Raw genomic sequence first — 112326 nt, 5'->3', positions numbered from 1 at the left:
CGTTTGTTATGTGGTAATTTTTCGTTGGTGCGCCGAGGCAGCTCATGCGCGTGCTGATTACAACCGGAGGAGGAGACAAAATGAAAATCCAAAAAACCGTAGTGGCCGCCGCACTGGGCATGGCTTTCGTCAGTGGCGCAGCGTTCGCCGACATCAATGTGGGTGTGTCGGTGTCGGCCACCGGCCCGGCTGCGTCGCTGGGTATTCCCGAGAAGAACACCCTCACGCTCTTGCCGACGACCATCGCCGGCCAGAAGGTGAACTACATCGTGCTCGACGACGCGTCGGACACCACCACTGCCGTCAAGAACATCCGCAAGCTGATTTCGGAGGACAAGGTGGATGTGGTGATCGGCTCGACCATCACCCCCAATTCGCTGGCCATGATTGATGTGGCGGCCGAGTCCAAGACGCCGATGATCTCCATGGCAGCGTCGAGCAAGATTGTTGACCCTGTCGATGAGAAGCGCCGCTGGGTGTTCAAGACCCCGCAAAACGACCAGCAGATGGCGACCGCCATCGTCTCGCACATGGTGGATGCCGGCGTGAAGACGGTTGGTTTCATCGGTTTTGCCGACGCTTACGGCGAAGGCTGGTGGGAGCAGTTCTCGGCCATCGCCGAAGCGCGCAAGCTGAAGATCGTAGCCAACGAGCGCTACAAGCGCTCGGACACCTCGGTGACCGGTCAGGTGCTCAAGCTGTATGCCGCCAAGCCGGATGCGATCCTCATCGCCGGCGCCGGCACGCCGGCCGCCCTGCCGCAGAAGACGCTCAAGCAGCGCGGCTTTGCCGGCAAGATCTACCAGACCCACGGTGTGGCCAATAACGACTTCCTGCGCGTGTGTGGTGCCGACTGTGAAGGCACCTTCCTGCCCGCCGGTCCGGTGCTGGTGGCCGATCAGTTGCCCGCCGACAACCCCGTGCGTGCGAGCGCTCAGGAGTACGTGAGCAAGTACGAAGCGGCCTTTGGCAAGGGCTCGGTGTCGACCTTTGGCGGCCACGCCTGGGATGCCGGCACGCTGATGGTCAACGCCGTGCCGGTTGCGCTCAAGGCCGGCCAGCCCGGGTCGCCGGAATTCCGTGCCGCCCTGCGCGATGCGCTCGAAGGCCTGAAGGAAGTGGCCGGCGCGCACGGCATCTTCAACATGAGCCCGACCGACCACCTCGGCCTGGACCAGCGCTCGCGCGTGATGGTGCAGATCAAGGGCGGCGCCTGGCAGATGGTGAAGTAAGTGTCAGCGCGCATCGCGCACGGCACGGCCGCGCGCGATGCCTGATCAAGTCCGCCCCTGCCGGTGCGCCGGTGGGGGCGGGTTCGAGTCGAGTCGGATCGGCGGCTCGCGGCGCGCAAGCGCTCGCGGCTGGCTGCACACGGGGTTCGTCCCATGGATTTGGAAATTGCAATGTTGCTCGGGCAGGACGGGGTAACCAACGGCGCGATCTACGCGCTGCTGGCCTTGGCCTTGGTGCTGGTGTTCGCCGTGACCCGGGTGATCTTTATTCCGCAAGGGGAGTTTGTCGCATATGGCGCGCTGACCCTGGCGATGATTGAAGCGGGGCGCCTGCCCGGCACGGTCTGGCTGCTGCTGGCGGCGGGTGTGCTGGTGGTGGCGCTCGACGGCCTGGACGCGCTGCGTCGGGGCGGCGTGGGGCGGCTGATGAAGGTGGTCGGCTGGAATATTGTTTACCCGCTCGCGCTGGTGGCCCTGATGCGCTTTGTGCCCACCGACACCTGGCCGCTGGCCGCCAAGGTGGCGTTGACCATGGCGGTGGTGGTGCCGCTGGGGCCGATGATCTACCGCGTGGCCTACCAACCGGTGGCCGAGGCCTCGGTGTTGATTCTGCTGATCGTGTCGGTGGCGGTGCACGTGGCCATGGTGGGGCTGGCCCTGCTGTTCTTTGGCGCGGAAGGTTCGCGCACATCGGCTTTTTCGGATGCCAGCTTCACGGTGGGCCCGATGATGGTGTCCGGCCAGTCGCTGTGGGTGATTGGCACCTCGCTGGCGCTGATCGTCGCGCTGGCCCTGTTCTTTGGTCGCACCATTTACGGCAAGGCCTTGCGGGCAACGGCGATCAACCGCGCCGGCGCACGGCTGATGGGGATCTCGCCCGCGCTGGCCGGCCGGCTCACCTTCATGCTGGCGGCGCTGATCGGTGCGCTGTCGGGCGTGTTGATCGCGCCGATTGCCACCATTTATTACGACACCGGCTTCCTGATCGGCCTGAAGGGCTTTGTGGCCGCCATCATCGGCGGCCTGGCGAGCTACCCGATCGCCGCGCTCGGTGCGATTCTGGTCGGCGTGCTCGAAGCCTTCTCCTCCTTCTGGGCCAGTGCCTACAAGGAAGTCATCGTATTTACCCTGATCATTCCGGTGTTGGTGTGGCGCTCACTGACCAGCCATCACGTGGAGGAAGACGAATGAGCACCCCCGCATCCTCTCGTGTGGCGACCTCGCCGGGTTCTGCCGGCGCCGGTTTGCTGCGTGTTTTGCCCTGGCTGTTGCTGGGCCTGTTGCTGCTGGTACCCGCGACCTTGTCGCCGTTCTATGTCACGCTGCTCAACTACATCGGCCTCTACGCCATGGTGGCGCTCGGGCTGGTGCTGCTCACCGGCGTGGGCGGGCTGACCTCCTTTGGTCAGGGCGCTTTTGTTGGTTTGGGCGCGTACACCACGGCCGTGCTGTCCACCAGCGAGACGCTGCCCGGCTGGATGGCCTGGGCCGGTGGCTCGCCATGGCTGGCGCTGGTGATTGGTCTGGTGCTGACCGCGGTGATCGCGGTGGTGCTCGGTTCGCTCACCCTCAAGCTGTCGGGCCACTACCTGCCGCTGGGCACCATCGCCTGGGGCATCAGCCTGTATTTCCTGTTCGGCACCATGGAGGTGCTCGGCGGCCACACCGGCCTGACCGGGATTCCGCCGATCAGCCTGTTTGGCTGGGAGCTGAATGAAGGCGGCGAGATCTTCTATTTGATCTGGGCCTTCCTGCTGGTGGCGATTCTGACCACCAGTAACCTGCTCGACTCGCGTGAGGGCCGGGCGATCCGGGCGCTCAAGGGCGGGCGGGTGATGGCCGAGTCGATGGGCGTGGATACCTCCCGTTCGCGCATGATCATCTTCGTCATCGCCGCGCTGCATGCCGCTGCCTCGGGCTGGTTGTATGCGCACATGCAGCGCTTTGTGAACCCCACGCCTTTCGGCCTGCACATCGGTATCGAGTTCCTGTTCATGGCGGTGGTCGGTGGTGCCGGCCATGTGTGGGGGGCGGTTATCGGTGCGGCCGTCATCACCATTCTCAAGCAGTGGCTGCAGGATCTTTTGCCTGCGCTGTTTGGCGCCTCGGGCAACTTCGAGGTGATCGTGTTCGGCGTGATGATGGTGATCATTCTGCAGCGCGCGCCCAACGGACTGTGGCCGATCCTCACCCACTGGTGGCCGGACGCCAACGCCAAGCGCAAGGTCGATGCCGGCGCGGCGCCGCTGCCGCGCCGGGAGATGCCCAAGGCTGGCGAAGTGCTGCTCAGTGCCATCGACGTGACCCGCAAGTTCGGCGGTCTGGTGGCTAACAACAAGATGAACCTGTCGGTCGCGGCGGGCGAGATTCTGGCGCTGATCGGCCCCAATGGCGCGGGCAAGAGCACCATGTTCAATCAGGTGTCGGGCGTGGATACGCCGACCTCAGGCGAGGTGTTGTTCCGCGGCCAGGATGTGGCCGGCAAGACCTCGCGCGAAGTGGCCCGTATGGGCATGAGCCGCACCTTTCAGCATGTGCGCCTGCTGGCCGACATGAGCGTGCTCGAGAACGTCGCGATCGGCACCCACATGCGTGGCAGCAAGTCGGTACTGCCGGCGGCCTGGCGACTGGACCGGGCCGAAGAGGCGCGACTGCTCGCCGAGGCGGCGCGCCAGATCGAACGCGTCGGGCTGGCCGAGCACATGTTTGACGCGGCCGGGTCGCTGGCGCTGGGGCAACAACGCATTCTCGAAATCGCCCGCGCCCTGTGCTCAGACCCTTGCTTGCTCCTGCTCGACGAACCGGCCGCTGGTTTGCGCTACCGCGAAAAGCAGATCCTCGGCGATTTGCTCAAGAAACTGCGCGGCGAGGGCATGGCGATTCTGCTGGTCGAGCACGACATGGACTTTGTGATGGGCCTGGTCGACCGGGTGGTGGTGATGGAGTTTGGCGAGAAGATTGCCGAAGGCCTGCCGGAAGAGGTGCAGAAGAATCCGGCGGTGCTCGAGGCGTATCTGGGCGGGGTGGCATGATGGCGAATATTCTGGAGGTGAAGGATCTGTGCGTGTCTTACGGCAAGGTCGAGGCGCTGCACAACGCCAACCTCACCGTGGGCGAGGGCCAGATCGTGACCGTCATCGGTCCCAATGGCGCGGGCAAGACCACACTGCTGTCGGCCATCATGGGCGTGCTGCCCTCGCGTGGCGAGATCACGTTCGATGGCGCGGTCGAGCGTGTGCCCGAAGTGGAACGCATGGTTTCGCGCGGAATGAACCTCGTGCCCGAAAAGCGCGAGCTGTTCGGCGAAATGAGTGTCGAGGACAACCTCGTGCTCGGCGCCTTCCAGCGCTATCGCATGGGGCTGCGCGACCATGCCGGAACCATGGAGGAGGTGTATGCGCTGTTCCCGCGGCTCAAGGAACGGCGCAGCCAGATGGCGGGAACGTTGTCGGGGGGCGAGCGCCAGATGCTGGCGGTCGGCCGCGCCTTGATGGCCCGGCCCAAGCTGCTGATGCTCGACGAACCCAGCCTCGGATTGGCACCGCTCATCGTCCGTGAGATCTTTCGGATCATCGGCGAACTGCGTAAACGGGGTGTTTCCATCCTGCTGGTCGAACAAAATGCACGTGCTGCACTGCAAGTGGCGGACGAGGCTTATGTGCTCGAAACCGGGGAGGTGGCGATGAGCGGGCCGGCCCGGCAACTGGCTGACGACCCGCGTGTAATCGAGGCCTATCTGGGGCTCGGTGGCAAGCATCAGGACCGGCTGGCAGTGACCGGTGAATGATGCTGCAGTGCAGCAGCAAAAAAATAATTGATATGCACGGGTTGACGTTCACGTACAACACGTAAAAATATGCGTCCCAAATCCCTGAATCCGCGTCAATCCTTGCATCCGGCGACGCATTGCTCGAATGTTCGGTGCTAGAATCGGCAGCAGGAAATAACCCTTCCACTCCTATCCGAGGATCAACATGAACAAAGGTGAATTCGTCGAAGCCCTGGCCGACCGTATGGACGTGTCGCGCGCTCAAGCTGACCGTGCAGTGTCCGCCGTGCTCGACATTATTGCGGAAGAGCTCGCCAAGGGCGGCAAAGTGGCGTTCACGGGTTTCGGCTCCTTCGAAGTGTCGAAGCGCGCTGCCCGTACCGGCCGTAACCCGCAGACCGGCGCGACCATCAAGATCGCCGCCTCCAGCGTGCCGAAGTTCTCCGCTGGCGCGACGCTGAAAGCCGCTGTCAACGGCAAGTAATCCCAGCGATTACGCAGTTCAGAAAGACCCGGCCTTGGCCGGGTTTTTTCTTGTCATGCGTCCCGCGTCGATCCGCCGCAGCAACACATGGCATGAAGATCACAACCCACAGGGAGCACACCGATGGCTGAGACCAATTTTGAAGAATTCTACGGGCACAGCTTTGAAGACCTGACGGTCGGCATGAGCGCCGCCTATGGCCATACCGTGACCGAAGCGGACATCCTGCTGTTTGCTGGCGTGTCGGGCGACACCAATCCGGTGCACCTCAACGAGGAACTGGCGGCGGCGTCGATGTTTGGCGGCCGGATCGCTCACGGCATGTTGTCGGCCAGTTTTATTTCTACCGTGTTCGGCACCCGTCTGCCGGGCCCGGGCTGCATCTACCTGTCACAGACCCTGAAGTTCAAGGCGCCGGTGCGCATTGGCGACACCGTGGTGGCGCGGGTGACCGTCAAGTCGCTCACCCCCGAAAAGCGCAAGGCACTGTTCGATACGGTGTGTACGGTGGGCGAGACCGTGGTGCTGACCGGCGAAGCCGAAATCATGGTGCCCAAGCGCGACTGATCGGTTGTTGCGCGTCCCACCCGAAAAAGCGGGTGGGACGTGTGTGCTCAGCGCAGTTTCAGCGCCCGGGCCTGGTCGCGCAGCTCGCCCCGGAAGTCCGGGTGGGCAATGTTGATCAGCGCTTCGCAGCGTTGGTGAGCGCTCTTGCCGCGCAGTTGTGCCACACCGTATTCAGTCACCACGTAGTTGATGTCGTTCTTGCTGGTGGTGACATGCGTGCCCGGCGTCAGCGTCGGCACGATGCGCGAGATGCTGCCCCCCTTGGCCGTCGAGGGCAGCACGATGAAGGCCTTGCCGTCACGCGAGCGATTGGCGGCGCGCACAAAGTCGACCTGACCGCCGGTGCCTGAATAGGGCCGAGTGCCCAGACTCTCCGATCCGCACTGGCCCAGCATGTCGATCTGCATGGTCGCGTTGATGGCGACCAGCTGGTCGTTGCGTGCCGCAATGTAGGGGTCGTTGGTGAATTCGACCGGGTGCATTTCCAGTGCCGGGTTGCGGTGCATGAAGCGATAGAGCTTCTGCGAGCCGAGTCCGAAGGTGGCGACCATCTTGCCGGGCATGAAGGTCTTCTTGCGGTTGGTCACCGCGCCCGCTTCGAGCAGCGTCAGAATACCGTCGCCGATCATTTCGGTGTGAATGCCCAGATCGCGCTTGTGCTTGAGCTGCATCACCACCGCATCGGGGATGCCGCCATAGCCGATCTGCAGCGTCGACCCGTCGTCGATCAGGTCCGCTACATATTTACCGATGGCTTCCTGCACCGGCCCGATCTCGGGCAGGCCGACTTCCAGCAACGGGTCCTGGCTTTCGACCAGGGCGCTGACCTGGGAGATGTGCACATGGCAATCGCCGAAGGCGAAGGGCACGTTGGGATTCACCTCCAGCACGATCACACGCGCCTTTTTAACGGCGGCCATGGTGTAGTCTGGTGCCAGCGCGAGCGAAAAGTAGCCGTGCTCATCCATCGGCGAGGCGAGCGAAAAGACGACGTCGGACGGGGTCAGCCCGCGTTCGATCAGTTGCGGTAGTTCCGAGAAATACGCCGGCACAAAGTCGATCCATCCGGCCTGCCCACCGGGGCGTGACGCGCCGCCGAAAAAGTAGGCGCTATGACGAACATGGCCGAGCGTGGTTTCGTCGAAATAATCGAATTTGCGCAGCGGCAGGATCTGGCTGACCACGACGCCGTTGAGTGACCGGCGCTGGTCCGACAAGGCGGTGAGCAGCGCCGGCGGTTCGCCCACGCCGGTCGGGACGATGATGGTGTCGCCGTCGCGCACCAGGGCGATGGCGTCGGCGGCGGTGCAGGTTTTCTGCGTGTAGTGCTCGAGATGGTTCATTTCACGGCTCCCTCCGAAAATGTGTGCATTGCAGCATCTACGGGAGAGTATAACGCGAACATACGCCGCCGTATGGCGCGAATGTCATTTGGTATGCGTGCGCAAACACAAACGCCGGCGCAAGGGCCGGCGTTTGTGTTTAAGGCGGACGGCGTGTCGCCGCCGGATGCTTAGTCCGAGTTGCCAAAGCGGCGCGGACGGGCGTCACGGCCCTGGGCGCCCAGGCTGCGGCCGGCCGGCTTGTCTCGACCCTGACCCTGCGCGTCGCGCGGGGCGCGCTGCGGGTGGGCGGGGCGCTTGCTGTCGGCGTTGCGAGTGTTCTGGCTGTCCGGGTTGGCGCGACCGTGTCGATGACCATTGCGCTGCGACGGGGCCTTGGCATCACGCGGCGGACGTTGGCGCGATGTACGGGTTTCGTCGACAGTGAATCCGGCCACCACGATGCGTTCGATGGGGGCGTTGATGACCCGTTCGATGGCGCGCAGCTGCTTCATTTCATTGTCCGGGCAGACCAGCGACACGGCCTTGCCTTCGGCGCCGGCACGACCAGTGCGGCCGATGCGGTGCACATAGTCTTCGGGCACGTTCGGAAGTTCAAAGTTCACCACCATTGGCAGCGAATCCACGTCGATGCCGCGGGCGGCGATGTCGGTGGCGACCAGCACTTGGAGCTTGCCGCGCTTGAACTGGTCCAGCGCGCGGGTGCGGGCGTTTTGCGCCTTGTTGCCGTGCAGGGCCGCGGTCGGGATGCCGGCGCGGGTGAGCTGCTCGGACAGGCGGTCGGCGCCGTGCTTGGTGCGGCTAAAGACCAGCACCTGGAACCATTGCTGTTCCTGGATGAGGTGGATCAGCAGATCACGCTTGCCGCTTTGCGGGACCATCATCAGCGACTGGTCGACCCGCTCGGCGGTGGTGTTGCGCGGCGCCACATCGACGCTCACCGGGTTGGTCAGCAGGCTGTTGGCCAGGCCACGGATGTCGTCGTTGAAGGTGGCAGAGAACAGCAGGTTCTGACGCTTGGCCGGCATCTTGTCCATGATCTTGCGAATGTCGCGGATGAAGCCCATGTCGAGCATGCGGTCGGCTTCGTCGAGCACCAGGATCTCGATGTCCGACAGGCTCAGGTTGCCCTGGCTGATGTGGTCGAGCAGACGGCCCGGTGTCGCCACCAGGATATCGACCGGGCGGCGCAGGGCCTTGCTCTGGCCGAACACACTCACGCCGCCATACACAGCGAAGGAGCGCAGCGGCAGGTGCTGGCCGTAGGTGCGGACCGACTCATCGACCTGGGCCGCGAGTTCGCGGGTGGGGGTCAGGATGAGGGCGCGCGGACGACCGGTGCGGGTGCGCTGGGCGGTTTCCATCAGACGGTGCAGGATCGGCAGCGCGAAGCTGGCGGTCTTGCCGGTGCCGGTCTGGGCGGCGGCGAGCAGGTCGCCACCGGCCAATACGGCCGGAATGCCTTTGGTCTGAATCGGGGTCGGGGTGGTGTAGCCTGCGTCGGTGAGGGCGCGCAAGAGGGGTTCTGCCAGCCCAAGGGCGGCAAAGGTGTTTTCGGATTGCATTGTGTTCTGCTCCAGCGACGGCCTGTCGCTGTGTTGAGCGACACCAATCAAGGCTGGCGGGGGAAGTGGGCGTGCGAACGTGTATCGCTGCGCCCAGGTTGAATGATTCTGGCCGGTACGCTGATTGGTCGACGCGTACGGGAGGCCGGATGATAACGGATATCGTCTTGCTATTGGGGATTATTTTGCAGTGCGGCATTCCATTGCGGCTGCATCTGCGTACCATGTCGCCTTTTCCCGGGGCGGCGCTGGCATGGCACTCAAATCCACCGTTTTCAAGTTTCAGCTGCAGATCGCGGATCTGGATCGTCACTATTACGCTGACCACGCGCTGACCCTGGCGCGCCACCCCTCCGAGACCGATGTGCGGCTGGTGTCGCGGGTGCTTGCCTTTGCCCGTCAGGCCGACGAGCGCCTGTCGATGACCAGCGCGCTGTGCGATCCAGACGAGCCGGATCTGTGTCTGGCCAGTCTGGACGGGCGGATCGAACGCTGGGTCGACGTCGGTCAGCCGGATGCGCGTCGCATCATCAAGGCCGCCGGGCGGGCCGACCAGGTGACGATTCACCCCTATGCCGGCGCATCGTCGCTGCTGTGGTGGCAGGGCGTGCAGCGCGAGCTGGCGCGCTTGCGAAAGCTTGAGGTGATTGCGTTCCCCGAGCCCGAACTCAAAACGCTGTCAGCGTCGCTGGTGCGCACCACGGCCTGGCAGATTACGGTGCAGGACGGCATTCTGGCGGTGTCTGGCGATCATGGCTGCGTGAGCGTTGAACCGGACACCTGGCGCAGCAACACCTGAAAATTGTCCTCGCCCTGATGGGCGGCTTCGCGCTATAACGTGCATATGCACTTATTAAGAACTCAGCCATGATCGCGTCGCTGCCGCCGCTGGCTTGTACCGGCGCCCGCCTTCGCCGCCTGACCCGTCGGGTGACGGTGTTCTACGAGCAATACCTGCGCACGGTCGGCTTGCGCCTCACCCAGTACTCGCTGCTCGCACATCTTGAGTTGGAGCCGCAGCCGCTGCAGAGGCTGGCCGAGAAGCTGGAAATGGATCGCACCACACTGACCCGCGGGATCAAGCCGCTGGTGGCTGCGGGGTGGATTGTTCAAACCCCCGGTGCGGACGCCCGCCAGCGCTTGCTCGCGCTGAGCCCGGAGGGCGTTGAATTGCGTGCGCGTGCTCGCGAGGTGTGGGCGCGCGCGCAGCTTGAACTGGAGGCGGTGATGGACCGCGACTTTGTGGCCGAACTCAATCTGAACCTGGACGCGGCGCTGCTGCGCCTGAAGCCGGCCTTGCCGGAGGACAACTGAGCATGCGCTGGCGCGACGATCCTGGCATGCGGCAATGGGGCCTGGTGCTGGCGGCGGCCGGCCTGCTGGCAATCACCATGGGCGGGCGGCAGACGCTCGGTCTGTTCGTGTCGCCGATCAACACGTCCACCGGGCTCGGCATCACGGCCATCAGTTTCGCGATGGCGGTGGCGCAGTTCGTGTGGGGGGCGATCCAGCCCGTGGCCGGCGCAGTGGCCGACCGCTATGGGCCGGGGCGGGCGCTGGCGGTCGGCATCATTCTGATGGCGGCTGGTGCGGCCCTGACGCCGATGATGCATTCGAGCATCGGCATGGTCTTTTCGATCGGCTTCCTGATGGCGGCTGGCTCGGGGGCCGGTAGCTTTTCGGTCTTGATCGGCGCCGCGTCGCAGCGCTTGCCGGCGCATCGCCGGGGGATGGCCTCCGGGGTGATCAATGCTGGCGGCTCATTCGGACAGTTTGTGTTTGCGCCGCTGATGCAGAAACTGATTGGCGTGTTCGGCTGGATGGGCGCGATGTACTCCCTGGCCGTGATCACGCTCGTTGCCTTGCCGATGGCGCGGCTGCTTCGCGGGCGGCCGGCGCCAGTTGCCAGCGTGAGCGCGACCGAGGCGCCACCGCCCGAGCGGGGCATGCGCGCCACGCTGAGCGATGCGTTCCGCGATCGCAGCTACCTGCTGGTGCATGCCGGTTTCTTTACCTGCGGCTTCCATATCGCGTTTCTGGTGACTCACCTGCCGGGCGAGGTCGACCTGTGCGGCCTGCCGGCGCAGGTGGCGAGCTGGTCGCTGGCGATCATCGGGCTGGCTAATATCGTGGGCAGTCTCTATGCCGGTTGGTGCGTCCAGCACTATCGCAGCAAATACATCTTGTTCTGGATGTATGCCTCGCGTGCTGTGTTGGTGGCGCTCTATCTGCTCGCGCCCAAGACGGAGATGACCTTCTATATCTTTGCGGCAGGCTTGGGCTTTACCTGGTTGGCGACGGTGCCGCCCACGGCGGGAGTGGTGGGCAAGCTCTTCGGCACGCGCTATTTGGCCACCCTGTTCGGCATGACTCTGCTGAGCCATCAGATCGGTGGATTTCTGGGCGCCTGGCTGGGGGGCATTGCCATTACTCAGACCGGCGACTACCAGTGGATGTGGTACGCTGACATCGCCTTGGCAGCACTGGCGGCGGTGGCGAATCTGCCCATCCGCGAGCCGCGCATCGAGCCTCGGCTACAGCCGGCGTGAGCCGGTTTTTTCGTAGTTTGTAATTCAGGAGTGTGTCCGAATGAGTAAGCGGCGTAGTGCTCGCCTGCGCAAGAAATTGTGCGTTGGAGAGTTCAAGGAACTGGGGTTTGATCTCGATCTGAGCTTCCCCGACACAGCGGACGAGGCGTCGGTGGATGCTTTTTATGAGGCTTTTTTCAACGAAGCCATCGACCCGGCCGGGTTGATTTACGGCGGTGGCGACGACAGCGGCTTCGTGTGCTGCGCTGGTCGCGGCTCGGTCACCCCGGAGCAACGCGCCGCCGTCGAGCAGTGGCTGTCCGGCGCCAAGGTGTTGGCCGACTATCGTGTTGGCGATTTGGTCGACGCCTGGTACCCCGGTATCAACGGGATTTAAGCCAGATTGCGGTCGGGGTGTTGACAGTCAATGCCCCGGCCCGTTAGTTTGCACCCATGATTTCGCAACAGACCCGCCTCGCCATCGTCTCGATGGTCGCCTGCCATACCGCGCTCTGCGGTCTGGGTCTGCTGCTGCGCGCCCCGCGCAGCTAACCTTTACCCCCTTCCTGTTGTGACCCCGCCGCCGCTCACCGAGTGGTGTGATGCCATGCTTGGCGCCTTGCGCCCCTGGAGCGACCATGCTTCCGAACCCTCGATTTGATCTGCGACTGCCAACCGGTAACCGGGCCGCGAAGCCGTGGCCGCCCGGTTGCCGTGACGGCCACCCGAATTCGAAAGATGTGTTGCAAAAATTGAGGAGTGATTTCCGATGTTGAACGACCCGAGTCAAAAATACCCTGCCTTCAATTCCTTCCCGGACGGCCAGCCCTGGCGCGACCGGACCTGGCCCGACGTGACGCTGACCCATCCGCCGGTCTGGATGAGTACCGATCTGCGCGACGGCAACCAGGCCTTGTTCGAGCCGATGAACGCCGAGCGCAAGCAGCGCATGTTCAAGACGCTGGTGGCGGTCGGCTTCAAGGAGATCGAGGTTGGCTTTCCGTCGGCCAGTCAGACCGATTTTGATTTCGTGCGCGCCCTGGTCGACAGCGGCGACGTGCCCGATGATGTGACCATCGAGGTGCTCACCCAGGCGCGTGAATCCTTGATTCGCCGTACCTTTGAGTCGGTGCGCGGGGCGCGGCGCGCGATCATTCATTTTTACAACGCGACGGCGCCGAACTTCCGCCGCATCGTGTTCGATCAGGACCGTGCCGGCGTCAAGCAGATCGCCGTTGAGCATGCGCGCCTGATCCGCGAGTTGGCCGCCACCCAGCCCGACACCGAGTTTGTTTTTCAGTACAGCCCGGAAGTCTTCACCGGCACCGAAATCGACTTCGCCGTTGAGGTGTGCAACGCGGTGATCGCCGAGTGGGTACCGACCCCCGAGCGGCCGTGCATCATCAATCTGCCGGCCACGGTGGAGATGAGCACGCCGAACATCTACGCCGACCAGATCGAATGGATGAGCCGCCATCTCGACCGGCGCGATGCCGTGGTCTTGTCGGTGCATCCGCACAATGATCGCGGCACCGCCGTGGCCGCGGCGGAGCTGGCGGTGATGGCCGGCGCCGACCGCGTCGAAGGTTGCCTGTTCGGCAACGGCGAGCGCACGGGCAACGTCGACCTCGTGACGCTGGCACTCAATCTCTACAGCCGGGGCGTGCATCCGGGGCTCGATTTCTCGTGCATCAACGAAATCGCCCGCACCGTCGAGCACTGCACCCAGTTGCCGATCCACCCGCGTCATCCCTATGTCGGCGATCTGGTGTTTACCGCCTTTTCGGGCTCGCATCAGGACGCGATCAAGAAAGGCCTGGCTGTGCAGCAACCCGATGCCCCGTGGGCCGTGCCCTATTTGCCGGTCGACCCGGCCGACCTGGGCCGCAGCTACGAATCGGTGATCCGGGTGAATAGCCAGTCGGGCAAGGGCGGCATCGCCTATCTGCTTGAGGCCGAATATGGACTGGTGATGCCGCGGCGCCTGCAGGTGGCGTTCTCGAATGCCGTGCAGGCGGTCACTGACGACACCGGTCGAGAGATGCGGGCTGAGGACTTGTGGACCATCTTTACCGAAACCTACCTCGAAAACAGCGAGCGGGTGGCCTATGCTGAGCATCATCTCTTTGAGCATGGTGAGCAACAGGGTATCCAGCTGGGGGTGACGCGTGGTGGTCAGCACGAAGCCTTGCGCGGTATCGGCAACGGGCCGATCGATGCGGCGCTGCATGCGCTGGCGCCGGATGCGCGTTTGCTTGGCTACGAGGAGCGGGCGATCGGTCAGGGCTCTGATGCACGCGCGGTGGCCTTCATCGAGTTGCAAGGCGAAGGCGCGGCTGGCGCGGTGTTCGGGGTCGGGATTGACGGCAGTATCGTCACCGCCTCGGTGAAGGCGATTGTCTCGGCGGTGAATCAGCTGGAGCAACGCGCAGGGCTGGAAGCGGATGTGAAGAAGCGCGCCTGAGGCGAGCGAGAGGGAGGGGCGGGCGGCCATCGGGTCGCCCGTTTCTTTTCTGGGCACGGCGCGGCGTGTGTGAAATCGGCGGTGTTGTTTATGCCATATGCAGGAACGCCCTAATGGCGGGGGGAGTGGGGTGGCGGATAGCATGATGTCATATGCTGTTCGGTCGACAAGGGGTGGCTACGTCTAAAGTCGTATTTTTATTGTCATTTCAATCGTTTACAGTGAGCCCTCCTCGGACCTACCGGACGCCATGACGCGTATTCGCCCCCGATCTTCTGCCACGGTTCGCCGTCTGGCTCGCCGCCTGTCCTGGCGCGCGGCTGGGGCGCTGACCGTGCTGGCACTGGCATCCATGGTCAGTGTTGGCGTTGCCGTGGTGCTGATGATTGCCGTGGTGCCGGCGTCGGTCGGGACGCCCATGCTGCAGATCGGTGTGGCGGGTTTGGCTGCGGCGCTGGTCTGGGGGGCGGTGCGAATCGTCCGCTGGTTGCTGGTGCCGGCGCCGCGCGCTGAAGGGGTGCGGATTGATCGACACGCCGCGCCGGCCTTGTACCGGCTGCTCGACAACCTCGCCGAGCGCATGGGCGCCGAAAGCATTCAGACCATCCGTATCTCGTCCGAAATGAACGCTGCCGTTTTCCAGCGCCCGCGCTGGGGCTACTGGGGCGCGATGGACACCACCTTGATCATCGGGCTGCCGCTGGTGCACAGCGTGTCGCCGCGCCAACTCGCTGCCATCCTGGCGCATGAGCTGGCCCACCTCAATCGACAGCGCGGCGGCTGGCCCGCCTGGGGCGCACATGTGCGCGCCTGGTGGCACCGTGTGTGTGAGCGGATTGCGGCCGAAGACAGCTGGCTGGCGCAGTGGGTCGATCGTGGTTTTGCGCGCTGGGCCGAGGCCGACCTGATGGCCGCCGTACGCCTCAACCATCTCGAAGAATACGAAGCCGATCGGCTGGCCGCCCGTATCGTCGGCAGCAAATTGCTGGGCGATACGCTGGTGGAAGTGGCCATGAAGGCCAACTTCATTGAAACCGATTACTGGGGTGCGGTGATGTCGCAGGCCGCCGAAATGCCGCGTCCCAGCCTGCGCCCCTTCCGCGACATGGGGATGGGCGTGGCGGCGGGTTTTCACGCAGCGCCGCAGCACCGCGCGCTGCATTCGCTGGTGTGCGAGGACAGCGGCCTGTGCTTTCATCCCACGCTGACCGATCGCCTGGTGGCCCTGGGCGTGGCCCCCCGCGTGCCTGAGCCGGACGCGCACACTGCGGCCAGTCACTATCTGCAGCGATCGCTGCCGCGTTTGTCCCGTGTGCTGGATCGGCGCTGGTGGCGGGCCGCGCGTCAGGACTGGCGCCGCTATTACGCGAGCACCATGCTCGGTTCGGGCGAGCGCGATTAGTCCGGCGCGTGGCGCAGCTGCGTCAGATTGCCGAGACGCGGTCAAGCGCGTCAGCAATGGCCGGCAGACCGGCTTCGATGGCGACCATGCCCGGCGACAGGATCAGCGCTGATTTGATTTCGTGAATGCGCTGTTGGCGAACGGCCTCCAGCGCGTCCCAGCCGGGCCGCCCGGCGATCTGCTCGGCCCGTACTTTCTTACCGCACCACGAGGCCAGAATGATGTCCGGCTGCCGTGCGATCACCTCGGCGCCATCGGCGATGATGCGGGCGCTGGCGCCGGGCGCGGTGGCTTGCTCGCCAAACACGTCCTCGCCGCCGGCCACGGCGATCAGTTCGGACACCCAGCGGATGCCGCAGATCATCGGCGTATCCCATTCTTCGAAATAGACCCGTGCTCGCCGGCCGAGTCGTACGATGCGGGCATCGCCAGCGCGGCGGGCAGCGTCGAGTTGGGCGTCGAGCTGCGCCACCAGCGCATCGGCCCGCGCCTGCGCGCCGACCAGGGCGCCGACGGTGGTGATCATGGCCAGGATGCCGGCGATGTCACGCTGGTTGAACACATGCACGGCGATGCCGGCGCGAATCAGGTCGCGGCAAATGTCCGCCTGCATGTCGGAGAACGCCAGCACCAGGTCGGGGCGCACCGCCAGAATCTTGTCGATGCGCGCGCTGGAAAAACCGCTGACCTTGGGCTTTTCCTTGCGCGCTCGGGCGGGGCGTACCGTAAAGCCGGAGATGCCGACAATGCGGTCGGCTTCGCCCAGCGCATACAGCACCTCGACCGTTTCAGTTGACAGGCAGACGATGCGTTGCGGGTGGTGCGACATCAGGGCGTGCGCTTGCCGCGGGCGGTATCGAGGTGGCGGCAGAGCCTATCTGCGCCATCGAGAATGCGCGGGGTGTGGCGCTGGATGAGGTCAGGCGGCACAAAGAACAGGTTGTTTTGTTGCACGGCGGTCAGGGTGGGCCATTTGCGCCATTCATCCAACCACTCGGGGCGCGACTCGCCCATGCCGCTGGCGACGATGGCTTCGGGGTTGCTGGCCAGCACCGCCTCGACGCCGATCTTGGGTGCCAGCACATCGAGGGTGTCGAACACATTGTGGCCACCGCACAGGCGGATCACATCCGAGATCAGGTGGTGGCCGTTGATGGTCATCAGCGGCTGGTTCCAGATCTGGTAGAACACCGGCACCGGCGGGCGGCTGCCGTAGTCGTCGCGCAGGCGATTGCGATGGGCCACGAAGGCGTCGGCGGCGCGATTGGCCTCGCCTTGCGTGCCGGCCAGAATACCGATCTGACGGAGCGAGTGGGCGACCGCATCAAGGCTGCGCGGCTCGTTGATATACACCGGCAGACCCAGCGCGCGCAGGCGTTCGAGTTGGGTGGCGGGGTTGCCGCTGCGCCAGCCGATGACCACGTCCGGCTTGAGCGCCGCGACCGCCTCCAAGTCGATTCGCACATAGCTGCCGACGCGTTTGACTGCGCGCGCCTCGACCGGATAGTCGCTGTAATCGACCGCGCCGACCAGCGCGTGACCGGCGCCGGCGGCGTAGATCAGCTCGGTGACATGTGGCGCCAGCGAGACGATGCGCCTTGCCGGGGTGGGCAGGGCGACCGACTGGCCCACGTCGTCGGTGACGGTGAGTTGCGCATGTGCCGGCAGGCCGGGGAGCAGCAGGGCGAGCGTGAGGATCAGGGCGGAAAAGCGAAAAGTCATGGGCAAAGATTACTCCAGTGAGTGTCCGTCGCGCCGGGCGCGAGAGAGCGCGGCGTCGAGCCGTCGCCAGCCGGCTTCGTCTGGCGGCAGGCCAACGCGCAGCGCCGCCGGGGTGTCGAAAGCGCGCACCAGAATTGCCTCGCGCGCCAGGGCGTTTTGCCATGGGCGGGCGGTGGCGGTATGAAGGGTTTTGAACAGCGCCGGGCCGGCAGGGGCTGCGCCGTGGTGCTTGAGCAGCGCCGCCATGCGTGCGCCGTCGGTGGCGAGCGCGGCGCGCATGTGGTGTTGCCAGGCGGTGTCGCTGAGCGCCTGACGGGCGATGTCTTGCGCAGGGGCGCTGATCGTCCATGGGCCGAGGTGACTGGCGAGCGCATGGCGTACCGCCGGTTCGGCCAGCACGAAACCCACCCGTGCGCCAGCCAGACCGAAAAACTTGCCCAGCGAGCGCAGGATCACCAGTCCGGGCGCGCCGGCGAGCGGGGCGAGGCTGTCGGCGGGGGCGGTGTCGATGAAGGCTTCGTCCACGATCAGCGTACCGCCGCGCCGCGCCAGCCGGCGGTGCCAGCCGATGAGTTGCGCGCGGTCAAAGTGCTCGCCGGTCGGGTTGTTGGGCTGTACCAGCAACAGCGCGTCCAGGGTGTCGACAGCGGCGTCGATGGTGTCTGCGCTCAGCCACATGATGTCGCGGTGTCGCCAGGCATGCGCGTGCTCGGCGTAGCTGGGCGCCAGCATGCCGACGCGGGGTGCGCGGAGCACCGCCGGCAAGGCCTGGATGGCGGCCTGGCTGCCCGCGACTGGCAATAGCTGGTCGCTGCCGTAATAGGCGGCGGCCGCGGCCAGCAGGCCGGCGTCGGGTTCGGGCAGGCGATGCCACACGCTGGCCGGCGGCGCGATCAGCGGATAGTGCGTGGGGTTGATGCCGGTGGACAGATCCAGCCAGTCGGCGACCGGGATGCCGTAACGTGCTGCCGCCGCGCGCAGACCGCCGCCGTGCTCAAGCATGGGGCAGCCCCCAAGCGATGGCGCCTGCGAGTAGGCTGATTCCGATCCATAAGGCCAGCGAGCGATTGACCAGCGCGATGGCGGCAAACAGGCTGTTTGCATCCGGCGCGCTGCCGCTGCCCAGCGGCGGGCGTTGCGTCATCGCGCCATGGTAGGGCGCCTCGCCGCCGAGCTGCACGCGCAGGGCGCCGGCGCCGGCGGCCATCACCGGCCCGGCGTTCGGGCTCTTCCAGCCCGGCCCCTGGTGTCGCCAGCAATGCAGGGCGTGGCGGGTGTGGCCGAGCAGGGCATAGCTGAGTGCCGTCAGCCGGGCGGGCAGCCAGCCGAGCACATCGTCGACACGCGCGGCGAGGCGGCCAAAGTGCAGATAGCGCTCGGTGCGATAGCCCCACATCGCGTCCAGGGTGTTGGCCAGGCGGAACAGCACTGCGCCCGGCCCGCCCGCGACGAGAAACCAGAACAAGGTGCCGAAGATGGCGTCGTTGCCGTTCTCCAGGACCGACTCGGTGCCGGCGGCGGCGACTTGCGTCGGGTTGAGCGCGGCGGTGTCGCGCGAGACGATCCAGCCGACGCGTCGGCGGGCTTCGGCCAGATCGCCCGCCTGTAGCGGTACGGCCACGGCGTGGGCGTGTTCGACCAGCGAACGCGCGCCGAGGGCAAACCACAGCAGACCGACGTCGATGGCGATTGCCAAAAGCCCGCCGTGCACGCGCAGCCACGCGGCGGCAAGCACCCACGGCAACACGGCCAGCGCCCACGCCAGCGCGCCGCGTGCAATGCGATGCCCGGGGCGGTTGAGTCGCCGCTCCAGCCAGGTCGCCAGCGTGCCGAAGCCGACCAGCGGGTGGTAGCGTCGCGGCTCGCCCAACAAGCGGTCGAGCAGCACACCGGCGACGAGGGCGAGGGTCAGGTGAGTGAAGGGGGGCATGGCAAATGCACGGCGCGCGGCCGCTTGCGGGATAATCCAATGCTTTTCGAGAACGGGATTGTACGTGATGCATGATTGCGCCAGCTTGATGGTTCAGGGCACCACCTCCGACGCAGGCAAGACCACCCTGGTCGCCGGCCTGGCCCGCCTGCTGGCGCGCGGGGGTTGCCGCGTCGCGCCCTTCAAGCCGCAGAACATGGCACTCAACTCGGCGGTGACCGCCGACGGTGGCGAGATCGGCCGGGCGCAGGCGCTGCAGGCGTTGGCCGCGGGCGTCACGCCGCACACCGACTTCAACCCGGTGCTGCTCAAGCCCGCCACCGACATCGGCGCGCAGGTGATCATCCACGGCCAGGTGGTGTCGACGCTGTCGGCCAAGGACTACCACCAGTACAAACCGACAGCTATGGCGGCGGTTATGCAGAGCTGGGCGCGTCTGACGGCCGCCTATGACTGCGTGCTGATCGAAGGTGCAGGTAGTCCCGCCGAGATCAATCTGCGCGACCGCGACATCGCCAACATGGGCTTTGCCGAGGCGGCGGATTGCCCGGTGATTCTGGTGGCCGATATCGACCGCGGCGGTGTGTTTGCACATCTGGTCGGTACGCTGGAGCTGCTCTCGCCGAGCGAGCAGGCGCGGGTGAAGGGCTTCATCATCAATCGTTTTCGGGGCGATATCAGCTTGCTGCAGTCGGGGCTGGACTGGCTGGAGGCGCGCACCGGGCGGCCGGTGATCGGCACGCTGCCCTACCTGCACGGCTTGTTTCTGGATGCGGAAGACGCGCTGGGCGATGCGCGGATCGACAAGGGCGAAATCGCGCTGCGCGTGGTCGCCCCCGCTTTTCCGCGCATTTCGAACCACACTGATCTGGATGCGCTGCGCCTGCACCCGCAGGTCGATTTTTGCTGGGTGGGGCCGGGTCAGCCGATTCCGCCAGCGGATCTGATCGTGTTGCCAGGCTCCAAGAGCGTGCGCGCGGACCGTGAATGGATGGTAGGGCAGGGCTGGGACGCAGCGATTCAGCGCCATCTGCGCTACGGCGGCAAAGTGGTCGGCATTTGTGGGGGCTTTCAGATGCTTGGCAAAGAAATGCGAGATCCCCAAGGCGTTGAGGGGGCGCCGGGTAGCAGCACCGGGCTGGGCATCTTCGATATGGAAACGACGCTCGAGGCGGTCAAGCAACTGCGTAATGTGAGCGGCCGCTTGTGCTTCGGCGGCGAGGCGGCCATGACGGGCTACGAAATCCACATGGGTGTGAGCCGCGGTGCGGCGTTGGCGCGCCCGGCGGTACGTTTCGACGACGGGCGAAGCGATGGCGCGATCAGTGACGACAACCAGGTGCTTGGCAGCTACGCCCACGGCCTCTTCGATGCACCCGAAGCGCTGGCGGCGCTGCTCGCCTGGGCGGGGGGGCAGGCGGCGCAACCGATGGATGTGGCGGCGCGACGCCAGGCCGATCTGGACCGTCTGGCCGATTGTCTTGCCGAGCATCTCGACCTCGACCGCCTCGCCGCGTGCTTTGGCCCGGCGCATGAAAACGCCATCCGTGCATACGTTGCTTGACCTCGACCGGCCCGGCTCACTACCATCTGATCCATGGACGCCGAACTCGACCACCTCCAGCAGCAACTGGAAGAACTGATCCGCTACTTCGATGCGCAGAAGCAGGAGAACCGCGAGCTCAAATCGCGGATCGCCACGCTGCAGACCGAGAACAAGCGACTGGCCGCAAAGGTCGATGCCGCCTTGCGTGGCGTCAGTGCCGTGCTCGAAACCCTGCCCGAGAGCTGAACGACATGGACACACTCGACATTATTCTGCTGGGCAAGGAATACCGGGTCGGCTGCGCGCCGGAAGACCGCGAGGGCCTGCAGGCCGCAGTACAAGTGCTGGAAGGTAAATTGTCCGAACTGGGCGGAAAAACCGGAGCCACGGGCGAAAAGCTGGCCGTGATGACCGCCCTGAATATTGCACATGAATATCTTCAGTTTCAGCGCTCAGGAGGGTTTGACATGCCGGGCATGAAGCGTAAGATTGATTCCATGAATTCGCGCCTGGACGATGTCCTGGCGCAACAGGAAAAGTTGTTCTGAGAGCCCGTCGGGCTGTCTAAGATCAATCCCCTGCGGTGTTCGCGTCGGCCGTTGATTCCTTGAACCAATGTCATGCGACACGGTTGCTAACCGCTACGATTGCTGTTGTGCGCATCCCTTGCTGGATGTGCCTGAAGCGTCAGGTACAGCGACCACCTGAACCCTAGGTTCAGGATGCCCGGTCGGGTCGGCATCGCGGGGGACCTACACAAGAGGGTGTGGCCAAGGCCACGCCCTTTTTATTTTTGTGCGGCCGTTTCGCAGGCGTGGATTTCGATGCGTGCGATCTCGGGCAAACCCGGCAGCCAGTCGACCAGCGCCTGACAGCGGCCCGTCGCGCACAGGGTGTAGCCGGCAGTAAAAGGCGAGTGGGTCAGGGCCAGCGCCGGTTCTCGGCGCGCGACGCGGTAGTGCCACACGCCGTCGACCAGGCGGGCGCCCGGCGCGGGCTCCATGCCGGCGCCCGAGCCCAGCACCCGTGCTTCGTCCAGCACCATCTGGCCGGCGTCGAGGCGCCAGTCTTCTTCCCAGCGGGTCTTTTCGATGGAATGCATCCAGGTGAGCGTGAAGCGCGTGTCCGGCAGTGTCTGGCTGGGGACGCCTTCGCTGCTCAGGCACAGTTGTGGCGTTGCGACGGTGGCCGGGTGGGTGCAGGCGGCCAGGAGCATCGTGGCGAGCATGGGGAGGCGTTGGCGCATGGGCGAATGCTAGTCGCTCGACCGGCCCGGCTCAAGCGGCGCGCTGGTAAAGTAGCGGCCTGACCCGCGGGAGCCCGCCATGCGCTACTGGCTGATGAAATCCGAACCGGACGATTGCTCAATCGACGACCTGGCGGCAATGCCGGAGCAGACCGTGGCCTGGTACGGTGTGCGCAACTACCAGGCGCGCAACTTCATGATGAATCAGATGGCTGTCGGCGACCGGGTGTTGTTCTATCACGCGAGTTGCCCTGAACCGGGTATTGCCGGCATCGCGCAGGTGGCTTCGCCGGCCTACCCGGACGCAACGCAGTTCGATTCGTCGAGCCGGTTTTTCGACCCCAAGTGCCGGCCCGAGCAACCGCGCTGGTTCAATGTCGATGTGCGCTTCGTGCGCAAGACACGCCTGATCGGCTTGCCCGAATTGCGCGACACGCCCGAACTGGCCAACATGCGCGTGCTGGCCCGCGGCAACCGCTTGTCGATCACGCCGGTGGATCCGGATGAATGGCGCTTTATTACTGAAACGATGCTGGAACTGAAGACTGATGAGCTTTGATCTGTGGTGGCTGTCCTATCCCCTGCTCGGGGCCTTCGTCGGCTTTTTCGCCGGGCTGCTTGGGGTGGGCGGCGGCGGCATCATGGTGCCGGTTCTGGCCTCACTGTTTGCCGCGCAGGGCTTCCCCGCTGACAAGCTGGTGCACATGGCGCTGGGGACCTCCATGGCCGGCATCGTGATGACATCGGTGGCGAGCTTGCGTGCGCATCATCGTCATGGCGCGGTGCGCTGGGATGTGGTGCGCTTCATCACACCGGGCATTCTGGTGGGCACTTTCGGCGCCACCTTCATCGCCTCGCAGGTGGCATCCAGGCCGCTGGCGATCTTTTTTGCCTGCTTCATGGCGTATGTATCGACTCAGATGCTGCTCAACATCAAGCCCAAGCCCAGCCGGGCCTTGCCTGGCCCGGTCGGGATGAGCGGGGTGGGGCTGGGTATCGGTGGCATTTCGGCGCTGGTGGCGATCGGTGGCGGCTCCTTGTCGGTGCCGTTCATGACCTGGTGCAATGTGAAGATGCAGAACGCGATTGGCACCTCGGCGGCCATTGGTCTTCCGATCGCGCTGGCCGGGACGCTTGGCTATGTCGTCAATGGCTGGGGGGCCGAAGGCACGCCGGCCTATACCGCGGGTTTCATCTACTTGCCGGCGCTGGTCCTGATTACCGCGGTCAGCATGTTCACCGCGCCGGTCGGCGCACGGCTGGCACACCGGCTGCCGGTGGCGACGCTGAAGAAGATCTTCGCCGGCGTGCTCGTTGTCCTGAGCCTGAAGATGCTGCACAGCGTCTTCGGCGCATGAGACCTATTTGCCTGTGAATTGCGGTTTGCGCTTCTCGAAAAAGGCGCGAATCCCTTCGCGGTAGTCTTCCGTCGCCAGGAAGTCGAAGGCTGAACGCTTCTCCGCTTCGCTGAGTGGTCGGTCGTGGGTCAGGCGTAGCGCCCAGTGCTTGTGCCAGCGCGCAACCAGCGGCGCGCCCGCACTGATGCGGGTGGCGGTTTCGTCGGCTTCGGCAAACACCTGATCGTCGCTGACGACGCGGCTGAGCAGGCCTTTGGCCAGGGCTTCGTGCGCGTTGAAGATCCGGCCTTCGAGCAGAATCTCCAGTACGACCGCCGGCCCGACCAGGGCCAGCAGCCCCGCCATTTCACCGGGATACATCGAGAAGCCGAGCCGGTTGATCGGCGCGCCGAAGCGTGCTGATTCGCCGGCAATGCGAATGTCGCAGCAGCCGGCGATCTCCAGCCCGCCGCCAATGCAGGCGCCTCGGATGGCGGCGACGGTCGGGATCGGGCTTTGCTGGATGGCCTCCAGCGCGGCCGCGACCAGTGTGTCGTGGTAGTGCAAGGCGTCGTCAATGGTGGCCCGGACGGTCTGGAACTCTTCGATATCTCCGCCGGCGGCAAATGCGTCGTCGCCTTCGCCACGCAGGATGATGCATCGAACGTCAGGATTGCTGCCGGCGCGTTCGAGTGCAGCGCGCAGCGCGGTCCACATGCCGGCGTCAATCGCGTTGAGCTTTCCCGGGTGGCTCAGGCTGATGGTCAATGCCGGGCCATTCATACGCTCAATGACTACTCCCATGATTGATCTCCATCAAGAATTTGTGCGTCGCAGCACGCTGAAGCACCACCGTTTGTCGGCTAAATTCAAAGAGTTGCTGCATGTGCAAAAAAAACCCATACGCACTAGTATGGCGGAGTGAAGATGATATATCATCCGGCCAGCAACATGACCGCGGTCTAAGTCGCGGCAAATAATATTGGGCCGTTATTGGACCGAGGATGTTCGCACGTGGTGCCGATGGCATGCGTGCAGACCTGCAAGGCCGGCGCGCCCCTGCACCATTTTTTTAATGGTTTTTTTGGGAAGGGAGGTCGCAGCATGTCTAGCATTGCCTATGCTCGCATTCGCAACAACCCGCAGTTCGCTCAGTTGGTGGCTGCACGAGGGCGTTTTGCTTGGTTTCTGTCAGCGATTGTATTCATCGTTTTCTTCAGCTTCGTGTTGGCCGTGGCGTTCGCGCCGGACTTCCTCGCGCAGCGTCCGTTTGCCAGCAGCAACGTCACGATCGGCATCCTCGCCGGTTTGTTCCAGTTCATCGTGTTTTGGGTGTTGACGCTGGTCTATGTGCGCCGCGCCAATGGTGAGTTCGATGACCTGAACAAGGCCGTCCTCGATGCCGCTTCGCGGGAGGACAAATGATGCGTGCCATGATTTCAGTACGTTCACTCGCGCTAGGCGCCGGCTTGTTTGCGTCGTCGGCCTTTGCCGGTGATGCCATCAGTCAGACGACCAAGCAGCCGATCAACCTGACCGCCATCGGCATGTTCTTCATATTTGTGCTGATGACCTTGGCAATCACCTACTGGGCGGCCAGTCGCACCAAGTCGACCGCGGATTTCTACACCGCTGGCGGCGGGATCACCGGTGCGCAGAACGGGATGGCGATTGCGGGCGATTACATGTCGGCTGCCACGCTGCTTGGTCTGACCGCGATGATGTATACCCGCGGTGTCGATGCCTACATCTACATGATCGCGTTCTTCGTGGGCTGGCCCGTCATTCTGTTCCTGATGGCCGAGCGCCTGCGCAACCTGGGTAAGTTCACTTTTGCTGACATCACCGCCTATCGCCTCAACCAGGGCAAGGTGCGCACCATGGCCGCGATCAGCTCGCTGGTGGTGGTGTGCTTCTACCTGGTGGCACAGATGGTGGGTGCGGGTCAGCTGATCAAGCTGCTGTTCGGCCTCGATTACGGCATTGCGCTGGTCGTGGTTGGCGCGCTGATGATGGTGTATGTCACCTTCGGCGGTATGGTTGCCACCACCTGGGTGCAGATCATCAAGGCCGGCATGCTGCTGTTTGGTGGCACGACGGTGGTGATTCTGGCGATGACCCAGTTCAACTTCAGCTTTGACGAACTGACCACCCGCGCCATCGATGTGCACAAGCTCGGCACCAAGCTGCTCGCGCCGGGCAGCCTGCTGGCCGATCCGGTCACCGCGATCTCGCTGGGCCTTGGCCTGATGTTTGGTACGGCCGGTCTGCCGCACATCCTGATGCGCTTCTTTACCGTCACCGATGCAAAAGAGGCGCGCAAGTCGGTGCTCTACGCCTCCGGCATCGTCGCCTACTTCTTCAACGTCGTGGCCTTGATGGGTCTGGCCGCGATCATCATCGTCGGACAGAACCCCGAGTTCTTCGAAGGCGGTGATATCGGCGGCGCGATCATTGGCGGCGGCAACATGGTGGCCATGCATCTGGCGAAAGCGGTTGGCGGTGACATCCTGCTCGGCTTCCTGTCAGCCGTGGCCTTCGCGACCATTCTGGCCGTGGTGTCGGGTCTGGCGCTGGCCGGCGCCTCGGCGATCTCCCACGACATCTACTCGCGGGTGATCATGAAGGGCAAGGCGACCGAAAAGGCTGAGTTGCGCATGTCCAAGTTCGCCACCATCGGCCTCGGCGTCGTGGCCGTGCTGTTGGGCCTGGCCTTCGAGAAGATGAACGTCGCCTTCATGGTGGCGCTGGCCTTCGGCGTGGCCGCCTCGGCCAACTTCCCGGTGCTGATCCTGTCCATGTACTGGAAGGGGCTGACCACGCGCGGCGCGCTGGCTGGCGGCTATCTTGGCTTGTTCTCGGCGGTGACGCTGGTGGTCTTGTCCAAGTCGGTGTGGGTGGATGTGTTCGGCTTTGCCGCGCCGCTCTTCCCCTATACCCAGCCGGCCTTGTTCTCGATGCCGCTGGCCTTCCTGGCCACGATCATCGTGTCGAACATGGACACGAGCCGTGCGGCAGAGGCGGAACGCGAAGCGTTCGGCGATCAGTATGTGCGTGCCCAGACCGGCCTCGGCGCCGCATCGGCGTCCTCGCACTGACGGTATTGCGCGGCGAGGTTGTCGCGCTGCAACATCAACCCCGGCCAGCAGCATCGGCCGGGGTTTTTCGTTCACCGGGTGACCCGCTAGACTGGCGCCCTGTCGGATGTTCGGATCAACCCCATGTTTCATCGCTTGTTTGGTTTATTGATGCTTGGCGCCGTGCTGGCCTTGCCGGCGAGTGCCGGGCAGGGCGGTGTGGCGCTCGTGTTGTCAGGGGGCGGTGCGCGCGGCGTGGCGCATATCGGCGTGCTCAAGGTGATGGAGCAGATGCGCATTCCCGTCGACTGCGTGGTGGGCACCAGTATGGGCGCGATAGTCGCCGCCGCTTACGCCGCGGGCGTGCCGCTGGACGAGATGGAGCGCCAGGTGCGCGCCGCCGATTGGGATGCGATCTTTGCCAACACCGTGGCGCGCGATCAGCAGCCCTTCCGCGAAAAACAGGACGCCTCGCGAAACCGCAGCGCGGTGTCGCTCGGCTACGGCAACGGCCGCGTGCTCTTGCCGCACAGCGCGATCGCCGGGCAGGAGCTCGACCGCTTCTTGCAGCGCTTGATCGGCTCGGCCGACGCGCTGACCAATTTTGATTCTCTGGCGCTGCCCTTCCGTGCCATGGCCACTGACCTCGAGACGGGCGGGCTGGTGGTGCTCGACGATGGACCGCTGTGGCGTGCGATGCGCGCCAGCATGGCCGTGCCCGGCGTATTTTTGCCGATCGAGCGGGAAGGGCGTCTGCTGGTCGATGGCGGCCTGGTCCTCAACTTGCCGGTTGATCAGGGGCGGCGCTTGTGCGGCACGCGGGTGATTGCGGTCAATCTCGGCACGCCGCCGATGGCGCGTGATCGCCTGCAATCGGCTACTGATATCGTGCTGCAGGCGATCAACCTGGCGCTGGAGCAGAACGTCGCGCAGCAGCTCGCGCAACTCGGCCCTGATGACGCGCTGGTGCAGGTCGACCTCGGCACGATCACGTCGATGGATTTTGACCGGGTGCTCGACACGCTACCGCTGGGCGAGGCGGCGGCGCAGCAGGCGGCGGCTGATCTGGCGCGCTTCAGCGTGGACGCCGAGAGCTTTGCCGCGTGGCAGCGTCAGCGCGAGCTGCGTTGGCGAGTGCCCGAGCCGGTCATTCGCGAAGTGGTGGTGGATGGCTTGCGCTATGTGTCGCCCGATGCGATGGCGGCGCGCCTGCGTGGTCTCAAGGGCGAGCCGCTGGACCGCGTTGCGCTTGAGACGCAGATCGACGATCTGTATAGCGGTGGCGACTTCGAGCGTCTGCGTTACAGCCTGGTGCGCGATGGCGCGGTGGCCGATCTGCACATCGAAGCGGCGGAAAAATCCTGGGGGCCGACCTTCCTGCGTTTCGGCGGTGGTTTGTCGGCTGATTTCGAAGGCGACGGCGCCGTTGGGCTGTATGCCGGCGTGTCGCGGCGCTGGCTCAACCGCTGGGGGGCGCGACTCGATGCCGACATCCAGCTCGGGACGACCAACCGCTTCCGCTCGGAGCTCTATCAGCCGCTGGGGCGGAACGCGGCGTGGTTCGTGGCGCCGTCGATCGAGCTGCAGACCCGGGCGCTACCGGTGTACAACGACGGCAACAAGCTGGCCGACTACAAGGTGCGTGAGCGGACGCTGGGCCTGGATCTGGGCTATGAAGTGGGCGCCTGGGGCGAGTTACGGATGGGGCTGCGCCGTGGCACCCAGCGCGCCGAAGTGCTGGCTGGCCAGGCCTTGTATCCGGCCGTGGATCTGCACACCGGTTGGCTGGAGGCGTCTGCCACGCTGGATCGACTCGACAGCCCGTTCTTCCCGCGGCGCGGCTACGCAGCCCGGCTGCGCGTAGAGCGCCACCAGGAGCGCTTCGGTAGCGACCAGGATTACACGCTGACCGCGCTCAATGGCTCGGCGGCGCTGTCTTATCATGAGCACAGCGCACAGTTCGGCGTATTGGTTTCCGGCAGCCTCGATCGGGATCTGCCGGCGGTGGCGCGCACGCTGCTGGGCGGCCCGTTCCTGCTGTCAGGGTATCGCTACGGCGAGCTCACGGCGGATCAGGTCTTCTTGCTGCGCGGGGCCTACTACCGCCGCATCAGCAAGCTGCCCGATTCACTGGGGCGCGGCGTGTACATGGGTGCGACCTACGAATGGGCCAGTCTGCGCGCGTACGCGTCGGCGGATGCAGACGCCGGGGTCTACCGCTCGTTGTCTTTGTTCGTCGGGGCGGATACGGTGCTCGGGCCGCTGTATCTGGGGGCGGGCGTGTCGCCGGAGGTCAATGATCTGCGCTTCTTCTTGCAGTTCGGCCAACCGTACTGAGGACGGATCAGGCGGCCTCGGTGCGTGCGGCGGCAATGCGCGCCAGCGCCTTGCGACCGCTGGCGATGTGCTCGCGCATGGCCAGATCGGCGGCATCGGCGGTGCGCGCCAGCATGGCCTTGAGGATCTGGCGGTGCTCGGCGAGTGACTGCTCGAGCCGGCCGTCGCTGAACAAGGAGTGGTGGCGCGAGAGCTTGATCACCTTGCGCAGGTCCTCGATGACATGCTGCAACCAGTGGTTGTCGGCGATGCATTGCACCTGCTGGTGGAAGGCCTGATTGGCTTCGAAATACCCGTTGATGTCGCCGGTCGCAGCGGCACGCTCCAGATCGGCGTGGATCTTCTCCAGTTGCTTCAGGTCGGCGGCGCTGGCGCGGGTTGTCGCGTCGCGCGCGCACTGGCCTTCGAGCAGGCCCATGACGGTGAAGATCTCGTCCAGATCGCGTTCCGAGATTTCGGTCACGTAGCAGCCACGGCGTGGCTTGAGCGTGACCAGGCCTTCGGACGCCAGTACCTTGAGTGCTTCGCGCAGCGGTGTGCGGGAGATGCCGTAGTGCGCGGTGAGGGCTTGTTCGTCGATCCAGGTGCCCGGTTTGAGCTCGTGGGCAAAGATCCGCTCACGCAGGCGTTCCGCGACTTCCTGGTACAGCGCCATGGGCGCGATGCGAGAGGCGTTCATAAAACCCTGGTCTCCTGACGGGTGGCGATGGCAGCAACAGGTGTTGTAGGCTGCGCTTGTGCGTTATATACAAGAACGGCACACGCGATGAAAGCTTGCGAGCCGAGGGGGCTTTTCGACCCCTTGGCCTGCGCGTAACATGATAGCGCGATTCCGATAGGTCTTGCATTCATAATTATGGATAAAGTATTATTGCTGCGTTGCAAGTCAAATCCTGTGCAGTGTCCGGACACAAAGAGGGCGTCGCTTCGGCGGCGGAGAGGGAGGGACGCTAGTGCAGGGCGCCGACGGCCGCCCGCATTGATTGCGGGCGGCGCAGTCGCCGCAACACCCTAAGCAGACACCCGCGGGGCCGCGAAATCGGCCCCGCTTTGCAGATCAGAGAGGTAAGCATGTCAAAGGCGCCTGATACTCCCCAGTTCTCACTGGACGACTGGTACAAAGCTGCGGCCAAGACCGCACCGGGCAATGATCCTGCGTCGCTGAACTGGACGACGCCAGAAGGTATCGTCGTCAAACCCTTGTATACCGCCGAGGATGTGGCCGATCTGGCGTATACCAATACGCTGCCGGGTTTTGCGCCTTATGTGCGCGGCCCGCAGGCCACGATGTATGCCGGTCGCCCCTGGACCATCCGCCAGTACGCCGGCTTCTCCACCGCCGAGGCGTCCAACGCCTTCTACCGTAAGGCGCTCGCCGCCGGTGGGCAGGGCGTGTCGGTGGCCTTCGATCTGGCCACCCACCGTGGCTACGATTCGGACAATCCGCGGGTCACCGGCGACGTCGGCAAGGCCGGCGTGGCGATCGACTCGGTCGAAGACATGAAGATCCTGTTCGACGGCATTCCGCTCGACAAGGTGTCGGTGTCGATGACCATGAATGGCGCCGTGCTGCCAATTCTGGCCGGTTACATCGTGGCGGCCGAAGAGCAGGGCGTGAGTCAGGAGAAGCTGTCGGGCACGATCCAGAACGACATCCTGAAAGAATTCATGGTGCGGAACACCTATATCTATCCGCCCACCCCGTCGATGAAGATCATCGCCGACATCTTCGGCTACACCGCGCAGCACATGCCGAAGTTCAACTCGATCTCGATCTCCGGCTATCACATCCAGGAAGCGGGCGCGAACCAGGCCATCGAACTGGCCTTCACGCTGGCCGACGGTCTGGAGTATGTGCGCACCGGCATCGCCAGCGGCATGGATGTCGACAAGTTTGCCGGCCGCCTGTCCTTCTTCTGGGCGGTGGGCATGAACTTCTATCTTGAGATCGCCAAGATGCGCGCGGCGCGTCTGCTGTGGTGGCGGATCATGAAGCAGTTCAACCCGAAGAGCGAAAAGTCGCTGATGCTGCGCACCCACAGCCAGACCTCCGGCTGGTCGCTGACCGAGCAGGACCCGTACAACAACGTGGTGCGCACCACCATCGAGGCCATGGCGGCCGTGTTTGGCGGCACCCAGTCGCTGCATACCAACGCGCTCGACGAAGCCATCGCGCTGCCGACCGAGTTCTCGTCGCGCATCGCGCGCAACACGCAGATTCTGATTCAGGAAGAGACGCACATCACCAGCGTGGTTGATCCGTGGGCCGGCTCCTACATGATGGAATCGCTCACCCAGGAAATGGCTGACAAGGCCTGGGCGATCATCGAAGAGATCGAAGCCATGGGCGGCATGACCAAGGCGGTCGAGGCCGGCTGGGCGAAGATGAAGATCGAAGAGTGTGCCGCCGAGAAGCAGGCGCGCATCGACTCGGGCAAGGATGTGATCGTCGGGGTCAACAAGTACAAGCTGGCCAAGGAAGACCCAATCGAGATTCTCGACATCGACAACCATGCGGTGCGCGACTCGCAGGTGGCCCGTCTCAAGACGATCCGCGCTACGCGCGACCAGGCGGGGGTGGATGCCGCACTCGCCGCGCTGACCGAATGCGCCAAGACCGGCGAAGGCAATCTGCTTGATCTGGCGGTCAAGGCCATGCGTTTGCGCGCCACGGTGGGTGAGGTGTCCGATGCGCTCGAAGCCGAGTGGGGCCGCTTCCGCGCGAATCCGCAAGTCGTTTCAGGAGTGTATGGCGCCGTGGTTGAAGAACAGGATGACTGGAAAGCCCTGAAGGCCGACATCGACGCTTTTGTGGCTGAAGAAGGACGTCGCCCGCGCATCATGATCGCCAAGCTCGGTCAGGATGGTCATGACCGGGGCGCCAAGGTGGTGGCCTCGGCCTTTGCCGACCTCGGCTTCGATATCGACATCGGCCCGCTGTTCCAGACGCCGGAAGAGGCCGCGCGTCACGCCGTTGAAAACGATGTGCACGCGGTGGGCTGTTCGAGCCTCGCCGCGGGTCACAAAACGCTGGTGCCCGAGATCATCAAGCATCTCAAGGCGCAGGGCGCGGACGACATCATCGTGTTCGTGGGCGGCGTGATTCCGGCGCAGGACTACGACGCGTTGCGCAGCGCAGGTGCGAAAGGTATTTTTGGACCGGGCACCCCCATCCAGACAGCCGCTCGCGAAGTGCTGGCCCAGGTCCGCAAGGCCCGCGCCGGTTGATTGGCCGGCCGGTCGGGGTCGGCCTTTGCCGCCCCGCCCCGCTGACCGTTGAACGATGAATATTCCCCAGATGCCTGCCGATCTCGACATCTCTGACCAGCACCTGGTCGATGGTGTGGTCGGGCGACAACTGCGCCCACTGGCCAAGACCATCACGCTGATCGAGTCCCAGCGACCCGATCACCGCGCGCGTGCACGCCGTGTGCTTGAAGCCTTGCTGCCGCACACTGGCGGCGCCATGCGGGTGGGCATCTCCGGCGTGCCGGGGGTGGGCAAGTCCACCTTCATCGAAGCATTGGGTTTGTTGTTGATCGAGAAGGGCTTGAAGGTCGCGGTGCTGGCGGTGGATCCGTCCTCTTCGGTGACCGGCGGCAGCATTCTGGGCGACAAGACGCGCATGGAGTTGCTGTCGCAGCGCACCGAAGCCTTCATCCGGCCCAGCCCGTCGGCGGGCAGTCTGGGCGGCGTGGCCGGCAAGACGCGCGAGACGCTGCTGGTGTGTGAGGCCGCCGGTTTTGATGTGGTGATTGTCGAGACGGTCGGCGTGGGCCAGAGCGAAACCGCGGTGGCCGGGATGACCGACATTTTCTGCCTGCTGCAGTTGCCCAATGCGGGCGACGATCTGCAGGCGATCAAGAAAGGGATCATGGAACTGGCCGACCTGATCGTCATCAACAAGGCCGATATCGACCCGCGCCAGGCGGCGGTGGCCAAGAGCCAGATCAAGACGGCTTTGGGCATGCTGCGGCACAGCTCGCCCAACTGGGTGCCGCCGGTGCTGACGCTGTCGGCGCTGAAGAAGGATGGCGTGGCGCAGTTCTGGGACGAGATCATGCGCTATCGCGACACCATGCGCGGCAGTGGCGAATTTGATGCAAAGCGGCGGACGCAGGCGCAGGCCTGGATGTGGGAGTTGATCGACAGCGGCTTGCGCCAGCGCTTTCGCGAACACCCGCAGGTCCGGGCTGAACTGGCGGCCTTGCAGGCGGCCGTGGCGCAGGGAGAAACCACCCCGGCCGCGGCGGCGCACACCCTGTTGAACCATTTGAGTGAACACTAGGCGGCGGACCCGGTAACAGCCGGGTCGTCGCATGCAAAGAAGTGCCTTTCCGGAGACCTGAGATATGCATGAAATCATCCGACAGTTGGAGGAGAAGCGCGAGAAGGCCCGCCTCGGCGGTGGCCAGAAGCGCATCGACTCGCAGCACACCAAGGGCAAGCTGACCGCGCGCGAGCGTATCGAGCTGCTGCTCGACGATGGCAGCTTCGAAGAGTGGGACATGTTCAAGGAGCACCGCTGCACCGACTTCGGCATGGCGTCCGAAAAGGTGCCGGGCGACGGCGTGGTGATCGGCTACGGCACGATCAACGGCCGTCTGGTGTTCGTGTTCTCGCAAGACTTCACTGTGCTGGGCGGCTCGCTGTCCGAGACCCACGCCGAGAAGATCTGCAAGGTCATGGACCAGGCCATGAAGGTCGGCGCGCCGGTGATCGGCCTCAACGACTCGGGTGGCGCCCGCATTCAGGAAGGCGTGGCCTCGCTCGGCGGTTACGCCGACGTGTTCCAGCGCAACGTGATGGCCTCGGGCGTGGTGCCGCAGATCTCGCTGATCATGGGCCCCTGCGCCGGTGGCGCGGTGTATAGCCCGGCCATGACGGACTTCATCTTCATGGTCAAGGATTCGTCCTACATGTTCGTGACCGGTCCGGAAGTGGTCAAGACCGTCACCCATGAAGACGTGACCGCCGAAGAGCTCGGTGGTGCGATGACCCACAGCAGCAAGTCGGGCGTGGCCGATCTGGCCTTTGAGAACGACGTCGAAGCGCTGATGGTGATCCGCCGCATGATGAGCTTCATCCCCGGCAGCAACCGCGAGAAACCGCCGATGCTGCCGTGCATCGATCCGGCCGATCGCCTCGACATGTCGCTCGACACCCTGGTGCCTGACAACACCAATCAGCCCTACGACATGAAAGAGCTGATCATCAAGATGGTCGATGACAGCGATTTCTTCGAATTGCAGCCCGACTACGCCAAGAACATCATCATCGGCTTTGGCCGCATGGAAGGTTCGCCCGTGGGCATCGTCGCCAACCAGCCGCTGGTGCTGGCCGGTTGCCTCGACATCAAGAGCTCGATCAAGGCGGCGCGCTTCGTGCGCTTCTGCGACGCGTTCAACATTCCGGTGGTGACGCTGGTCGACGTGCCGGGCTTCATGCCGGGCACCGCGCAGGAATACGGCGGCATCATCAAGCACGGTGCCAAGCTGCTCTACGCCTATGCCGAGTGCACCGTACCCAAGGTCACCGTGATCACCCGCAAGGCCTACGGCGGCGCCTATGACGTGATGAGTTCCAAGCACCTGCGTGGCGACGTGAACCTCGCCTGGCCGACGGCCGAGATCGCGGTGATGGGACCGAAAGGCGCAGTGGAGATCATCTTCCGCGAAGAAAAGAACAACCCGGAAAAGATCGCCGAGCGCGAGGCCGAGTACAAGGCCAAGTTCGCCAACCCCTTCGTGGCCGGCGCGCGTGGCTTTATCGACGACGTGATCATGCCGCACGAAACCCGCAAGCGCGTGTGCCGTTCGCTGGCCATGCTCAAGGACAAAGAACTCCAGAACCCGTGGCGCAAGCACGGCAACATTCCGCTCTAAGCCCGGGAGGACACAAACTATGTTCAAGAAGATTCTGATCGCGAACCGCGGTGAAATCGCCTGCCGTGTGATCAAAACCGCCCAGAAGATGGGCATCAAGACGGTCGCGGTGTACTCCGAGGCCGACAAGCGCGCCCTGTTTGTGGCGCTGGCCGACGAGGCCGTGTGCATCGGCCCGGCGGCCTCGGCACAGTCTTATCTGATGGCCGACAAGATCATCGCTGCGTGCAAGCAGACTGGTGCCGAAGCGGTGCATCCGGGCTACGGCTTTCTGTCCGAGAACGCGGACTTCTCGCGCCGGCTGGAAGAGGAGGGCATCAAGTTCATTGGCCCCAAGCACTACTCGATCGCCAAGATGGGCGACAAGATCGAGTCGAAAAAGCTGGCGCTCGATGCCAAGGTCAACACCATTCCCGGCCACAACGAAGCCATTTCCGGCCCGGACGAGGCGGTCAAGATCGCTCAGGGCATCGGCTATCCGGTGATGATCAAGGCCTCGGCCGGCGGTGGTGGCAAGGGCTTGCGCGTGGCCTTCAATGACAAGGAAGCGCACGAAGGCTTCTCGTCCTGCGTCAGCGAAGCCAAGAACGCCTTTGGCGATGACCGCGTGTTCATCGAAAAATACGTGCTTGAGCCGCGCCATATCGAGATCCAGTTGCTGGGCGACTCGCATGGCAACTATGTGTACCTGAACGAGCGCGACTGCTCGATTCAGCGCCGTCACCAGAAAGTGATCGAAGAGGCGCCGTCGCCCTTCGTCGATCCGGCCATGCGCAAAGCCATGGGCGAGCAGGCCGTGGCGCTGGCGCGCGCGGTGAATTACGAATCGGCCGGTACGGTCGAGTTCGTGGTCGGCGCCGACAAGAGCTTCTACTTCCTCGAGATGAACACCCGCCTGCAGGTTGAGCACCCGGTCACCGAGTACATCACCGGCGTCGATCTGGTCGAGCAGATGATTCGCGTCGCCTATGGCGAAAAGCTGTCGTTCAGCCAGGCCGACGTCAAGCTCGATGGCTGGTCGATGGAGTGCCGCATCAACGCCGAAGACCCGTTCCGCGGCTTCCTGCCCTCAACGGGCCGTCTGGTCAGGTTCGATCCGCCGGCTGAGCGCGAGGACGTGCGTGTCGACACCGGCGTGTACGACGGCGGCGAGATCTCGATGTTCTACGACTCGATGATTGCCAAGCTGATCGTGCACGGCAAAGACCGCGACGACGCGATCCAGAAGATGCGCGACGCGCTCAACGAATTCGTCATTCGCGGCATCAGCTCAAACATCCCGTTCCAGGCCGCCTTGCTGCAGCATCCGCGCTTTTGCTCGGGCAACTTCAACACGGGCTTCATGGTCGAGGAGTATCCCGACGGTTTCGACGCGTCGATGGTGCCGCATGATGACCCGGCGCTGCTGGCCTCTGTTGCCACCTTTGCCCGCATGCGTTACATCGAGCGCGCGGTGCAGATTTCCGGTCAGATGGCCGGGCACGGACGCAGCGTCAAAAAGGATCTGGTGGTGTTGATGGCGGGTGGCCGCTATCCGGTGTCGGTTGAGGCCATCGACGGTGGTATGCGGATTCGTCAGGGCGACAAGGTTTACGACATCGTCTCCGACTGGACTTTCCGCGACCTGCTGTTCAAGGGGACGGTCAATGGCACCCCGATCTGCCTGCAGATCGAGCGTCGTGGCCTGTGCTACCACATCAGCCATTTTGGCCTGCAGGTGCAGCCGATGGTGATGACCGAGGTTGCCGCCAGCCTGCTCGAGCGCATGCCCGAGAAACTGCCGCCTGATCTGTCGAAGTATCTGCTGTCGCCCATGCCGGGGCTGCTGCGTGAAGTGGCGGTTCAGCCGGGGCAGGAGGTCAAGGCCGGCGAAAAGCTGGCAGTGATCGAAGCCATGAAGATGGAAAACGTCCTCAAGGCCGAACAGGACTGCGTGGTGAAGAAAGTGGTCGCCCATCCGGGCGCCAGCCTGACGGTGGACGAAATCATCATCGAGTTCGAATAAGACGGTTTCGCTGATCGATAGGGAGGGAGACTTGCTACGCAAGATAGCGAGTGCCTGTCGGCGCATCGGGGCTCACGTAAGTGAGCCCCTTTTTTTTGACCGTGGCTGGGTGCGGAACCGGGTGATGCACGATGCGGTCAACCAACTACGAAAGCGGCGGTTGAGCGGGCTCGATTTGCTTTGAAATGTTTTGTGCAATAGTATTCGGTCGTTAACGTTTAACCCTTACCAGGATCGATAGCGCGCAGTGACCCCTCTGCAGCGCGTCCTGATGGCAGCGGTCGGCGCCGTCCCTGTGCGCCCCAACCCGAGTAAGTCTGCTGCCTCCAATGAATTGGCCCAAAGCCTTGGTACGCCATCGTGCCAGTCCCCCGCCGTGTGTCTGTCAATTGGACGGCGGGGAAAAGAAAGGAGACCATCTATGCCGCAACAAGCCGAAACCATCATCAATCAGTGGCCCTTGCATGCTGTGGACGGAGGTTACGAAATGGTGCCCTTCAAGGTGTATACGCAGCGCGATCTGGACAAGATCGAACCCTTGCAGAAGCTGTCCGAGGCGATGCGCTTCGAGATGAAAGTGGTGTCCTCGGTCCTGCCTTTCCGGGTGAACCAGTACGTGATCGATGAGCTGATCGACTGGGACAACGTCCCGGCCGACCCGATGTTCCAGCTCACCTTCCCGCAGCGCGGCATGCTCTCGGCCGAGCATTACGACACCATCGCCAAGCTGATTCAGGACGGTGCCGACAAGGCCACCCTGGCCGCGGCGGTGAACGAGGTGCGCCAGGCGCTCAACCCGCACCCGGCCGACCAGATGGAAATGAACATGCCGCTCGACGACGAGGGCAACCGCCTCGACGGCATGCAGCACAAATACCGCGAAACCGTGCTGTTCTTCCCCAGCCAGGGGCAGACCTGCCATGCCTATTGCACCTTCTGTTTCCGCTGGGCACAGTTCGTCGGCGACAAGGAGTTGCGCATCGCGGCATCCGAGGCCAGCACGCTGCACGACTACCTCAAGGCGCACACCGAGGTCACTGACCTGCTGTTCACCGGCGGCGACCCGATGGTGATGAAGACCAAGCACCTGGCCGCTTACCTCGAGCCGCTGCTCGAACCCGAGTTCGATCATATTCAGACGATCCGCATCGGCACCAAGGCGCTGACCTTCTGGCCGCATCGCTTTCTCGGTGCTGAGGACGCCGGCGAACTGATCGACCTGCTCACCCGCATGGTGCGCGCCGGCAAGCATGTGGCGGTGATGGGGCATTACAACCACTGGAAAGAGATGGACACCGACGCCGCGCGTGCCGCGATTCGTGCCATTCGCAGCACCGGTGCAGTGATTCGCGCCCAGGGCCCACTGATCGCCCATATCAACGACGACCCGGACGTGTGGGCCAAGATGTGGAAGATGCAGGTCAAGCTCGGCATCATCCCGTATTACATGTTTGTCGAGCGCGACACTGGCGCCCGTGGCTACTTCGAGGTGCCGCTTGAGCGTGCGTGGGAAATCTACCGCGAAGCCATGCAGCAGGTCTCCGGCCTCGCCCGTACCGCGCGCGGCCCGTCGATGTCGGCCAGTCCCGGCAAGGTCGAGGTGCAAGGCGTGACCGAAATCAAGGGTGAAAAAGTGTTCGTGCTGCGCTTCATTCAGGGCCGCAATCCGGACTGGATCCAGCGCCCGTTCTTTGCCAAGTACAACCCGGACGCGACCTGGCTCCATCATCTGGAGCCCGCCTTTGGCGAAGAGAAATTCTTCTTCGAAGACGAGTACGAAGCGATCCGCGACGAGCGTATCGACGCCGCACAGACCTGAGTGTCAGGCCATGTGCGACATAAGCCCGCCCCTTGTGGCGGGCTTTTTCGTCAATTGATGCAACACGTGGCGCCGCCCGGCCGCTTTGCGCCGGCAAGCGTGCCGGGGTGTGCAACAATCGACTCCGATAATCAGCACGCCGAGAGCGGCAAGAGGTGAGCCATGCGCTTCGACAATGGACGACAAAGTGACAACGTGGAAGACCGCCGAGGCGCCCGCGGTGGGCGCAGTGGCATGCGGATAGGCCGTGGCAAGATAGGCGTCGGCACCATCGTGCTCGCGCTGGTGGCCATGTACTTTGGGGTCGACCCGAGCGTGGTGCTCAATTCTGGCCTTACCGGTGGCGGTGTTTCGGGGGAAGCGCCCGCCGGAGCGCCGCCCGCCAATGATGCCGAGGCGCGCTTCGTGTCCATGGTACTGGCCGATACCGAAACCACCTGGCAGACCATCTTTCAGCAGGGCGGTGGCCGCTATGTGGAGCCCAAGCTGGTGTTGTTCACCGGTGCCACACGCACCGCCTGCGGCATGGGCCAGGCCGCGATGGGGCCGTTCTACTGCCCGGGTGACCAGAAGGTGTATATCGATCTGGCCTTCTATGACGAGCTGCGCACCCGCTTCCGCGCGCCCGGCGACTTTGCCCAAGCCTATGTGATCGCCCACGAGGTGGGCCACCATGTGCAGAACCTGCTGGGCATCTCCGGCAAGGTGCAGGAAGCGCGCCAGCGGCTGAGCGAAGCCGAAGGTAACCAGCTGTCAGTGCGGCTCGAATTGCAGGCCGATTGCTTCTCCGGCGTGTGGGCGCATCACGCCGACCGTGCCCGGCAGGTGCTCGAAGCGGGCGATATCGAAGAGGCGCTCGGTGCAGCCGCCGCGATCGGTGATGACCGTCTGCAAAAACAGGCACAGGGTTATGCGGTGCCGGACAGCTTCACCCATGGCTCATCGGCGCAGCGAGTGCGGTGGTTCAAGCAGGGCTTGGGCAGTGGGGATCTGAAAAGCTGCGATACCTTCTCGACGCGTACGTTGTAATCGGGGTGACGCACCATGGACATCCATCACATCCCCTTCGGGACGACCGACTGGTCAAGCATTCCTGTCACAACCCATGCGGGCGTGAATGGCGTGGCTTATTGGCGGACATGCCACTTCGGCGATCTTCGCATACGCATGGTCGAGTATTCGCCGGGCTATCTGGCGGATCACTGGTGTTCGAAAGGCCACATTCTTCTGTGCCTCGAAGGGGAGTTGCACACCGAGCTTGAAGATGGCCGGCGTTTTGTTTTGCGTCCGGGCATGAGTTATCAGGTTGCCGACAACGCCGAACCGCACCGCTCGTCCGCCGCCACTGGGGCGAAGCTTTTCGTTGCCGACTGAGGGCGCATACCAACAAGAGACGGGCGGGGTTGATGCCTTGGGGCCAGCGCCGATTCGTAAGAAGGGCGCCGTTTGGCGCCCTTTTTGATGTCGGGGGTCAGCCCGCCAGCCTGGCGAAGGCCGCCACCACCTCGGGCGGCGCCTGCACCAGTTCGATCAGCACGCCTTCGCCGGCGATGGGGAATTCGTCGTTGGCCTTAGGGTGCATGAAGGTGATGTCGAAGCCCGCCGCGCCCTTGCGGATGCCACCCGGCGCAAAGCGCACGCCCTGGGATGAGAGCCACTCGACGGCGGTGGGCAGGTCGTCGATCCACAGACCGATGTGATTGAGCGGGGTGGCGTGCACCGCCGGCTTCTTGTCGGCGTCGAGCGGTTGCATGAGGTCGACCTCGACCTTGAACGGGCCGCTACCGATGGCGCAGATGTCTTCGTCCACATTCTCGCGCTCGGAGACGAAATTGCCGGTGACTTCGAGGCCGAGCATGTCGACCCACAAGGTTTTCAGGCGGTCTTTGCTCGGGCCGCCGATGGCGATTTGCTGGATGCCGAGGACCTTGAAGGGGCGTTGCGTCATGGGAGTCTCCGTGGATTAATAATCCATAATTATGGATAGAAGTTCAGACCTTGTCGAGAGGGCGGTACGGATCCACGGCGTGGGCCGCTCGATGGTTCGCCGTGGGCTGTGTTGCGGCGTTGGCACGAGTGCGTTGCAGCCGCTCATTCCCAGCTGACACTGCTGCAAAACAGGTAGCCGGCGCCATACACGGTCTTGATCAGCGCGGGGTTTTGCGGGTCGTCTTCAAGTTTGCGGCGCAGACGGGAGATGCGCACGTCGACGCTGCGGTCAAAGGGGTCGATGTCGCGTTCGCCGATGAGTTGCTCGCGTGTCAGGATGCGGTTGGGGCTCCGGAGCAGCGCGCTGAGCATGCTGGCTTCAGTGGCCGAGACCGACACTTCACGGCCGTCGGGGGTGATCAGCATGTGGCGGCCGAGGTCGAAACGCCAGCCGGAGAACACCGCGGTGCCGGGCGAGGCGGGGGCGTCATTGGACTCGGCGCTGCGCAGGTAGCGGCGCAATATGGAGCGCACGCGGGCGACCAGTTCACGCGGTTCGAAGGGTTTGACGAGGTAGTCGTCGGCGCCCAGCTCTAGGCCGAGCACGCGGTCGGTGACGTCATTGCGGCCGGTGAGGATCAGCACGGCGCAGGGCGAGTGCTCCTGCAGTTCGCGGATGACCTGCATGCCGTCCATGTCGGGCAGGCCGAGATCGACAATGGCCAGGTCCGGCGGGGTCTGTTTAGCCATTTGCAGAAAGCGCCGCCCGGTCTGATGGTGTTCGCAGCGGAAGCCGTAGCCGTCGAGACCGTTGCAGATGAGGCGGGCAATGTCGACCTCGTCTTCGAGCACCAGGATGCGGGGGTGGGTCGCGTCTGTGGTCATGCGTCGGAGTCCTGAAGAAGTTGAGCCAGGGTGCGCTCGAGTAGCTTGCGGTCGAAGGGCTTGCGCAGCACGGGGACGTCGAGCTCCTGCACCTCATGGATGGCATTGCCACTGGCGTAGCCGGTGATCAGCAGGACGGGCAGGTCGGGGCGAATTTCGCGGGCGAACTGCACCAGCTCCTTGCCGCCAATGGCGCCGGGCATGACGGTGTCGGAGATCAGCAGGCCGATGTCGGGAATCTGCCGAACCATGTCCTGGGCGGCGGCGCCGTTGTCGGTTTCAAGCACAGGGTAGCCTAGCTCGGTGAGCTGCATGCGGATGATCTTGCGCACTTCGGGTTCGTCTTCGACCAGCAGTACGGGCGGGCGCGGCGCGTCGGTGTCGTGCGATTTTTCGCGTGCCTCGTCGGCGACCGGCGCAGGCGGGTCGGTGCGCGGGAGGACGAAGGTGACGGACGAGCCTTTTCCGATGGTGCTGCGCACCCGGATATTGCCGCCGGACTGCCGCACGAAGCCATATACCATCGACAGTCCGAGCCCGGATCCTCGGCCAAAGGGCTTGGTGGTGACGAAGGGCTCGAAGACGCGCGGCAGCAGCTCGGGGGCGATGCCGGTGCCGGTGTCAGAGACCTCGATCTGCACATAGTCGCCCACCGGCAGCTCGATCAGCATGGCGAGGCTGGAGGGGATGTGCCGTTCATGCACCCGGATGCTCAGCTCGCCGCCGCCGGGCATGGCGTCGCGGGCGTTGATGGCGAGGTTGAGCAGTGCGCTTTCGAGCTGATGCGGGTCGGCCATGGCATACAGTGGCACGTCGGGCAGATGGGTCTGGATGCGCACCGATTCGGTCAGCGAGCGGCTGAGCAGCTGTGTCATGTCGCGCACCAGCTGGCCGACCTCAACGGCGCTGGGCTCCAGGGTCTGGCGGCGCGAGAAGGTCAGCAGGCGGCGGATCAGCTCGGCGCCGCGTTGGGCGGCATGCAGTGCGGGGTTGAGGTAGTCGGCGGCCAGCGCCGGGTCGCAGCGCTCCTTGGCGGCTTCGAGGTTGCCCATGACGATGGTCAGCAGGTTGTTGAAGTCGTGCGCCAGGCCGCCGGTGAGCTGGCCGACCGCTTCCATTTTCTGCGCCTGCACAAGGGCGGCTTCACTGGCGCGCTGCTCGGTGATGTCGATGGAGAGCACGAAAAAGCCGACCACTTTTTGGTCGCTGTCGAACTCCGGCACCACCACGCTGCGTGCATAGACGGTACGGCCCTTGTCGGCCTTGCGCGCGTATTCGTAGGAGACGCGTTCGCCGCGGGTGGCGGTGTCGAGGTAGTCGGTGATGCCGGCATAGGCCTCTTCGCCGAATACCGCTTCAATCGAGCGGCCGACGATGCTCTCCTTGGTCAGACCGAACCATTCGGCGTAGCCCTTGTTGGCGAACTGGTACTTGCGATTCACATCCACATAGGCGATCAAGGCGGGGATGGAGTCGATGATCATCAACAGGCGCGCTTCGCTACGGCCCAGTGCCTGAGCGATGTGGTCGATCTCGGTCTTGGCCGAGAGCAACTCGGCGGTGCGTTCGCGCACTCTGGCTTCGAGTAGCACGTTCTGCTGCTGGATCAGGGTTTCGTAGCGGCGCTGCTCGGTGATGTCGGTCCACAGTGAAACGAAGCCGAGGTTGGGAATCGGCACGCCGCGAATCGCCAGCACTTTGCCGTTGGGGCGCACACGCTCGACGTAGTGGGGTTCGAAGGCGCGCACCGAGGCCATGCGCTCGGCGACCTGCTTTTCCAGGTTGCCTTCGCCGTACTCGCCACGCTCGGCATTGAAGCGCACAAAGGCTTCGAAGGGCGTGCCCACGCGTACCAGCGATTCGGGGAAGTCGAGCAAACGCACCATCGCCTTGTTCCAGGTCACCAGCTTGGGCGTGGCGTCGAATACCGCAATCGCCTGGTCGAGCAGATCGAGCCCTGCCAGCAGCAGATCATAGCGGCGCAACTCCTCGGGCGAGTTGCCGGTGGCAGGGGCCGGGTGTGCGAATGGGTTGCGCGGAGGCATGAGCGCGTCTCAGAGAGCGGGGGCGGCGGGGCGAGGCACCATTCTAGTGCGTGCTCGCGTCGGGCGGGAAGGGCGCTGCGTCCTCGCGCGTGTGCACTTGTACCTGACGGCGAAAACGATCGGGGGCCTGTCCGGTCCAGGCGACAAAGGCGCGGTAGAAGGCGGAGGTGTCGGCGTAGCCGAGGTCGGCCGCGATGTCAGCGATGCTGTGGCGGGTCTTGGTCAGGCGCGAGAGCGCGATGTCGCGCCGGAAGGCATCCTTGATCAAGCGAAAGCCCGAGCCTTCTTCTTCGAGCCGGCGGTGCAGGGTGCGGGTCGACATATGCAGACTGGCGGCCGCTTCGGTCACGGTGAGGGCGGCGGGCAGGGCGTCGCGCAGCAGATCGCGCACCCGGAACACCAGCTCGCGGTCGCGGCGGTAGAGCATGCTGATCTTGCCGGGGGCGCCATCCAGGAACACGGCCAGCGCGGCTTCGTCGCGGCGGATGGGCAGGTCAAGCAGATTGGCGCGCAGGCTGGCTTCGAGGTCGGGCGCTTCAAACGACGAATGCTCGGTATACACCAGCGCGTAGTCGTCGGCATGGGCCGGGCGGGCGTAGGGAAAGCGCACCGCCTCCAGCGCCAGCCCGCGCCCCACCAGCCAGCAGGCGACGCTGTGGAGCAGGCGCAGCAGCCACTCGAAAGCAAATACGCGGGCCGGGTCGTCGCGGGGGCCGAGGGGGCGGGTTTCGACGATGCGCAGCTGCGCCATGTCGCCGCGGCGGTGAATGGTGATATTCAGGTCGGGCAGCACCAGATGCAGAAAGCGGCCCGCGCGCTCCAGTGCGTCGGCCAGCGTGGTGGCACCGAGCATGCTGCGGCACAGGAACTCGAAGCTGCCGGGGCGCACCGGTTGCGAGAACAGGCCAAAGCCCTCGTCGCCCAGTTCGGCAATGATGCGGTTGTATAGCGCGGCATAGCGGTCGACCTCGATGCGCAGCGTCGGGTTGCCCAGATCGATGCCGGCATCGGCCAGCAAGGGCGCGGGGTCGCGGCCCAGCCGCTCCAGCCCGGCGAGCATGCCGGTGACGAAGCCGGGCGCGACCGTGGCGCGCGGGCGGCGCGGGCGGCCGGCCGTGCCCGGTGAGGCGGCGGACTTTGCAGATCGGGGCATCAGAATCTCCCGGTGGGCCGTAACTGACAAGCGACGCAGGATGTTGGCCGATTTTGCACGATATGCGTCACCGGGGGCAATGGCAATGTGCTCGGCCGACCTCTACCATGAAGCAGATAACCTGACCCCGGGAGAGACACATGACTGATCTGAGCGTCGCCAAGAAGCTGCAGCCCTACAAGCCCAAGAACAAAGTGCGGTTCGTGACCGCCGCGTCCCTGTTCGACGGCCATGATGCCTCAATCAACATCATGCGGCGGATTATGCAATCTTCCGGCGCCGAGGTGATCCATCTGGGCCACAACCGCTCGGTCGGCGAGATCGTCAATGCCGCGCTGCAGGAAGATGTGCAGGGTATCGCCATCACCTCGTATCAGGGCGGCCATGTCGAGTTCTTCAAGTACATGATCGACCTGCTCAAGGCCAACGGCGGCGAGAACATCAAGGTGTTCGGCGGCGGCGGTGGCGTGATCGTGCCGAGCGAGATCAAGGAGCTGCACGACTACGGCGTGACCCGCATCTACTCGCCCGAAGACGGCGCCACGATCGGCCTGCAGGGCATGATCAACGACGTGGTCAAGACCTCCGACTACGATCTGGCGCCGCTCGCACCGGCCGCCAAGGACATGCTCAAGCAGCTCAAGGCGGGCGACCTGCGCGCACTGGCGCAGATCATTACGGCGCTGGAAAACGGTGCGTATGATGCCGCCACCAAGAAGTCGCTGATCGACGCCGCAGCCAAGCTGACCGTGCCGGCGCTCGGCATTACCGGCACCGGCGGCGCGGGCAAGAGTTCGCTCACCGACGAGCTGGTGCGTCGCTTCCGCCTCGATCAGGAAGACAAGCTCAAGCTGGCCGTCATCTCCATCGACCCCTCGCGCAAGCGCACCGGCGGCGCGCTGCTGGGCGACCGCATCCGCATGAACGCCATCGAGCACGAGAACATCTTCATGCGCTCGCTGGCCACTCGCGACACTGGCGCTGAAGTCTCCGCCGCGCTGCCCGAAGTGATCGCCGCGTGCAAGCTGGCGGGCTTCGACCTGGTGGTGGTCGAGACCTCCGGCATTGGCCAGGGCGACGCGGCCATCGTGCCGTTTGTGGACAAGTCGCTGTATGTGATGACGCCCGAATTCGGCGCGGCCAGCCAGCTCGAGAAGATCGACATGCTCGACTTTGCCGACTTCGTCGCCATCAACAAGTTCGACCGCAAGGGTGCTGACGACGCGCTGCGCGATGTGCGCAAACAATACCAGCGCAACCGCGAAGCCTTCAGCACGCCGACCGAGCAGATGCCGGTGTTCGGCACCATGGCCGCGCGCTTCAATGATGACGGCGTGACCGCACTGTATCAGGCGATTCTGCCGAGCATGATCGAAGCCGGCCTCAAGGCCAAGCCGGGCAAGCTGCCGGTGGTGAGCGTGCGCTCGTCCTCCAAAGGCCGCGCGATTGTGCCGGCCGAGCGTATCCGCTACCTGGCCGAGATCGCCGAGTCGGTGCGTGACTATCACAAGCACACCGGTCAGCAAGTGCGCGTGGCGCGCGAGCGTCAGTCGCTGCGCACGGCCAAGGCGCTGTTCGAGCAGTGCGGCAAGCCGGCCGCCCACTTTGACGAGATGATCAACTGGAAGGACGGCGAGCTCACCCCGACGGCACGCAAGCTGCTTGAGCAGTGGCCGACCGAAAAGGCGCTGTACGCCGAAGACGAGTACGTGGTGAAGATCCGCGACAAGGAGATCCGCACCCAGCTGACCCGCAAGTCGCTGTCGGGCACCAAGATCCGTAAGGTGTCGCTGCCCAACTTCGAGGACGAAGGCGAGACGCTGCGCTTCCTGATGAAGGAAAACGTGCCCGGCTCCTTCCCCTACACCGCCGGCGTGTTCGCCTTCAAGCGCGAGGGCGAGGACCCCACCCGCATGTTCGCTGGCGAGGGCGACGCCTTCCGCACCAACCGCCGCTTCAAGCGTGTGTCCGAAGGCATGCCGGCCCACCGTCTGTCGACCGCTTTCGACTCGGTCACGCTGTACGGCTGCGACCCCGACCCGCGTCCGGACATCTACGGCAAGATCGGCAACTCGGGCGTGAGCATCGCCACGCTCGACGACATGAAGGTGCTCTACGACGGCTTCGACCTGTGCGCGCCGACCACCTCGGTATCGATGACCATCAACGGCCCGGCGCCCTTCATCCTGGCCTTCTACTTCAACACCGCGCTCGACCAGCAGGTCGCCAAGTTCAAGGCCGACAACGGCCGTGATCCGACCGAAGACGAGCATGCCAAGATCAAGGCCTGGACGCTGTCGACCGTGCGCGGCACGGTGCAGGCCGACATCCTGAAAGAAGACCAGGGCCAGAACACCTGCATCTTCTCGACCGAGTTCGCGCTCAAGATGATGGGCGACATTCAGGAATACTTCGTGCACCACAAGGTGCAGAACTTCTACTCGGTGTCGATCTCCGGCTATCACATCGCCGAAGCCGGCGCGAACCCGATCAGCCAGCTCGCCTTCACGCTGTCGAACGGCTTCACCTATGTCGAGTCCTACCTCGCGCGCGGCATGCACATCGACGACTTCGCGCCCAACCTGAGCTTCTTCTTCAGCAACGGCATGGACCCGGAATACACCGTGATCGGCCGTGTGGCCCGCCGCATCTGGGCCGTGGCGATGAAGAACAAGTACGGCGCCAACGAGCGTAGCCAGAAGCTCAAGTACCACATCCAGACTTCCGGCCGCTCGCTGCACGCGCAGGAAATGGACTTCAACGACATCCGCACCACGCTGCAGGCGCTGATCGCCATCTACGACAACTGCAACTCGCTGCACACCAACGCCTACGACGAAGCGATCACCACGCCGACCGAAGAGTCCGTGCGTCGTGCCATGGCGATCCAGCTGGTCATCAACCGCGAGTGGGGCCTGGCCAACAACGAGAACCCCAACCAGGGCGCCTTCATCATCGACGAGCTCACCGATCTGGTCGAAGAAGCGGTGCTGCGCGAGTTCGAAGCCATCAGTGAGCGCGGCGGCGTGCTCGGCGCCATGGAAACCGGCTACCAGCGCGGCAAGATCCAGGAAGAGTCGCTCTACTACGAGCACAAGAAGCATGACGGCTCCTATCCGATCATCGGCGTGAACACCTTCCTCAACCCGAAAGGCTCCGCCCAGCCCGAAATCGAACTGGCGCGCTCCACCGAGGAAGAAAAGCAGGGCCAACTTGCCCGCCTGGCCGACTTCCAGGGTCGCAACAAGGCCGAGTGCGATAAGTGGCTCGCCAAGCTGCGCCAGACCGTGATCGATAACGGCAACGTCTTCGAAGTGTTGGTCGACGCCGTGCGTTACTGCTCGCTGGGCCAGATCACCACCACGCTGTACGAAGTGGGTGGCCAGTACCGTCGCAGCATGTAAGTCATTGTTGCGGTGGCGGAATTTTCGCGACATGCCGCGGTCAGTGTTATTGAACGGTCGCGCGGGCAGATGCCCGCCGGCCGTCGGTAGCGCCGTTTCAACCGACCGAGGAGAACGTTATGACCAAAACCGTAACCGGCGACTTCAGTTCCAAGGATGCGATGGAAAATGTGCTCGACGATCTGGTGTCCGTCGGCATTCCACGCGAAAACGTGTTCCTGGCCACAGAGCAGATGCAGGTCAAGGTCATTACGCCCGATGTGACGGAGCGTGAAGTCACCGAGATCCTGATGCGACACAATCCGACCAAGATGCATTGATTCTGAGTGCCATCGTCGCTTTGACAGCGCCAAGAACCGAGGCCGTGCGCCTCGGTTTTTTTATCCCGTGCCCGCGCGGCCCGGATCACGGCGTCTCCGCCCGGACGGCGCCCGCCGGAGAAATCCAGAAAATCTCGATTGACCGCAGGCCGCCGCGTGGGGATGCTCGACCAACGCGTCTGGCAGCATCGGCATCATGGCCGTTGGCCGCGGCGCGACACCAAGGAGTCGACATGCGCCCGATCAAGCCATGGATCACCGCAACGCTGCTCGCCGGCGCACTGTTTGCCGGAAGCGCCTCCGCCTGGGAATTGAGCGGCTCCCGCAACATCGTGCTGCACGCACGCGACGGGCAACGCACCCCCATCGGCACCGTTACATTCACGCCACAAGGCGAACGCATTGGCGTGGCCGTGCATATGGATCATGCGCGTTTCACCGACTTTTTCCTGTCGATGAAAGAGTTCAAGTGCCTCGAAGCGCCGGACGAAGTGTTCTGCCACGTGCCGTATCCGCATGCCAACCCCGCCAGTGTCACCGCCGATGATCTCGCCTGGCTCGAGCATGCGCTGTTGTTCTTCTACAAACTGCCCAACGAGTTCGGTGCGAAACTCTGGAACGGCGTGTATTACCGCCTGCAGCGCACCGATGAGGGGCTGGTTGGCACGCCCCAGGCCATTGATCTCAACCTGATCGGCGCGCCGCCAACCGACCCCGCGTTGCCGCCCTACGGGCCGCATGAACGCAGCGATGTAGCGCCCGATGTGCGCTGGTTCGGAAGGCTGACGATTCAGTAGCGTCACTGCCGTTCGGCTGGCCGGCGCGGCTTTTTTCGCCCTTGCCCTGTTCGTGCCCAGCGATTCGAACGTACTATCGCCCCATGAACACCACCACGCTCGATGCGGCCGTCGCGCCCATTCCCACACTGAAGCAGGACGCCACCGTGATCGGCCTCGTTGGTCTGGCGCATGGCATCTCGCACTTCTCGCACCTGCTGCTCGCCCCGTTGTTTCCGGTGTTCATCCGCGAGTTCGGCCTGAGCTTCTCGGATGTTGGCCTGCTGATGAGCCTGTTCTTCGTGGTCTCGGGCACCGGGCAGGCGCTGGCGGGTTTCGTGGTCGACCGCTTCGGTGCGCGACCCGTGCTGTTCGCAGCGATCTCGCTGTTTCTGGTGGCGGCGCTGGTGGCGAGTCAGGCGACGGGTTACACCGGCTTGATGCTGGTGGCCGTGCTCGCGGGCTTGGGCAATGCGCCGTTTCATCCTGCCGATTTCACCATCCTCAACCAGAAGGTATCGACCGGCCGGCTCGGTCACGCTTTCAGCGCCCACGGCCTGACCGGCAACCTCGGCTGGGCGCTGGCGCCGGCCTTCCTGGTTGGCATCACCGCGCTGGCCGACTGGCGCACGGCCTACCTGTCGGCCGCCGCGCTGTACGCGGTGGTGTTGGCGGTGTTGTTCTGGCAGCGCGATAAACTGCGCACCGAGGTGGCCGTGCGCCACCCCGACGCCCCCAAAGGCTCTGATCTCGACTACCTCAAGCTGCCGGTCATCTGGTGGTGCTTCGCCTTCTTTTTGCTGTCCACCATGACGCTCGCCGTGGTGCAAAGCTTCGCGCCCTCCATTCTCGAAGCCGTGCACGGCGTCAGCGTTGAAGCCGCCACGCTCACTATCAGCGCCTACATGCTGTGCGGCGCCTTCGGCATGCTGGTCGGTGGTTTCATCGCCGGCCAGACCCGCCACAGCGACCGGGTGGTCGCCTGGGCGATGACCGCCGGCGCCATGCTGCTACTCGTTTGCGCCACCGGCTGGCTCGGCGGCCAAGGCACCATGGCCCTGCTCGCCGCCACCGGCTTCGCCGTCGGCATCGGCGGCCCCAGCCGCGACATGATGATCAAAAAGGCCGCCCCAAAAGGCGCCACCGGCCGCGTCTACGGCACGGTGTATTCCGGCCTCGACGTCGGCTTCGCCATCTCGCCAGTGCTCTTCGGCGCCTTCATGGATCAGGGCTGGTACGGCGCGACCCTAGCCGGCGCGGCCGTGGTGCTGATGATCGCTGTAGTCGCGGCGCTCGGCGTCGGGCAGCGCACGGCCTGAGCGCGATCAGCGTCGCGATGGCGTCATGTAGGTTGGGTTGAGCGCAGCGAAGCCCAAGGTGTCGCTATGCAATCGTGGAAGGCCGAGTGTTGGGCTTCCTTCGTCAGCCCAGCCTACGCATCGCCGACGCATGGCGCGGGGAAGCACCCGGCGCGCCGGTCCGACGTGCCGCATGCACTAAACTCCCGCCCATGCGCATCGAAACCCCGATTCCCGGCATCCGCATCAAACACAGTCCTGGCGCGATTCATGTCGAAAGCGAAGCGCTGCTGACTACACTCTCGTCGTCTTTCCATGGCGGCGGATTTCGCCGGGTACGCCATATCCTCAACGCGAATGTGCCCGTCGACTATTGCTCCGACGACCCCGCATCAGACCTTGAGCGCATCGCCAGGCAGTGCGACATCACCGGCCCTTTCATCGGTCTGCTCACTGCGGTGCCACTGCACAAGGCACGACTCGCCCTCGTCGAAGAAAGCGGCGTGCGCGTCGGTGTGCTCGCCACCGCCGGCATCGGCAATGCCACCAGCGCCGGCATCTCAGCGCCGTACAAAGCCACGCCCGGCACCATCAACCTCATCGTGCTGGTCGACGCTGCACTCACCCGAGCCGCCATGGTGAACGCCATCATCACCACCACCGAAGCCAAGACCGCCACACTCATCGACATGGCCATCCGTACCCCGGACGGCGCACTCGCCACCGGCACCTCCACCGACACCGTAACGGTCGCAACCACGGGGCGTGGTGCCCACCACTCCTATGCCGGGCCCGCCACGATTCCCGGCTGGTTGATTGCGAAAGCCGTGCGACAAGTCGTTCGGGACGCGTTGCTGGCGGAGTGATGCCTCCACGAGGCATCGCAGTAGCTCACCACTCGCCCGGTAGTGCTTGTGGCTGCCGAAACACGCATGGCGGACGTTGGTCTGGCATCACTCACGCTCGCCATCGTGTTCAAGGTGTGAATGGTGGGTAATCGGGGAAAGGGCGTGACGGACCGCTATCGACGCCGAGCCGTCCGTCGTAAGTGCGCCACGGCTCCATGTAGGTTGGGTTGAGCGCAGCGAAGCCCAACGTTCAGCACTGAAATATCAAACCTGCTATTGAAACTATTGCTTCGATGCAACTGAGATTTCATTGCTTTCAACGGCGCTAGGTGAAAAGGTTCTAAACCGGGTCGTCACTGGCGGCGGTTGGTGCAGGGTTTGCTGCACCACGCAGCACCTTTGGGCCGCCGCATGCAGGGCAACTAGCAACTTGGGGGGCGTGCTCTCCTGCACACTCAGATGGATGTCACAAGTCATGGACTGAAAGCCCACCGGCACAGCCGTGTCCATGCCCAAGGCGCCTCGCACATCGACTTGCGCAGTCACACGAACTTCCAGGTGGATGATTTCGATCCCTAAACGATTGGCCACCATTCTGACAGCGGAGTCCTGACACGCCGCCAGCGCAGCGCACAGCATGTCACCGGGTGTGGGGGCATCATGAAGGCCACCGACGGCTCGATGAACACCAACAGGAACGCAAACGCCGCATCCATCCATAGGTTCCACCAAGGTGTGGAAAGGATCTGCGGGATTAGTGCCACAAGTGCGCGCGTGGTCGGTCACCATGGCCAAAGCCGGTGCCTCCTTGAACTGTTTGCGCAGCGGCTCCTGGGCATTTTGGACGATCGTTTTCACGGTTTAGTCCCTGTGAGCACTATCTCAATGTATTCACTGGGGGCGACGCCGCTTGCCCATGCAGATGCTTGCATCTGCTCAACGGCATTGAAATGAGTTGAAATTTGCACGGTGATATCTCCTGAGTTGTAACGTTTAGACGGTGCCTCAATGAATGACGACTCGTCCTGTCTAGGCGTCGCGACGAATTGACTGACCGTCCTGAATTGGCAGTGAATCCTCGCGACCGTTGCCTCAACGTCCGGATTTACTGTTTGATCATCCTGCGTGCAGTTCTGGTCAGCACAAGGCATTGCTGGAAGCTGCTCAAAGCGCCCAGAATGTGATCTGTTGAAACCAACCAAGGGATTAGAAAATGGGACTTCAAGACATCGAGGCAGCGATATGCCGCGCGAAGGCTGCTTTTCAGCGACGCCCCAAGGTTGGTATCAGCGACGATGCTCCGGCAAGCGCCAGATGGGTAGCCGGAACAAGGGTGCTTATCCGAAACGCCAATGGCATTGAGGTGGCAACTGACATGCCGGCGGAACTCGGTGGTAGCGGCGACCAGGTTTCGCCGGGCTGGTTGTTTCGTGCCGGTATCGCGTCATGTGCGACAACTTCAATCGTGATGGCCGCCGCATGTGAAGGAATCGTACTTACGAAGATTGAGGTCGATGTCGGCAGCCGCTCAGATGCTAGAGGTCTTCTTGGAATGTCTGAGTCCAATGGAGCGCCGGTTTCTGCAGGCCCCTTCGATGTTGAGTTGCGTGTCACAGTCGCTGCGAACGGATCAACTCCGGCGGCCTTGAAAACTTTGGTTGAGAGTTGCCTTAGTCACTCCCCCGTCCCGAGTGCACTCCTGACAGCAACGCCGTTTTCCCTGCATGTCACCGTCGCGTCGTGACAATGGATGCCCTGTCTGAAACTTTGAGAGTTGTGCGTCTGATGGGCGCTATCTTTATCAACGGACGATTCACAGCACCTTGGTGCTATCAGTCTCCGCATGCTGACTATGCCGCGCCATTGCTAGAGCCTGGTGCCGAGCGAGTGGTAATTTTCCACATGATTACCGAAGGAGAATGCTATGTAGAGATGGCTGGGCAGCCACCTGTGCACCTCGTTGCTGGTGATGCGGTGGTTTTTCCTCAAGGCGATGCGCATCGCATGGCCTCCGCGCCAGGTGTACCTGCAGCCACCGGCGCGAAATTAGACGTTGTGTTGTCAAGGCGTCCTCGTAAATTGAGCTACGGTGGGGGCGGCGCAGTGACACGCCTGGTGTGCGGGTATATGGCTTGCGATGCGCGTCTGGCCCGCATGCTCATGGCAGGCTTGCCTTCCATCGTCAAAGTCCATGTTCGCGGCTCGAATGCCGGCGTTTGGCTGGAAACATCATTGCGTTATGCATTGAGCGAGGCCCGGTCGCCACGCCCGGGTGGTATGGGCGTTTTGGCCAAATTATCCGAAGTGTTTTTCATTGAAGTTCTGCGTATCTACATGAACGAGCCGACGCTTGGAACCACAGGCTGGCTGGCCGGTTTGAGTGATCGCATCGTTGGAGCGGCATTGGGCGCGCTGCACAAGAGCCCCGCACACGCATGGACTCTCGAGGATCTGGCGAGCCAGGTAGGGACATCGCGATCGGTGCTTGCTGAAAGGTTTCAGCTGATTGTCGGCATCGCACCGATGCAGTATTTGACACAGTGGCGGATGCTTATGGCTGCCAACCTTCTAGCAGGTAGTAGCGCGCCACTGATCCGGATTGCCGAGGAAGTAGGGTACCAAACTGATACCGCATTTAGCCGCGCCTTCAGTCGAGAATATGGCGTACCGCCGGCGAAGTGGCGTCGTAGTCAGGTGGAGAAGAAAATTAAGGAAAACTGACCGATAAAGTCCTGCCGTGGTCGTTTCGACTGCGGCAGATCGAGCAGTGTCGCGGGATTCAGTCTTCGGTGATGGACCGAAAGCGCGCCGTGTTCTTGCTTCTAAATTCCCCGCCAGGCATGTCATTGCGAATGGAATGTCTTCAAATGAGAGACGGCTTCATGAAATCTCTCAAGTGAAAATTTTTCTGTCGCCAAAATGCTTCATCGCCTTGCGCTGCATTGCTGCCTATTGCGCGGCTGGCTTCATCCGGCGGTTCCTGGCAGATGGTTGCCGTCTGTCGAAGATAGTGTGTCCTTGGGATGGGCGTACGCCGACGGCAGGTCAGCGGTTAGCGTCTCGGCTAAAGCCCAGGCCAGTAAGGGCGGCTGATGTCCGGCGGCCGATCAATCGATGAATTTCGGAGGCCCCCTGCGGGCCCAGGCCGGACTGCGCTGGCTACTTCGATGCGGCCTCGAATTTCCCGGAGCATTCTCGCCAATCGCTTCGGCATCGCGTTCGACGCGCTGGAAGTGCAGGTCGACGCCGAGGTGGATGTGCGCGGCACCTTGCTTGTCGATCGCGCCGTGCCGGTGGGCTTTCAGAAGATTGCGCTGTGCGCCCGCCTGTCGCCAAGCGAAACCCCCTCGCCCGGCGTGATCGCGCGGCTGATGAAGGCCGCCGAGCATAGCTGCGTGGTGCTTCAGACGGTGCGCAATGGCCCTGACATTACGGTGCGAAGCGAAGTGCTGTGACGCGGCCGGGCCATCGCGCCAATGCGCGGGCTCAGACGAAGCTGACCGTCTGGCCTTGCGCGTCGAAGGCCAGGAAGCGCTGAACCTCGCCGTTCTCGATGTGCTTGACCATCAGCTCCAGCGGTTGCCCGGCCTGCTCGGTGCTGAGCATCACGCCGTTGTGACCGTCGAGCGCACCGACAAACACGATCTGCCATTCACGCCCCATCTGGCGGGATTCATTTAGCAGGGCCTCAAAGCTGGGGACTTCATGCAGCGCCTTGTCGACATACATGATGGGCGACAGTGTGCCGCCCTGGCCTTGGGCAAACCGCTCGGCTTCTTCCTCGGTGTGCTCGTCGGGGAGCTGTGCGGCGGCAAACACGAACAGCAGGCGTTGTGGCTCGATTTGTTGACTTGCCACGCGCAGGAAATCGTCGAAATTTGTCAGTTCCATTGGCTTTCCTCTCGAAAATGCGTGCATTTTACGTCGTTCTGGCGCGTCAGATGACGCCGTGGCGGAGGCGGCATTGTCGTGCGGCGTTCAACCTGGAAACCGCAGCTGACCGCTTGTGCCCATGAGCCAGGTATTGAACATGCGAACCTGTTCGGCTTCGAGGCCGATCACCCGGCGGGTGATAGCGCTACGCGTCCGATTGTGCGCTTGGCGGGCTGCCTTGCTGCGTTGCTCCTCCTTGCCGCGTGCAGGCTGCGTGTCGTCGCGCCTTGCCAGACCGCCCGCCAAGCGCACACTCGGGCGCGTCTAACTACGGCTTCCTGGTTCAACGCGCCCTACAGTCTGCTGGCCGGCGGTCGTAGATACATGAAGGCGCTTCTTGCCGCGGGCGGCTGCGGATACTGGGTCGGCGGCATTGGGCAACGTATTTCTGGCGTGTCTTTGGTGGGCATGACATGGCGGTTCAACAAGGTATTCGACTCGGTCATTCCTTGCTTCAGGATGCTCGCCTGGCGGCGCGGGCGTTCCATGATGCGGTTGCGCAGCGCGACTGTTCGCTGGTCGTGTTCTTTTGTTCCACCTTGTACGATCTGGACGCACTGGCCGATGAGTTGGCGCGACTGTTCGATGGGGTGACGGTGATCGGCTGCACCACGGCAGGTGAAATCGGGCCCGCTGGGTATTGCCGGCACAGCCTGTCGGGGGCGAGCTTTTGTCGCAGCGCGTTCAGCGCCGTAGTGGGTCGCCTCGACGGTTTGCAGCAGTTCGAGATGCCGGCCGGCCAGCGTTTTGCCAGTGAGCTGTTGGCCCGACTCAAGGGGCTGAGTCCATCCGGCAATGCGCCGGCCCATTGTTTTGGATTGCAGTTGATCGACGGACTCTCGGTGCGAGAGGAGATGGTGTCGCACGCGGTGCAATCGGCGCTGGGGCGTCTTCCGGTCATTGGGGGGTCGGCGGGGGATGATCTGGAGTTCAGTCACACGTGGGTCTATCACGAAGGCGCGTTTCATGCCGACTGCGCGGTGCTTGCGCTGATTGGTACCGAGCTTCCGGTCCTGGCGTTCAAAACACAGCATTTTGCGACTGAGGACGAGCGCTTTGTGGTGACCGAGGCGGACGCCAGTCGCCGCATTGTTCATGAAATCAACGGGTTGCCGGCTGCGCAAGAGTATGCACGGCTGGTTGGCGTGGCGTGCGAGAGCCTGGGGCCGGCGCAATTTGCTGCCCACCCGGTGGTGGTGATGATCGACGGCACGGATTATGTCCGGTCGATTCAGAAAGTGAATGCGGACGGCAGTCTCACCTTTTACTGTGCCATTGAGGAAGGGTTGGTCTTGCGGGTCGCCCGGGGGCAGGACATGGTGTCTGATCTGTCGCGGGCGCTGGCTAGTGTCCGGGCGCAGATCGGGCCGCCCGACTTTGTGTTCAGTTGTGACTGCATTCTACGTCGCCTTGAAATGGACGCCGGCCAGCAGCGCGATGCCGTGGCCGATCTGCTGGTTCGCAACAACTGCGTGGGCTTCAGCACCTACGGCGAGCAGTATGGCGGTGTGCATGTTAACCAGACACTGACCGGGATTGCGATTGGCCGATCGCTGGAGGTGGACGATGCCTGAGAACACAGGCGGCCCCAAGGTGGCGACTGAACGTAGCGCGCAGGATGAGATCGTTCGGCAGCAAAAAATCATCCAGGCACTGATGAACCGGATAGAGCGCGAGGCGAATGGTCAGCGCTCTGATTTTGTGCAGTTCCAAACGAACGTGATCCTCGAAAACCAGGTGCGAGCACGGACCGCCGAACTCGAAGCGGCCGTTGTCGAAAACCGCGAGATCAACCAGTCTCTGGTGGCAGCGCGCTTGAAAATGACGCAGGAGATCGAGGAGCGAAAGCGCGTACAGGCCGCTCTGGAGAAGGAAAAGGACGAGCAGCGCGCCCTTATCCAGAAACTGGAGAGTGCTCAGAACCAGCTTCTGCAGTCGGAGCAATTGGCCTCAATCGGGCAACTGGCCGCCGGGCTGGCGCATGAGATCAACAATCCCATCGGCTTCGTTAATTCGAATCTGTCGACATTGCAAACTTACGCGGCAGATCTGCTCCGGTTGATCGCGGTGTATGAGCGCTACACCGCTCGGCGTGAGCCCGACCCGGCCGCTCTGGCCGAGGTCGAGGCCGTCCGGCAGGCGATTGATATCGACTATCTACGCGAAGACATTGCAAGCCTGATCGCTGAGTCGATCGACGGTGCGGTGCGTGTTCACCGGATCGTGCAGGACATGCGTGATTTTTCGCTGGCGGGCGATGACAGGTGGCAGCTCGCCGACTTGCATCATGGACTCGACAGTACGCTCAACATCGTCTGGGGAGAGATCAAGGATCGGGCGCAGATCGTCAAGGCGTTTGGCGAGCTGCCCGAGGTTGAGTGTCTGCCGTGCCAGATCAACCAGGTGTTCATGAACTTGTTGATGAATGCGGCCCAGGCCTGTGAGGGCGGCGGAACCATCACGCTCTCGTCGGGGGCCGACGGTGAGTGGGTGTGGATTGACGTGGCCGATACCGGCTGCGGCATTGCCGCCGAACACCTGACGAAAATCTTCGACCCCTTCTTCACCACCAAACCGGTCGGCCAAGGGACAGGGCTTGGCCTGTCGGTTTCCTATGGCATTGCCAAGCGCCATGGTGGTTGTCTCGAGGTTGAGAGTCACCCCGGGCGCGGAACACGGTTCCGCCTCTGCCTGCCCGCTCGCCAGCGCACGGCCACTGAGGATCATCACACGGCGTGTGGGTGCCCGACGGTCGGCGAACAAACCGCGTTCGACGCTTGAGGCAGCGGGCAGGGGCAGGGGCATCTGCCCCGTGATGCCTCGAGCCAATTGCCGAACGCAGCCGTCTTTGACGCAGAGGTTTGGTCGGGTGCGCCTGACTGACGCGTTTGATTTTTTGGTGCGTCATCAGAGCGCAACCCGTTTGTCACGAAGCTGACACGCCGCCTGCACACACTGCGCGGCAATGCGCTGGAAAACTGTCTTCCTCTCCGATATTCACCTGGGCACGCGGGCTTGTCAGGCCGATCGTCTGCTCGATTTCCTCCGTCACCACCCCTGCGAGCGGCTGTATCTGGTGGGCGACATCATCGACTTCTGGGCCATGTCGCGCAGCATTCACTGGACGGCCGAGCAGAACACCGTGGTGCAAAAACTGCTGCGCATGGCACGCCACGGCACGCAGGTGGTGTTCATCCCAGGCAACCATGACGAGGCGCTGCGCGACTACTGCGGCACGGCCTTTGGCGGTGTCGAACTGCGCGAAGAGGCGATTCACACCACGGCCGACGGGCGCCGCCTGCTGATCATCCACGGTGACGCTTTCGACCAGGTCACGCGTCACCATCGCTGGGTCGCGGTACTCGGCGACATGGCCTACAACACGCTGGTGCGGATCAACATCTGGTTATCGCGTGCGCGGCGTTTGCTGGGCATCAGCGGCTACTGGTCGCTGGCCGGCTACGCCAAGCAGAAGGTCAAGAAGGCGATCGATTTCGTCTTCGATTTCGAGGATTCGGTCATCCACCATGTGCGCGACCGCGGGCTCGATGGTGTGGTCTGCGGGCATATTCACTGGCCCACGATCAAGGATTTTGACGGCACGATGTACGCCAACTGCGGTGACTGGGTGGATTCGTGCTCGGCCCTGGTCGAAGACGACAGCGGCGCGCTGCGGGTGGTGCGCTGGGATGCGAGCATGGCGCGCCCCGCGCCGGAGCTGCAGCCACACAAGGAGGATGCCGAATGCGTGTCCTGATGTTGAGTGATGTGTATTTTCCGCGCATCAATGGGGTGTCGACGTCGATCGAAACCTTCCGTCGACAGTTGCCGGCCCACGGGGTGACGTCCACGCTGCTCGCGCCGAACTACGGCGGCGACACCCCTGCCGAGGCCGACATTCTGCGCATTGCCGGCCGCCCTGTGCCGGGTGACCCGGAAGACCGCATCATGCGCTGGCGCGACGCCTGCCGGGCGGTCGATGCGCTGCCGCTGGGTGACTACGATGCTATCCATATCCAGACCCCGTTTCTGGCGCACTACCTGGGTAGCCGCTTGCGTCGCAAGACCGGGTTGCCGACGGTGGTGACCTATCACACCCTGTTTGAAGACTACCTGCACCACTATGCGCCCTGGCTGCCCCGGTCGGCCCTGCGCGCGCTGGCTCGTCGCCTCTCGCGCCAGCAGTGCAACGCGGTCGATGCGGTGATTGCGCCCTCGTCGGCGATGGCCGAGCGCCTGCGGGACTACGGTGTGCGCCAGCCGATTCATATTCTGCCCACCGGCATTCCAGTGGCGCACTACGCCAAGGGCAACGGGGCGCGCTTCCGGGCGCGCTTCGGCTTCAGCGCCGAGCGCCCGCTGGCCTTGTATGTGGGGCGTCTGGCCTTCGAGAAAAACCTGAATTTTTTGCTCGACGTGGCCGAGCAGCTGCGGCACAAGCAATCGAATGCGCGCATCTTGCTCGCCGGCGATGGGCCGGCCAATGCACCGCTGCGCGAGGCGGTCAAAAGTCGCGGCCTGACCGACTGCGTGGCCTTTGTCGGCTACCTGTCGCGCGAAGACGAGCTGCCCGATTGCTACGCGGCGGCCGACGCCTTTGTGTTCGGCTCCAAGACCGAAACCCAGGGCCTGGTGCTGCTCGAGGCCATGGCCGCCGGCGTGCCGGTGGTGTGTCTGGCCGAGATGGGGGTGCGCGACGTGGTCGCCAACTGCGCCGCCGCCCGTACGCCACCGGCCGAGGCCGAGCCCTTCGCGCAGGCGATCATCGATCTGCTCGCCGACCCCGGCCGCAAGACCACGCTCGCTGCTGCCGCCCGCACGCATGCCGCCGAGTGGTCCGACACCGCCATGGCCGCGCGGCTGGCCACGCTTTACCGACAACTCGCCGCCCCCGACACCCGCAGCATTCCCGGAGATCTGCATGGAAAGCCCGTTCAAGGGTAAAACCGGCCTGCGCCGGTTGATCAACGCCTTTGGTTATTCAATGAACGGCCTGGCCACTGCCTTTCGTGTCGAAGACGCGTTTCGGCAGGAAGTGCTGCTCGCCGCCGTGCTCATCCCGCTCGCGATGTGGTTCGATGTAAGCGGCATCGAGCGCGCCATGCTGATCGCCAGCGTGATGTTCGTGCTGGTGGTCGAGCTGCTCAATTCGGCGGTCGAAGCCACCGTCGACCGTGTCTCGCTCGACAGCCACTCACTCGCCAAGCGCGCCAAGGACATCGGCAGTGCCGCGGTGTTTGTGGCGCTGGTTAACGCCGCCGTCATCTGGGCGCTGGTGCTGCTGCGCTGAGCGTCGTCACCGCACACGAGAACACCCCCGCTGCACCTTGAGCCCGCCCCGGCGGGCTTTCTTTTGCGCAAATCAGATGCCGTGCGCGTCGGTCCACGCCTTGAGGTGTTCCAGCACGCCCAGCGCGCTGTGGCCCATGTCGGTCATCTCGTAGGCCACGGCGATGGGCCGGGTGCTGAGCACCTCGCGGCGCACCAGGCCTTGCGCCTCGAGTTCCTTCAGGCGTTGATCCACCATCTTCTTGCTGGCGCCGCCGAGCTGGCGGGCGAGGTCGTTGAAGCGCACCGGGCCGTCCTTGAGATGCCACAGCACGGAGCCGGTCCATTTGCCGCCGAGCACGCGCATGCCGCGCTCGATGGGGCAGGGTTCATTGCAACCGGCTTTCTTGGTTTCGACTTCGGTGGCGGGGGCGTTCATGCGGGGCTCCGGGTTCAATGCGGCGAGTAGGTTACTAAAATACCACTGGTTGATATTTGTTACCAGCACCCTCACACTCTGTCCAGGTTGTTTTTCCGCTCAGAAATTCGAACAAGGACACGATCCATGACCACGCTGTTTTCTCCCCTTCAGGCGGGCGCGCTGACGCTGCCGAACCGCATCTTGATGGCGCCGCTGACGCGCACCCGTGCCGAGGCCGAGCATGTGCCGGGCGCCTTGATGGCCACCCACTACGCCCAGCGCGCCAGCGCCGGCCTGCTCATTGCCGAGGCCACCATGGCCATGGCAGGCACCTCGGCGTTCTGGAAAGAGCCGGGCATTTATTCCGAGGCGCAGATCGCCGGCTGGCGGCAGGTGACCGATGCGGTGCACGCCGCCGGCGGCCGCATCGCGCTGCAGCTCTGGCATGCCGGTCGTGCGGCCCACCCGCTGCTCAATGACGGCCGCCAGCCGGTGTCGTCCAGCGCCGTGGCGATTGCCAACGACGAAGTGCACACCCCGCAGGGCAAGCAGCCCTACACCGTGCCGCGCGTGCTGGCCGATGACGAGCTGCCGGCCATCGTCGCCGGCTTCGCCCAGGCGGCGGCCAACGCCAAAGCGGCGGGTTTTGATGCGGTGGAAGTGCATGGCGCCAATGGCTATCTGCTTGATCAATTCCTGCGCGACGGGGTCAATACGCGCAGCGGTGCCTACGGTGGCCCGATCGAAAATCGCGCGCGCCTGTTGCTCGACGTCCTCGACGCCGTGATCGGCGTGTGGGGCAGCGATCGTGTCGGCCTGCGCCTGTCGCCGCTCAACAGCTACAACGACATGATCGACAGCGATCCGGTTGGCCTCATCACCTGGTTGGCGAAGCGCCTGAACGACTACGATCTGGCCTACCTGCACCTGATGCGCGGCGACTTCTTCGGCAAGCAGCACGGCGACGTGGTGACGCCGGTGCGCGAGCACTACAAAGGCGTGCTCATCGGCAACATGGGTTATACCCCGGACGAAGCGGCGGCCGCCGTCGCCGCCGGCACGCTCGATGCCGTCGCCTTTGGCACCGGTTTCCTGGCCAATCCGGACTTGCCTGAAAGAATCGCGGCCGGGGCTGAACTCAACACGCCAAATCCGGCGACCTTCTACACCTCGGGCCCCGAGGGCTATATCGACTACCCCACGATGGAGATGGCCGAGGCGGTGTAGTTACCGGGTCGGGCTGCGTGTGGGAACATTCTCCGACGTCGTTCGTTTCAGTGATCAGAGCCGCTCAACGGTCGATGAAACACTGTTGAGTGGTCTGTTTAATCATTGATAGAAAAGGACTCGAGATCATGACAACACGTACTTTGACCCATCTTGCCTGCGTACTGAGCGCGTTGGCCGCCTTCACCATGGGCGGGGCCGTGGCGGCGAGTGGCGAGCACCATCACGACGCCAGCCCGCCCGCCCTGACCCTTAACGCCGGCAGCAAATGGCAGACCGATGCCCCGTTGCGCGAGGGCATGCAGCATATCCGTGCTCGTCTCGAGCTGACCCTGCCCGCGGTCCACGCTGGGCAAGCGTCGGCTGCGCAGTATGGCGCGCTCGTCGAGGCGGTGGAACAGGAGGTGGCCGGCATTGTTGCGCATTGCAAGCTGCCGCCCGACGCGGACGCCGTGCTCCATGGCGTGATCGCCGAGTTGAGTCAGGCGGCCGACGCGCTCCGTGCCGCCCCGGCGGAGACTGATCAGCGGGCCGGTGTGATCCGGCTGGTGACGGCGCTCGATGCCTATGGCCGTCATTTCGATCATCCGGGCTGGGCCCCGGTGGCGACCGGGCACTGAGTCGCGACGCGCGCTGGGCATGCGAGATGAGGATGCATTGCGCGAGGCCGCCGAGATCGCGCGTGCCCGTGCTGGCGACACCGGCGCCTTTGCGGCGCTGGTGCGTCGTTATCAGGACCGCGTGTTCGGCTTTGTGTTGCGGATGATCGGCGTGCGTGAAGAAGCCATGGAGCTGACCCAGGATGTCTTCCTCAAGGCCTGGACGGCCTTGCCGGGCTGGCGCCCCGAGGCGCGCCTGTCGACCTGGCTGCTGCAGATCGCGCGCAATGCCGCGCTCGATGTATTGCGTCGCCGTGAGCGTGTCGGCTTTACGGCGCTCGAGGCCCAGGCGGAGGTCGCCGATACCGCGCCGGGGCCCGACGAGCACTATGCGGGGCGCCAGCGCCAGGGACGCCTTATCGACGCGCTCGCCCAGATCGCGCCAGAGCATCGCGAGATCTTGCTGCTGCGCGAGATCGAAGATTTGTCGTATGCCGAGCTTGGCGCGACGCTGGGGCTGAGCGAGGGGACGGTGAAATCGCGCCTTGCCCGTGCGCGCGCGGCCTTGCTGGCGCGTTATCGCCCGTTCGCCGGAGATGCCGATGACTGAAACCTGCCTTGATCTGGAGACGCTGTCGGCCTTGGTCGATGGTGCTTTGACGACGACCGCCGAACGCGAGGCCCGCGCGCATGTGGCGTGCTGCCCCGCCTGTGGCCTGCGCTTGAACGAGATGCGACAGCTGAGCGAGGATTTTCATGTCTTGCCGCCGACGCCGCTCGGCTTCGATCTGGGCGCGCGGATCGAGACGCGCCTGCCGTCGCGACCCGCTCCGCGCCGTCGCCTGTGGGGTGGGTGGTCGTCGTTGGTGGCATTGGCTGGTGCCGCCGCCGCGCTGGTCCTCGGATTGCGCCTCGGCATGAGTCTGGTGTCCGATGATGTCGGGCGTGAAGCGACCTCGCCGGTGGTGCTGGCGATGTCGGTTTTCGATGCCGTTCCGCCCGGCAATCTATGCCCCCGTCCCGAAGCCTGTTTGCTTGCGAGAGTGTCCCGATGAAACGAACTGCCCTGCGCTTTGCCTTGCTGCTGTCCGTCCTGCTCAACCTCGGCGTGGTGGCCGCCATTGCGCTCGATGCCCTGCGTGAGCCATCGGCGCCGGTGCTGCCGGACTATCTGTCGCTGAACGCGGATCAGCGGGCGCGCTGGCACGCCGCGGAAGCGCCGTTTCTGGCGCAGTTTGGCGCCGCCTCGGCTCGGCTCGAAACTCATCGCATGGCGTTGATCCGGCGCATATTCTCCGAGACCGTTGATCCTGTGGCGATCGAAGCTGAACGCGCCCAGATTGCCCTGCTGCAACAGGCGCAGCAGCGATTGATGATCGAGCAACTGCTCACGGAGCGTGCGATGCTCGACCCCGCGCAACGCGAGCGCCTGGCCCACCTGCTGCTGAACCAGCCAGAGGTGTCGTCAGCGCTCGAAGCGCTGCACCGGCCGTGATTCGGCAGTGGCTGAGTAGACAACACAGCGGCGACAGCCGTTTTAGATACCGCTGGGCTGCGCGAAACGCATGAATGCCGGGTGAACGCGCGCTTCAGCCTTGGTTCAGCGGGTGGGTTCCAGAATGGCTTCACGGTCGAACAGACGATCGAGACGAACCCAAAGGAGAACCACCATGAAAACCCGTACCCTGTTTGCCTCCCTCGCCATGGCTGCCGGACTCGTTGCCGGCGGTGCTGCCCTGGTGCCCGCCTTTGCGCAGAATGCGCCCGCCAGCGCGCCCATGTCAGAGGCGCCGTGGCTCGGCATCCCGCAAATCCACGACACACTCACCGCGGCCGGTTACCGCGACATCCGGTCGGTCGAGCGTGAGCGCGATCGCTATGAAGTGAAGGCGACCAACGCCGAGGGACAGCGCGTCGAGCTGTATGTCGATCCGCATTCCGGCGAAGTCATGAAGACCGAGCGCAAGCGCGCCGACCGCGATGATGAGGATCGCGAGCGGGGCGCGAAGGATCGGCGTGATTGATCTCGGTGTGATGGCGGCGAATGGCCGCCGCTGAAAGCAAGAACGGCGACCGAGGTCGCCGTTCTGCATGGGGCGCGGGTGTGTTCAGCGACGGCGGCGGGTAGCGCCCAGACCGAGCAGGCTGAGGCCAAGCAGCGCCAGGGTCGCTGGCTCGGGAACCGTGCCGCCGGGCTGCTCGGGGAAGATTTCCACCGCGGTGCCCTGGATGCCGACGGTGAAACCGTTCCAGTATTCGTTGCTCAGGCTGCGCCAGCTGACCGTGTCAAAGGCGCCGGTGAAGCGCAGGGTGCCGTGCGGCTCGCCGGTGCCCAGCAGCTGATATTCGAAATTGCCGCCGCCCAGGTCGACGATGTTTTTGTACGACGTGCCGCAACCCCAGTAGCCGCAGGCATTGCCGTCGGCACCGCCAGCGCTGATGATGACGAAATCCTGATTGAAGGCGTAGCCGTTGCCGTTGAGGCTGACAAAGCCGAACACCGGATTGGCGATGGCCTCGGAGAACTGCAGCGTCTGCGTGCCAGCGTAGCGCAGCGCAATGATGTCGGAGCCGGTCGGGCTGTTGTCGACTGCTGCGCTGGTGTACGGCGAGATGGCATCGTTCCGGCCGCCGCCCTGGTTCTGCCAATAGTCGATGCCGCCCGTGGGCTGATAGAAGCCGATGCCATTGGCGTTGGTGTAGGTGACGCCGACCGTGGCGGTGCCGGTGGTGATGGTGCCCTGGGCCTGGAAGCCAGGGCCTTGGTCCAGATCGCCGCCGGTCCAGTCGGTCCAGAAGGTCGGGGCGGCCTGCGCGCCAGCGGCGGCGAGTGTCAGGGCGGTGGTCAGGGCGATACGAGAAAGCTGTGTCATGCGTTTGGCTCCAGAATCGTGAGGACGGGGCTTTTCGGCAGTGGTGCTGGCGAGGCCGTCGGCAGTGGGTCTGGGTAGTCAAAAGCAAGTCTTGCGCCAATGCCGATGCGTACCACATTCTTTTAACAGAACAATGGGTTGGCTTGGGTGGCGCCGATGCTGTGGCATGCGGTCTGTAAAGAAAGCCGACGCCATGCGGCGTTGCGGACCGTCGGCTTTCTGGCAATCAGCGAGTGCTTCGCTGATACCCGGCTATAACAAATACCGCTCCATCTGCTTCACCGGCACATTGCGCAGCAGATACAGGTTGGGGTTGTCGCGCTGGGCGCTGCGGCCCGACTCGGTGACTTCGACCGGCTCGCGCTCGAGGATGCACAGGCGGCGGCTGATGCAGTCGGCGCGCCAAGCCGAGTTGGCCTTGCGGCCGCGCTCTTCGACCGCGATGCGGGTGAGCTGGAATTCGTCGGTCGGGTTTTCGGTGACAACGCGGCGGCGGATAGCGTCGTGGGCCTTATTGAGGCTGCCTTGTTGCACGCACAGATCATAAAGCGCGGCGAGGCAGCGGAAGTTGCCGATGGGGATGGGGCACACGCCATTGAGCCATGACAGCGCGGCGATCAGCTTGCGGCCGTACACATCGTAGGCATAGCGCAGGGTTTCTTCGCGGAAGGCGGGGGTGTTGCCCACGGCTTGCAGCGCGGCCTTCCAGGCGGGGTCGAAGTCGGCCTTGTTGCGGCCGCGGCTGAGGCCGTCGGCCCATGCCACCTGGCGGCTGCGCGAGGGCAGGGCGAGCACCTGCAGCCATTCGGTCCACAACTCGCCGAAGCAGCGTTTGAGGGCGGCTTCGTCGCGCGCCCGGTAGCGGCGGAACATCTCTTGCAGCGTGCCGGTGCCGAAGTTGACCTGGATGGGGCCGAAGGACAGCCCGGCGCCGTCGAAATTGCCGGTCACCTGCAGATAGGGGTCGCCCGAGGTCTCGAACGCCGCGGTCACCTGGATGGCGCGCTCGAGCGCGTTTTCGGCCACCAGCGGCGGGAGCTGCGCGGGGTCGGGCATTTCGAGATACACCCGCGGCCCCTTGATTTCGATGCGCTCGAACCAGCCATCGCGCGCCAGTCGGGTGGCGGCAGCGGCGACCTCGGCGGGGTCGCCTGCCTCAACCCACACGAAGCGCCCGTCCCGCCCGCGGCCCAAGCCGCCTTCGGGCAGCAGGGAGGCGATATCGACGCTGCGTTTGAGTGCGTTGCGCAGCATCTGGACGGCGCCGACCAGTTCCCGGTGAACCCGGATGCTGCCGTCGGGGCGGGTGTATTCGGCGAGTCGGAAGTTGGGGGTGACGGCGGCACGCGCGGGGCCGCCGACAAGATAGTCGTTGTCGTACTTCAAGCCTTGTGCCATGACATCTCCCTATGAGATATGCATTCGATGGGCAAGTGGTGGTGACAGATCTCAGTGTAGACGGCCAGCCTGCGCGAACAAGGCGTGTTGCTGGCTGTCCTCGCCGGCGCCCGGCTTTTGCCGCGATATCAGGGGTTTGGGCGGAAGCAATTGATATCCATCAACACGCGCCCCAGGCCGTTCGGGACAATCGAGGCTTGACGCGCGGCGCCACGAATGCCCGCGCGACCTGGCCGGCCAGACCATGCAGATGGTCGGTTCGGGGCAACTCCTGAGGTGATGTGAATGCAGATTGTGGCGTGGAACGACTCCCTGAAAACCGACATCGACGTGGTCGATCAGCAGCATCGCGGGCTGGTTGAACTGGTCAACGCGACGGCCGCGAAGCTGGCCGACGCGCCCGAGTTGTCGGCAGATGAGGTGCGCTTGCTGCTGGGCTATCTCACCGAGTATGCACAGGTGCACTTCAGCACCGAAGAGGCCTTGATGGCCTTGTGTGGGCTGGAGGCGAAACAGAGCGACGTCCATCATCAAAGCCATGCACGCTTCCTTGCCCAAGTGGGCGACATGGTCGAAGCGCTGGGTGAGGACGGCGTGCTCGACGGGCAGCGGTTGTTGATGTTCCTTGGCGACTGGCTGGTCGATCACATCCAGGGCGAGGACCAGGTCGTTGCCAAGGCGCTGCGTGCGGCACAGGCGAGTGCGTCCCCGACGGGGGGCAAGACAACCGCCTTGCCGTCTGACGGAATGGCCAGCTGGGAGGCGCGGGCACAGGCCTTGATGGTGCCGACGGCGACCGAGCCGAGCTTCAGCGATGTGGTGGCGCAGCACAGCGCGGCGCTGCTGGCGAGCGAGGCCGGCGTGCTGGAGATGTGCGCACACGGCGAGGCACCCGCCTTGATTGTGTCGGTCGATTCGGCCTTGATGCCGTCGACCATCCTGCATGCCAACACGGCTGCGGCGGATTTTTTTGGCGAGTCGGCCGACGCCTTGAGCACGCAGCATTTGGCGAATGTGCTGGCGCCCGATGAAGCGCTGCGTTTTCCGGTGCTGGTCAGTGAAGTCTTGATGGCGGGCCGTTTTGAAGGGCGACTGCATTGCCGTGTCGCCCAGGGCGCCGCAGTGCCGGTGTGGGCGCGGCTGACGCATCTGGCGCTGCATGGTCAGATGGTGTTGCTGGTGCTTTTGCGCCCGGCGCTCAGTGAGGCGGATGCCGCGACGGTAGGTGTGGGCGAGCGGCTCAAGGAAGACAGCTCGGTGCTGTCGCGACACGCGCTGTTTCGGGGGCTGACAAAAGTGGAGCGCGATGGCCTGGAGTCTGCCTCACGCCTGATGCGCATGCCCAAGGGCAAGGTGGTGTTCAATCGCGGGGATGCGCCGCATGGCGTGTATCTGGTGATCAGCGGGCAGGTGAAGCTCGCGGTATCAAACGCGCGCGGCGCCGAAAAAGTCATGGATATTGCCGGTCCGCTGCAGGTGTTTGGCGAGGCCGATGCGCTGACCGGATCGGCGCATACGGTGTTCGCGCAAGCCCTGACCGCCTCCGTGCTGCTGCTGATTCCGCAAGCGCCGCTGCTGGCCTTGCTGACGCGTAGCCTGCCATTTTCGCAAGCGGTGCTGGCGCATCTGGGGCGGCGCTACCACGCGGTGGCGGCCGACCTCGAAGCCTTTGCGCTGCAAACCGGCATGGAACGGGTCATCCACCATTTGCTCGCACATGCCCGCATCAACGGACACGGTGTGCTCGAAGCCGTGTTGCCCGCGCAGAAACAGATCATCGCCTCGTACCTCAACCTCACTCCGCCAACGCTGTCGCGAACCTTCCAGCAATTGAGCGAAGCCGGGCTGATCGAAATGAGCGGGCGCTATGTGCGCATCCCCAACAAACGCCGGCTGCTGAATTTCAGCACGGATTGAGCCCGCGTCGGCCCGTCGATGGCAGCGCCGGGCGTAGCAGCTATGCTGAAAATGGGCGCGGCCCCTGACTGCGCTGGGGAGAGTCGGCATGCACGATGAGACCGGTTGTTCGGATTGGCCTGACATGGCGCGGTCGGCCAGATCCCGCTTGGCGAGCATGGCCGACTGGCGCAGCTGCGTGCCGTGAGCATGCGCCCACCCGCCCGACTCGCCGCGTTGCTGATCGCCTTTCTCGTCGCGGCCTGCGGAGATGATGAACGCACACTCACTGTCACTGCCACGGCCTACACCTCATCGCCCGGCGAAACCGACGATACCCCCAACATCGCCGCCTGGGGCGACACCCTGGCGCCCGGCATGAAAGTCATCGCCGTCTCGCGCGACCTGCTTGAGCTCGGTCTGGTGCAAGGCGCCGAAGTGACCATCGACGGCCTCGACGGGCGCTATGTGGTGCTCGACAAGATGCATCCGCGCTGGAACGCGAAGATCGACATCTACATGGGTGAGAACGTCAAAAAGGCCCGCGACTGGGGCCGGCGCGAAGTGACGATTCGCTGGGAAGGCGCCGAGGACTGAGCGTCGCGGCTCGGGCTGACCCTATTTCTCGCCGCTGTTTTGCCGATGGCGGAACGCTTTCACCGGCAAACCGCCGATACCCCAGTTGTCCGGATCCACTTCATCGATGACCACCACGGTGGTGGCCGGGTTCTTGTTGAGGACACGAGCGAGCAGGGTGGTGACGCCGTCGATGAGTTCGGCTTTTTGCTCGGCGGTGGTGCCGCCTTCGCGGGTGATCTTGATGTTCACATAGGGCATGGTCAGCGGGCTCCTGTGGGGGTGGCCGGGTCGAAATGGAAGACCTTGGCGATGATGCGCCATTGGCCATCGATGAGGATGAGGCTGAGGATGTCGTTGAAGTGTTTTTGCAGCATGGTGCTGCGCATGCGGGCCAGTGCGGTCACCGGGCCGATGAGTTCGATGCTGTCGATGGTGTAGTGGCAGGCTTCGCCGGTGCTGTCGGGCGAGGTGCGAGCTGCCACGATGGGAAAGTAGGTGGGCATGTCGAGATGCAGCAGCTGGCCGTCGCTGGCGGTGAAGTAGTGCGCCTCGGGGTGAAACACCTCGGCCAGCAGCGCGGTGTCGCAGCGCACCAGGGCGTCGTAGTACTTTTGCAGCAGTGTGGTGATGTCGGCAATGGGGTCGGTCATGAGGTTTCCTTGGTGGTCAGCACTTCGCGGACGCGGGCCTTGAGGGCGGGTAATACGTCGTGTTCGAACCAGGGGTTTCGCACCAGCCAGCGGTTGTTGCGCGGACTGGGGTGCGGTAGCGGCAGCGCTTGTGGCCAGTGTTCGCGCCAGTTCTGGACGATCTCGGTGAGCGGCGCCTTGCCGGTGCCGAGGTGGTAGTCCATGGCGTAGCTGCCCAGCACGATGACCAGCGACAGGCGCTCGAAGCGCTGCATGAAAGCATCGCGCCAGGCGGGGGCGCATTCGGGGCGAGGCGGCAGGTCGCCAGTTTTGCCGGTGCCGGGGTAGCAGAATCCCATCGGCAGGATGGCGATTCGGGTGGGGTCGTAAAAGGTGTCGCGGTCAATGCCCAGCCAGGCGCGCAGGCGGTCGCCACTGGCATCGTCGAAGGGCACGCCGGAGGCATGTACGCGGGCGCCCGGCGCCTGGCCGGCGATGAGAATGGGCGCGCTCGGATGAAACTGGAAGACTGGCCGCACGCCATGCGGCAGATGCGCGGCGCAGCGCGTGCAGGCGCGGACGTCGGCCAGAAAGGCGTCGAGTGTCGGCATGGCGTGGCTCCCGAAATCGCGCATCGCGCAGGACAGGGTCATCCTGCGCGATGCCATGCCTCGCTGCAAGTCAGTTCGGGGCCAGGGTTGGGTAGCCCTGGATGAACACCCGGTCGGTTTTGGCCGCGGGGATATGGCAGGCCTTGCAGTCGGCGTCATAGCTGGCCGCCACATTGGTGGCCGGCGCGTCGGCCTTGAACATGGCCCAACCCCAGCCGTCGCCCCATTGCGGGTGGCTGGCGAAACGGCCTTTGGCGTCCTTGACCATCACGAACCACACGGCCGTGTCGGAGCCCCAGACCACCGGGTCGCCGGTGGTCATGGCGCCGGTTTCGAGCTTGCGGATTTCCTTGACCAGCGTGGCACCATCCGGGAATTTGCCGGTTTTGCGGTAGGCCTCGGCCGAGGCCTTTTCGGTGTACACATCGTGTAGGCCGCGGGCGGCGGATTTTTCGTCCAGCACCGCCCAGGAGCCCAGATGGACGAAGTGGGTGCGGAAGTCGGTTGGGCGGCTGATACCGCCTTTGGCATCGACATAGGGCGAGAAGTCGCTGGCGGTGGCGACCAGCGGCAGGGCGAGGGCGCTGGCGAGCAGCGCGCGGGTGAGCGTGGTTTTCATCTTCTTCTCCTTTTTGCAGGGGCAGTCAGACGGCGACGACGGGGAAATCCACGGTCGTATCGGCGACGTGGTTGGTGTAGTTGGTGAGGGTGTTGAGCGCGACGTTGGCGATCACTTCCAGAATCAGGCCGTCATCGAGCCCAGCGCGGCGGTAGCTGGCAAGCGCCTCGGTGGCGACCACGCCGCGTTGCTCCACCAGGGCGCGGGTAAAGCCGGCGATGGCGTCGTCAAGTGCGTTGGCGCCCTTGCCGGTGCGGGCGGCGGCGATGGCGTCTTCGCTCAGGCCAGCGCCTTTGCCGATCAGGGTGTGGGCGCTCAGGCAGTACTGGCAGCGGTTGGCCTGGCCGGCGGCGAGCGCCACGATTTCGCGTTGCGCGGCGCTGAGGCGGCCGGTGGCCAGCGTCTCGGATAAACCGAGGTAGCCGTTGAGCGCGGCCGGGGCGTGGGCGAGCGTGGCGAACATGTTCGGCACCATGCCGAGTTTGGTTTTGACGGCCTTGAGTGTGGCGGCGGTCGCGGTGTCGGCGGTGTCGAGGGTCAGGGGGGCGATCTGAGTCATGTGTTTCTCCGTTGTGAGTGAGGTGCAAGAGCACGTGACGCATCATCGCCGCTTGTTTGGTACGATATGGCGCATTAAGTATCAAAGATGTAACTTATCGTCTTGCATGGAGGTTGAGATGGCGGATCGACTGGCTGGCTTGCTTCAGCACTACTCGCTGTCGGCGCGTGTGTTTCACACCGGCGCTTTTTGTGGGCAGCATCACTACGCGGCGCCGCATGGCTATATCCACTTGTTGCGCCGCGGCCCGATCACGGCGCGCTCGTCGGTGCATGAGGATCTGCTGGTCACCGAGCCGAGCCTGCTGTTTTATCCGCGCGTGGCCTCGCACCGCTTTGTCGCGGCGCCGGGCGACACCGTCGACTTGCTGTGCGCCGAAGTCGATCTGGGGGCCTCGGCTGGCAATCCGCTGGCCATGGCCTTGCCGCCGATGCTGCAGATTCCGCTGGCCGATCTGCCGGGACTGGGTCCGACGCTGGACTTGCTGTTTGCCGAAGCCGGGCGCGATCAGTGCGGCCGGCAGGCGGCCATCGACCGGCTGTGCGAGTTGTTGCTGATTCAGCTGTTGCGCTATCTGATGGACCAGGGCGCGGCCCAAACCGGTTTGCTCGCCGGCCTGGCTGACCCGAAACTCGCGCGCGCCATCACCGCCATGCACGACGCGCCGCAGACCGCGTGGTCGCTCGAGGCGCTGGCGGCGCAGGCGGGCATGTCACGCGCGCGTTTCGCCGCCGCGTTCAAGGACACGGTGGGGGTGACGCCGGGCGACTATCTGGCCGACTGGCGCATGAATGTGAGCTGCACCTTGCTCAAGCAGGGGCGGCCGGTGGCGGTGGTGGCGGATCGGGTCGGCTATGGCAGCCCGAACGCGCTGGCGCGGGCCTTCCGTGCGCGCATGGGCTGCGCCCCACGCGACTGGCTGGCGCAGGTGCGCGGCGAGGCGGCGCTCAGCGATTCGTGAGCTTGAGTTCGATGCGCCGGTTCTTGGCGTAGGCGGCGTCGGTGTTGCGTTCGTCGAGCGGGTGGAATTCGCCGTAGCCGGTGGCGGCCAGGCGCTGTGGCTCGATGCCCTGTGCGCGCAGGAACTTGACGATGGACAGCGCGCGCGCGGTCGATAGCTCCCAGTTCGAGGGGAAGCGCTCGGTCGAAATCGGGCGGCGGTCGGTGTGGCCATCGACTTGCAGCACCCAGGGCAGATCGGCCGGAATCTCGCGGGCGATGCCCTTGAGCGTGCTGGCCAGTTTGGCGAGCTGGTTTTTGCCGGCCTCGCTGACGTTGTCTGAAGCGCTGTCGAAGAGCACCTCGCTGGAGAACACAAAGCGGTCGCCGACGATCTGCACATCGTCACGCTTGTCCAGCACCTCACGCAGTCGGCCGAAGAACTCCGAGCGGTAGCGCGCCAGTTTTTGCACCCGGCTGGCCAGCGCCACGTTGAGCTTCTTGCCGAGTTCCTCGATTTCCAGATCCTTGCTGCGCGCGGCGGTTTCGGCCGCGCCGAGGGCTTCATTGAGCTGTTCGAGCTGGGTGCGCAGCGCGGCGAGCTGGCGGTTGAGCAGTTCGACCTGGGCGATCGAGCGCTCCGACAGTTCGGTCTTTTCCTTGAGCGCCGTGCCGGTGCTGTCGAGCTGGCTGGCCAGTCGCGCGGCCTCGGCTTCGAGTTCGGTCTTGAGGCGTTGCAGGGCGGCGATGTCGGCCACCAGGCGCAGCCCTTCGGCCTCGGCGGCGGCGCGGGCCGCCTCCGACGCGACACGTGCAGCTTCGGTTTCGGCGCGCGCGGCTTCGGTCGATTGCAGACGGACATCGAGTGCCTGGCGGGCCGATTCGCTGCTGGCGAGCGAGGCGGAGAGTTCGCCCAGTTGCACATCGGCTCTCTTGCGGGCGTTGGTTTCGAGGCTCAGTTGCTCAGCCAGCTGAGACAGCTCCGCGTTGAGTTGTGCCAGCGCGCGGTCGCGGCCGGAAACGGCGTCGGTGAGCACGAACTGACCAATGGTGAAGATCAGGATGACGAAGATCATCACCATCAGCAGCGCGGCCAGCGCATCGACAAAACCGGGCCAGAAGTCGATGCCGCGCCGGCGGCGGCCGATGGAGGCCATCGCCTTAGTCCGCCCGCCGGTTGTCGAGGGCTGCCGCGATGGTGCGCGACATCAGCCGGATCTCTGAGCGCAACTCTTCGGAGAACTGCGCGTTCTGGTTGGGTTGGTGGGCCAGGTGACGGACCAGGCCGGCGAGGTCGTCCTGACTGCTGGCCAGGGTGCTGAAGTCACGCGACTCGCGCGAGATGAGGTCGGCCAGGCGGGTGAGCTGGCTGTTCAGGTCGCCGAGTTGGTCGCCAATCGCGTGGCGTTCGCGTTCGGACTCAACCGAGGATCGCTGCATGCGCTCCAGGCTTTCGGCGGTCTGCTCGAGCAGGGCCACCACGTAGGCCGGGACGGTGCCGTCGCCATCGCCGCCCACGCCGGACGAGGGCAGGCGGGTGATGCTGGAGAGCCACTCTTCAAGTTCATTGTAGAAACGGTTCTGGGCGTGGCCGGATTGCAGGTCGAGAAAACCGACCACCAGTGAGCCGGCCAGACCAAACAGCGAGGTGGAGAAGCTGGTGGCCATGCCCGACAGCGGTGCGTCCAGCCGGGTCTTGAGCGTTTCGAACATGGCGACCGGATCGGCGCCCACCCTCATGCCGCCGATGATGTCACCGACCGAGCGGATGGTGGCGAGCAGGCCCCAGAAGGTGCCGAGCAGACCGAGGAAGATGAGCAGGCCGATCAGGTAGCGGGAGAGGTCGCGCTGCTCTTCGAGGCGGATCTGTACGCTGTCGAGGATGGTGCGCATCGACGCCGGCGAGAGGTGAAAGCGGCCGCCATCGCGGCTGGTGAGCAACCGGGCCATGGGGGCGAGCAGGACCGGGCGGCCGTCGCCGGTGCCGCCGCCGTCGGCGCGCGGCTCGAAGGCTTCGATCCACAGCACTTCGCGCTGCAGTCGCCACACCTGGCGCAGATTGACGCCAATGCCCACCACCAGCACGGCGATGATCACGCCGTTGAACAGCGCGTTGGCGCGAAAGGCGGATTCGAGTTGGGGGGCCAGAAAGGCCGCCAGCAATGCCACGAGTGCCAGAAACAGACTCATCCAGGTGGTGGCATGGACGGGCCGGGTGAAGGCTTTGTGTTGCATCGACATGGGCTCCTGAAGGCGCAGCGGGGCGCTCGGACCCATCCAGTCTAACGCGCTTCACCCCTGAAGCCGAAGCACCACGGGCGCCTCGTGGCGTGACGCATGTCGCGGCGAAGGCCGGCGAGCGGGCTTATAACGCAAAGTTTTATGCGCTTGGCGCGTTTATATAGAAATTGGCGCTATCCATATACGCGACGAGGCAGGGGGTGCTGATTTAGTCTTCGAACCCATCAAGGCCGCGTTCATGCGGTCGAACAGCGCAGCACGGCGGTGTGACACACACCGCGAACGGAGAAGACGCATGGAACTGATCGGCGCAGTGGCAATCGTGGTGGTGGTGTTGGCGGGGGCCTACCTGGCTGGCAAGTGCAAGAAGCAAGACGGCCTGGCCCGCATCGAAGCCGACCCGACGCTGGCGGCGCGGGTGTATCTGCGCGCCGACGCCGAGACGGGGGCCTTCTGGCTGCACGCTGAAATGCGTACGGGCAAGAAGCTTCGCCTGGCGGCGCCCTGGGATCTCGACGCCACGCTGGCGCGCCTGGCGGCCGTTGAGCTGCATCTGTCTGAGGACGATCAGGCCGCGCTGACGGCATCGCGTGTGGCGTCAGCATCCGCCGCCGAGCCGCAAAGCCGACGTGCCGAGGGCTTCACCGCCGCGCACGCCTGATCCAGTTTTTTTACGCCTTCGCGCCCGTCACGATCGCCGCCTTGCGCGGCGATTTTCTATTTTGCCTCTATTTCGAAAGTCTTAGCGTCAAGCTTGGCGGCCGGCTGCCGATGAGTGATTGATGAACGACGGCGGTCGAGGTGTGGCATGAGCCAAGAGGATGAAAAGCACGATCAGGCAGCGGCGCGGTTTCGCCACCTGCTGGATCTGTCGTCGGACTGGTACTGGGAGCAGGACGCCGAGTATCGGTTCTTGGCGTTCTCCGATGGCCTGGCTGCACGCGGCAACACGTCGCCCAGCGCTTTTGTCGGCATGACACGTTGGGCCTTCTTGCGACTCAAGGGTGCCGGACTGAGCGAGGCCGAGATTGCGGCGCACGAGGCGCTGGTGCGCGCCCACCAGCCATTTCGTGAGTTGGAATACAGCTTGATGACCAACGACGGATTGCGGCATTTTTCGATCAGCGGCGATCCGGTTTTTGACAAGAACGGCGTTTTTACGGGCTATCGCGGGATCGGCCGCGACGTCACTAGCCGCTGGCTGGCGCAAGAGGCCTTGCGCGAGCGCAACGCCGCGCTGGAAGCCGCCAACGCCCGGCTTGAGAAGGCGCACAATCAATTGCTGCAGTCCGAGAAGATGGCCTCGGTGGGGCGTCTGGCGGCGGGTGTGGCGCACGAAATCAACAACCCGCTCGGCTTCGCCACCGGCAATTGCGACATGCTGGCGCGGGACGTGACCGCCTTGATGGCCTTGCTGTCAGCGTATCGCGACGCCGACCCGCTGATCGCCGCCCAGGCACCGGCGGTGGCGGCGGCTCTGGCACAGCAATGCGTTGAGGCGGATGTGGCGTTTCTGACCGAAGACATCCCTGAGCTGCTGAACGAGTTGAAATCGGGCCTGGATCGGGTGCGTGTGATTGTGGCCGATCTGCGCACCTTTGCCGAAGCCAGCACCAGCGCCATGGAGCAGGTCAGCTTGCGAGCGCTGGTGAAGCGGGCCCTCAACCTGTTGCCTGCGCAGTCGCTGGAGCGCGCCAATGTTCAGTATCGGTTTGCCGACTTGCCGCCGCTGGTATGTCGCCCGGGGGACGTGAGCCGGGCCTGTGTGCATCTGTTGAGCAACGCATTGCAGGCCGTGGCCGACGGCGGCAGATTGACCATCGAGACCGGCCAGACTGACGGTGAGCAGTGGGTGGCCGTCGAGGATACCGGGCCTGGCATCCCCGCCGACATTCAGGCCTACGTGTTTGACCCCTTCTTCACCACCCGCCCGGTGGGCGAAGGCGTGGGCCTGGGTCTCACCCAGGCGTGGGGCATTGCCGAGCAGCACGCCGGGCGTATCGACATGGACAGCGCGGCAGGTCGCGGGACGCGCATGACGCTGTTTTTACCGATCTCGCAGGACGACTAAGTGCCCGCCGGCTTGGCGAGCAGCATCGCCAGCGCGCTGTCGGCCAGTGCATCGAGCGACAGCGCGCCGTCGGCGCGATACCAGTGGGTACTCCAGTTGAGCATGCCGAACAGCCACAGCCGTACCGGCGGCGCGGCGCTGGCGATATGGCCGGCCGCCGCCAGCGTGTCGAGTGTGTGCTGCCAGGGGATTTGATATGCATCGAAAGCCGCCGCGATGTCGCGTTTGGCGGCGTCGTCGAGCGCGCGGGTTTCGCCGATCAGCAAGGGCGAGTCGCAGTCGAATTCATGCAGGCTGGCCAGGTGGGTGCGCACCAGCACGCGCAGGCGGTCGAGCGGGTCGTCTACGCCGACGATGGCCGCCCGCTGGCGGGCATCGCTATTGGCAAGGCCTTCGAGAATCACCGCCTTGAGCAGATCGAGCTTGCTGCGGAAATGGTAGAAGGGGCTGCCCGAGCGCATGCCGGCGGCCTCGGCGATGTCGCGCGTGGTGGTCGCTTCGAAGCCTTTTTCGACAAACAGGCGGGCGGCCGCGCGCAGCACGTCGGTGCGGCGGTTGGCATCGGCGGCGGGTTCGGTTTTTTTGCGCGGCATGCTTATAGCGCCGCCGCCACGCGGGTGCCCTGGTCGATGGCGCGCTTGGCGTCCAGCTCCGCGGCCAGATCGGCACCGCCGATCAGGGTCACCGCCATGCCGGCGGCTTCGAGCGGGGCCTGCAGCTCGCGGCGCGACATCTGGCCGGCGCAGACCACGATGGTGTCGACAGGCAGCGTCTTGGCTTCGCCATTGACCGTGATGTTCAGGCCGGTGTCGGTGATGGCGTCGTAGCTCACGCCGGGGATCATCATCACGCCGCGCTTCTTGAGCAGCGTGCGGCGGATCCAGCCGGTGGTCTTGGCCAGGCCTTCGCCGACCTTGGATTCCTTGCGCTGCAGGAGATAGACCTGGCGCGGCGCCTTCTCGTCCACCGCCGCGACCAGCCCGCCGCGGTTGGCGTAGGTCGGGTCGATGCCCCACTCGCTGTTGAAACGCTCGGCCTCGGTGCGCGTGTCATGGCTGTGGGTGAGGAACTCGCCCACGTCAAAGCCAATGCCGCCCGCGCCGATGATGGCCACCGATGTACCCGCCACTTTGCGCCCCTCGATGATGTCGAGGTAACTGGCCACCTTGTCGCTGTCGGCGCCGGGGATGTCGAGCTTGCGCGGGATGATGCCGGTAGCCAGCACCACATGGTCAAAGCCGGCAGCCTTGAGCGCGTCCGGCTCGGCTCGCGTGTTCAGTTTCAGCTCGACGCCGGTGGTCTCAATGCGCTTGCCGAAGTAGCGCAGCGTCTCGTTGAAGTCCTCCTTGCCGGGGATCTGTTTGGCAATATTGAACTGGCCGCCGATGCGGTCCGCCGCGTCGAACAGCGTCACCGTATGGCCGCGCTCGGCGGCGGTGGTGGCGCAGGCCATGCCTGCCGGGCCGGCACCGACCACCGCCACTTTCTTGGGCGCGGTGGTTGGGCGGATGACGAACTCGGTCTCGTGGCAAGCGCGCGGGTTGACCAGGCAGGAAGTCAGCTTGCCGTTGAAGATGTGATCCAGACAGGCCTGGTTGCAGGCGATGCAGGTGTTGATCTCGTCGCCCTTGTTCTCAGCCGCCTTGTTAACAAAGTCGGCGTCGGCCAGAAAGGGGCGGGCCATCGACACCATGTCGGCACAGCCCGAGGCCAGCACGTCTTCGGCCACCTCCGGCGTGTTGATGCGGTTGGTGGTGATCAGCGGAATCGTCACCTCGCCCTTGAGCCGCTGCGTGACCCACGCAAACGCCGCGCGCGGCACCATGGTGGCGATGGTCGGGATGCGCGCCTCGTGCCAGCCGATGCCGGTGTTGATGATCGTCGCGCCCGCCGCCTCGATGGCCTTGGCCAGCGCCACCACCTCGTCCCAGCTGCTGCCGCCCTCGACCAGATCGAGCATCGACAGGCGGAAGATGATGATGAAGTTCGGCCCCACCTTGGCTCGCGTGCTGCGCACCGTTTCCACCGCAAAGCGGATGCGGTTCTCGAAGCTGCCGCCCCAGTCGTCGGTGCGGTGGTTGGTTTGCGGCGCGATGAACTGGTTGATCAGGTAACCCTCGGAGCCCATGATCTCCACCCCGTCATAGCCCGCGTCCTGCGCCAGCTTGGCGCATTTGGCGTAAGCCGCGATGGTGCGGCGGATGCCCCAGCCGGTGAGCGCGCGCGGACGGAAACGGTTGATCGGCGCACGCAGGCTCGACGGCGCCACGCACAGCGGGTGGTAGCCATATCGGCCGGTGTGCAGAATCTGCAACGCAATCTTGCCGCCCTCGGCATGCACTGCGTCGGTGATGATGCGGTGCTTTTTTACCTGCCACGAAAAGCTCAGCTGAGAGCCCGCGTGATACACCCGCCCGGCCAGGTTCGGCGCAAAGCCCCCGGTCACGATCAGCCCCGCGCCGCCGCGCGCACGCTCCGCATAAAACACCGCCATGCGCTCGAAGCCGTTCTTCTCCTCCTCCAGCCCGGTGTGCATCGAGCCCATCAGCGTGCGGTTGCGCAAGGTGGTAAAGCCCAGATCGAGCGGGGCGAGCAGGTGCGGGTAAGGGGTGTTGGCAGCGGCGTTCATCGGGTCTCCGTCCGGTGATTAATTTTTAAGCAAGCAAGCGCTTGGTTATTGTTCCTCTTCAGCCGCCGAAATGCAAGCGAAGCGTTGTCGCCAAGCGATGAGCCGGATCGAGGGCTTTGCCAATGGCGCTTGCCGGCGCGTCGTCGATATACGACGGACGGTATAGGCGCACTCTCAAGTTGCTTCCGGCGGCGTCGCAATCAAATAGAAAAGCACGTCGTGGTGTGCGGGGCGTTCGGAGTGTCACTGCCGAACGATCAGCCCAGACATCGCGTGCGCCCATGAGCTACCTGGAGAACAACCGTAATGCTCGCGAACCTGTCCGTCCGTTGGAAAATCATTGGTCCGATCCTCTTCATGGGGGCGATGTCCCTCGTGCTGAGCGCGTTTGGCATCAACAGCGCCAGAAATACCGAAGCGCTCACCGTTGAAATGGGGGGGCGCTACCTGCCGGCCATTACGGTGCTGCTCGAAGCCGATCGAGACCTCTACCAAGCCTTGGTGGCGGAGCGCTCCTGGTTGAACTCCGGCAACGATGGGCAGCAAGCCAAATGGCAGACGCAAATCGACGAAAACCGGCAGCAGTCCGCGACCCGTGTCGGAAAGTTCGCCGCCATCGCTGCGCAATTGCCGGCCACCGCAGCGGCGACCGACCCGCTGCTCAAACAGTACGAAAGCGATCGGCGAGTCTGGGAGGCCAGTAACGACCGGATCATCACCTTGCTCAAAGGTGGCGACGAGGCCGCCGTTGCCGAAGCGCGCAGCCTGAGCTTTGGCGAGGCCGCCAAGCAGTTCGGCAGCATGCGCGACAAGATCGACAAGTTGTCCGAGATCATGGCCGATGGCGCCGCGGCCAGCGAGGCGCGGGCCGAAAGCTCGGCCCATGCCGCCTATGTCGGCACGCTGATCATCAGCGCTATGGTGGTGGTCACGATACTCGCGGTGCTGCTGTTGGTGCCCAAGCTGGTGTTCACGCCGCTGCGCAACCTGAATGCGCGCCTGAAGGAATTGTCGGCCGGCGGGGGTGACCTGACGGTTCGTCTCCCGATCAATTCGAAGGACGAACTGGGCCAGATGGCGGTCAGTTTCAACCAGCTGCTGGACAGCCTGGGCGGGATGTTCCGTCAGCTGCTCGGCGATGCCGACAAGCTGACCGACGGCGTGCGGCAGCTTGAAGCGAGCATCAACGAGATCTCCGATCGCTCGGAGGCGCTGGCTGACATTACCACCGCCAACGCCGCCAGCGTCGAGCAGATCACGGTGAGCGTCTCCCATATCGCCGACAACAGCAACGATGCCGAAGCCCTGGCGCACAGCACGGGGGAGCTGACCGTGGCCACCGCGGAGGGCGTGACCACCATTGCCGCGCAGGCCGTCGAATCGGCCCGGCGGGTGCGTGAGCTGGCCGACGTGCTCGGCGGCCTGGACCGCCGCTCGGGCGACATCACCGGCATTGTCGGGGTGATCCGCGAGATCGCCGACCAGACCAATCTGCTGGCGCTCAATGCCGCCATCGAAGCGGCCCGTGCCGGCGAACAGGGGCGCGGCTTTGCCGTGGTGGCCGATGAAGTGCGCAAGCTGGCCGAGCGCACCGGCAAGGCCACGCTGGAAATCACCACCATGCTCGACGGCATGCGCGACGAAACGCAGCAGGCCGTCGGCTTCATGGAGCAGACCGTCGCGACGGTGGAGAGCAGCGTCAGCCTGACCGAAGACGCGCGCGGCAAGATTTCAGAGATCGGCAGCAAGATCACCGCCGTGGCCAACCGCATGAGCGAGGTTGCCCTGTCGATCAACGAACAGCGCAGCGCCACGTCGTCCATCGCGCAGAACACCGAGGGCATCACCGGACGGGTCCAGGAGACCGATGCTGCCCTGCGCGAAGCGCGCAAGACGGTGGATCAGGTGGCCCTGGTGTCGCGCAGCACGATGGAGAAGTTCGCCGCCTTCAAGCTGTGATGCGTGCGCGCACCGCCCCCGGAGGCCGCCCGGCGGCTTCCGGGGGCCAACTCATCTCCACTTGATCGAACAGCCCATGCTGGGCGTTTGCTCGCGCGGGCCCCGCCCGGTGGCGGCGATCAGCCGCATGGCGTCGACCAGTTCGCGGGTGCGCTTGGTCGGATTGCCCCGGCCGGCATCGTCCAGACGGCCGCGGTACTGCAGTTCGCCGTCCTTGTTCAGCCCGAAGAAATCCGGCGTGCACACCGCCCCGTAGGCGCGACCGACCTGCTGGGTCGCATCGACCAGATACGGGAAGCTGAAGCCGTGTTCCGCGGCGAAGCGTTTCATGTTCGCCGGGCTGTCGAGCGGCACTTGCGTGGCGTCGTTCGACATCACGGCCAGCACGCCGACGCCCTCGGCCTGCAGCGCGCGGGCGTCGTCGGCCAGACGGTCCGCAATGGCTTGCACATAAGGGCAGTGGTTGCAGATGAAGGCGATCAGCACGCCCTTGTCGCCCAGTTGTTCGGACAGGGTGTAGGACATGCCGTCGGGGTCTGGCAGCGTGAAATCGGGGGCTTGCCAGCCGAAGTCGCAGATCGGGGTGTCGAGAAGCATGCGGGTCTCCTTGGGGTCGAGGGGATGCAGCGCGGCGCTATCCGGGCGCCGCCGGGCGATCTTGCACCGCACCGGAAACCGTCCTTTTGCCCGCCGCCGGCCGACATGCTGTCAGACTGTCGGCGAATGGATGGTCATGAGGGCCATGATCCTAGAAACCGCAGTTGACCGCTTGTGCCCAAGAGCAAGGTATTGAACATGCAAACTTCTTCGGCTTCGAGGCCGATCACCCGGTGGGTGACAGCGCTACGCACCCGATTGCACGTCTGGCGGGCCGCCTGGCCGCGTTGCTTCTCCTTGCAGCGTGCAGGCTGTGCGTCGTTGCGCCTTGCTCACCCGCTCGCCGGGCCGCCCCAAGAGTGGGTACAACCCCCTCGGGGGGCAGCGAATGAAGTGAGCGTGGGGGCCTGTGCTCAGCCCGTCAAACGCGCACTCGGGCGCGTCCAACTACGGTTTCTAGGATGATGACAGATCGAGCGGGCGTGCCGAAGCGACGCCGGATACCGTGGGTGCTGGTCGGCGTGGTGCTCTTCGTGCTGGCGTTCATGGGGCGGACCGGCTACGACATCTACGACAAGCGCCAGGCCATGGCGCGGGTGCAGGCGGCCTTTGCCGAGTACGACCGCGCGGATAGGCGCTGGGCGCGCGCCGTCGATGCCGCGCTGAAGGCGTCGGGCGAGGCGGCGGCCGGCCCGGTCCGCGAAATGACCGAGGCCGAACAGACGGTGGCCCGGGTGCCGGCGTCGGGCTGTGCGGCGCGGGTGGGCGAGCAGTTGGTGCTGGCGATGCAGGCGTCGCGGCAGGCTGTGATGGCGCGCTCGGCGACTGAGTCGACGGAAGACGCTGCGTTTGCCGTGGCGATGCGTGGCGCGAAGGATGTGCGTCTCGACTACGAGATCGCGCGGGCGCGGTGTTTTGAGTCGCCGAGAAGTTGAGTGGTGAGCCCGGATGCCGCGCCGCGGAATCCGGGCTCACCGGCTCGATCAGGCACACCGCCCCGCATCGAAAGACTGCGCCTGGTTGCCACACCGACCCCGGATGCCGGCCTGCATCCCGGCGACGCACTACATCCGCGCGACACGCTGCCTCGGCTCCGTTGGAGATACGCTGCGGCTCCACACAGCAACAGGAAACAGACCGGTGTTCAGCCATGTGATGGTGGGGTCGAACGATATCGCGCGTTCGAAGCGTTTCTATGATGCCGTGCTGGCGGTGCTCGGTGCGGGTGAGGCGGTGCGCAACGAGGCGCCGACGGGAGATGTGCGTCTGTTCAACCGGCACGTGGGCGGCTCCTTTGGCGTGACCGTGCCAATCAATGGTGAGGCGGCGATGCCGGCGAACGGCGGCACCGTCGGCATCGTCGGCTTCAAGTGCGCGTCGCCCGAGCAGGTCAGGCAGTTCCATGACGTGGCGTTGGCGCACGGCGGGGTGTCGATTGAGAACGCGCCGGGGCTGCGCGAGAGCACGCTCGGCGCGATGCACCAGGCCTGTGTGCGCGACCCCGACGGCAACAAGCTTTGCGCGGTGTGCCGGGGGCGTAGCAGGGCGGGGGGGATTCCCCGCGGCGTGCCTTTTTGCCCCCGACCAAGCTATCGGGTGGGCGTCTCTTCGGTGGCAGGGGGCTTGAACAGGGCGGGTGTGGCCTCGGCCGGGAGCGGCTCGGGGCGCGCCTCCTGCGCCTCCAGCGGCGGCGTGGCCGCCTTTTTCTGCTTTTTCTGCCGACGGAAGCGCCGGTCGCCGACATGCTCGATGCGGTTGAGCTGGAAGGTGATTTCCGCGCCGTAGAGCAAAATCAGCGACACGTAGTACACCCACAGCAGCACGATGGCGAGCGAGCCGGCGGGGCCGAAGGTGGCGGCGGTGTTGCTGCGGCCCAGGTAGAGGCCGATAGCCCATTTGCCCAGTTCGAACAGGATGGCGGTGAGCACGGCGCCGATCGTGAGGGCGCGGGTGGACAGTTTGGTGGGCACCAGCACCTTGTAGATGATGCCGATCATGCTGCTTTGCAGGGCGAGCGAGATGCCGATCTGCAGTGCGGTGGCGAGCCACAGCAGGGCCTGGATGCCACGCGTGGCGTATTCGCCAACGGCGAGGATGGCGGCGCTGGCGACCAGCGAGACCATGAGCAGGAAGCCGATGCCGATGACGACGGTGAGCCCGCGCAGGCGGCCGATGAGTTGCTTCATCCAGGCGCTGCGGCCCTGGGTGGGGCGGCCGAAGACGGCTTCGAAGGCATGACCCATCTGGACGAACAGGCCGGTGGCACCGATCAGCGTGATGACGGTGCTGACTACCGCGGCGAGCGCGCCTTGGCCGGAGGCCTGACTGGCGGTGACCATGCGGGCGATGAGCCGCGCGCCGTCGGCGCCGATGAGTGCTTCGAGCTCACCGACGATGCGTTCGCTGGCGGTGTCGGGGCCAAAAATGAGGCCGGCCACCGAGACGGCGATGACCAGCACCGGTGCGAGCGAAAACGCGGAGTAGTAGGCGAGGGCGGCGGCGTAGGTGGCGCAGCGGTCGTCGCCCCATTTGCGGGCGGCGCGCCAGGGGACGAGGGCGTAGCGAAGTGCGCGGGTGAGTGTCGTCACGGCGATCGGCCATTACATATGCGTGAAGCCCCTACTGTAACCGCGTTGTGCGGCGATGTCGGTGTGGCGCGGACGCGGATCGGGCAATTGTCACAATTGCGTACATTCTGAAAATAGTTGCGCAAACATAGGCTGCGAGACTCCAGCCTCGAACATGGCCCCCAGGCCACCCGGACGCCGAATAAGAAAACCCCCGGCGCTGCGGCACAGAAAAGAGACACACAAGGAGGAGGCGGGTATGTCAGACCCCCGTGGGCAGGCTGAACTGAACACTTTTCCGCGCCTGTTGATGCAGCATGCTCAACAGCGGCCGAACCGGCCGGCAATGCGTGAGAAGGAATACGGCATCTGGCAGACCTATAGCTGGGCAGAGGTTGCGCAAAACGTGCGCGCCATCGCCTGCGGTCTGGCAGAGCTGGGTTTCAAGCGGGGCGATCGCCTCGGCATCATCGGTGACAACCGTCCCCGTCTGTATTGGTCGGTGGCGGCCTGTCAGTGCCTGGGTGGCATTCCGGTGATGATGTATCAGGATGCGGTGGCCGAGGAAATGGCCTACGTGCTGCAGGATGCCGAGATCAAGTTCGCCGTGGTCGAAGACCAGGAGCAGGTGGACAAGATGCTCGAGATTCGCGAGCAGTGCCCGCTCCTCGAGCATGTTATTTATGACGATTCGCGCGGCATGCGTCACTACGCTGACACCTTCCTGCTTGGCCTGGATGAGTTGCAGTCGATGGGCACGGCCCACGACAAGAGCCAACCGGACTTTCTCGATGGCGAGATCAGCAAGGGCGGGCCCGACGATGTGTCGGTGATGCTCTACACGTCGGGCACGACGGGCAAGCCGAAAGGCGTGTGTCAGACGCACGACGCGTTCATTCAGTCGGCCAAGGGCGGTTGCCAGTTCGACAAGTTGACCGAGAACGAAGACATCCTCTCGTACCTGCCGATGGCGTGGGTGGGCGACCACCTGTTCTCGTATGCGCAGGCGATGGTGTCGGGTTTCACCATCAACTGCCCGGAGTCGGGCGAGACGGTGATGACCGATCTGCGCGAGATTGGCCCCACCTATTACTTTGCACCGCCGCGCGTGTTTGAGAACCTGCTGACCACCGTGCTGATCCGCATGGAAGACGCGAGCTGGTTCAAGCGCAAGATATTTGCTTTTGCCATGGATGTGGCCAAGCGCTGCGGCGCCGAGATTCTGGATGGCAAGCCGGTGTCGACTTCGGATCGCTTCCAGTACTGGCTGAGCAACCTGCTCATCCTCGGGCCGCTCAAGAATGTGCTGGGTTTTTCGCGCATTCGCGTGGCCTACACCGCCGGCGCGGCGATTGGCCCGGATCTGTTCCGCTTCTATCGCTCGATTGGCATCAACCTCAAGCAGCTCTATGGCCAGACCGAAACCTGCGCCTATGTGTGCCTGCAGCCGGACGGCCAGATCAAGCTCGACTCCGTCGGCAAGCCGGCGCCGGGTGTGGAGGTGAAACTGGCCGAGAACGGCGAGATTCTGGTCAAGGGGCCGATGCTGCTCAAGGCGTATTACAAGCGCCCCGACGCAACGGCCGAGTCGATCAACGAGGACGGTTACTTCCTCACCGGTGACGCCGGCTTCTTTGATGAAGACGGCCACCTGAAGATCATCGATCGCGCCAAGGATGTGGGCAAGCTCAATGGCGGCAGCATTTTTGCGCCCAACTACATCGAGAACAAGCTCAAGTTCTTCCAGCACGTGAAGGAAGCCGTGGCCTTCGGCAACGAGCGGGACTATGTGACCGCCTTCATCAACATCGACCTCGAAGCGGTGGGCAACTATGTCGAGCGCCGCGGTCTGGCCTACTCGGGCTATACCGATCTGGCCGCTCAGCCGATGGTGCTGCAGCTGATCAAGGAGTGTGTTGAAGAGATCAACGCGCAACTGGCGGCCGATCCGATGATGGCCGATTCGCAGATCAAGCGCTTCCTGATTCTGCACAAGGAGCTGGATGCCGATGACGGCGAGCTGACCCGCACCCGCAAGGTGCGTCGCAAGTTCGTGTCGGAGCGCTACGCGGTGCTGATCGATGCGCTGTATTCGGGCAAGAGCGAGCAGCACATCGAAACCGACGTGAAATACGAGGATGGTCGCCAGGGCAAGGTTTCGGCTGACCTTAAGATCGAAGAGGCGAAAACCTTCGCCCCGCAGGCCGCAAAGACGGCCGCCTGAGCGCGAGGAGACAACATGGCACGAGAAATCGGCGACGTCATTCTGAAGATGGAGGGCATCTCGCTCTCTTTTGGTGGCGTCAAGGCGCTGACCAACATCAGTTTTGATGTGCGCGAACACGAAATCCGCTCAATCATCGGCCCGAATGGCGCTGGCAAGAGCTCGATGTTGAACGTCATCAACGGGGTGTATCACCCGCAGGAGGGGCAGGTGACCTTCCGCGGTGAGGTGCGCCGCGACATGGAGCCCCACAAGGCGGCCAAGCAGGGCATTGCGCGCACCTTCCAGAACATCGCCTTGTTCAAGGGCATGAGCGTGATCGACAACATCATGACCGGCCGCAACCTGAAGATGAAGTGCAACGTCTTTCATCACGCGCTGCACTGGGGCAAGGCCCGCGCGGAGGAGATCGAGCATCGCAAGAAGGTCGAGGAAGTGATCGACTTTCTCGAGATCCAGAACATCCGCAAGACGCCGGTCGGGCGCCTGCCCTACGGTCTGCAAAAGCGCGTTGAGCTGGGCCGGGCGCTGGCCGCCGAGCCGTCGATGATGCTGCTCGACGAGCCAATGGCCGGCATGAACGTGGAAGAGAAGCAGGACATGTGCCGCTTCATCCTCGATGTGAATGACCAGTTTGGCACCACCATCGTCCTGATCGAGCACGACATGGGCGTGGTGATGGATATCTCGGACCGCGTGGTGGTGCTCGACTACGGCAAGAAGATTGGCGACGGCGAGCCGGATGAAGTGAAGAACAATCCGGACGTGATTGCCGCCTACCTCGGCACCAGCCACTGAGCGCGCCGCGAAAAGGATAAGGGAGACAAACAATGCAGTTCTTTTTCGAAGTGCTGATCGGCGGCCTGCTCTCAGGGGTGTTGTATGCCCTCGTGGCGCTGGGCTTCGTGCTGATCTACAAGGCGTCCGGGGTGTTCAACTTCGCGCAGGGCGCCATGGTGTTTTTTGCCGCGCTGACCTTCGTCGGCTTTCTGGAAGTCTTGCCCGGCTGGACCGGGATGGAAGAAGGCGGTCGGGCGGTATTCTGGCTGGCCTTCGTGCTGTCGCTGGCCGCCATGGTGGTGCTTGCGATCGCGACCGAGAAGTTCGTGCTGCGCCCGCTGGTCAATCAGCCGCCGATTACCTTGTTCATGGCGACCATCGGTCTGACCTTCCTGGTGGAAGGGATTGCACAGGGCATCTGGGGCGCCAACGTGCGTGGCCTGGATCTGGGTATCGCGGATGTCCCCATCGAATACATGATGGACAACTTCAACATCCTGATTTCGTCCTTCGACGTGTTCGCCGCAGCGGTGGCGGCGGTGCTGGTGGCAGCGCTGGCGCTGTTCTTCCAATACACCCGCATCGGCCGGGCCCTGCGCGCCGTGGCGGACGATCACCAGGCGGCCTTGTCGATCGGTATTCCGCTGCGTCACATCTGGGTCATCGTGTGGGCAGTGGCCGGTTTTGTGGCCCTCGTGGCCGGGATGATCTGGGGCGCGCGTAACGGGGTGCAGTTTGCGCTGACCTTCACCGCACTCAAGGCGCTGCCGGTGCTGATCCTCGGCGGATTCACGTCGGTGCCCGGTGCCATCGTGGGCGGTCTGATCATCGGCGCCTCCGAGAAGCTGGCCGAGGTGTATGTCGGCCCCTTCGTTGGCGGTGGTATCGAATCCTGGTTCCCGTACATCCTCGCGCTCGGCTTCCTGCTGGTTCGTCCGGAAGGTCTGTTCGGCGAGAAGCATATTGACAGAGTATGAGCCCCCACGCTTGGGGCCAAGGCCCCGGCGCTGCCCCCGGAGGGGGCCGTCGCCCGCCTTGGGGCGGCCCGGCGCCGGGCGATGGATACGAATAACGAGAGCGGCAACATTGGAGACAACTCATGCTTTACCGTGAAGCCGGCCAGTTCAAGGCCAGTTACGAGGCAGATCAACAGATCTTCCCAATTCTTCAGGACCGTATCGGCGTCATGCTGCTGATTGGTTTCTTCGCCCTGGCGGTGCCGCTGTTTGCCGACCAGTACTGGCTCAAGGCCATTTTGATTCCGGTGCTGATCTTTTCGCTGGCAGCGATCGGTCTGAACATCCTCACCGGCTACGCGGGCCAGCTGTCGCTGGGTTCGGCCGCGTTCATGGCGGTGGGCGCCTTCGGGGCCTATAACTTCATGCTGCGCATTGACGGCATGCCCTTCCTGGTGGCGATTTTGCTGGGCGGGCTGTGTGCGGCCCTGGTTGGCGTGATGTTCGGCCTGCCGAGCTTGCGTATCAAGGGCTTTTACCTCGCGGTGGCCACGCTCGCGGCGCAGTTCTTCATCGTCTGGGCGCTGGTCAAGATCGAGTGGTTCTCCAACTACTCGTCCTCGGGCGTGATCACCGCACAGCAGATCGAAATTCTCGGCTTCGCCTTCGAGGGGCCGCAGTCCAAGTACCTGCTGACCCTGTTCGTGGTGGTGATGATGGCCCTGGCGGCCAAGAACATGGTGCGCTCGACCACCGGCCGTTCGTGGATGGCGGTGCGTGACATGGACGTGGCTGCCGAGGTGATCGGCATCCGCCTGATGCGCACCAAGCTGACCGCGTTTGCGGTGTCCTCGTTCTACTGTGGTGTGGCTGGCGCGCTCTATGCCTACACCTACATCGGCACGGTGGAGCCGGAGGGCTTCAACCTGGACCTGTCCTTCAAGATCCTGTTCATGATCATCATCGGCGGGGTGGGCTCGATCATGGGCTCCTTCCTCGGCGCGGCCTTCATCGTGCTGCTGCCGATCGCGCTCGATGTGTTCGTGCCGATGCTGCTGGGTGACCTGGTGTCTTCGAGTTTCGTATCCAACCTTCAGCTCATCGTCTTTGGTGGGTTGATTGTGTTCTTCCTGATTGTCGAACCGCACGGGCTGGCTCGCTTGTGGCAGATCGGCAAGGAGAAGCTGCGGCTGTGGCCGTTCCCGCACTAAACTGGAATTCGATTGGCGTTTTGCGCTGATCTCACCAGGCAACACCAAAGAAAAAAGAGGAGATAAACACATGAATCTGAAGAAAACAGTCATTCTCGGCGCCGCTGTTGCGGGCTTGCTGGGTTCGTCCATGGCGATTGCGGCGGAACAGTTCATTGGTCTGCCGAGCTACCGCGTCGGTCCCTACGCTGCAGGCGGCTCCGGAATCTACGGTGGCTGGATCGACTACATGCAGATGATCAACGAGCGCGATGGCGGCATCAACGGCGTCAAGCTCGCTTGGGAAGAGTGCGAAACCGAGTACAACAACGCCCGGGGCGTCGAGTGCTACGAGCGTCTGAAGGAAAAGGGCGAGACGGGTAACTCGGTGTTCCAGCCGCTGTCGACCGGTATCACCTATTCCGTGCTCGACAAGGTCGCCAAGGACAAGATTCCGCTGGTGACCATGGGTTACGGCCGTACCGATGCAGCCGATGGCCGCGTCTTCCCGTACGTCTTCCCGCTGATCACCACCTACTGGTCGCAGGCGACCACGATGGTCAAGTACATCGCCGGCAAAGAAGGCGGTACCGACAAGCTCAAGGGCAAGAAGATCGCCCTGCTGTATCACGACTCCGCCTACGGCAAAGAGTCGCACGCCGTGCTCGAGAAAATGGCCGAGCGTTATGGCTATGAGCTGACCAAGCTGGCCGTTGCCCACCCGGGTAACGAGCAGCAGTCGCAGTGGCTGCAGATCCGTCAGCTGCGTCCGGACTGGGTCATTCTGTGGGGCTGGGGTGTGATGAACCCGACCGCACTCAAGTCAGCCGCCAAGACCGGGTTCTCGCGCGAGAAGATGGTCGGCGTGTGGTGGTCCGGCGCAGAGGAAGACACGGTGCCGGCCGGTAGCGCTGCCAAGGGCTTTACGGCCGCAGGTTACAACGTGGCAGGCGCCGACTACCCGGTCATCAAGGATATCGAGAAGTTCGTGTACGCCAAGGGCCACGGCAACATGGAAGACAAGTCCCGCATCGGTAGCGTCTATTACAACCGCGGCGTGGTGCACGGTCTGATCACGGTCGAGGCGATTCGCAAGGCGCAGGAGAAGTACGGCAAGGGCAAGGCCCTGACCGGCGAGCAAGTGCGCTGGGGCTTCGAGAACCTCGACATGGACGACAAGCGTCTGGGCGAATTGGGCGCCACCGGCTTCCTGCCGCCGCTCAAGACCAGCTGCATGGACCACGAAGGTTCCGGCAAGGTCAAGTACCAGCAGTGGGACGGCAACAAGTGGAACGTCGTCACCGACTGGATCGACGCCGACAAGGAAATGGTTCGCGGCATGATCGAAGAGTCCGCGGCGGCCTACGCCAAGGAAAAAGGCATTACCCCGCGCGATTGCTCGAAAGAGATGTAATTGCAAGGGCACGCACGGCCGCCTGGGCGGCTGTGCGGGGCCTTCCCCGAATGGGGGAGGTCCGCCGAGCGCATCGCGGTGCGTTCGGCGGACCCTCTCTTGAGCAGTTTGCGGGGAAGGAGGGGCAACACCAAGTCGGCAGAGACATGACAATGACAATGCAGAATACTGCCGCGGCCATCGAGGCCGCACCCTACCTCAGCGTCAATAACGTCGAGGTCATTTACGACCACGTCATTCTGGTTCTCAAGGGCGTATCCCTTGTTGTTCCGAAAGGCAAGATCGTCGCTTTGCTCGGTGCCAACGGCGCCGGCAAGAGCACAACGCTCAAATCCATCTCGAACCTGCTGCGTGCAGAGCGTGGCGATGTGACCAAGGGCAATATCGAATTCAAGGGCGCGCGCATCGATCAGATGACGCCGGCCGACCTCGTCAAGCGTGGCGTGATCCAGGTGATGGAAGGCCGTCACTGCTTCGGCCACCTGACCATTGAAGAGAATCTGCTCACCGGTGCCTACACCCGGGGCGATGGCAGCGCCGGCATCAAGCGCTCGCTCGACATGGTCTATGACTACTTCCCGCGTCTCAAGACGCGTCGTAGCTCGCAGGCGGGCTACACCTCGGGCGGTGAGCAACAGATGTGCGCCATTGGTCGCGCCATCATGGCCAACCCCGAGATGGTGCTGCTCGATGAGCCCTCCATGGGCCTGGCGCCGCAGATCGTCGAAGAGATTTTCGAGATCGTGAAAGACCTGAACAAGAAAGAAAACGTGAGCTTCCTGCTCGCCGAGCAGAACACCATGGTCGCGCTGCGCTATGCCGACTTCGGGTACATCCTCGAGAACGGCCGCATCGTGATGGAAGGCGAGGCGCAGTACCTGGCCACCAACGAGGACGTGAAAGAGTTCTACCTCGGTTTGTCGGGCGAAGGGCGCAAGAGCTTCCGCGACGTCAAGCACTATCGCCGTCGCAAGCGCTGGCTGTCTTGATCCGTGGTTGCGGGCAGCGCTCGTAACCACGGCTGGCCCATCGCGCCGGAGCGCGGGCCGCGCCTGTATTGATTGAATCAAGGAATCTTATGAACTTCTTCGACGCCAGAGAACACCGCGATCCCGCCGAGCGCGAGCGGGACTTGCTGGCCCGCCTGCCCCAGCAGATTCAGCATGCAAAGGCCAAGACGCCGGCGTTTGCGAGTCTGCTGAAGGCGGTCGACCCGAGCACCATCACCTCGCGTGAGGCGCTGTCAGCATTGCCAGTGACCCGCAAGTCGGAGCTGCTCGAGTTGCAGAAGGCGGCGCGCCCCTTCGGTGGCTTTTCTGCCATCAAGTGGGGCGCGTCCTGCGCGCGGGTCTTTGCCTCACCGGGACCGCTCTACGAGCCCGAAGGCGCGCGTGAAAACTACTGGCGAATGGCCCGTGCGCTGTTTGCCGCCGGCTTCCGCGAAGGCGATCTGGTGCACAACACCTTCTCCTATCACATGACACCGGCGGGCTCGATGATGGAAACTGGTGCGCATGCCATTGGCTGCTCGGTGTTTCCGGGGGGGGTGGGTCAGACCGAACAGCAGCTGGCCGCCATGCTCGATTTGCAGCCGGTGGCCTATACCGGCACGCCGTCTTTCCTGCGCATCTTGCTCGAAAAAGCCGACGAAGCCGGCATTACCCTCAGCCTGAGCAAGGCCTTTGTGTCGGGCGAAGCGTTTCCGCCCAGCCAGCGCGACGCGCTGGCGGCACGCGGCATTCATGCCTACCAGGCCTATGCCACGGCAGACATCGGCCTGATCGCCTACGAAACCCCGGCCCGCGAAGGCCTGGTGATTGATGAAGACGTACTGGTCGAGATCGTGCGTCCCGGCACCGGCGATCCGGTGGCCGAGGGCGAGGTCGGCGAGGTGGTGGTGACCACCTTCAACCCCGACTATCCGCTGATCCGCTTCGGCACCGGCGACCTCTCGGCCGTGCTGCCGGGCGCGAGCCCCTGCGGGCGCACCAACGCCCGCATCAAGGGCTGGATGGGGCGGGCCGACCAGACCACCAAGATCAAGGGCATGTTCGTGCATCCCGGGCAGGTCGCCGCGGTGGTCAAGCGCCACCCCGAGATCCAGCGTGCACGCCTGGTGGTGGACAACCCCGACCTGACCGATCGCATGACGCTCAAGTGCGAAGCCGCCGAAGACGCCGCGCTGCAGGCCGGCATCGTCGCCAGCCTGCGCGAGCTGACCAAGCTGCGCGGTGAGGTGGCGTTCTGCGCCGTAGGCTCGTTGCCCAACGACGGCAAGGTCATCGACGACGTTCGGACCTACGAGTAGCACGCCCTCGACCGATGGCCCCGCAGCGAACAGGATACGGGCTGACCGAGATACCCACGCGCTGCGGGAGAAGGGCATGATCAACGACCTGCTCAAAGGCAATCGTCGTTTCGTCGAGACGGTGTTCGAACGCGAGCGCCCGTATTTCGCCGAACTGTCTAAAGCGCAGCACCCTACGGTGCTGTGGATCGGCTGCTCCGATTCGCGTGTGCCGGTGAACACCATCACCCAGACGCGCCCCGGCGAGATTTTCGTGCATCGCAATGTGGCCAACATCGTCGCCGGCGCCGATTGGAACCTGTCGGCGGTGCTCGAGTTCTCGATCAACCACCTCAACATTCCCGACATCGTCATCTGCGGTCACTACGGTTGCGGCGGCATTCTGGCGCTCGACAACACCAGCGAGCACGATCAGTACGTGCCGATCTGGCTGAACAGCGCTCGCGAGGCGGCCCACCGCGTGGACGGGCGCCTGCTTACCGCCAGCGAACCGCTCAGCGCGGTGCAGCGCCATCGGCTGGTCGTGGAAGAAAACGTCAGCCTGCAGATGGAGCACCTGCTGGCCTATCCCTTCGTGGCGCGGGCGGTCGACGCCGGCAAGCTGGCGGTGCACGGCTGGGTGTATGACATGGACACTGGCTGCATCAACGTGCAGGCGTCGCGCCCGCGCCGCCCCAGAAGCGAGTAAGACATGACCGAACGCAGCAAACCCCTCACCGGCCTCACCGTCCTCGACCTCACCCGTCTGCTGCCGGGCCCGCTGGCCACCATGCACCTGGGTGACCTGGGCGCCGAAGTCATCAAGATCGAAGACCCCGGCGTGGGTGACTACGCCCGAAGCATGGGCGCCATGCATGGCGACACCAGCTACTTCTTCCAGCTGGTCAATCGCAACAAGAAGAGTCTGGTGCTCGACCTCAAGGACCCGGCCGACAAGGCGGTGCTGCTTGGCCTGGTGGCGACGGCCGACATTCTTGTCGAAGGCTTTCGCCCCGGCGTGATGGCCAAGCTGGGCCTCGACTACGCCACGCTCAGCGCGCACAACCCGCGGCTGGTCTACGCCAGTATCAGCGGCTATGGCCAGACCGGCCCCTATGCGCAGCGCGCCGGGCACGACATCAACTACCTTGGCTACGCCGGTGTGCTCGATCAGATGGGCGTCGCGGGCGGGCCGCCGGCGATGAGCAATCTGCAGATTGCCGATCTGCTCGGCGGCACGCTCACTTCGCTGGTGGGCGTGCTGGCGGCGGTGATCGACGCGCGCGCCAATGGTCGCGGCCGGCATGTGGATGTGGCCATGACCGATGCGGCGCTGGCGCATGCGATCTTCCCCATGGCCGAAGTGCTGGCCGAAGGCAAAACCCGTCCGCGCGGCGAAGATCTGCTTACCGGCGGCGTGCCCTGCTACGGGGTGTATGAAACGCAGGACGGGCGGCACATGGCAGTGGGGGCGCTCGAAGAAAAGTTCTGGCAGCTGACCTGCGATACCCTCGGTCGGGCCGACCTCAAACCCTATCACCTCAGCCGCGGCGAGGATGGTGCCTATGCCCGCGCACAGCTCGAAGCCATTTTCCGTGCCCAGCCGCTGGCTCACTGGACGGCAGTGTTCGATGCGGTCGATTGCTGCGTCACGCCGGTGCTGCGCCTGCACGAGAGCCTGCAGCACCCGCAGATTCAGGCGCGCGGCATGGTGGTGGAGGTCGGTGGTATCCGCCAGTTTGCGCCGCCTTTCGGCCTGAGCGACTATGCGCTCGGCGAGGCGAAGCCGGCGCCCGCGGCCGATGCGGATCGCGAAGCGCTTCGTGCGCGTGCATCCAGCGCGAGGCCATAGTCGTACAGGGAGCAAGGGCGCCTCTTTTGCGCCGAGAGGGGAGCCATGCTCGACGATATCCACATCCGACGATTGATTCTTCTTAGCGCCGCGCGCGACGCCGAGGCCTTTGAACAGCTCTATCGCCTGACAGCGCCGGTCTTGCTGGGCGTGGCCTTCAAGGTCACCGGCCGGCGCGAGCTGGCCGAAGAGGTGCTGCACGACGCTTTCATCAAGATCTGGCATGCGGCGGCACGCTTCGATCCGACGGCGACCCGGCCGGTGGCCTGGATGGCGACCATCGTGCGCAATCGTGCCATCGACACCGTAAGTCGGGCCGATGTGGCGCGGGTTATCTCCGTCGATGAGGACGAAGACAGCCTGGATCGCTATTTCGACTGGTCCGACGCGTCCGAGGACGAAGCCGACAGCGCCCGCATGCGTCACTGGCTGCGCGGCTGCCTCGATGAGCTCAAGGGCGGCGAGCGGCAGGCGCTGGTGCTGGCCTACATGCATGGCCTCAGTCATGGCGAACTGTCCAATCAGCTGGCCAAGCCGCTGGGTACCGTCAAATCCTGGGTTCGACGTGGCATGCAGAGCCTCAAGCAGTGCGTCGATAGCTGCATGGGGGTGTCATGAAGCTCGACCAATCCCCGCTTCTCGACGCGCTGTGTGGCGAATACCTGCTGGGCACGCTGCGTGGCGCCGCGCGGGCGCGCTTCGAACGCGCGTGCGCTGAAGAGCCACGTGTCGCCCTGCGTCTTCAGCATTGGCAGCAGGTGTTTACCCCTCAGCCCAGCGAGGCTTTCCGTATGCAACCGGCACCGCGAACCTGGCAGCGCATCGCGCACGATCTCGATCTTCGCCGCTATCGGCAGCCGTGGTTCGCCCGGGTGGGGCTGTGGCGCGGCTGGGCGCTGACCGCCACGGCGGCGCTCACGGTCTGGCTGGGTGCCAGCCTGGTTGAGCGTGCGCCGGTGGCGCCGATCATGCACCCGATCGCCACGCTGGCCAGCGGCGAGGGGGCGGCGCCAGTGGTGGCGTCCTTGTCGGACGATGGGCGCTGGCTGCAATTGGCGCCGTCGCGGCCAGTGCTCGCGGCCAGCACTCAAAGCTACGAGCTGTGGCTGCTGCCGCCCGACGGTAGCGCACCGGTGTCGGTCGCGGTGCTTGGCCAGCTGAGCGCGCAAGTGCCGGTGCCGGCGCCGCTGGTCGGGCGCTTGCACGCCGGGGCCAGGCTGGCGGTGTCGGTCGAACCGGCGGGTGGTTCGCCTACCGGGGCGCCGACCGGCCCGGTGATTCTGGTCGGTGCCATCGACGCGGTATAAGCCGTTTCATTCTGGCCAGGGGCGCTCGCTTTGGCGGGCGTCTTTGCGTTGACACCGCCTGGGTGCATCCACCGCGGGGCTTGGCCCGTACAAGTGAGGTATCCCCCCGGATACATCCACAGCACTGACGGGAGTACGCTCATGAATACGAAACGATTCCACTTGACGGCCCTCAGCCTGGCCGTGATCGGCGCCACCGTGATCGGCGCTGGCTGTGCCAGTCATCGTGGCGCCGAGCCCATGGTCAAGGCGCCTGCCGATGGCGACATCGGCGTGCCAGCCACGTATCGCGCATGGCCGAGCTTCGTGCCGACCGTCGACAAGGTCGGCGGGGCGCAGGTGCGCGAGATCTATATCAACCCGGTCGGGCTGAGGGCACAGAAGGGCGAGGCCTTTGCGGCAGGGACGGTCTCGGTGATGGAACTCTACGCCGCGCGCAAGGATGCGGCTGGCAAGCTCCTTATGACCCCGGAGGGGCGATTGATCAAAGGCGAGTTGTCAAAGATCTTCGTCATGGCCAAGGGCGAGGGCTGGGGCGCGAGCCTGCCCGCCGGTACCGTGGGCAACGGCGACTGGGTGTATGGCGCCTGGCAGGCCGACGGCAAGACCGCCGCGACTTCTGATTTCAGTGGCTGCCGCAGTTGCCATCTACCGATGGCAAACACCGACTTCGTGGCGCGCTACGACGAGCACTTCATGGCGCGCATGCGCTGACGCATCTGCCCGGGGCTCGCAGCCCGGGCAGGCAGCCAACACCACGGGCCGGCATTGTTTTGCACAGATGCCGGCCAATAAAACGGGGATCGCGCCGAACTGGCGCGATCCCCGTGCTCTGATCAAGCCCAGGCCCTTGCGGGACCGGGCGTCGGATCAGGCGATGAAGGCGGCCGGCACCGGGTCTTCGCCCAAGGCGTTGAGCAGGATCGCCCAGTGCATGGTTTCGTCGCCCAGAATGCTGGCCGCCGCGCGGGCCAGTTCGCGGTTCGAGAACTGCGGCACCGCACCCAGGTAGGCGCTGGCGGCCCCTTTTTCCAGCCCGGCAGCAAAGCGCAGGACGTCGGCCTGCTCTTTGAGTTGGGTAACCGGGAACTGGTAGTTTTCCGCGCGCATCGCCATCACCGGCTTGCCGCCGAGTTTCTCGATGGTGCCGGCAAGCACATCGGCATGCGCCTTGTGGTGGCCCTGAAATTTCACCGCCACATCGAGGACCGGCTTTTGCAGCAGGCCCGACTCGGCGCCGACCTGATAGGCCGCGATTGCCTGATACTCCAGGCCGAGGGCGACGTTGAGAATGGCCAGGTCGTCGGTCTCGCTCATCTTCATCTTGCCGGCCAGCGCGCGTCCGGGGGCGGCCAGGCCAATGGCGGCGGTGGCGCCGAGGGCGAAGAGGCTGCTGTTCTTCAGAAACAGACGACGTTCGACGCGGGTCAGGGACAGATCGATCTCTTTCTTGTTCATGGTGATCTCCGTTGTTGGCAAGGGGGCGACGATGGCCGCCCTTGTCTCCTGTACGGACCCGCTAGGTCACTGGATGCATCGGTGGCAAAAAGAATGTGCGTATTACGGATGCCGCAGGTTGGTAGCCACAGGTATCCTCCCGCTCATGGATACCTTCCTCCTCTTGTTACCGGATTTTTCCCTGATCCTGCTGGGGGCGCTTTTGCGCCGCTACGGCGGCTTTGGCGACAGTTTCTGGCCGGGGCTGGAGAAGCTGGTCTACTTCGTCCTGTTTCCCGCCTTGCTGTTCAGTGCGCTGGCGCGGGCACGTATCGATTTTGACACCACCTTGCCGCTTTTTCTGGCGGGGCTGATCGTGATGGGCTCAGGTTTTGCGCTTGGCCTGGCGGCGCGTCCATTTGCGGGCTTGACGTCCATGGCCTTTGCGTCGCGCGTTCAATGCGCCTTCCGCTTCAATACCTATATCGGCATGGCCGTCGCCGGCAAGGTCCATGGCGTTGAGGGCATTGCGACCATGGGCGTGCTGTGCGGCACGATGGTGCCTTTTGCCAACGTCATGGCCGTGAGTTTGATGGCACGGCATGGGCAGGGCGGTGTCTTTCGCGAACTGGCAAAAAACCCGCTGATCCTGGCAACGCTTGCCGGCCTGGCCTTTAATCTCGCCGGCGGGGCGCTGGCCGTGCCGGCGCAGTCCTTCTTGACGCGCCTGGCCGACGCGTCGATTGCGCTGGGTTTGCTGGCGGTGGGGGCCGCGCTGCGCTGGGGTCAGGCCGGCGGCCGCTGGGCGGGGTCGGCGTGGATCATGACGGTCAAGCTGCTGTGCCTGCCGACCCTGGTGTGGTTTGTGGCGCCGTGGTTGGGTCTGTCCGGGGTGGCGCGCGATGTGGCGGTAATCTTTGCCGCGCTACCATCCGCGTCATCGGCTTATATCCTGGCCATGCGCATGGGCGGCGATGGGCCGGGGGTGGCATGGCTGATCTCCGCCACCACGCTGCTGGCCGTGCCGACGCTCACCTTCTGGCTCGGCCTGCTGCGCGGCTGAAGCACCCGGTCAACGTCTCCGGCGGCGTTTTTTGGCGGAGATATCAGGTTTTTTTTCGCGGCGTTGCGGCCGGTTTCTTGGCGGCGGGCGTGCGCGCCGCGGTGGGCTTAGCGCGGGCGCTGCTGGCGGGTTTTTTGGCCGCCGGCTTTTTTGCGGGCGCAGCCTTTTTTTCGGCGGCATTCTCGGGCATCAATTGCCAGGGCCACATGGCCGCGCTGGCCGCTGCGTTGGTTGCCGCGGCGGCGACTCCGGCAAACGGGTTGCTGCCTTCGGCGCTGGATTCCGGGGGCTCGCTCTGCGGTGTGGCCTGGGCCGCCGCCTCGGGCGCGGCGCCGCTCATGGCTTGCAACCATGACCACAGGGCGGCGTTGTTGAAGGGGTTGGCGTTGGCCGAGTCACTGGTGTCGGCGGCGTCCGGGCCTTTTTGGCGGGTTGCCTCGCCCATGGCCTTGATCGTGGTCAGGGTGGCGTGCTGCATTTCAAGGCCCTGAATGCTCATCTGCAACATGTTGAGATTCATCTTGAGCCAGCCTTCCACCGCTTTCATGTCGGTGATGCGCTTCTCGAGCTCGTCGATATCCAGGGTGGGCGTTACCATGCCGGGCAGCGAGAAGCCCATGCCACTCCACATGTTGCGCACAAAATCGAGAGGGTCAGACGAGGATTCGTGGCTCATTGGGGGCTCCGTGGGTTTGCAGGTTGAGCGTTGATCTTAGCTGAGCCCGCGGTGAAATGCATGGTGCATGGCAGCATTTTGGTGAGACGGTCTGACTCGGCGAGAGGGACTAGCTGACGTCTTCCGACGTATCGCTGCTCAGCATGCGTTGCACCAGCGCGCGTAGTTTGGCGGGGCGCACGGGCTTGTGCAGTAGCGGCACGCCGGCCGCCCGGGCGCGATCGGCGGGTTCGGAGGCGGTGTCGCCGCTGATCAGGATGGCTTGCAGGCGGTGGCCGAAGGCGTGGCGCAGACTGCCGATGACATCGAGCCCGGTCTGGTGCTCTTGCAGGCGGTAATCGGTAATCAGGATGTCGGGCACGGGGGCACCGGCGAGGGCGTCGATCAGCGCCGATGGCATGGCGGCCGAGGTGACATCGCAGCCCCATGAGCACAGCAGACTGTTGAGGCTTTCGAGGGCCAGCGGGTCGTCGTCGAGAATGGCGATGCGGACGTTCTGAAGACTGCCCGGCTGGCGGTCGGTGGGGGCAATCGTGTCGGGCGCTTCGGGCGGAACGCGTCGGGCGCTGACGCCGAATACCGAGCCCCAACCGGGGCCCGAGCGCAGACTGAGGCGGTGGCTGAGAAGCTGGGTCAGTCGACGGACGATGGCCAGGCCGAGGCCGAGGCCTTTGCTGCGGGCGCGCTCGGGATTGTCGAGCTGGACGAATTCCTGAAAGATCAGTTCCTGAGCGTCGCTTTCGATGCCCCGGCCGTTGTCGCGTACTTCGACGCGCAGGAACTCGCCCTCCTGCCGGCAGGCGATGAGAATGCGCCCGTGATCGGTGTAGCGGATGGCGTTGCTCACCAGGTTCGACAGAATGCGTTCGAACAGCAGGGGGTCGGTGGCGATCCAGTGCGGGCAGGGGCGCACGCGGAGCTTCAGGTGGCGCTCCTCGGCCCAGATGTGGAAGTCGTTGGCGATGCGGTCGAGGATGGGTTGCACGGGGGTGGGCTGGATGCTCGGCTGCAGGGCGCCGGCGTCGAGGCGGGAGATGTCGAGCAGGCTGTCGAGCAGGTTTTCCATGGCCTCGGCGGAGGCGGCAATCTGGCGCACAAGCCGATGCGTGGCTGGTGGATGATCTTTTTCGCTGAGTTCGGCAATGAACAGGCCCAGCGCATGCATGGGCTGGCGCAGGTCGTGGCTGGCGGCGGCGAGGAATCGGGACTTGGCGATGTCGGCGCGCTCCGCTTCGTCCTTGCGCTCACGCAGTTCGGCGGTGGCTTCGGCGATGCGGCGGGTCATGTCGTCGTGCGCGCCTTGCAGGCGTTCGGCCATGTCATTGACGCCGACACCCAGTCGCCGCAAGCTGCCGCCGCCGCGAATTTCGACGCGCTCGTGCAGACGCCCGGCGCCGATTCGCCCGACCGTTTCAGCGACCTTCCGGATCGGCTCGCTGACCCCCTGGCTCATGCGAATGGCCAGCAGCACGCTGCCGGCGAGCACTAGCATCAGCGCCGACAGACCGGTCCACAGGAGCGCATCGCGCTGCGCGTCGAGGCGCGTGCGGGACAGATCGAGCAAGACGACGCCCAGTTGCTGCGTGCTGCTGCCTTGCTGGGCTTCGTCGAAGGCGAGGAGGTCGACGTCCAGTCGGGTGGGCAGGATGGGTTCGTAGAAGCGCAGCGTCTGGTCGAAGGCCTCATCAACGGATTGGGTCGGCCGGCGCAGCGGGGCGGCGACGGAAATGAAGCCGCTGCGGGCCAGCTCCTGGCCGGAAGTGTCGGCGATGAAGATGCCGCGAACGCCTTCTTCGGCGCGGGCGCCGTCGAGCAGACGGCGTATGTCTTCGCGGTTGTTCGAGAAGACGGCGTACTCGGTCGCGCTGGCGATCTGCCGGGCAAAGGCGCGCCCGCGATCGCGATAGGCTTCTTCGAGGTCAGCGATCCGCGAATGGGTGTAGTAGATCGTCATGAACACAGCCAACACGATGGCCGGCACGACGGCTACCAGTATGACGCGGGCGCGGATTCCCCAGGATTGAATCATCGCGCGCCCTCCTGGCGGCGAATCTGCGCTTCGAGTGTGGCGGCATCGGGCAGCTCGATGGCGAGTGAGCGGGCCACATGCGGATTGACGCTGACCGAGAAATACCTCGGATGCGTGGCCTCGGACAGGGGGGCGCCGCGCAGACTCTGCAGGGCGATCTCGGCGGCCTGTTGGCCCATTTGTTCGGGGCTGGAGTACACCGCCATGACCGCGCCCGCGCGGACATAGGCGGGCGAGAAGCCGATCACCGGCGAGCGATGGCGGTAGGCCGTGAGCAAGACGTTCTGGATAGTGAAGTTGTTGAACACTTTCGGGTCGGGGACGGCGAGCAGAACCGATGAAGTAGCCAAGACTGTCTGCAGGGCGTTGTAGAGCGTCTGATTGCTGGAGACCGCGGCGGTGTTTGTGGTCAGGCCAAGTGCGGGCGCGGCGGCCTTGATCGCCTTGACGAAATCGCGCGAGTCGGCACCGTGTACGATCGCGATGCGCGACCATTCCGGCAGGCCGGCGCGAATCAGCGCCAGCTGTCGGGCGACGGGCTGGTCGATGAAGACCGCGGTGCGTTGGCCGGCCACGGCCGGTGGCAGGGCGCTGTAGCTTTGTTCGGTGAGCAGCGAACAGATGAGCCGCTGGTCGGGGCGTTGCGACAGGACTTGCGCTGCCCGCGTACCGATGGCGATCAGTATGTCGTCTGCTTGCAGTGTTTGCGTGTCGAGGGCGTCGATGTCGGTGCGAATCGTTGCCACATTGGGCAGGCTGGCTTGCAGGGTGTCAGCGGCCGCTTGTGCGGTGCGTTGGTAGGCATCGGCCTCGCCACTGAGGACGAGGTAGACACTGGGCGCCGCCATCAGCGATCCGGCCATGCAGCACAGCAGCATGACCAGAGCGCGAAGAAGGCGGGCGCCTGAGCGTTTCATGGGCGGTTAGTGTCAGTGCGTGGAAACGTCGGCAATCGCGCGCCGGGTGAGCCGGCGGCGGGTCATGGCGAACGGGGCCGGTGAGTTGAAGAACGCCATGCTTTAGTACTCCAGCCTCAAGCTTGCGTAGGCCTGGGTTGGACGGGTCAGCGATGGCAGGTAGTCGGCGAAGGCGTCGGTCCAGTGCTGCACGCCCACTGCGATTTCACCGCGAACGCCACGGATTGAGAAGCGGTGCGCCAGCCGAAGGTTGGTCTGGCGATAGGCTTTCAGCCGGTTCTTTTCTTGGGTATACCACTGCATGCTGCCCACAAAGTGGTGCGTTAAGCTCATATGCCATCCGGGGTGTATTTGCGCTGCTGCAAAGACCGAAAACTGCTCGTTCGGCGCCGATCGATCTGCGAATTCGTCATTGCTGTTGATATCTAACGAAGCATAATGCCCGCCGATCCATGTGTCATGTGTCGGACGATATAGACCGGTCAATTCAGCACCACGAATTCGCGCGTAGCCGCCGTTGGTGTAATGCGGTGTCTCCCCGTTTGTGTTGAGAACCGGGACAGGATTTGCGTTAGAGGGGGATGTAATCCGGCGAAGCATATCTTCGACCCGTTCATCAAAGAGTCGAAGATCGATGTTGCTGCGGCCATTTTGCCATTCTTGGCGGATGCCTATTTCACGTGTGGTGATGCGCTCCGGCCTCAGGCCGGGGGATGGCTGGAAGCTTTGGCGAATGAGCATTCCGGTGCTGCTCTCATAGAATCTGACATCCGCTTGCCGCTCGAAGGGGGTGAGGTTTCGGTAGGCACGGCTCACGGCCGCGCGCAGTGTGGTGTTGGGCGTGGCATGGAAGTTGGCGGCAAAGCGTGGGGACAGGCGCAAACCGGTCACATTGGTTTTTTCCAGCATGGCGCCGGCGTTGAGCGTCCAGCGCGGACTGGCTTGCCATTCGGTGTTTGCGAAGAGCCGGGCCTGTCGGACAACGATGTTGTCGTCGGTGTTGAATATTTGCGTTGAGTTCACCCGATCTTCGCGCAGACCGACACCCCACGCCAGTCGCAGATCGCCTCTGGGGTGGATCAGATGCTCAACTTCGATGTCATCACGCAGCGCTCTATTTCCGTAGTTGACTTGCACTCCCAGGCCACCGCCAAGTGGCACAAAGAACGCGTCGACCGCGCGCTCTTCCTGATGAAAATAGGTCGCTTTGATTTCGTCGTTCAGACCAAGCTGCTTGTGCCACCGAATCTGGCCGAAGCCGGTGTAGTTGTCGACGCTGCGCGCGGGGTCGGAGACATCGGTTGTCACGCCGGTTCGCGCCCGGTTGTCGACAAAGCCCAGATGAAGCTCGACCTGCTGGTCGGGCGTCAGTTGCCAGTCGATGCGAGCATCGACCCGTTGGTTGCGATAGGTGTCGTCGATGGGGGCGAGGCCGTTGTCGCCTTGGCGGCCGACGGTGAGCCGGGCCGTGAGATCGCCGAATTGCTGGCGGGTCGACAGCACGCGCTCCTGAATGCCGTTCTCGCCTTCGGTGAAACGCACGCGGTAGCGTGGGGTGTCGGCGGCGGGGCGGGTGATGATGTTGACCACGCCGAGGAAGGCGTTGCTGCCATAGGCGGCCGCGTTGGAGCCGCGGAAGACTTCGATGCGTTCGATATCGTCGATATCGACGCTGAGCTTTGCCCACTCGATGCCGCTGATAAAATACGGCGAATAAGCCGAGCGGCCGTCCACCCGCACGAGCATCCGACGGGGCGCGTCGTCAGACAGGCCGTGATAGGTCGTCAGTGCGGTTGAGCCGTTTTTGCGCCCGGTCTGAAACCCAGGCACCCAGGCCAGCAGTTCGGCGACATCGCGCGCGCCCGAGGCGCGAATCATGGCGCGGTCGATAACCGTGACGGCGCCGGGCGCATCCTTGAGCGGCTGGACCAGACGGGCGGCCGACAGCACCACCGGGATGTCATCGAGAAAACTCATCTCGCTGGCGACCGCGTCAGAGGCGGCATGTGACGAAAGAGGCGACGCAGCAAGCGCGAGAGCGGCGACCCAGGAGGCGTGGCGACTGGACATGGTGGCTTGACGGTGTGGCCCCGGTTTTACGGGGCAAGGAGCCGTTGGATAGAGACGAAAACCCCCCTATTGTTACCGGATTGAAGGCAAGCGCATAGGGTGAAAGTGCTTCGGCCACGCCGGCTTTAACGGTGTCGCAGATCGCATGGCGAAGGGGGGCGGATGGACGCGGGGAGACGCAATGTCACTGCATTGATTTGAATGGTGTCGTGCTATCCTTTCGGAATGTGTGGGTTGAAACGACCGCGGGCGGCACCAAAGCATGCTCGGATGTCAATGGAGAAGTGTGCGTGACCAAGATTCTGGTGGTTGAAGATCACGTCCTCGTGCGTGAAGCCATGTCGCAGACGCTGATGCGACTGGAAGACGGTGTCCAGTGTTCAGGCTTCAAGGCCGCGGATGAGGCCTTGGCGGAGCTTGAGCGGGATCCGGAGTGGGATCTGGCGGTCATCGATTTGATGTTGCCTGACATGAACGGGTTTTCGCTGCTGGCGATTCTGGCCAAGCGCTTCCCGGATGTGCCGGCGATTGTCGTGTCGGCGCTCGACGATAGCGCGTCGATTCAGCGCGCCCTGAAGGCTGGGGCGTCGGGCTTCGTGCCAAAGTCCTGCTCAAGCGAAGAACTGCTTGACGCGATCCGCATTGTGCTCAACGGCGGGGTCTATACGCCCAAGGAAGACGCCACGGGCGCCCGCCGGCGAAGTGGCGCGCCGGTGCAGGACCGCTTCGGCCTGACCACCGCGCAGACCCGCGTCATGGAGTTGCTCGCCCAAGGGCGCACCAATCGCGAAATTGCCGAGCTGCTGGGCTTGTCCGAAGGGACGGTGAAGGTGCACATGTCGGCCATTTTCCGCGCGCTGAACGTCACCAATCGCGCACAGGCGGTGTTGGTGATCACGCGTCACGGCGCGCGCGTATAAAGCGGTCGGCCCGAGGTGGCTCGGGCGACCGTTTTTAGCGCACTTGGCCGTTGGCGTAGTGCGGCAGGCTGCCGGCGGTTTCCATTTCGTCATCGGTGCCGACGACCACCTCTTCCGGGTCTTTGCTGTCCCGGTATTCAATTTCCATCACATCCAGCATCTGACGGGCAATGCCGCGGCAGGCGTTGGCCAGCGGCGTGGGCAGTTGATCCGGCACTTCACGTTGCAGCAAGAGTTTGGTCGACGACAATCCGTTAACCGGACGCAGAATGCGATGCCGGTAAGCGCTCATCCATTGCGCGACGCTGCGATCGGCCGCTTCGCGCGCCCACGGGTTGGTCGGCCACTGCGAGGGCAGGGCATAGGCGCGCGGGAAGCGCTCCAGGTCGGCGACGACCGTGCGGATGTCTTCATGCGACTCCCGAAACGGCAGTAGGATGATGTCGGCCAGCGCGTACAGGCGCCGATCGACCTCTGGCCGGTTGCCGCCGCCGTCGATCACGCCGAGCCAGCCGTCCATGGTGCGCAGTTTGTCGACCACCTTGGTGAGGCTCTCGGGCGTGCGCGCGTCGGCCGTGACATAGCGCCGGCCATTAGGGGCGAGGGGTTCGCGGGAAGTGTCGGTGAGCACGCACGCCGAGCGCTGCCCGAGGAGGCCAAGCCCCTGGCAGAGCATGTGCGAGAGGGTGGTTTTGCCAGTCCCACCCTTGTTCCCGATCACGCAGATGATGTCAGCCATGACGGTATTTCCGAAGCGCGGCCGATGCCGCATGATCAAATTATCGTCGTGCACCGAGGGCGACGGCCGGTGGAACTGACCGGTTTTTATCCCTTTATTGGCGCTTTGCCTTTTGCGGCGGGCGAATAGACATACAGTTCGCGGCCGCCCGCTTCGGTGGCGGGCACGATGAAATCGGGCGCGACGGCCGGCACCGCGAAGCTATTGCTCACCAGCCGGGCGCCAGGTCGCATCTGTGCTTGCGCCTTGGCCCACACCTCGGCCATGGGCACAGGTGACAGGAAGGTGTAGATGAGGTCGTAGGCGGCCCAGTCGTCGGCCCAGAAGTCGCCGCGCCGCCAGTCGACATTGGTCGTGCCTGCCGCCAGCAGGCGGCCGATCAGCCAGGGGCCGGGGGCCGCTTCGATGCCTACGAACTGGCAGTCGGGCCGTGCCGCGGCAAGCGGCCGGACCAGCGAGCCGGTGCCGGCGCCGGCATCCAGCACTCGGGCCGACTTCTTGGGGAGCAAGTCGAGTACGGCGTCGGTGGTGGCTGCATTGGTCAGAAAAAGCGGCACCTGGGTGCGGAAACTGGTCCAGTAAAAGAGCGCGAGCACCGTGAACGCCGCCAGATACCAGCCCGCCGAAATGCCGAGTCCGCTCGCCGCCCACACCAGCGGCGTGAAGGCGAGGTGGAAGGCGTGCCACCAGCGCGGCGCCCCAAGCGCCCGACTGGCGAGCGCGGCAAGCGCGCCCTGGCTGAGCGCCAGCGCGAAGCCGCTTAGCGGTGCGCCGAGCTTGAGGGCAGCGAAGATCACGGCCCAGGCAATCAGCTGAGAAAGCACAAATCGAATAAGCGGCATGGACGACGGGATAAGCCAGCGTGGGCCCATGATAGCCGGCTGCTGGCGGGGGTAAGGCGAGATCTGCCGGGAAAATCCGGGGCAATTCCCTGGCGGGCGAGGCGGCATCGCCCGCCAGGGGGGGTTAGGCGGCGCTGGCCTCCTCGCTGTTTGGCGTGGGCTCACGCCACTTTGCGAGCAGGGCTTGCCGTTGTGCCTCGGCGGTGGCCATGTTGCGCGCCTTGACGTGCCCGAAGCCGCGGATGGTCTCCGGCAGGCGGGCGATCTCGACGGCCTGCTTGTGACGCAGGAAACTCAGCGAGTCGAGAACCTCGCTGATGTCCTGCTCGTATTGCCGGATCAGTGCCCGTTCAGCGCACCGCTCTTCGGTGCGGGCGAAGATATCCCAGCGCGTGCCACGCAGGCCCTTGAGTCGGGCGAGGACACTGAACACGCGCCGCATGCCTTCGCCGTAGATGCGCTTGGCGATGCGCCCGGTGACCGGGTCGGGGCGCGACAGAAAGGGCGGCGCGAGGTGGAATTTGACCTCGAACTCGCCTTCGAAGGTGTCGCTGAGGCGGTTCCAGAAGGCCGGGTCGCTATACAGGCGCCCTACTTCATACTCATCCTTGTAGGCGAGCAACTTGAAGTAGTTGTGCGCAACGGCCTCCGCCAGCCGGGTCATGCCCAGCGGCGCCTCGGCGGCGCGCACCCGCTCGACCAGGTGCTGGTAGCGGCGGGCATAGGCGGCGTCCTGATAGTCGGTGAGTGTGCGCATCCGGCGCGCAACGATCTCGTCCAGCCCCGGGGGGTGCAGCGGCACGGCGCGCGGCGGGCGGGCGATGCGACTGACTGCATCCACGTCGCAGGCCGCGCGGCGGCCCCACACAAAGGCCTGTTTGTTCATGGGGACGGCGGTGCCGTTGAGCTCGATGGCTTTCATCAGGCCCGCGTGGCTGACCGGCACCATGCCTTTTTGCCAGGCGTAGCCGAGCAGGAAGAGGTTGGTGGCGATGGCGTCGCCCATCAATGTGGTGGCGAGGCCCTGCGCGTCGAGGAAGTCGGCGTTCTCGGCCCCGACGGCGTCGCGCACGGTGCGTTCCATTTTGTCGAGCGGGAACTGCCAGTCCGGGTTTTTGGTGAAATCCGAGGTGGGCGTTTCGGCGCAGTTGATGACTGCGCGGGTGCGTCCGGCCGCCATCTTGGCCAGGGCTTCGACACTGGCCGAGACCACCACGTCACCGCCGATTACCGCATCGGCTTCGCCAGCGGCGATACGCACGGCGTGCAGGGATTCGGGCTGGTTGGCGACGCGGATGTGGCTGAACACCGAGCCGCCTTTTTGCGCCAGACCGGTCATGTCGAGCACCGTGACGCCCTTGCCGTCGAGGTGGGCACCCATGCCGATCAGCGCGCCGATGGTGACCACGCCGGTGCCGCCGACGCCGGTGACCATGATGCCGAAGGGCTTGCGGGTGTCCGGCAGGTCCGGCTCGGGCAGCGCGGGAAAGCGCTCGCCCGCGTCGGCGATCGCCCGGCCCTTGCGCGGCGCGCCACCTTCTATAGTGACAAAGCTGGGGCAGAAGCCGTTGAGGCAGGAATAGTCCTTGTTGCAGGAGGACTGGTCGATCTGGCGCTTGCGGCCAAATTCGGTTTCGACGGGCAGGATGGACATGCAGTTGCTGGCCACGCCGCAGTCGCCGCAGCCTTCGCACACCGCCTCGTTGATGAACACCCGTCGCGCCGGGTCGGGGTAGAGCCCGCGCTTGCGGCGGCGGCGTTTTTCGGCGGCGCAGGTCTGGTCGTAGATCAGCGCGGTGACGCCGCCCGAGGCGCGCAGTTCGCGCTGGACCGCGTCGAGCTCGTCGCGATGACGCACCGGGATATGCGGGATGTCGGACGGGCCATAGGCGCGATCGGTGCCGTCGGTGACGATCACGATGTTGTGCACGCCTTCGGCCTGCAGTTGCTGCACGATGATCGGCACCGACAGATGGCCGTCGTGCGGCTGGCCGCCGGTCATGGCGACGGCGTCGTTGTAAAGGATCTTGTAGGTGATGTTGACGCCGGCTGACACCGCCTGCCGGATCGCCAGCAGGCCGGAGTGGAAGTAGGTGCCGTCGCCGAGGTTGGCGAATACGTGTTTTTCGCGCGTGAAAGGCGACTGGCCGACCCAGGGCACGCCTTCGCCACCCATTTGGGTGAAGGTGCCGGTGCGCCGCTCGGGCATCCAGGTGACCATGTAGTGGCAGCCGATGCCGGCCAGCGCCCGGCTGCCTTCGGGTACATGGGTGGAGGTGTTGTGCGGGCAGCCGGAGCAGAAGGTGGGCACGCGGTCGATGGAGAATACGCGTTGGTCGAGCGCCGCCTCCTTGGCTTCGAGAAAGGCCAGGCGCGCCTGGATGCGGTCGGAGGTGAAGAAGCGGGCGATGCGACCGGCGATGACTCGGGCGATCATCGCCGGAGTGAGCTCGCCGGCGGCGGGCAGCAGCCATTTGCCGTGGTCGACCTTGCCGTCGCCCTTGGGCAGCAGCGCCCACTCGCCCTTTTCGTCGAACTTGCCGACCACGCGCGGACGGACGTCTTCGCGCCAGTTGTAGAGTTCTTCCTTGAGCTGGTATTCGAGCAGCTGGCGTTTTTCTTCGACCACCAGAATCTCTTCCAGCCCTTCGGCAAAGTCGCGCACGCCAACCGATTCGAGCGGCCAGACCATGCCGACTTTATAGAGCCGGATGCCGATTTCGGCGGCCAGCGCATCGTCAATGCCCAAGTCGTCGAAGGCCTGACGCACGTCCAGGTAGCTCTTGCCCGAGGTGATGATGCCGAGCTTGGGCGCGGGCGAGTCGATGATGACCTGGTTGAGCCCGTTGGCGCGGCAGTAGGCCAGCGCGGCATACAGCTTGTAGTTGAGCAGGCGCTTTTCCTGCACCAGCGGCGGGTCCGGCCAGCGGATGTTGAGGCCGTCGCGCGGGATGGCGAAATCGTCCGGGATGACCACTTCGACGCGGTTCGGGTCGACGTCCACCGAGGCCGAGGTCTCCACCGTATCGGCCAGCGCCTTGAATGCCACCCAGCACCCCGAGTAGCGTGATAGCGCGTAGCCATGCACGCCGAAGTCGATGTACTCCTGCACACCGGCCGGTGCGAGCACCGGCATCATCATCGACTTGAAAAAATGATCGGTCTGATGCGGGAAGGTGGATGACTTGGCCGCATGGTCATCGCCCGCCACCACCACCACGCCGCCAAACTTCGAGCTGCCCGCCGCGTTGCCATGGCGGAACACGTCGCCACTGCGGTCGACGCCCGGCCCCTTGCCGTACCACAGGGCGAACACGCCGTCGTATTCCGCGTCGGGCGAGAGGTTGACCTGCTGAGAACCCCATACCGCCGTGGCGGCGAGGTCTTCATTGATGCCGGGCTGAAACACGATATTGCGCTGCTTCAGGTGGGGGCGCGCCTTCCACAGCGTCTGATCGAGTCCGCCCAGCGGCGAGCCGCGGTAACCCGACACAAAGCCAGCGGTGTTGAGCCCGGCGGCGTGGTCGCGCTCTTGCTGGATCATCAGCAGTCGCACCAAGGCCTGATAGCCGGTGAGATAGACGCGCCCGCTGTGCAGGGTGTACTTGTCGTCGAGGGTGACGTCGCGTGGCGGGGCGGTGACGAGCGTGCTTTCGGCCATGAGGCTCCTCCTCAAAAATCGTATTTTTGGGTGCCGCAAAAAGCAGATGCCGTTGCGTGTCCGAGGGATGAGGATCCACGCGCCGGTTTCGTTAGCCTAGCGTGCGGCCGACGTGACCGCTAGGTGTTTGGAGCGCTGGTCTGCGGGAAGGTTGCGTGTAGTGGAACAGTGCCGCTGCACGGCCGCGAACGGCGGGCGGCCACGCAATCAAATTGCGCATGATGCTAATTGCGCACAGAATCCATCCGATCAAACGCCCGGGGCGTGGCATGAATCCATTGGACCGAACCGATTTAGGCATTCTTGAGCTATTGCAGCGCGACGGTCGCATGACCAACGCCGACCTCGCGCAGCGCGTGTCGCTGTCGCCGTCGCCGTGTTTGCGGCGCGTCCGGCAACTGGAGACGGCGGGTGTCATCCGGCATTACGCGGCCATTGTTGATCCGTGGCGGGTGGGGCTCGGGCTACAGGCCTATGTCACGGTCACCATGGAGAAGCGTGGCGATACGCAGATTCGTGCGTTTCATGCGGCGGCCCAAGCCTGGCCGGAGGTGCTTTCCTGCTTTGCGCTGACCGGCGAAATGGATTATCTGTTGAACGTGATCGTCGAGGATCTCGAGCATTTTTCGCGCTTTCTGATGGAACGTCTGCTCAAGCTCGAAGGCGTGGCAAACGCCAAATCCAGCTTTGTATTGCAGACGGTCAAACACACCACGGCCTTGCCGCTGGACGGTCTTGCACGCCGTACCGCGCCGCATTCCTCGGTGTCGCCAAAAAAGGTTTGACACAGGGGGTTGCTACGCCTATAGTGCGGGGCTTCTCGCTGGAGGGGTTCCCGAGCGGTCAAAGGGATCAGACTGTAAATCTGACGGCACAGCCTTCGAAGGTTCGAATCCTTCCCCCTCCACCAGATTTTTTAGATGTGCGTAGTGAGACAGCGCCGCGGCGAGTTGCCCGGTGAGGCGAGCGGTGTTGGTGTAACGCTTCGTTGTGTGCGGGTGTAGCTCAATGGTAGAGCAGAAGCCTTCCAAGCTTACGACGAGGGTTCGATTCCCTTCACCCGCTCCATGGTTTGTGTGTGGTGCGCCCATGTAGCTCAGTGGCAGAGCACTCCCTTGGTAAGGGAGAGGTCGGCAGTTCAATCCTGCCCATGGGCACCAAGAATTCTTGGTGTGGCCTGCGTAAATTGTGTAGCGCGTATTCCTGATTTCGGACAGAGGTATCGATATGGCTAAGGGTAAGTTTGAGCGGACGAAACCGCACGTTAACGTGGGTACGATTGGTCACGTCGACCATGGCAAGACCACGCTGACCGCGGCGATCACGACGATTCTGTCGAAGAAGTTCGGCGGTGAAGCCAAGGACTACGCGTCGATCGATAGCGCGCCGGAAGAAAAGGCACGCGGCATCACGATCAACACGGCACACGTT

106 protein-coding genes, 3 tRNA genes, 1 other RNA gene and 1 pseudogene are annotated in these 112326 nt (G+C 64.2%); 74 read left to right on the top strand and 37 right to left on the bottom strand.

Going from position 1 to position 112326, the window contains the following annotated elements:
- The first annotated feature begins 80 nt into the window (after positions 1-80).
- The 6 genes from FHP91_RS02560 (at position 81) to FHP91_RS02535 (ending at position 6052) form a co-directional block, all read left to right on the top strand.
- Positions 81-1232 (top strand): ABC transporter substrate-binding protein, encoded by a 1152-nt coding sequence (locus FHP91_RS02560; RefSeq protein WP_144308103.1) that lies wholly within the window; start codon positions 81-83, stop codon positions 1230-1232.
- Positions 1233-1385: 153 nt separating this feature from the next.
- Positions 1386-2423: a branched-chain amino acid ABC transporter permease gene (locus FHP91_RS02555; protein ID WP_144176248.1), complete on the top strand. Its 1038-nt coding sequence runs from the start codon at positions 1386-1388 to the stop codon at positions 2421-2423.
- Positions 2420-4264, top strand: coding sequence for a branched-chain amino acid ABC transporter ATP-binding protein/permease (locus tag FHP91_RS02550; protein ID WP_144308102.1), 1845 nt, complete (start codon positions 2420-2422; stop codon positions 4262-4264). Before FHP91_RS02555 ends, FHP91_RS02550 begins: the two co-directional genes overlap by 4 nt.
- Positions 4261-5019 carry an ABC transporter ATP-binding protein gene (locus tag FHP91_RS02545; RefSeq protein WP_391527557.1) on the top strand — a complete coding sequence of 253 codons (759 nt, stop codon included), beginning with the start codon at positions 4261-4263 and terminating at the stop codon, positions 5017-5019. Before FHP91_RS02550 ends, FHP91_RS02545 begins: the two co-directional genes overlap by 4 nt.
- 187 nt (positions 5020-5206) lie before the next feature.
- Complete coding sequence (locus FHP91_RS02540) at positions 5207-5485, top strand: HU family DNA-binding protein (protein WP_144176245.1); 279 nt, start codon at positions 5207-5209, stop codon at positions 5483-5485.
- 123 nt (positions 5486-5608) lie between these two features.
- Positions 5609-6052: a MaoC family dehydratase gene (locus FHP91_RS02535; protein WP_144308101.1), complete on the top strand. Its 444-nt coding sequence runs from the start codon at positions 5609-5611 to the stop codon at positions 6050-6052.
- A 47-nt stretch (positions 6053-6099) separates the two neighbouring features.
- Here the strand turns inward: FHP91_RS02535 and FHP91_RS02530 are convergent, their stop codons facing one another.
- Complete coding sequence (locus FHP91_RS02530) at positions 6100-7395, bottom strand: acetyl-CoA hydrolase/transferase family protein (protein ID WP_144308100.1); 1296 nt, start codon at positions 7393-7395, stop codon at positions 6100-6102.
- 170 nt (positions 7396-7565) lie between these two features.
- Positions 7566-8960: a DEAD/DEAH box helicase gene (locus FHP91_RS02525; RefSeq protein WP_144308099.1), complete on the bottom strand. Its 1395-nt coding sequence runs from the start codon at positions 8958-8960 to the stop codon at positions 7566-7568.
- Positions 8961-9213: 253 nt separating this feature from the next.
- Here FHP91_RS02525 and FHP91_RS02520 point away from each other — a divergent pair, with 253 nt between their 5' ends.
- The 6 genes from FHP91_RS02520 to FHP91_RS02495 all read left to right on the top strand — a co-directional run bounded on the left by FHP91_RS02520 (position 9214) and on the right by FHP91_RS02495 (position 15354).
- Positions 9214-9759: a YaeQ family protein gene (locus FHP91_RS02520; protein WP_144308098.1), complete on the top strand. Its 546-nt coding sequence runs from the start codon at positions 9214-9216 to the stop codon at positions 9757-9759.
- 68 nt (positions 9760-9827) lie between these two features.
- On the top strand, positions 9828-10274 hold the full coding sequence (locus FHP91_RS02515; RefSeq protein ID WP_144308097.1) for a MarR family winged helix-turn-helix transcriptional regulator: 447 nt from the start codon (positions 9828-9830) through the stop codon (positions 10272-10274).
- Positions 10275-10276: 2 nt separating this feature from the next.
- Positions 10277-11509 carry an MFS transporter gene (locus FHP91_RS02510; RefSeq protein WP_246116198.1) on the top strand — a complete coding sequence of 411 codons (1233 nt, stop codon included), beginning with the start codon at positions 10277-10279 and terminating at the stop codon, positions 11507-11509.
- A 40-nt stretch (positions 11510-11549) separates the two neighbouring features.
- Positions 11550-11885 carry a YggL 50S ribosome-binding family protein gene (locus FHP91_RS02505; RefSeq protein WP_144308096.1) on the top strand — a complete coding sequence of 112 codons (336 nt, stop codon included), beginning with the start codon at positions 11550-11552 and terminating at the stop codon, positions 11883-11885.
- A gap of 372 nt (positions 11886-12257) precedes the next feature.
- Positions 12258-13952, top strand: a complete 1695-nt coding sequence (gene leuA / locus FHP91_RS02500) for a 2-isopropylmalate synthase (RefSeq protein ID WP_144308095.1) — start codon at positions 12258-12260, stop codon at positions 13950-13952.
- Between the two features lie 250 nt (positions 13953-14202).
- Positions 14203-15354 carry a M48 family metallopeptidase gene (locus FHP91_RS02495; protein ID WP_144308094.1) on the top strand — a complete coding sequence of 384 codons (1152 nt, stop codon included), beginning with the start codon at positions 14203-14205 and terminating at the stop codon, positions 15352-15354.
- A gap of 22 nt (positions 15355-15376) precedes the next feature.
- Here FHP91_RS02495 and FHP91_RS02490 read toward each other — a convergent pair whose 3' ends face one another.
- Genes FHP91_RS02490 through cbiB form a run of 4 tightly spaced genes read right to left on the bottom strand, consistent with a single transcriptional unit; the run spans position 15377 to position 19006 of the window.
- On the bottom strand, positions 15377-16183 hold the full coding sequence (locus FHP91_RS02490; RefSeq protein ID WP_144308093.1) for a cobalamin-binding protein: 807 nt from the start codon (positions 16181-16183) through the stop codon (positions 15377-15379).
- The gene (locus FHP91_RS02485) at positions 16183-17076 is read right to left on the bottom strand and encodes a cobalamin-binding protein (protein WP_144308092.1); all 894 of its coding nucleotides are present in this window, start codon (positions 17074-17076) and stop codon (positions 16183-16185) included. The genes FHP91_RS02490 and FHP91_RS02485 overlap by 1 nt, the downstream gene beginning before the upstream one ends.
- Before the next feature lie 9 nt (positions 17077-17085).
- Positions 17086-18078 carry a threonine-phosphate decarboxylase CobD gene (gene cobD / locus FHP91_RS02480; RefSeq protein WP_144308091.1) on the bottom strand — a complete coding sequence of 331 codons (993 nt, stop codon included), beginning with the start codon at positions 18076-18078 and terminating at the stop codon, positions 17086-17088.
- Complete coding sequence (gene cbiB / locus FHP91_RS02475; RefSeq protein WP_144308090.1) at positions 18071-19006, bottom strand: adenosylcobinamide-phosphate synthase CbiB; 936 nt, start codon at positions 19004-19006, stop codon at positions 18071-18073. The genes cobD and cbiB overlap by 8 nt, the downstream gene beginning before the upstream one ends.
- 67 nt (positions 19007-19073) lie before the next feature.
- On the opposite strand from cbiB, the gene FHP91_RS02470 reads away from it, so the two are divergent.
- From FHP91_RS02470 to ssrS, 4 genes are all read left to right on the top strand, one after another.
- Entirely contained in the window at positions 19074-20570 is a 1497-nt protein-coding gene (locus FHP91_RS02470; protein WP_246116225.1) for a cobyric acid synthase, read from the top strand.
- Positions 20571-20603: 33 nt separating this feature from the next.
- Positions 20604-20798: a hypothetical protein gene (locus FHP91_RS02465; protein ID WP_144308089.1), complete on the top strand. Its 195-nt coding sequence runs from the start codon at positions 20604-20606 to the stop codon at positions 20796-20798.
- 5 nt (positions 20799-20803) lie between these two features.
- The gene (locus FHP91_RS02460; RefSeq protein ID WP_144176231.1) at positions 20804-21100 is read left to right on the top strand and encodes a cell division protein ZapA; all 297 of its coding nucleotides are present in this window, start codon (positions 20804-20806) and stop codon (positions 21098-21100) included.
- A gap of 24 nt (positions 21101-21124) precedes the next feature.
- A non-coding RNA gene (gene ssrS / locus FHP91_RS02455) (6S RNA) lies at positions 21125-21306 on the top strand.
- 33 nt (positions 21307-21339) lie between these two features.
- Here ssrS and FHP91_RS02450 read toward each other — a convergent pair.
- On the bottom strand, positions 21340-21798 hold the full coding sequence (locus FHP91_RS02450) for a DUF1850 domain-containing protein (RefSeq protein WP_222105091.1): 459 nt from the start codon (positions 21796-21798) through the stop codon (positions 21340-21342).
- 79 nt (positions 21799-21877) lie between these two features.
- Here FHP91_RS02450 and FHP91_RS02445 point away from each other — a divergent pair, with 79 nt between their 5' ends.
- Positions 21878-22357 carry an EVE domain-containing protein gene (locus tag FHP91_RS02445; protein ID WP_144308088.1) on the top strand — a complete coding sequence of 160 codons (480 nt, stop codon included), beginning with the start codon at positions 21878-21880 and terminating at the stop codon, positions 22355-22357.
- Positions 22347-23156 (top strand): sulfite exporter TauE/SafE family protein, encoded by an 810-nt coding sequence (locus FHP91_RS02440; protein WP_144308087.1) that lies wholly within the window; start codon positions 22347-22349, stop codon positions 23154-23156. The genes FHP91_RS02445 and FHP91_RS02440 overlap by 11 nt, the downstream gene beginning before the upstream one ends.
- A gap of 3 nt (positions 23157-23159) precedes the next feature.
- Here the strand turns inward: FHP91_RS02440 and FHP91_RS02435 are convergent, their stop codons facing one another.
- On the bottom strand, positions 23160-23939 hold the full coding sequence (locus tag FHP91_RS02435) for an enoyl-CoA hydratase/isomerase family protein (protein WP_144308086.1): 780 nt from the start codon (positions 23937-23939) through the stop codon (positions 23160-23162).
- Between the two features lie 219 nt (positions 23940-24158).
- On the opposite strand from FHP91_RS02435, the gene FHP91_RS02430 reads away from it, so the two are divergent.
- From FHP91_RS02430 to FHP91_RS02420, 3 genes are all read left to right on the top strand, one after another.
- A complete protein-coding gene (locus tag FHP91_RS02430) occupies positions 24159-24560 on the top strand; it encodes a DUF485 domain-containing protein (protein ID WP_313791141.1) in 402 nt (133 codons plus the stop codon).
- Between the two features lie 8 nt (positions 24561-24568).
- Entirely contained in the window at positions 24569-26233 is a 1665-nt protein-coding gene (locus FHP91_RS02425) for a cation acetate symporter (protein WP_391527556.1), read from the top strand.
- Positions 26234-26356: 123 nt separating this feature from the next.
- Positions 26357-28549 (top strand): patatin-like phospholipase family protein, encoded by a 2193-nt coding sequence (locus FHP91_RS02420; RefSeq protein ID WP_144308084.1) that lies wholly within the window; start codon positions 26357-26359, stop codon positions 28547-28549.
- 7 nt (positions 28550-28556) lie between these two features.
- Here the strand turns inward: FHP91_RS02420 and FHP91_RS02415 are convergent, their stop codons facing one another.
- Positions 28557-29228: a GntR family transcriptional regulator gene (locus FHP91_RS02415; protein ID WP_144308083.1), complete on the bottom strand. Its 672-nt coding sequence runs from the start codon at positions 29226-29228 to the stop codon at positions 28557-28559.
- 392 nt (positions 29229-29620) lie between these two features.
- Between FHP91_RS02415 and scpA the strand changes: the two genes are divergently transcribed.
- The 7 genes from scpA (at position 29621) to FHP91_RS02380 (ending at position 39632) form a co-directional block, all read left to right on the top strand.
- Entirely contained in the window at positions 29621-31777 is a 2157-nt protein-coding gene (scpA, locus tag FHP91_RS02410) for a methylmalonyl-CoA mutase (RefSeq protein ID WP_144308082.1), read from the top strand.
- 55 nt (positions 31778-31832) lie between these two features.
- Entirely contained in the window at positions 31833-32837 is a 1005-nt protein-coding gene (gene meaB, locus FHP91_RS02405) for a methylmalonyl Co-A mutase-associated GTPase MeaB (RefSeq protein ID WP_391527555.1), read from the top strand.
- A gap of 64 nt (positions 32838-32901) precedes the next feature.
- Complete coding sequence (locus FHP91_RS02400) at positions 32902-34434, top strand: acyl-CoA carboxylase subunit beta (RefSeq protein WP_144308081.1); 1533 nt, start codon at positions 32902-32904, stop codon at positions 34432-34434.
- 19 nt (positions 34435-34453) lie between these two features.
- Positions 34454-36439, top strand: coding sequence for an acetyl-CoA carboxylase biotin carboxylase subunit (accC, locus tag FHP91_RS02395; protein WP_144308080.1), 1986 nt, complete (start codon positions 34454-34456; stop codon positions 36437-36439).
- A gap of 487 nt (positions 36440-36926) precedes the next feature.
- Entirely contained in the window at positions 36927-38258 is a 1332-nt protein-coding gene (locus FHP91_RS02390; RefSeq protein ID WP_186301449.1) for a KamA family radical SAM protein, read from the top strand.
- Between the two features lie 162 nt (positions 38259-38420).
- Positions 38421-39287 (top strand): KPN_02809 family neutral zinc metallopeptidase, encoded by an 867-nt coding sequence (ypfJ, locus tag FHP91_RS02385; protein WP_144308078.1) that lies wholly within the window; start codon positions 38421-38423, stop codon positions 39285-39287.
- Between the two features lie 15 nt (positions 39288-39302).
- A complete protein-coding gene (locus tag FHP91_RS02380; RefSeq protein WP_144308077.1) occupies positions 39303-39632 on the top strand; it encodes a DHCW motif cupin fold protein in 330 nt (109 codons plus the stop codon).
- Between the two features lie 97 nt (positions 39633-39729).
- Here FHP91_RS02380 and FHP91_RS02375 read toward each other — a convergent pair whose 3' ends face one another.
- The 4 genes from FHP91_RS02375 to FHP91_RS02360 all read right to left on the bottom strand — a co-directional run bounded on the left by FHP91_RS02375 (position 39730) and on the right by FHP91_RS02360 (position 44270).
- Positions 39730-40206 carry a VOC family protein gene (locus FHP91_RS02375; protein ID WP_144308076.1) on the bottom strand — a complete coding sequence of 159 codons (477 nt, stop codon included), beginning with the start codon at positions 40204-40206 and terminating at the stop codon, positions 39730-39732.
- Positions 40207-40349: 143 nt separating this feature from the next.
- Positions 40350-41072 carry a response regulator transcription factor gene (locus FHP91_RS02370; protein WP_144308075.1) on the bottom strand — a complete coding sequence of 241 codons (723 nt, stop codon included), beginning with the start codon at positions 41070-41072 and terminating at the stop codon, positions 40350-40352.
- The gene (locus FHP91_RS02365; RefSeq protein WP_144308074.1) at positions 41069-43117 is read right to left on the bottom strand and encodes a PAS-domain containing protein; all 2049 of its coding nucleotides are present in this window, start codon (positions 43115-43117) and stop codon (positions 41069-41071) included. The genes FHP91_RS02370 and FHP91_RS02365 overlap by 4 nt, the downstream gene beginning before the upstream one ends.
- 43 nt (positions 43118-43160) lie before the next feature.
- Positions 43161-44270: an AraC family transcriptional regulator gene (locus FHP91_RS02360; RefSeq protein ID WP_144308073.1), complete on the bottom strand. Its 1110-nt coding sequence runs from the start codon at positions 44268-44270 to the stop codon at positions 43161-43163.
- Between the two features lie 140 nt (positions 44271-44410).
- On the opposite strand from FHP91_RS02360, the gene icmF reads away from it, so the two are divergent.
- From icmF to FHP91_RS02335, 5 genes are all read left to right on the top strand, one after another.
- Complete coding sequence (icmF, locus tag FHP91_RS02355) at positions 44411-47674, top strand: fused isobutyryl-CoA mutase/GTPase IcmF (RefSeq protein WP_144308072.1); 3264 nt, start codon at positions 44411-44413, stop codon at positions 47672-47674.
- 119 nt (positions 47675-47793) lie between these two features.
- On the top strand, positions 47794-47994 hold the full coding sequence (locus tag FHP91_RS02350; protein ID WP_144308071.1) for a hypothetical protein: 201 nt from the start codon (positions 47794-47796) through the stop codon (positions 47992-47994).
- 233 nt (positions 47995-48227) lie between these two features.
- Entirely contained in the window at positions 48228-48791 is a 564-nt protein-coding gene (locus FHP91_RS02345) for a hypothetical protein (RefSeq protein WP_144308070.1), read from the top strand.
- An 83-nt stretch (positions 48792-48874) separates the two neighbouring features.
- Complete coding sequence (locus tag FHP91_RS02340; protein ID WP_144308069.1) at positions 48875-50089, top strand: MFS transporter; 1215 nt, start codon at positions 48875-48877, stop codon at positions 50087-50089.
- 191 nt (positions 50090-50280) lie between these two features.
- Positions 50281-50934 carry an adenosylcobinamide amidohydrolase gene (locus FHP91_RS02335; RefSeq protein WP_144308068.1) on the top strand — a complete coding sequence of 218 codons (654 nt, stop codon included), beginning with the start codon at positions 50281-50283 and terminating at the stop codon, positions 50932-50934.
- 264 nt (positions 50935-51198) lie between these two features.
- Here FHP91_RS02335 and FHP91_RS02330 read toward each other — a convergent pair whose 3' ends face one another.
- Entirely contained in the window at positions 51199-51774 is a 576-nt protein-coding gene (locus FHP91_RS02330) for an OsmC family protein (protein WP_144308067.1), read from the bottom strand.
- Positions 51775-52129: 355 nt separating this feature from the next.
- On the opposite strand from FHP91_RS02330, the gene FHP91_RS02325 reads away from it, so the two are divergent.
- The 3 genes from FHP91_RS02325 to FHP91_RS02315 all read left to right on the top strand — a co-directional run bounded on the left by FHP91_RS02325 (position 52130) and on the right by FHP91_RS02315 (position 54371).
- Positions 52130-52660 (top strand): OsmC family protein, encoded by a 531-nt coding sequence (locus tag FHP91_RS02325; protein ID WP_144308066.1) that lies wholly within the window; start codon positions 52130-52132, stop codon positions 52658-52660.
- 2 nt (positions 52661-52662) lie between these two features.
- Positions 52663-53637 (top strand): AraC family transcriptional regulator, encoded by a 975-nt coding sequence (locus FHP91_RS02320; RefSeq protein ID WP_144308065.1) that lies wholly within the window; start codon positions 52663-52665, stop codon positions 53635-53637.
- Positions 53638-54083: 446 nt separating this feature from the next.
- Entirely contained in the window at positions 54084-54371 is a 288-nt protein-coding gene (locus FHP91_RS02315; protein WP_186301419.1) for an OsmC family protein, read from the top strand.
- A 31-nt stretch (positions 54372-54402) separates the two neighbouring features.
- Here the strand turns inward: FHP91_RS02315 and FHP91_RS02310 are convergent, their stop codons facing one another.
- Positions 54403-54807: a ribonucleotide reductase subunit alpha gene (locus tag FHP91_RS02310; RefSeq protein WP_144308063.1), complete on the bottom strand. Its 405-nt coding sequence runs from the start codon at positions 54805-54807 to the stop codon at positions 54403-54405.
- 455 nt (positions 54808-55262) lie between these two features.
- Between FHP91_RS02310 and nosP the strand changes: the two genes are divergently transcribed.
- From nosP to FHP91_RS02285, 5 genes are all read left to right on the top strand, one after another.
- Positions 55263-56423: a nitric oxide-sensing protein NosP gene (gene nosP / locus FHP91_RS02305; protein ID WP_144308062.1), complete on the top strand. Its 1161-nt coding sequence runs from the start codon at positions 55263-55265 to the stop codon at positions 56421-56423.
- Positions 56416-57630, top strand: coding sequence for an ATP-binding protein (locus tag FHP91_RS02300; protein ID WP_144308061.1), 1215 nt, complete (start codon positions 56416-56418; stop codon positions 57628-57630). The genes nosP and FHP91_RS02300 overlap by 8 nt, the downstream gene beginning before the upstream one ends.
- A 184-nt stretch (positions 57631-57814) precedes the next feature.
- A complete protein-coding gene (locus tag FHP91_RS02295; protein WP_144308060.1) occupies positions 57815-58606 on the top strand; it encodes a UDP-2,3-diacylglucosamine diphosphatase in 792 nt (263 codons plus the stop codon).
- Positions 58594-59793, top strand: coding sequence for a glycosyltransferase (locus FHP91_RS02290; RefSeq protein WP_144308059.1), 1200 nt, complete (start codon positions 58594-58596; stop codon positions 59791-59793). Before FHP91_RS02295 ends, FHP91_RS02290 begins: the two co-directional genes overlap by 13 nt.
- Positions 59771-60139 (top strand): diacylglycerol kinase, encoded by a 369-nt coding sequence (locus FHP91_RS02285; protein ID WP_144308058.1) that lies wholly within the window; start codon positions 59771-59773, stop codon positions 60137-60139. Before FHP91_RS02290 ends, FHP91_RS02285 begins: the two co-directional genes overlap by 23 nt.
- Positions 60140-60211: 72 nt before the next feature.
- On the opposite strand, the gene FHP91_RS02280 is transcribed toward FHP91_RS02285, so the two are convergent.
- Positions 60212-60556, bottom strand: coding sequence for a winged helix-turn-helix transcriptional regulator (locus tag FHP91_RS02280; protein WP_144176196.1), 345 nt, complete (start codon positions 60554-60556; stop codon positions 60212-60214).
- A 126-nt stretch (positions 60557-60682) separates the two neighbouring features.
- Here FHP91_RS02280 and FHP91_RS02275 point away from each other — a divergent pair, with 126 nt between their 5' ends.
- The 6 genes from FHP91_RS02275 to FHP91_RS02250 all read left to right on the top strand — a co-directional run bounded on the left by FHP91_RS02275 (position 60683) and on the right by FHP91_RS02250 (position 64388).
- Complete coding sequence (locus tag FHP91_RS02275; RefSeq protein WP_144308057.1) at positions 60683-61765, top strand: alkene reductase; 1083 nt, start codon at positions 60683-60685, stop codon at positions 61763-61765.
- A gap of 128 nt (positions 61766-61893) precedes the next feature.
- The gene (locus tag FHP91_RS02270) at positions 61894-62385 is read left to right on the top strand and encodes a hypothetical protein (protein ID WP_144308056.1); all 492 of its coding nucleotides are present in this window, start codon (positions 61894-61896) and stop codon (positions 62383-62385) included.
- Positions 62386-62404: 19 nt separating this feature from the next.
- Positions 62405-62974: an RNA polymerase sigma factor gene (locus tag FHP91_RS02265; protein ID WP_144308055.1), complete on the top strand. Its 570-nt coding sequence runs from the start codon at positions 62405-62407 to the stop codon at positions 62972-62974.
- The gene (locus FHP91_RS02260; protein WP_186301418.1) at positions 62967-63419 is read left to right on the top strand and encodes an anti-sigma factor family protein; all 453 of its coding nucleotides are present in this window, start codon (positions 62967-62969) and stop codon (positions 63417-63419) included. The genes FHP91_RS02265 and FHP91_RS02260 overlap by 8 nt, the downstream gene beginning before the upstream one ends.
- Positions 63416-63859, top strand: coding sequence for a periplasmic heavy metal sensor (locus tag FHP91_RS02255; protein ID WP_144308053.1), 444 nt, complete (start codon positions 63416-63418; stop codon positions 63857-63859). The genes FHP91_RS02260 and FHP91_RS02255 overlap by 4 nt, the downstream gene beginning before the upstream one ends.
- 175 nt (positions 63860-64034) lie before the next feature.
- A complete protein-coding gene (locus FHP91_RS02250; RefSeq protein ID WP_144308052.1) occupies positions 64035-64388 on the top strand; it encodes a PepSY domain-containing protein in 354 nt (117 codons plus the stop codon).
- An 84-nt stretch (positions 64389-64472) separates the two neighbouring features.
- Here the strand turns inward: FHP91_RS02250 and FHP91_RS02245 are convergent, their stop codons facing one another.
- Together FHP91_RS02245 and FHP91_RS02240 are read right to left on the bottom strand one after the other, a co-directional pair.
- The gene (locus FHP91_RS02245) at positions 64473-65237 is read right to left on the bottom strand and encodes a PEP-CTERM sorting domain-containing protein (protein ID WP_144308051.1); all 765 of its coding nucleotides are present in this window, start codon (positions 65235-65237) and stop codon (positions 64473-64475) included.
- A gap of 252 nt (positions 65238-65489) precedes the next feature.
- Positions 65490-66635, bottom strand: a complete 1146-nt coding sequence (locus tag FHP91_RS02240) for a hypothetical protein (RefSeq protein ID WP_144308050.1) — start codon at positions 66633-66635, stop codon at positions 65490-65492.
- A gap of 285 nt (positions 66636-66920) precedes the next feature.
- On the opposite strand from FHP91_RS02240, the gene FHP91_RS02235 reads away from it, so the two are divergent.
- Both FHP91_RS02235 and FHP91_RS02230 read left to right on the top strand, forming a co-directional pair.
- Entirely contained in the window at positions 66921-68552 is a 1632-nt protein-coding gene (locus FHP91_RS02235; protein WP_144308049.1) for a bacteriohemerythrin, read from the top strand.
- A gap of 183 nt (positions 68553-68735) precedes the next feature.
- On the top strand, positions 68736-69128 hold the full coding sequence (locus tag FHP91_RS02230; protein ID WP_222105090.1) for a 3D domain-containing protein: 393 nt from the start codon (positions 68736-68738) through the stop codon (positions 69126-69128).
- 21 nt (positions 69129-69149) lie between these two features.
- On the opposite strand, the gene FHP91_RS02225 is transcribed toward FHP91_RS02230, so the two are convergent.
- The 5 genes from FHP91_RS02225 to FHP91_RS02205 all read right to left on the bottom strand — a co-directional run bounded on the left by FHP91_RS02225 (position 69150) and on the right by FHP91_RS02205 (position 71528).
- On the bottom strand, positions 69150-69368 hold the full coding sequence (locus tag FHP91_RS02225; protein ID WP_144308048.1) for a tautomerase family protein: 219 nt from the start codon (positions 69366-69368) through the stop codon (positions 69150-69152).
- Positions 69369-69370: 2 nt separating this feature from the next.
- The gene (locus FHP91_RS02220) at positions 69371-69760 is read right to left on the bottom strand and encodes a nuclear transport factor 2 family protein (protein WP_144308047.1); all 390 of its coding nucleotides are present in this window, start codon (positions 69758-69760) and stop codon (positions 69371-69373) included.
- Entirely contained in the window at positions 69757-70350 is a 594-nt protein-coding gene (locus tag FHP91_RS02215) for a uracil-DNA glycosylase family protein (protein WP_144308046.1), read from the bottom strand. The genes FHP91_RS02220 and FHP91_RS02215 overlap by 4 nt, the downstream gene beginning before the upstream one ends.
- A 70-nt stretch (positions 70351-70420) precedes the next feature.
- Positions 70421-70969: a cytochrome P460 family protein gene (locus FHP91_RS02210; RefSeq protein WP_144308045.1), complete on the bottom strand. Its 549-nt coding sequence runs from the start codon at positions 70967-70969 to the stop codon at positions 70421-70423.
- Between the two features lie 25 nt (positions 70970-70994).
- Positions 70995-71528, bottom strand: coding sequence for a carboxymuconolactone decarboxylase family protein (locus FHP91_RS02205; RefSeq protein WP_144308044.1), 534 nt, complete (start codon positions 71526-71528; stop codon positions 70995-70997).
- A gap of 118 nt (positions 71529-71646) precedes the next feature.
- Here FHP91_RS02205 and FHP91_RS02200 point away from each other — a divergent pair, with 118 nt between their 5' ends.
- Positions 71647-72489, top strand: a complete 843-nt coding sequence (locus tag FHP91_RS02200) for a helix-turn-helix transcriptional regulator (RefSeq protein ID WP_144308043.1) — start codon at positions 71647-71649, stop codon at positions 72487-72489.
- Here the strand turns inward: FHP91_RS02200 and FHP91_RS02195 are convergent.
- Together FHP91_RS02195 and FHP91_RS02190 are read right to left on the bottom strand one after the other, a co-directional pair.
- A complete protein-coding gene (locus FHP91_RS02195; protein WP_144308042.1) occupies positions 72476-73624 on the bottom strand; it encodes a peptidoglycan -binding protein in 1149 nt (382 codons plus the stop codon). The two genes, FHP91_RS02200 and FHP91_RS02195, sit on opposite strands and share 14 nt — an antisense overlap.
- A 4-nt stretch (positions 73625-73628) precedes the next feature.
- Positions 73629-74702 carry a flagellar motor protein MotA gene (locus FHP91_RS02190; protein ID WP_144308041.1) on the bottom strand — a complete coding sequence of 358 codons (1074 nt, stop codon included), beginning with the start codon at positions 74700-74702 and terminating at the stop codon, positions 73629-73631.
- Between the two features lie 301 nt (positions 74703-75003).
- Between FHP91_RS02190 and FHP91_RS02185 the strand changes: the two genes are divergently transcribed.
- Positions 75004-75369 (top strand): hypothetical protein, encoded by a 366-nt coding sequence (locus FHP91_RS02185; RefSeq protein WP_144308040.1) that lies wholly within the window; start codon positions 75004-75006, stop codon positions 75367-75369.
- A 147-nt stretch (positions 75370-75516) separates the two neighbouring features.
- Positions 75517-76779 carry a sensor histidine kinase gene (locus tag FHP91_RS02180; RefSeq protein WP_144308039.1) on the top strand — a complete coding sequence of 421 codons (1263 nt, stop codon included), beginning with the start codon at positions 75517-75519 and terminating at the stop codon, positions 76777-76779.
- Here FHP91_RS02180 and FHP91_RS02175 read toward each other — a convergent pair.
- Positions 76776-77372, bottom strand: a complete 597-nt coding sequence (locus FHP91_RS02175) for a TetR/AcrR family transcriptional regulator (RefSeq protein WP_144308038.1) — start codon at positions 77370-77372, stop codon at positions 76776-76778. The two genes, FHP91_RS02180 and FHP91_RS02175, sit on opposite strands and share 4 nt — an antisense overlap.
- A 2-nt stretch (positions 77373-77374) precedes the next feature.
- Positions 77375-79408 carry an NADPH-dependent 2,4-dienoyl-CoA reductase gene (locus FHP91_RS02170; protein WP_144308037.1) on the bottom strand — a complete coding sequence of 678 codons (2034 nt, stop codon included), beginning with the start codon at positions 79406-79408 and terminating at the stop codon, positions 77375-77377.
- A 306-nt stretch (positions 79409-79714) separates the two neighbouring features.
- Here FHP91_RS02170 and FHP91_RS02165 point away from each other — a divergent pair, with 306 nt between their 5' ends.
- A complete protein-coding gene (locus FHP91_RS02165; RefSeq protein ID WP_144308036.1) occupies positions 79715-81367 on the top strand; it encodes a methyl-accepting chemotaxis protein in 1653 nt (550 codons plus the stop codon).
- A 51-nt stretch (positions 81368-81418) separates the two neighbouring features.
- Here FHP91_RS02165 and FHP91_RS02160 read toward each other — a convergent pair whose 3' ends face one another.
- Positions 81419-81964 carry a thioredoxin family protein gene (locus tag FHP91_RS02160; protein ID WP_144308035.1) on the bottom strand — a complete coding sequence of 182 codons (546 nt, stop codon included), beginning with the start codon at positions 81962-81964 and terminating at the stop codon, positions 81419-81421.
- A 482-nt stretch (positions 81965-82446) separates the two neighbouring features.
- Here FHP91_RS02160 and FHP91_RS02155 point away from each other — a divergent pair, with 482 nt between their 5' ends.
- On the top strand, positions 82447-82899 hold the full coding sequence (locus FHP91_RS02155; RefSeq protein ID WP_144308034.1) for a hypothetical protein: 453 nt from the start codon (positions 82447-82449) through the stop codon (positions 82897-82899).
- Between the two features lie 13 nt (positions 82900-82912).
- A pseudogene (locus FHP91_RS21690) lies at positions 82913-83473 on the top strand (VOC family protein); the annotation flags it as partial.
- Between the two features lie 80 nt (positions 83474-83553).
- On the opposite strand, the gene FHP91_RS21250 reads toward FHP91_RS21690, so the two are convergent.
- Positions 83554-84552, bottom strand: coding sequence for a YihY/virulence factor BrkB family protein (locus tag FHP91_RS21250; protein ID WP_222105089.1), 999 nt, complete (start codon positions 84550-84552; stop codon positions 83554-83556).
- A 238-nt stretch (positions 84553-84790) separates the two neighbouring features.
- Between FHP91_RS21250 and FHP91_RS02140 the strand changes: the two genes are divergently transcribed.
- From FHP91_RS02140 to FHP91_RS02085, 12 genes are all read left to right on the top strand, one after another.
- Positions 84791-86755 (top strand): AMP-dependent synthetase/ligase, encoded by a 1965-nt coding sequence (locus FHP91_RS02140; protein WP_144308032.1) that lies wholly within the window; start codon positions 84791-84793, stop codon positions 86753-86755.
- 15 nt (positions 86756-86770) lie between these two features.
- Positions 86771-87553 carry an ABC transporter ATP-binding protein gene (locus FHP91_RS02135; RefSeq protein ID WP_144176170.1) on the top strand — a complete coding sequence of 261 codons (783 nt, stop codon included), beginning with the start codon at positions 86771-86773 and terminating at the stop codon, positions 87551-87553.
- A 32-nt stretch (positions 87554-87585) separates the two neighbouring features.
- Positions 87586-88512, top strand: a complete 927-nt coding sequence (locus FHP91_RS02130; RefSeq protein ID WP_144308031.1) for a branched-chain amino acid ABC transporter permease — start codon at positions 87586-87588, stop codon at positions 88510-88512.
- Positions 88513-88634: 122 nt separating this feature from the next.
- Positions 88635-89702: a branched-chain amino acid ABC transporter permease gene (locus FHP91_RS02125; protein WP_144176168.1), complete on the top strand. Its 1068-nt coding sequence runs from the start codon at positions 88635-88637 to the stop codon at positions 89700-89702.
- Between the two features lie 70 nt (positions 89703-89772).
- Entirely contained in the window at positions 89773-91095 is a 1323-nt protein-coding gene (locus FHP91_RS02120) for an ABC transporter substrate-binding protein (RefSeq protein ID WP_144176167.1), read from the top strand.
- 158 nt (positions 91096-91253) lie between these two features.
- A complete protein-coding gene (locus FHP91_RS02115) occupies positions 91254-92084 on the top strand; it encodes an ABC transporter ATP-binding protein (RefSeq protein ID WP_144176166.1) in 831 nt (276 codons plus the stop codon).
- Between the two features lie 89 nt (positions 92085-92173).
- A complete protein-coding gene (locus FHP91_RS02110; RefSeq protein WP_144308030.1) occupies positions 92174-93403 on the top strand; it encodes a phenylacetate--CoA ligase family protein in 1230 nt (409 codons plus the stop codon).
- Positions 93404-93479: 76 nt separating this feature from the next.
- Positions 93480-94091: a carbonic anhydrase gene (locus tag FHP91_RS02105; RefSeq protein WP_144308029.1), complete on the top strand. Its 612-nt coding sequence runs from the start codon at positions 93480-93482 to the stop codon at positions 94089-94091.
- 3 nt (positions 94092-94094) lie between these two features.
- The gene (locus FHP91_RS02100; RefSeq protein WP_144308028.1) at positions 94095-95234 is read left to right on the top strand and encodes a CaiB/BaiF CoA transferase family protein; all 1140 of its coding nucleotides are present in this window, start codon (positions 94095-94097) and stop codon (positions 95232-95234) included.
- 45 nt (positions 95235-95279) lie between these two features.
- Positions 95280-95852: a sigma-70 family RNA polymerase sigma factor gene (locus tag FHP91_RS02095; protein ID WP_144308027.1), complete on the top strand. Its 573-nt coding sequence runs from the start codon at positions 95280-95282 to the stop codon at positions 95850-95852.
- Positions 95849-96541 carry an anti-sigma factor gene (locus FHP91_RS02090; RefSeq protein ID WP_144308026.1) on the top strand — a complete coding sequence of 231 codons (693 nt, stop codon included), beginning with the start codon at positions 95849-95851 and terminating at the stop codon, positions 96539-96541. Before FHP91_RS02095 ends, FHP91_RS02090 begins: the two co-directional genes overlap by 4 nt.
- Positions 96542-96682: 141 nt before the next feature.
- Positions 96683-97255: a cytochrome P460 family protein gene (locus FHP91_RS02085; protein ID WP_144308025.1), complete on the top strand. Its 573-nt coding sequence runs from the start codon at positions 96683-96685 to the stop codon at positions 97253-97255.
- Between the two features lie 156 nt (positions 97256-97411).
- Here the strand turns inward: FHP91_RS02085 and FHP91_RS02080 are convergent, their stop codons facing one another.
- Complete coding sequence (locus FHP91_RS02080) at positions 97412-97999, bottom strand: ferritin-like domain-containing protein (protein ID WP_144308024.1); 588 nt, start codon at positions 97997-97999, stop codon at positions 97412-97414.
- A gap of 145 nt (positions 98000-98144) precedes the next feature.
- Between FHP91_RS02080 and FHP91_RS02075 the strand changes: the two genes are divergently transcribed.
- Complete coding sequence (locus tag FHP91_RS02075; protein ID WP_144308023.1) at positions 98145-99041, top strand: AEC family transporter; 897 nt, start codon at positions 98145-98147, stop codon at positions 99039-99041.
- A gap of 43 nt (positions 99042-99084) precedes the next feature.
- Here FHP91_RS02075 and FHP91_RS21685 read toward each other — a convergent pair whose 3' ends face one another.
- From FHP91_RS21685 to FHP91_RS02055, 4 genes are all read right to left on the bottom strand, one after another.
- Entirely contained in the window at positions 99085-99717 is a 633-nt protein-coding gene (locus FHP91_RS21685; RefSeq protein WP_391527554.1) for a PhaM family polyhydroxyalkanoate granule multifunctional regulatory protein, read from the bottom strand.
- Positions 99718-99826: 109 nt separating this feature from the next.
- Positions 99827-101746 carry a hybrid sensor histidine kinase/response regulator gene (locus tag FHP91_RS02065; RefSeq protein ID WP_144308022.1) on the bottom strand — a complete coding sequence of 640 codons (1920 nt, stop codon included), beginning with the start codon at positions 101744-101746 and terminating at the stop codon, positions 99827-99829.
- A complete protein-coding gene (locus tag FHP91_RS02060; RefSeq protein WP_144308021.1) occupies positions 101743-102663 on the bottom strand; it encodes an ABC transporter substrate-binding protein in 921 nt (306 codons plus the stop codon). The genes FHP91_RS02065 and FHP91_RS02060 overlap by 4 nt, the downstream gene beginning before the upstream one ends.
- A gap of 102 nt (positions 102664-102765) precedes the next feature.
- Positions 102766-104733 carry a TonB-dependent receptor plug domain-containing protein gene (locus tag FHP91_RS02055; RefSeq protein ID WP_144308020.1) on the bottom strand — a complete coding sequence of 656 codons (1968 nt, stop codon included), beginning with the start codon at positions 104731-104733 and terminating at the stop codon, positions 102766-102768.
- A 290-nt stretch (positions 104734-105023) separates the two neighbouring features.
- Between FHP91_RS02055 and FHP91_RS02050 the strand changes: the two genes are divergently transcribed.
- Entirely contained in the window at positions 105024-105653 is a 630-nt protein-coding gene (locus FHP91_RS02050; protein WP_144176154.1) for a response regulator transcription factor, read from the top strand.
- 34 nt (positions 105654-105687) lie between these two features.
- Here the strand turns inward: FHP91_RS02050 and FHP91_RS02045 are convergent, their stop codons facing one another.
- The 3 genes from FHP91_RS02045 to FHP91_RS02035 form a co-directional block, all read right to left on the bottom strand.
- A complete protein-coding gene (locus tag FHP91_RS02045; protein WP_144176153.1) occupies positions 105688-106392 on the bottom strand; it encodes a ParA family protein in 705 nt (234 codons plus the stop codon).
- 86 nt (positions 106393-106478) lie between these two features.
- Positions 106479-107234, bottom strand: coding sequence for a class I SAM-dependent methyltransferase (locus FHP91_RS02040; protein WP_144308019.1), 756 nt, complete (start codon positions 107232-107234; stop codon positions 106479-106481).
- A 124-nt stretch (positions 107235-107358) separates the two neighbouring features.
- Positions 107359-110895 carry an indolepyruvate ferredoxin oxidoreductase family protein gene (locus tag FHP91_RS02035; RefSeq protein ID WP_144308018.1) on the bottom strand — a complete coding sequence of 1179 codons (3537 nt, stop codon included), beginning with the start codon at positions 110893-110895 and terminating at the stop codon, positions 107359-107361.
- A gap of 269 nt (positions 110896-111164) precedes the next feature.
- On the opposite strand from FHP91_RS02035, the gene FHP91_RS02030 reads away from it, so the two are divergent.
- From FHP91_RS02030 to FHP91_RS02010, 5 genes are all read left to right on the top strand, one after another.
- The gene (locus FHP91_RS02030) at positions 111165-111680 is read left to right on the top strand and encodes an Lrp/AsnC family transcriptional regulator (protein ID WP_144308017.1); all 516 of its coding nucleotides are present in this window, start codon (positions 111165-111167) and stop codon (positions 111678-111680) included.
- Positions 111681-111720: 40 nt separating this feature from the next.
- Positions 111721-111805 (top strand) — tRNA-Tyr (locus FHP91_RS02025).
- Between the two features lie 84 nt (positions 111806-111889).
- A tRNA-Gly gene (locus tag FHP91_RS02020) sits at positions 111890-111963 on the top strand.
- A gap of 17 nt (positions 111964-111980) precedes the next feature.
- Positions 111981-112055 (top strand) — tRNA-Thr (locus FHP91_RS02015).
- Positions 112056-112122: 67 nt separating this feature from the next.
- Positions 112123-112326: GTP-binding protein (locus FHP91_RS02010; protein ID WP_246116197.1), on the top strand; the 204-nt coding region annotated here is incomplete at its 3' end.

The sequence above is a fragment of the Denitromonas halophila genome, assembly GCF_007625155.1.
Taxonomy (GTDB): Bacteria; Pseudomonadota; Gammaproteobacteria; order Burkholderiales; family Rhodocyclaceae; genus Nitrogeniibacter; species Nitrogeniibacter halophilus.
This window is presented reverse-complemented; position numbering and strand designations above follow the sequence as displayed.

Coding starts and splice junctions, on each gene's coding strand:
- FHP91_RS21685 (WP_391527554.1), bottom strand. CDS start 99,717: ATGAGCCACGAATCCTCGTCTGACCCTCTCGATTTTGTGCGCAACATG.
- FHP91_RS02470 (WP_246116225.1), top strand. CDS start 19,074: ATGCATGATTGCGCCAGCTTGATGGTTCAGGGCACCACCTCCGACGCA.
- FHP91_RS02350 (WP_144308071.1), top strand. CDS start 47,794: ATGACCAAAACCGTAACCGGCGACTTCAGTTCCAAGGATGCGATGGAA.
- FHP91_RS02110 (WP_144308030.1), top strand. CDS start 92,174: ATGAACTTCTTCGACGCCAGAGAACACCGCGATCCCGCCGAGCGCGAG.
- FHP91_RS02260 (WP_186301418.1), top strand. CDS start 62,967: ATGACTGAAACCTGCCTTGATCTGGAGACGCTGTCGGCCTTGGTCGAT.
- scpA (WP_144308082.1), top strand. CDS start 29,621: ATGTCAAAGGCGCCTGATACTCCCCAGTTCTCACTGGACGACTGGTAC.
- FHP91_RS02535 (WP_144308101.1), top strand. CDS start 5,609: ATGGCTGAGACCAATTTTGAAGAATTCTACGGGCACAGCTTTGAAGAC.
- FHP91_RS02425 (WP_391527556.1), top strand. CDS start 24,569: ATGATTTCAGTACGTTCACTCGCGCTAGGCGCCGGCTTGTTTGCGTCG.
- FHP91_RS02245 (WP_144308051.1), bottom strand. CDS start 65,237: ATGACACAGCTTTCTCGTATCGCCCTGACCACCGCCCTGACACTCGCC.
- FHP91_RS02430 (WP_313791141.1), top strand. CDS start 24,159: ATGGCATGCGTGCAGACCTGCAAGGCCGGCGCGCCCCTGCACCATTTT.
- FHP91_RS02360 (WP_144308073.1), bottom strand. CDS start 44,270: ATGCCCCGATCTGCAAAGTCCGCCGCCTCACCGGGCACGGCCGGCCGC.
- FHP91_RS02290 (WP_144308059.1), top strand. CDS start 58,594: ATGCGTGTCCTGATGTTGAGTGATGTGTATTTTCCGCGCATCAATGGG.
- FHP91_RS02210 (WP_144308045.1), bottom strand. CDS start 70,969: ATGAAAACCACGCTCACCCGCGCGCTGCTCGCCAGCGCCCTCGCCCTG.
- FHP91_RS02255 (WP_144308053.1), top strand. CDS start 63,416: ATGAAACGAACTGCCCTGCGCTTTGCCTTGCTGCTGTCCGTCCTGCTC.
- FHP91_RS02200 (WP_144308043.1), top strand. CDS start 71,647: ATGGCGGATCGACTGGCTGGCTTGCTTCAGCACTACTCGCTGTCGGCG.
- leuA (WP_144308095.1), top strand. CDS start 12,258: ATGTTGAACGACCCGAGTCAAAAATACCCTGCCTTCAATTCCTTCCCG.
- FHP91_RS02315 (WP_186301419.1), top strand. CDS start 54,084: ATGCGGCCTCGAATTTCCCGGAGCATTCTCGCCAATCGCTTCGGCATC.
- FHP91_RS02085 (WP_144308025.1), top strand. CDS start 96,683: ATGAATACGAAACGATTCCACTTGACGGCCCTCAGCCTGGCCGTGATC.
- FHP91_RS02300 (WP_144308061.1), top strand. CDS start 56,416: ATGCCTGAGAACACAGGCGGCCCCAAGGTGGCGACTGAACGTAGCGCG.
- FHP91_RS02445 (WP_144308088.1), top strand. CDS start 21,878: ATGCGCTACTGGCTGATGAAATCCGAACCGGACGATTGCTCAATCGAC.
- FHP91_RS02530 (WP_144308100.1), bottom strand. CDS start 7,395: ATGAACCATCTCGAGCACTACACGCAGAAAACCTGCACCGCCGCCGAC.
- accC (WP_144308080.1), top strand. CDS start 34,454: ATGTTCAAGAAGATTCTGATCGCGAACCGCGGTGAAATCGCCTGCCGT.
- FHP91_RS02375 (WP_144308076.1), bottom strand. CDS start 40,206: ATGACGCAACGCCCCTTCAAGGTCCTCGGCATCCAGCAAATCGCCATC.
- FHP91_RS02460 (WP_144176231.1), top strand. CDS start 20,804: ATGGACACACTCGACATTATTCTGCTGGGCAAGGAATACCGGGTCGGC.
- FHP91_RS02225 (WP_144308048.1), bottom strand. CDS start 69,368: ATGCCCTATGTGAACATCAAGATCACCCGCGAAGGCGGCACCACCGCC.
- FHP91_RS02335 (WP_144308068.1), top strand. CDS start 50,281: ATGCGCATCGAAACCCCGATTCCCGGCATCCGCATCAAACACAGTCCT.
- FHP91_RS02165 (WP_144308036.1), top strand. CDS start 79,715: ATGCTCGCGAACCTGTCCGTCCGTTGGAAAATCATTGGTCCGATCCTC.
- FHP91_RS02100 (WP_144308028.1), top strand. CDS start 94,095: ATGACCGAACGCAGCAAACCCCTCACCGGCCTCACCGTCCTCGACCTC.
- FHP91_RS02040 (WP_144308019.1), bottom strand. CDS start 107,234: ATGCCGCTTATTCGATTTGTGCTTTCTCAGCTGATTGCCTGGGCCGTG.
- FHP91_RS02190 (WP_144308041.1), bottom strand. CDS start 74,702: ATGCAACACAAAGCCTTCACCCGGCCCGTCCATGCCACCACCTGGATG.
- FHP91_RS02180 (WP_144308039.1), top strand. CDS start 75,517: ATGAGCCAAGAGGATGAAAAGCACGATCAGGCAGCGGCGCGGTTTCGC.
- FHP91_RS02035 (WP_144308018.1), bottom strand. CDS start 110,895: ATGGCCGAAAGCACGCTCGTCACCGCCCCGCCACGCGACGTCACCCTC.
- FHP91_RS02240 (WP_144308050.1), bottom strand. CDS start 66,635: ATGGCACAAGGCTTGAAGTACGACAACGACTATCTTGTCGGCGGCCCC.
- FHP91_RS02080 (WP_144308024.1), bottom strand. CDS start 97,999: ATGAACAAGAAAGAGATCGATCTGTCCCTGACCCGCGTCGAACGTCGT.
- FHP91_RS02120 (WP_144176167.1), top strand. CDS start 89,773: ATGAATCTGAAGAAAACAGTCATTCTCGGCGCCGCTGTTGCGGGCTTG.
- FHP91_RS02520 (WP_144308098.1), top strand. CDS start 9,214: ATGGCACTCAAATCCACCGTTTTCAAGTTTCAGCTGCAGATCGCGGAT.
- FHP91_RS02055 (WP_144308020.1), bottom strand. CDS start 104,733: ATGTCCAGTCGCCACGCCTCCTGGGTCGCCGCTCTCGCGCTTGCTGCG.
- FHP91_RS02515 (WP_144308097.1), top strand. CDS start 9,828: ATGATCGCGTCGCTGCCGCCGCTGGCTTGTACCGGCGCCCGCCTTCGC.
- FHP91_RS02510 (WP_246116198.1), top strand. CDS start 10,277: ATGCGCTGGCGCGACGATCCTGGCATGCGGCAATGGGGCCTGGTGCTG.
- FHP91_RS02275 (WP_144308057.1), top strand. CDS start 60,683: ATGACCACGCTGTTTTCTCCCCTTCAGGCGGGCGCGCTGACGCTGCCG.
- FHP91_RS02195 (WP_144308042.1), bottom strand. CDS start 73,624: ATGGCCTCCATCGGCCGCCGCCGGCGCGGCATCGACTTCTGGCCCGGT.
- icmF (WP_144308072.1), top strand. CDS start 44,411: ATGACTGATCTGAGCGTCGCCAAGAAGCTGCAGCCCTACAAGCCCAAG.
- FHP91_RS02130 (WP_144308031.1), top strand. CDS start 87,586: ATGCAGTTCTTTTTCGAAGTGCTGATCGGCGGCCTGCTCTCAGGGGTG.
- FHP91_RS02340 (WP_144308069.1), top strand. CDS start 48,875: ATGAACACCACCACGCTCGATGCGGCCGTCGCGCCCATTCCCACACTG.
- FHP91_RS02250 (WP_144308052.1), top strand. CDS start 64,035: ATGAAAACCCGTACCCTGTTTGCCTCCCTCGCCATGGCTGCCGGACTC.
- FHP91_RS02045 (WP_144176153.1), bottom strand. CDS start 106,392: ATGGCTGACATCATCTGCGTGATCGGGAACAAGGGTGGGACTGGCAAA.
- FHP91_RS02280 (WP_144176196.1), bottom strand. CDS start 60,556: ATGAACGCCCCCGCCACCGAAGTCGAAACCAAGAAAGCCGGTTGCAAT.
- FHP91_RS02320 (WP_144308065.1), top strand. CDS start 52,663: ATGGATGCCCTGTCTGAAACTTTGAGAGTTGTGCGTCTGATGGGCGCT.
- FHP91_RS02435 (WP_144308086.1), bottom strand. CDS start 23,939: ATGGGAGTAGTCATTGAGCGTATGAATGGCCCGGCATTGACCATCAGC.
- FHP91_RS02345 (WP_144308070.1), top strand. CDS start 48,228: ATGCGCCCGATCAAGCCATGGATCACCGCAACGCTGCTCGCCGGCGCA.
- FHP91_RS02135 (WP_144176170.1), top strand. CDS start 86,771: ATGGCACGAGAAATCGGCGACGTCATTCTGAAGATGGAGGGCATCTCG.
- FHP91_RS02075 (WP_144308023.1), top strand. CDS start 98,145: ATGGATACCTTCCTCCTCTTGTTACCGGATTTTTCCCTGATCCTGCTG.
- meaB (WP_391527555.1), top strand. CDS start 31,833: ATGAATATTCCCCAGATGCCTGCCGATCTCGACATCTCTGACCAGCAC.
- FHP91_RS02545 (WP_391527557.1), top strand. CDS start 4,261: ATGATGGCGAATATTCTGGAGGTGAAGGATCTGTGCGTGTCTTACGGC.
- FHP91_RS02415 (WP_144308083.1), bottom strand. CDS start 29,228: ATGAACGCCTCTCGCATCGCGCCCATGGCGCTGTACCAGGAAGTCGCG.
- FHP91_RS02265 (WP_144308055.1), top strand. CDS start 62,405: ATGCGAGATGAGGATGCATTGCGCGAGGCCGCCGAGATCGCGCGTGCC.
- FHP91_RS02465 (WP_144308089.1), top strand. CDS start 20,604: ATGGACGCCGAACTCGACCACCTCCAGCAGCAACTGGAAGAACTGATC.
- FHP91_RS02235 (WP_144308049.1), top strand. CDS start 66,921: ATGCAGATTGTGGCGTGGAACGACTCCCTGAAAACCGACATCGACGTG.
- FHP91_RS02185 (WP_144308040.1), top strand. CDS start 75,004: ATGGAACTGATCGGCGCAGTGGCAATCGTGGTGGTGGTGTTGGCGGGG.
- cbiB (WP_144308090.1), bottom strand. CDS start 19,006: ATGCCCCCCTTCACTCACCTGACCCTCGCCCTCGTCGCCGGTGTGCTG.
- FHP91_RS02380 (WP_144308077.1), top strand. CDS start 39,303: ATGGACATCCATCACATCCCCTTCGGGACGACCGACTGGTCAAGCATT.
- FHP91_RS02325 (WP_144308066.1), top strand. CDS start 52,130: ATGGGACTTCAAGACATCGAGGCAGCGATATGCCGCGCGAAGGCTGCT.
- FHP91_RS02095 (WP_144308027.1), top strand. CDS start 95,280: ATGCTCGACGATATCCACATCCGACGATTGATTCTTCTTAGCGCCGCG.
- ypfJ (WP_144308078.1), top strand. CDS start 38,421: ATGCGCTTCGACAATGGACGACAAAGTGACAACGTGGAAGACCGCCGA.
- FHP91_RS02205 (WP_144308044.1), bottom strand. CDS start 71,528: ATGACTCAGATCGCCCCCCTGACCCTCGACACCGCCGACACCGCGACC.
- FHP91_RS02175 (WP_144308038.1), bottom strand. CDS start 77,372: ATGCCGCGCAAAAAAACCGAACCCGCCGCCGATGCCAACCGCCGCACC.
- nosP (WP_144308062.1), top strand. CDS start 55,263: ATGGCGGTTCAACAAGGTATTCGACTCGGTCATTCCTTGCTTCAGGAT.
- FHP91_RS02215 (WP_144308046.1), bottom strand. CDS start 70,350: ATGCCGACACTCGACGCCTTTCTGGCCGACGTCCGCGCCTGCACGCGC.
- FHP91_RS02115 (WP_144176166.1), top strand. CDS start 91,254: ATGCAGAATACTGCCGCGGCCATCGAGGCCGCACCCTACCTCAGCGTC.
- FHP91_RS02370 (WP_144308075.1), bottom strand. CDS start 41,072: ATGACCACAGACGCGACCCACCCCCGCATCCTGGTGCTCGAAGACGAG.
- FHP91_RS02525 (WP_144308099.1), bottom strand. CDS start 8,960: ATGCAATCCGAAAACACCTTTGCCGCCCTTGGGCTGGCAGAACCCCTC.
- FHP91_RS02090 (WP_144308026.1), top strand. CDS start 95,849: ATGAAGCTCGACCAATCCCCGCTTCTCGACGCGCTGTGTGGCGAATAC.
- FHP91_RS02550 (WP_144308102.1), top strand. CDS start 2,420: ATGAGCACCCCCGCATCCTCTCGTGTGGCGACCTCGCCGGGTTCTGCC.
- FHP91_RS02420 (WP_144308084.1), top strand. CDS start 26,357: ATGTTTCATCGCTTGTTTGGTTTATTGATGCTTGGCGCCGTGCTGGCC.
- FHP91_RS02390 (WP_186301449.1), top strand. CDS start 36,927: ATGGTGCCCTTCAAGGTGTATACGCAGCGCGATCTGGACAAGATCGAA.
- FHP91_RS02450 (WP_222105091.1), bottom strand. CDS start 21,798: ATGCGCCAACGCCTCCCCATGCTCGCCACGATGCTCCTGGCCGCCTGC.
- FHP91_RS02400 (WP_144308081.1), top strand. CDS start 32,902: ATGCATGAAATCATCCGACAGTTGGAGGAGAAGCGCGAGAAGGCCCGC.
- FHP91_RS02295 (WP_144308060.1), top strand. CDS start 57,815: ATGCGCTGGAAAACTGTCTTCCTCTCCGATATTCACCTGGGCACGCGG.
- FHP91_RS02160 (WP_144308035.1), bottom strand. CDS start 81,964: ATGCTTCTCGACACCCCGATCTGCGACTTCGGCTGGCAAGCCCCCGAT.
- FHP91_RS02270 (WP_144308056.1), top strand. CDS start 61,894: ATGACAACACGTACTTTGACCCATCTTGCCTGCGTACTGAGCGCGTTG.
- FHP91_RS02125 (WP_144176168.1), top strand. CDS start 88,635: ATGCTTTACCGTGAAGCCGGCCAGTTCAAGGCCAGTTACGAGGCAGAT.
- FHP91_RS02490 (WP_144308093.1), bottom strand. CDS start 16,183: ATGTCGCACCACCCGCAACGCATCGTCTGCCTGTCAACTGAAACGGTC.
- FHP91_RS02060 (WP_144308021.1), bottom strand. CDS start 102,663: ATGAAACGCTCAGGCGCCCGCCTTCTTCGCGCTCTGGTCATGCTGCTG.
- FHP91_RS02485 (WP_144308092.1), bottom strand. CDS start 17,076: ATGACTTTTCGCTTTTCCGCCCTGATCCTCACGCTCGCCCTGCTGCTC.
- FHP91_RS02365 (WP_144308074.1), bottom strand. CDS start 43,117: ATGCCTCCGCGCAACCCATTCGCACACCCGGCCCCTGCCACCGGCAAC.
- FHP91_RS02310 (WP_144308063.1), bottom strand. CDS start 54,807: ATGGAACTGACAAATTTCGACGATTTCCTGCGCGTGGCAAGTCAACAA.
- FHP91_RS02220 (WP_144308047.1), bottom strand. CDS start 69,760: ATGACCGACCCCATTGCCGACATCACCACACTGCTGCAAAAGTACTAC.
- FHP91_RS02105 (WP_144308029.1), top strand. CDS start 93,480: ATGATCAACGACCTGCTCAAAGGCAATCGTCGTTTCGTCGAGACGGTG.
- FHP91_RS02440 (WP_144308087.1), top strand. CDS start 22,347: ATGAGCTTTGATCTGTGGTGGCTGTCCTATCCCCTGCTCGGGGCCTTC.
- FHP91_RS02140 (WP_144308032.1), top strand. CDS start 84,791: ATGTCAGACCCCCGTGGGCAGGCTGAACTGAACACTTTTCCGCGCCTG.
- FHP91_RS02540 (WP_144176245.1), top strand. CDS start 5,207: ATGAACAAAGGTGAATTCGTCGAAGCCCTGGCCGACCGTATGGACGTG.
- FHP91_RS02560 (WP_144308103.1), top strand. CDS start 81: ATGAAAATCCAAAAAACCGTAGTGGCCGCCGCACTGGGCATGGCTTTC.
- cobD (WP_144308091.1), bottom strand. CDS start 18,078: ATGCTTGAGCACGGCGGCGGTCTGCGCGCGGCGGCAGCACGTTACGGC.
- FHP91_RS02285 (WP_144308058.1), top strand. CDS start 59,771: ATGGAAAGCCCGTTCAAGGGTAAAACCGGCCTGCGCCGGTTGATCAAC.
- FHP91_RS02505 (WP_144308096.1), top strand. CDS start 11,550: ATGAGTAAGCGGCGTAGTGCTCGCCTGCGCAAGAAATTGTGCGTTGGA.
- FHP91_RS02030 (WP_144308017.1), top strand. CDS start 111,165: ATGAATCCATTGGACCGAACCGATTTAGGCATTCTTGAGCTATTGCAG.
- FHP91_RS02170 (WP_144308037.1), bottom strand. CDS start 79,408: ATGAACGCCGCTGCCAACACCCCTTACCCGCACCTGCTCGCCCCGCTC.
- FHP91_RS02555 (WP_144176248.1), top strand. CDS start 1,386: ATGGATTTGGAAATTGCAATGTTGCTCGGGCAGGACGGGGTAACCAAC.
- FHP91_RS02065 (WP_144308022.1), bottom strand. CDS start 101,746: ATGATTCAATCCTGGGGAATCCGCGCCCGCGTCATACTGGTAGCCGTC.
- FHP91_RS02495 (WP_144308094.1), top strand. CDS start 14,203: ATGACGCGTATTCGCCCCCGATCTTCTGCCACGGTTCGCCGTCTGGCT.